This window comes from Psychrobacter sp. I-STPA10 (assembly GCF_021012795.1).
Classification (GTDB): domain Bacteria; phylum Pseudomonadota; class Gammaproteobacteria; order Pseudomonadales; family Moraxellaceae; genus Psychrobacter.
Genome location: NZ_VFYU01000025.1, coordinates 1 through 115,343, shown reverse-complemented (window position 1 = coordinate 115,343; position 115,343 = coordinate 1). Strand labels below are relative to the sequence as shown.

Annotated in this window: 90 protein-coding genes, 1 tRNA gene, 1 other RNA gene and 1 pseudogene (1 of these 93 running past the window's edge); 53 read left to right on the top strand and 40 right to left on the bottom strand. The window is 40.3% G+C overall.

The genetic code is table 11. The annotated features are described in order from the left end of the window. From FHK89_RS12290 to FHK89_RS12250, 9 genes are all read left to right on the top strand, one after another. Positions 1 to 519, top strand: partial view of a type 4a pilus biogenesis protein PilO gene (locus FHK89_RS12290; protein WP_442966594.1) — the 3' portion only. Its footprint begins 204 nt before the window's first position; only the last 519 of its 723 coding nucleotides appear in the window; the start codon falls outside the window, past its left edge; the stop codon is at positions 517 to 519. A gap of 3 nt (positions 520 to 522) precedes the next feature. Continuing rightward, positions 523 to 1,071 carry a pilus assembly protein PilP gene (locus FHK89_RS12285; protein ID WP_230660848.1) on the top strand — a complete coding sequence of 183 codons (549 nt, stop codon included), beginning with the start codon at positions 523 to 525 and terminating at the stop codon, positions 1,069 to 1,071. 28 nt (positions 1,072 to 1,099) lie between these two features. Then, entirely contained in the window at positions 1,100 to 3,454 is a 2,355-nt protein-coding gene (pilQ, locus tag FHK89_RS12280) for a type IV pilus secretin PilQ (protein ID WP_230660846.1), read from the top strand. A 239-nt stretch (positions 3,455 to 3,693) separates the two neighbouring features. Continuing rightward, positions 3,694 to 4,239 (top strand): shikimate kinase AroK, encoded by a 546-nt coding sequence (aroK, locus tag FHK89_RS12275; RefSeq protein ID WP_230660843.1) that lies wholly within the window; start codon positions 3,694 to 3,696, stop codon positions 4,237 to 4,239. A 78-nt stretch (positions 4,240 to 4,317) separates the two neighbouring features. Beyond that, a complete protein-coding gene (gene aroB / locus FHK89_RS12270; protein WP_230660840.1) occupies positions 4,318 to 5,442 on the top strand; it encodes a 3-dehydroquinate synthase in 1,125 nt (374 codons plus the stop codon). Positions 5,443 to 5,485: 43 nt separating this feature from the next. Next, entirely contained in the window at positions 5,486 to 6,535 is a 1,050-nt protein-coding gene (locus tag FHK89_RS12265; RefSeq protein ID WP_230660837.1) for a hypothetical protein, read from the top strand. A 746-nt stretch (positions 6,536 to 7,281) separates the two neighbouring features. Further along, positions 7,282 to 11,745, top strand: a complete 4,464-nt coding sequence (gene gltB / locus FHK89_RS12260) for a glutamate synthase large subunit (protein ID WP_230660834.1) — start codon at positions 7,282 to 7,284, stop codon at positions 11,743 to 11,745. Positions 11,746 to 12,123: 378 nt separating this feature from the next. Then, the gene (locus FHK89_RS12255; protein WP_230660832.1) at positions 12,124 to 13,542 is read left to right on the top strand and encodes a glutamate synthase subunit beta; all 1,419 of its coding nucleotides are present in this window, start codon (positions 12,124 to 12,126) and stop codon (positions 13,540 to 13,542) included. 189 nt (positions 13,543 to 13,731) lie between these two features. Next, complete coding sequence (locus FHK89_RS12250) at positions 13,732 to 15,021, top strand: FUSC family protein (RefSeq protein WP_230660829.1); 1,290 nt, start codon at positions 13,732 to 13,734, stop codon at positions 15,019 to 15,021. 31 nt (positions 15,022 to 15,052) lie between these two features. Here the strand turns inward: FHK89_RS12250 and trmB are convergent, their stop codons facing one another. Then, the gene (gene trmB / locus FHK89_RS12245; protein ID WP_230660826.1) at positions 15,053 to 15,856 is read right to left on the bottom strand and encodes a tRNA (guanosine(46)-N7)-methyltransferase TrmB; all 804 of its coding nucleotides are present in this window, start codon (positions 15,854 to 15,856) and stop codon (positions 15,053 to 15,055) included. 223 nt (positions 15,857 to 16,079) lie between these two features. Here trmB and FHK89_RS12240 point away from each other — a divergent pair, with 223 nt between their 5' ends. Next, positions 16,080 to 17,072 (top strand): pilin, encoded by a 993-nt coding sequence (locus FHK89_RS12240; protein ID WP_230660823.1) that lies wholly within the window; start codon positions 16,080 to 16,082, stop codon positions 17,070 to 17,072. Positions 17,073 to 17,180: 108 nt separating this feature from the next. Here the strand turns inward: FHK89_RS12240 and FHK89_RS12235 are convergent, their stop codons facing one another. The 7 genes from FHK89_RS12235 to purL all read right to left on the bottom strand — a co-directional run bounded on the left by FHK89_RS12235 (position 17,181) and on the right by purL (position 26,092). Next, positions 17,181 to 19,025 (bottom strand): monovalent cation:proton antiporter-2 (CPA2) family protein, encoded by a 1,845-nt coding sequence (locus tag FHK89_RS12235; RefSeq protein ID WP_230660821.1) that lies wholly within the window; start codon positions 19,023 to 19,025, stop codon positions 17,181 to 17,183. Positions 19,026 to 19,386: 361 nt separating this feature from the next. Continuing rightward, positions 19,387 to 20,091 carry a hypothetical protein gene (locus FHK89_RS12230; protein WP_230660818.1) on the bottom strand — a complete coding sequence of 235 codons (705 nt, stop codon included), beginning with the start codon at positions 20,089 to 20,091 and terminating at the stop codon, positions 19,387 to 19,389. A gap of 397 nt (positions 20,092 to 20,488) precedes the next feature. Then, entirely contained in the window at positions 20,489 to 20,896 is a 408-nt protein-coding gene (locus FHK89_RS12225; RefSeq protein ID WP_230660815.1) for a type II toxin-antitoxin system VapC family toxin, read from the bottom strand. Positions 20,897 to 20,935: 39 nt separating this feature from the next. Beyond that, the gene (locus tag FHK89_RS12220) at positions 20,936 to 21,202 is read right to left on the bottom strand and encodes a type II toxin-antitoxin system Phd/YefM family antitoxin (protein ID WP_230660812.1); all 267 of its coding nucleotides are present in this window, start codon (positions 21,200 to 21,202) and stop codon (positions 20,936 to 20,938) included. A gap of 184 nt (positions 21,203 to 21,386) precedes the next feature. Next, positions 21,387 to 21,686, bottom strand: coding sequence for a hypothetical protein (locus tag FHK89_RS12215; RefSeq protein ID WP_230660809.1), 300 nt, complete (start codon positions 21,684 to 21,686; stop codon positions 21,387 to 21,389). A gap of 18 nt (positions 21,687 to 21,704) precedes the next feature. After that, positions 21,705 to 21,959 carry a hypothetical protein gene (locus tag FHK89_RS12210; protein ID WP_230660807.1) on the bottom strand — a complete coding sequence of 85 codons (255 nt, stop codon included), beginning with the start codon at positions 21,957 to 21,959 and terminating at the stop codon, positions 21,705 to 21,707. Between the two features lie 143 nt (positions 21,960 to 22,102). After that, the gene (gene purL, locus FHK89_RS12205) at positions 22,103 to 26,092 is read right to left on the bottom strand and encodes a phosphoribosylformylglycinamidine synthase (protein ID WP_230660804.1); all 3,990 of its coding nucleotides are present in this window, start codon (positions 26,090 to 26,092) and stop codon (positions 22,103 to 22,105) included. A gap of 279 nt (positions 26,093 to 26,371) precedes the next feature. Here purL and FHK89_RS12200 point away from each other — a divergent pair, with 279 nt between their 5' ends. Then, complete coding sequence (locus FHK89_RS12200) at positions 26,372 to 26,875, top strand: pyridoxamine 5'-phosphate oxidase family protein (RefSeq protein ID WP_230660801.1); 504 nt, start codon at positions 26,372 to 26,374, stop codon at positions 26,873 to 26,875. 212 nt (positions 26,876 to 27,087) lie between these two features. On the opposite strand, the gene pgsA is transcribed toward FHK89_RS12200, so the two are convergent. The 4 genes from pgsA to FHK89_RS12180 all read right to left on the bottom strand — a co-directional run bounded on the left by pgsA (position 27,088) and on the right by FHK89_RS12180 (position 30,279). Continuing rightward, positions 27,088 to 27,750, bottom strand: a complete 663-nt coding sequence (pgsA, locus tag FHK89_RS12195; RefSeq protein WP_230660798.1) for a CDP-diacylglycerol--glycerol-3-phosphate 3-phosphatidyltransferase — start codon at positions 27,748 to 27,750, stop codon at positions 27,088 to 27,090. A gap of 421 nt (positions 27,751 to 28,171) precedes the next feature. Continuing rightward, on the bottom strand, positions 28,172 to 28,753 hold the full coding sequence (locus FHK89_RS12190; protein ID WP_230660796.1) for a PepSY domain-containing protein: 582 nt from the start codon (positions 28,751 to 28,753) through the stop codon (positions 28,172 to 28,174). Between the two features lie 164 nt (positions 28,754 to 28,917). Beyond that, entirely contained in the window at positions 28,918 to 29,199 is a 282-nt protein-coding gene (locus FHK89_RS15025; RefSeq protein ID WP_442966593.1) for a CsbD family protein, read from the bottom strand. 615 nt (positions 29,200 to 29,814) lie between these two features. Further along, entirely contained in the window at positions 29,815 to 30,279 is a 465-nt protein-coding gene (locus tag FHK89_RS12180) for a hypothetical protein (protein WP_230660793.1), read from the bottom strand. A 463-nt stretch (positions 30,280 to 30,742) separates the two neighbouring features. Between FHK89_RS12180 and FHK89_RS12175 the strand changes: the two genes are divergently transcribed. Then, positions 30,743 to 31,285, top strand: a complete 543-nt coding sequence (locus FHK89_RS12175) for a MarR family winged helix-turn-helix transcriptional regulator (RefSeq protein ID WP_230660790.1) — start codon at positions 30,743 to 30,745, stop codon at positions 31,283 to 31,285. 11 nt (positions 31,286 to 31,296) lie between these two features. On the opposite strand, the gene FHK89_RS12170 is transcribed toward FHK89_RS12175, so the two are convergent. Together FHK89_RS12170 and FHK89_RS12165 are read right to left on the bottom strand one after the other, a co-directional pair. Further along, entirely contained in the window at positions 31,297 to 32,901 is a 1,605-nt protein-coding gene (locus tag FHK89_RS12170) for a sensor histidine kinase (RefSeq protein WP_230660787.1), read from the bottom strand. Continuing rightward, entirely contained in the window at positions 32,901 to 33,602 is a 702-nt protein-coding gene (locus FHK89_RS12165; protein WP_230660784.1) for a response regulator transcription factor, read from the bottom strand. The genes FHK89_RS12170 and FHK89_RS12165 overlap by 1 nt, the downstream gene beginning before the upstream one ends. Positions 33,603 to 33,898: 296 nt before the next feature. Here FHK89_RS12165 and FHK89_RS12160 point away from each other — a divergent pair, with 296 nt between their 5' ends. Both FHK89_RS12160 and FHK89_RS12155 read left to right on the top strand, forming a co-directional pair. Further along, positions 33,899 to 34,492, top strand: coding sequence for a Spy/CpxP family protein refolding chaperone (locus FHK89_RS12160; RefSeq protein WP_230660781.1), 594 nt, complete (start codon positions 33,899 to 33,901; stop codon positions 34,490 to 34,492). 445 nt (positions 34,493 to 34,937) lie between these two features. After that, positions 34,938 to 36,152, top strand: a complete 1,215-nt coding sequence (locus FHK89_RS12155; protein ID WP_230660778.1) for a low temperature requirement protein A — start codon at positions 34,938 to 34,940, stop codon at positions 36,150 to 36,152. Positions 36,153 to 36,503: 351 nt separating this feature from the next. Here the strand turns inward: FHK89_RS12155 and FHK89_RS12150 are convergent, their stop codons facing one another. Continuing rightward, a complete protein-coding gene (locus FHK89_RS12150) occupies positions 36,504 to 37,865 on the bottom strand; it encodes a D-amino acid dehydrogenase (RefSeq protein ID WP_230660775.1) in 1,362 nt (453 codons plus the stop codon). Positions 37,866 to 37,895: 30 nt separating this feature from the next. Beyond that, positions 37,896 to 38,660, bottom strand: a complete 765-nt coding sequence (ygfZ, locus tag FHK89_RS12145) for a CAF17-like 4Fe-4S cluster assembly/insertion protein YgfZ (protein WP_230660772.1) — start codon at positions 38,658 to 38,660, stop codon at positions 37,896 to 37,898. Positions 38,661 to 38,849: 189 nt separating this feature from the next. Here ygfZ and FHK89_RS12140 point away from each other — a divergent pair, with 189 nt between their 5' ends. Together FHK89_RS12140 and FHK89_RS12135 are read left to right on the top strand one after the other, a co-directional pair. Further along, positions 38,850 to 39,203, top strand: coding sequence for a zinc ribbon domain-containing protein YjdM (locus FHK89_RS12140; RefSeq protein WP_230660769.1), 354 nt, complete (start codon positions 38,850 to 38,852; stop codon positions 39,201 to 39,203). 284 nt (positions 39,204 to 39,487) lie between these two features. Next, positions 39,488 to 39,652, top strand: coding sequence for a CrcB family protein (locus FHK89_RS12135; protein ID WP_230660765.1), 165 nt, complete (start codon positions 39,488 to 39,490; stop codon positions 39,650 to 39,652). Positions 39,653 to 39,873: 221 nt separating this feature from the next. Here the strand turns inward: FHK89_RS12135 and FHK89_RS12130 are convergent, their stop codons facing one another. The 3 genes from FHK89_RS12130 to FHK89_RS12120 all read right to left on the bottom strand — a co-directional run bounded on the left by FHK89_RS12130 (position 39,874) and on the right by FHK89_RS12120 (position 41,413). Next, on the bottom strand, positions 39,874 to 40,245 hold the full coding sequence (locus tag FHK89_RS12130; protein ID WP_230660762.1) for a hypothetical protein: 372 nt from the start codon (positions 40,243 to 40,245) through the stop codon (positions 39,874 to 39,876). Positions 40,246 to 40,332: 87 nt separating this feature from the next. Beyond that, positions 40,333 to 40,818: an REP-associated tyrosine transposase gene (locus FHK89_RS12125; RefSeq protein WP_230660760.1), complete on the bottom strand. Its 486-nt coding sequence runs from the start codon at positions 40,816 to 40,818 to the stop codon at positions 40,333 to 40,335. Positions 40,819 to 40,903: 85 nt separating this feature from the next. Continuing rightward, entirely contained in the window at positions 40,904 to 41,413 is a 510-nt protein-coding gene (locus FHK89_RS12120; protein WP_230660757.1) for a hypothetical protein, read from the bottom strand. 133 nt (positions 41,414 to 41,546) lie between these two features. Between FHK89_RS12120 and FHK89_RS14910 the strand changes: the two genes are divergently transcribed. Then, on the top strand, positions 41,547 to 41,681 hold the full coding sequence (locus FHK89_RS14910; protein ID WP_268992978.1) for a hypothetical protein: 135 nt from the start codon (positions 41,547 to 41,549) through the stop codon (positions 41,679 to 41,681). Between the two features lie 50 nt (positions 41,682 to 41,731). Here the strand turns inward: FHK89_RS14910 and FHK89_RS12115 are convergent, their stop codons facing one another. Then, positions 41,732 to 42,631 carry a LysR family transcriptional regulator gene (locus FHK89_RS12115; RefSeq protein ID WP_230660754.1) on the bottom strand — a complete coding sequence of 300 codons (900 nt, stop codon included), beginning with the start codon at positions 42,629 to 42,631 and terminating at the stop codon, positions 41,732 to 41,734. Between the two features lie 231 nt (positions 42,632 to 42,862). Between FHK89_RS12115 and metE the strand changes: the two genes are divergently transcribed. Together metE and FHK89_RS12105 are read left to right on the top strand one after the other, a co-directional pair. Then, complete coding sequence (gene metE, locus FHK89_RS12110) at positions 42,863 to 45,121, top strand: 5-methyltetrahydropteroyltriglutamate--homocysteine S-methyltransferase (RefSeq protein WP_230660753.1); 2,259 nt, start codon at positions 42,863 to 42,865, stop codon at positions 45,119 to 45,121. Positions 45,122 to 45,529: 408 nt separating this feature from the next. Further along, positions 45,530 to 46,903 carry a dicarboxylate/amino acid:cation symporter gene (locus FHK89_RS12105; RefSeq protein WP_230660750.1) on the top strand — a complete coding sequence of 458 codons (1,374 nt, stop codon included), beginning with the start codon at positions 45,530 to 45,532 and terminating at the stop codon, positions 46,901 to 46,903. A 243-nt stretch (positions 46,904 to 47,146) separates the two neighbouring features. Here the strand turns inward: FHK89_RS12105 and FHK89_RS12100 are convergent, their stop codons facing one another. Next, positions 47,147 to 47,902, bottom strand: a complete 756-nt coding sequence (locus tag FHK89_RS12100) for a TSUP family transporter (RefSeq protein WP_230660747.1) — start codon at positions 47,900 to 47,902, stop codon at positions 47,147 to 47,149. A 456-nt stretch (positions 47,903 to 48,358) separates the two neighbouring features. Between FHK89_RS12100 and nhaA the strand changes: the two genes are divergently transcribed. The 19 genes and pseudogenes from nhaA (at position 48,359) to FHK89_RS12005 (ending at position 68,580) form a co-directional block, all read left to right on the top strand. Next, entirely contained in the window at positions 48,359 to 49,561 is a 1,203-nt protein-coding gene (gene nhaA, locus FHK89_RS12095) for a Na+/H+ antiporter NhaA (protein WP_230660744.1), read from the top strand. Positions 49,562 to 49,716: 155 nt separating this feature from the next. After that, positions 49,717 to 50,301, top strand: a complete 585-nt coding sequence (locus FHK89_RS12090; RefSeq protein ID WP_230660741.1) for a DUF2799 domain-containing protein — start codon at positions 49,717 to 49,719, stop codon at positions 50,299 to 50,301. Further along, the gene (locus FHK89_RS12085; RefSeq protein WP_230660738.1) at positions 50,291 to 51,619 is read left to right on the top strand and encodes an oxygenase MpaB family protein; all 1,329 of its coding nucleotides are present in this window, start codon (positions 50,291 to 50,293) and stop codon (positions 51,617 to 51,619) included. Before FHK89_RS12090 ends, FHK89_RS12085 begins: the two co-directional genes overlap by 11 nt. 113 nt (positions 51,620 to 51,732) lie before the next feature. Beyond that, positions 51,733 to 52,093: RNase P RNA component class A (gene rnpB, locus FHK89_RS12080), an RNA gene on the top strand. Between the two features lie 125 nt (positions 52,094 to 52,218). Then, positions 52,219 to 52,295 (top strand) — tRNA-Met (locus tag FHK89_RS12075). Positions 52,296 to 52,509: 214 nt separating this feature from the next. Beyond that, positions 52,510 to 53,322: an ABC transporter permease gene (locus tag FHK89_RS12070; protein WP_230660735.1), complete on the top strand. Its 813-nt coding sequence runs from the start codon at positions 52,510 to 52,512 to the stop codon at positions 53,320 to 53,322. Between the two features lie 36 nt (positions 53,323 to 53,358). Next, positions 53,359 to 54,030 (top strand): ABC transporter ATP-binding protein, encoded by a 672-nt coding sequence (locus FHK89_RS12065; protein WP_230660732.1) that lies wholly within the window; start codon positions 53,359 to 53,361, stop codon positions 54,028 to 54,030. Next, positions 54,008 to 55,114: a capsule biosynthesis protein gene (locus tag FHK89_RS12060; RefSeq protein WP_230660729.1), complete on the top strand. Its 1,107-nt coding sequence runs from the start codon at positions 54,008 to 54,010 to the stop codon at positions 55,112 to 55,114. Before FHK89_RS12065 ends, FHK89_RS12060 begins: the two co-directional genes overlap by 23 nt. Positions 55,115 to 55,397: 283 nt before the next feature. Then, a complete protein-coding gene (locus tag FHK89_RS12055; RefSeq protein ID WP_230660726.1) occupies positions 55,398 to 57,218 on the top strand; it encodes a polysaccharide biosynthesis/export family protein in 1,821 nt (606 codons plus the stop codon). Positions 57,219 to 57,269: 51 nt separating this feature from the next. After that, positions 57,270 to 59,636 (top strand): capsular polysaccharide biosynthesis protein, encoded by a 2,367-nt coding sequence (locus FHK89_RS12050; RefSeq protein WP_230660722.1) that lies wholly within the window; start codon positions 57,270 to 57,272, stop codon positions 59,634 to 59,636. A 260-nt stretch (positions 59,637 to 59,896) separates the two neighbouring features. Next, a complete protein-coding gene (locus FHK89_RS12045) occupies positions 59,897 to 61,096 on the top strand; it encodes a capsule biosynthesis protein (protein WP_230660719.1) in 1,200 nt (399 codons plus the stop codon). Positions 61,097 to 61,382: 286 nt separating this feature from the next. Next, positions 61,383 to 63,185, top strand: a complete 1,803-nt coding sequence (gene lepA / locus FHK89_RS12040) for a translation elongation factor 4 (protein WP_230660716.1) — start codon at positions 61,383 to 61,385, stop codon at positions 63,183 to 63,185. Positions 63,186 to 63,194: 9 nt separating this feature from the next. Next, positions 63,195 to 63,290 (top strand): annotated as a pseudogene (locus FHK89_RS12035) (signal peptidase I); the annotation flags it as partial. 6 nt (positions 63,291 to 63,296) lie between these two features. Next, positions 63,297 to 64,307, top strand: coding sequence for a signal peptidase I (gene lepB, locus FHK89_RS12030; protein WP_230660940.1), 1,011 nt, complete (start codon positions 63,297 to 63,299; stop codon positions 64,305 to 64,307). A 163-nt stretch (positions 64,308 to 64,470) separates the two neighbouring features. Then, positions 64,471 to 64,902 (top strand): DUF4845 domain-containing protein, encoded by a 432-nt coding sequence (locus tag FHK89_RS12025; RefSeq protein WP_230660712.1) that lies wholly within the window; start codon positions 64,471 to 64,473, stop codon positions 64,900 to 64,902. A gap of 162 nt (positions 64,903 to 65,064) precedes the next feature. Then, positions 65,065 to 65,775 (top strand): ribonuclease III, encoded by a 711-nt coding sequence (rnc, locus tag FHK89_RS12020; RefSeq protein WP_230660938.1) that lies wholly within the window; start codon positions 65,065 to 65,067, stop codon positions 65,773 to 65,775. Positions 65,776 to 65,892: 117 nt separating this feature from the next. After that, positions 65,893 to 66,912 carry a GTPase Era gene (era, locus tag FHK89_RS12015; protein ID WP_230660709.1) on the top strand — a complete coding sequence of 340 codons (1,020 nt, stop codon included), beginning with the start codon at positions 65,893 to 65,895 and terminating at the stop codon, positions 66,910 to 66,912. Positions 66,913 to 66,991: 79 nt separating this feature from the next. Continuing rightward, the gene (gene recO, locus FHK89_RS12010) at positions 66,992 to 67,729 is read left to right on the top strand and encodes a DNA repair protein RecO (RefSeq protein WP_230660706.1); all 738 of its coding nucleotides are present in this window, start codon (positions 66,992 to 66,994) and stop codon (positions 67,727 to 67,729) included. A 14-nt stretch (positions 67,730 to 67,743) separates the two neighbouring features. Then, entirely contained in the window at positions 67,744 to 68,580 is an 837-nt protein-coding gene (locus FHK89_RS12005) for a pyridoxine 5'-phosphate synthase (RefSeq protein ID WP_230660703.1), read from the top strand. A gap of 54 nt (positions 68,581 to 68,634) precedes the next feature. On the opposite strand, the gene FHK89_RS12000 is transcribed toward FHK89_RS12005, so the two are convergent. Beyond that, positions 68,635 to 69,222: a pilus assembly FimT family protein gene (locus FHK89_RS12000; RefSeq protein ID WP_230660700.1), complete on the bottom strand. Its 588-nt coding sequence runs from the start codon at positions 69,220 to 69,222 to the stop codon at positions 68,635 to 68,637. 511 nt (positions 69,223 to 69,733) lie between these two features. On the opposite strand from FHK89_RS12000, the gene FHK89_RS11995 reads away from it, so the two are divergent. The 3 genes from FHK89_RS11995 to mscL all read left to right on the top strand — a co-directional run bounded on the left by FHK89_RS11995 (position 69,734) and on the right by mscL (position 74,493). Continuing rightward, on the top strand, positions 69,734 to 71,116 hold the full coding sequence (locus FHK89_RS11995; RefSeq protein WP_230660697.1) for an OmpA family protein: 1,383 nt from the start codon (positions 69,734 to 69,736) through the stop codon (positions 71,114 to 71,116). A gap of 674 nt (positions 71,117 to 71,790) precedes the next feature. Next, a complete protein-coding gene (gene typA / locus FHK89_RS11990; protein WP_230660694.1) occupies positions 71,791 to 73,638 on the top strand; it encodes a translational GTPase TypA in 1,848 nt (615 codons plus the stop codon). A gap of 423 nt (positions 73,639 to 74,061) precedes the next feature. Then, entirely contained in the window at positions 74,062 to 74,493 is a 432-nt protein-coding gene (mscL, locus tag FHK89_RS11985; protein WP_230660691.1) for a large conductance mechanosensitive channel protein MscL, read from the top strand. Positions 74,494 to 74,598: 105 nt separating this feature from the next. Here the strand turns inward: mscL and FHK89_RS11980 are convergent, their stop codons facing one another. From FHK89_RS11980 to cysM, 8 genes are all read right to left on the bottom strand, one after another. Beyond that, complete coding sequence (locus tag FHK89_RS11980; protein ID WP_230660689.1) at positions 74,599 to 75,021, bottom strand: hypothetical protein; 423 nt, start codon at positions 75,019 to 75,021, stop codon at positions 74,599 to 74,601. A 121-nt stretch (positions 75,022 to 75,142) separates the two neighbouring features. Then, complete coding sequence (mutM, locus tag FHK89_RS11975) at positions 75,143 to 76,069, bottom strand: bifunctional DNA-formamidopyrimidine glycosylase/DNA-(apurinic or apyrimidinic site) lyase (RefSeq protein ID WP_230660687.1); 927 nt, start codon at positions 76,067 to 76,069, stop codon at positions 75,143 to 75,145. Between the two features lie 118 nt (positions 76,070 to 76,187). Beyond that, positions 76,188 to 78,755 carry a RelA/SpoT family protein gene (locus tag FHK89_RS11970; protein ID WP_230660684.1) on the bottom strand — a complete coding sequence of 856 codons (2,568 nt, stop codon included), beginning with the start codon at positions 78,753 to 78,755 and terminating at the stop codon, positions 76,188 to 76,190. Between the two features lie 335 nt (positions 78,756 to 79,090). Further along, a complete protein-coding gene (locus FHK89_RS11965) occupies positions 79,091 to 79,708 on the bottom strand; it encodes a hypothetical protein (RefSeq protein WP_230660681.1) in 618 nt (205 codons plus the stop codon). Continuing rightward, a complete protein-coding gene (locus FHK89_RS11960) occupies positions 79,705 to 79,887 on the bottom strand; it encodes a hypothetical protein (RefSeq protein ID WP_230660678.1) in 183 nt (60 codons plus the stop codon). Before FHK89_RS11960 ends, FHK89_RS11965 begins: the two co-directional genes overlap by 4 nt. 194 nt (positions 79,888 to 80,081) lie before the next feature. Further along, on the bottom strand, positions 80,082 to 81,584 hold the full coding sequence (rlmD, locus tag FHK89_RS11955) for a 23S rRNA (uracil(1939)-C(5))-methyltransferase RlmD (protein ID WP_230660935.1): 1,503 nt from the start codon (positions 81,582 to 81,584) through the stop codon (positions 80,082 to 80,084). Between the two features lie 257 nt (positions 81,585 to 81,841). Beyond that, positions 81,842 to 82,672, bottom strand: a complete 831-nt coding sequence (locus FHK89_RS11950) for a 3'-5' exonuclease (protein ID WP_230657825.1) — start codon at positions 82,670 to 82,672, stop codon at positions 81,842 to 81,844. Next, entirely contained in the window at positions 82,669 to 83,640 is a 972-nt protein-coding gene (gene cysM, locus FHK89_RS11945) for a cysteine synthase CysM (RefSeq protein ID WP_230657826.1), read from the bottom strand. The genes FHK89_RS11950 and cysM overlap by 4 nt, the downstream gene beginning before the upstream one ends. 171 nt (positions 83,641 to 83,811) lie before the next feature. On the opposite strand from cysM, the gene FHK89_RS11940 reads away from it, so the two are divergent. The 4 genes from FHK89_RS11940 to FHK89_RS11925 all read left to right on the top strand — a co-directional run bounded on the left by FHK89_RS11940 (position 83,812) and on the right by FHK89_RS11925 (position 93,806). Beyond that, on the top strand, positions 83,812 to 87,819 hold the full coding sequence (locus FHK89_RS11940; RefSeq protein ID WP_230660675.1) for a right-handed parallel beta-helix repeat-containing protein: 4,008 nt from the start codon (positions 83,812 to 83,814) through the stop codon (positions 87,817 to 87,819). A 21-nt stretch (positions 87,820 to 87,840) separates the two neighbouring features. Further along, entirely contained in the window at positions 87,841 to 91,260 is a 3,420-nt protein-coding gene (locus FHK89_RS11935) for a response regulator (RefSeq protein ID WP_230657829.1), read from the top strand. A gap of 40 nt (positions 91,261 to 91,300) precedes the next feature. After that, positions 91,301 to 92,113 (top strand): crotonase/enoyl-CoA hydratase family protein, encoded by an 813-nt coding sequence (locus tag FHK89_RS11930; protein WP_230657831.1) that lies wholly within the window; start codon positions 91,301 to 91,303, stop codon positions 92,111 to 92,113. Positions 92,114 to 92,600: 487 nt separating this feature from the next. Then, positions 92,601 to 93,806 carry a multidrug effflux MFS transporter gene (locus FHK89_RS11925; RefSeq protein ID WP_230657890.1) on the top strand — a complete coding sequence of 402 codons (1,206 nt, stop codon included), beginning with the start codon at positions 92,601 to 92,603 and terminating at the stop codon, positions 93,804 to 93,806. A gap of 20 nt (positions 93,807 to 93,826) precedes the next feature. On the opposite strand, the gene FHK89_RS11920 is transcribed toward FHK89_RS11925, so the two are convergent. The 5 genes from FHK89_RS11920 to FHK89_RS11900 all read right to left on the bottom strand — a co-directional run bounded on the left by FHK89_RS11920 (position 93,827) and on the right by FHK89_RS11900 (position 99,534). Then, positions 93,827 to 94,636 (bottom strand): SGNH/GDSL hydrolase family protein, encoded by an 810-nt coding sequence (locus tag FHK89_RS11920; RefSeq protein ID WP_230657833.1) that lies wholly within the window; start codon positions 94,634 to 94,636, stop codon positions 93,827 to 93,829. Positions 94,637 to 94,798: 162 nt separating this feature from the next. After that, positions 94,799 to 96,196, bottom strand: coding sequence for a nicotinate phosphoribosyltransferase (locus FHK89_RS11915; RefSeq protein WP_230657835.1), 1,398 nt, complete (start codon positions 96,194 to 96,196; stop codon positions 94,799 to 94,801). Between the two features lie 132 nt (positions 96,197 to 96,328). Beyond that, complete coding sequence (locus FHK89_RS11910; protein WP_230657837.1) at positions 96,329 to 97,273, bottom strand: metallophosphoesterase family protein; 945 nt, start codon at positions 97,271 to 97,273, stop codon at positions 96,329 to 96,331. A 49-nt stretch (positions 97,274 to 97,322) separates the two neighbouring features. Continuing rightward, positions 97,323 to 98,351, bottom strand: a complete 1,029-nt coding sequence (locus FHK89_RS11905) for a bifunctional nicotinamide-nucleotide adenylyltransferase/Nudix hydroxylase (RefSeq protein WP_230657839.1) — start codon at positions 98,349 to 98,351, stop codon at positions 97,323 to 97,325. Positions 98,352 to 98,601: 250 nt separating this feature from the next. Next, positions 98,602 to 99,534 (bottom strand): alpha/beta fold hydrolase, encoded by a 933-nt coding sequence (locus FHK89_RS11900; RefSeq protein ID WP_230657841.1) that lies wholly within the window; start codon positions 99,532 to 99,534, stop codon positions 98,602 to 98,604. A 754-nt stretch (positions 99,535 to 100,288) separates the two neighbouring features. Here FHK89_RS11900 and nfuA point away from each other — a divergent pair. Further along, complete coding sequence (gene nfuA / locus FHK89_RS11895) at positions 100,289 to 100,960, top strand: Fe-S biogenesis protein NfuA (RefSeq protein ID WP_230657844.1); 672 nt, start codon at positions 100,289 to 100,291, stop codon at positions 100,958 to 100,960. A 225-nt stretch (positions 100,961 to 101,185) separates the two neighbouring features. Further along, positions 101,186 to 102,484 (top strand): O-acetylhomoserine aminocarboxypropyltransferase/cysteine synthase family protein, encoded by a 1,299-nt coding sequence (locus tag FHK89_RS11890; RefSeq protein WP_230657846.1) that lies wholly within the window; start codon positions 101,186 to 101,188, stop codon positions 102,482 to 102,484. Between the two features lie 144 nt (positions 102,485 to 102,628). Here the strand turns inward: FHK89_RS11890 and FHK89_RS11885 are convergent, their stop codons facing one another. Genes FHK89_RS11885 through FHK89_RS11870 form a run of 4 tightly spaced genes read right to left on the bottom strand, consistent with a single transcriptional unit; the run spans position 102,629 to position 106,194 of the window. Further along, positions 102,629 to 103,945, bottom strand: a complete 1,317-nt coding sequence (locus tag FHK89_RS11885) for a TrkH family potassium uptake protein (protein WP_230657849.1) — start codon at positions 103,943 to 103,945, stop codon at positions 102,629 to 102,631. A gap of 6 nt (positions 103,946 to 103,951) precedes the next feature. Beyond that, entirely contained in the window at positions 103,952 to 104,626 is a 675-nt protein-coding gene (locus tag FHK89_RS11880) for a potassium channel family protein (protein WP_230657852.1), read from the bottom strand. Positions 104,627 to 104,685: 59 nt separating this feature from the next. Then, the gene (locus FHK89_RS11875; RefSeq protein WP_230657855.1) at positions 104,686 to 105,699 is read right to left on the bottom strand and encodes an adenosine kinase; all 1,014 of its coding nucleotides are present in this window, start codon (positions 105,697 to 105,699) and stop codon (positions 104,686 to 104,688) included. 33 nt (positions 105,700 to 105,732) lie between these two features. Next, complete coding sequence (locus FHK89_RS11870) at positions 105,733 to 106,194, bottom strand: universal stress protein (protein WP_230657858.1); 462 nt, start codon at positions 106,192 to 106,194, stop codon at positions 105,733 to 105,735. A gap of 270 nt (positions 106,195 to 106,464) precedes the next feature. Between FHK89_RS11870 and FHK89_RS11865 the strand changes: the two genes are divergently transcribed. Then, positions 106,465 to 106,806 (top strand): GlpM family protein, encoded by a 342-nt coding sequence (locus tag FHK89_RS11865; RefSeq protein ID WP_230657861.1) that lies wholly within the window; start codon positions 106,465 to 106,467, stop codon positions 106,804 to 106,806. Positions 106,807 to 106,915: 109 nt separating this feature from the next. On the opposite strand, the gene FHK89_RS11860 is transcribed toward FHK89_RS11865, so the two are convergent. Then, a complete protein-coding gene (locus FHK89_RS11860; protein ID WP_230657864.1) occupies positions 106,916 to 108,634 on the bottom strand; it encodes an anthranilate synthase component I family protein in 1,719 nt (572 codons plus the stop codon). Between the two features lie 259 nt (positions 108,635 to 108,893). On the opposite strand from FHK89_RS11860, the gene FHK89_RS11855 reads away from it, so the two are divergent. The 5 genes from FHK89_RS11855 to tuf all read left to right on the top strand — a co-directional run. Next, on the top strand, positions 108,894 to 109,976 hold the full coding sequence (locus tag FHK89_RS11855; RefSeq protein ID WP_230657865.1) for an EcsC family protein: 1,083 nt from the start codon (positions 108,894 to 108,896) through the stop codon (positions 109,974 to 109,976). Between the two features lie 245 nt (positions 109,977 to 110,221). Further along, complete coding sequence (rpsL, locus tag FHK89_RS11850) at positions 110,222 to 110,596, top strand: 30S ribosomal protein S12 (RefSeq protein WP_025646352.1); 375 nt, start codon at positions 110,222 to 110,224, stop codon at positions 110,594 to 110,596. 253 nt (positions 110,597 to 110,849) lie between these two features. Then, positions 110,850 to 111,323, top strand: a complete 474-nt coding sequence (gene rpsG / locus FHK89_RS11845) for a 30S ribosomal protein S7 (RefSeq protein WP_230657868.1) — start codon at positions 110,850 to 110,852, stop codon at positions 111,321 to 111,323. A 456-nt stretch (positions 111,324 to 111,779) separates the two neighbouring features. After that, positions 111,780 to 113,906, top strand: a complete 2,127-nt coding sequence (fusA, locus tag FHK89_RS11840) for an elongation factor G (protein ID WP_230657872.1) — start codon at positions 111,780 to 111,782, stop codon at positions 113,904 to 113,906. 328 nt (positions 113,907 to 114,234) lie between these two features. Beyond that, on the top strand, positions 114,235 to 115,343 hold a 1,109-nt coding region (tuf, locus tag FHK89_RS11835; protein ID WP_230660672.1), incomplete at its 3' end, for an elongation factor Tu.

The window sequence follows — 115,343 nt, the reverse complement described above, 5'->3', positions numbered from 1 at the left end:
AGTAAAATGGATGAAATTACAGCAGCCAGTGCTGAGCAAGAGACCTTATTAACTGAATATCGTGACAAAGAGTCAAAGGCACGTCATTTAGCTGAGTATGAAGCTCAAGTAGCACAAATGGAGAAGGATTTTAATGAGCTCGTCAATCAGCTACCAAAAGATACAAGAATTCCTGAGCTGTTAGAAGGTATTAATATGACTGGTGTTGGTAGTAATATTCGCTTTCAAGATATCTCGGTAGAAAACGAAGTGGAGCAAGAGTTCTTTATTGAACAGCCAATTCGTATTGCTGCACTTGGGGATTATCATGAATTTGGTGCATTTATCAGTGGCTTGGCTGCACTACCTCGTATTATTACCATACATGACTTTGAAGTAAATAATCCACAGCCAACATTGGAAGAGATTCCGCAGTTGAATTTGGTGCTTCAAGTTAAAACATATCGTTCAAAAGATGCGGATCAGATTCCAACTGAGAGTTCTGACACCCCCGCAGCTACCGATAATCAAGGGGAATAATTGATGAATATGAAACAATTACCTTCCTCACTACATATACTGGCTTTTGGTTTTATGGCAATAGGCAGCTTGATGTTGACAGGCTGTACAGATCGGGTAATGGTTGCTGAGGAGAAGATGACAGAAATACGCAATTCTCCAGCTCAGCCCATTGAACCACCTCCAGAGCCAGAATTGGTCGAAGATTATGTCTATGATGCCAGTGATCTACGTAGCCCTTTTTTACCCCAAAGCTTATTGAATTTACAAAACCAAATCGAGAATGATGATGGTGTGACACTGGATGTGACACGAATTAAAGAGCCATTAGAGGATTATGAACTCTCTCAACTTGTTTATCATGGTGTGATTATATCACCAGAAGGTGTCCAGTACGGTTTGGTACAACGACCTGATGGTCTGGTACAGAATGTAAAAGTGGGCGACTATATGGGTATGAATAATGGTCGTATCGTGGAGATCACCTCAACGCAGATCAATTTGATAGAAATTGTCCCTGATAACCGTGGTCGATATGTTGAAAAACCTGCTTCTTTGATTTCTTCTCCATAGATTATTTGCTTTTTTGAGGATTAAAATAATGACAATTCATAGCAATAGTAAGGCTTCAATGATTACTAAATATTCCACGCCTTCGACCTTTGTATTAACTGCCATCTCTGCTAGTTTGATGATGATGAGTAGCTCTGTTTTTGCTGCTAATGCCATCATGGCGATGGATGTCACAAAGCCGACACCAAATTTAACCCAGCTTAGATTAGACTTTGAGGGTCAACCGAGCTTACCTGAAGCGTATCAGTTGGATAATCCATCACGTTTGGTATTAGACTTTAATGATATTAACAATCAATTGTCGAGTCCTCTCACCACTTTCAATCAAGGTGTGATTAAAGAAGTGAGTACATTAGGAGATGAAACCACAACACGTTTGATTGTGGGGTTAGATTCTCCTTCTAGCAGTGCAAACAATTATGCCACACAAGTAGAGGGTAACTCGCTATATATCAATATCACACCACAATCAAATACAAATGCTTATTCTGTAGTGTCTACCTCTGGGCAACAGACGGTTGTGTTGAGTGATGATTTGCCTGCTGCACAACCTATTATTGTTGAGCCAACGTCAGTGACGACTAATGGTACAGGGACTAACAATCAACAAAAGCAAACTGTGGCTAAAGACACCATGATTGTTAAGGTTAATCCATTACTGAATCCACAAGTATCTGCTGCTGTTTCACGGCAATATAGTTATGATGGTTTATCTGCTGTTAATTATGTTGGAAATGCACAAGGTGGTGGTAATATTAACATTACCCTAACCAATGAAGACATTCCAATCGACTTACAGCGTCAAGGCAATAAATTAGTAGTACGTATGACAGGTGCGACAGTGCCACGCAACTTGATACGCCGATTAAATGCTGGTGGATTGGTGGCGTCGATAGATGCGACCAATCAAAACCAATCCGGTGTGATTACTATTAATATGGCGCAAGATTTTGAGTATCAAGCTTACCAAACAGGCAATCAATTGACTATTAGTGTGAGTCAGCCGGAGTTGTTACGACCACCCACTCTTGAAGAAAAAACGTACACTGGTGAGCCTATTTCCTTTGAAATTCAAGACCTGCCTATTCGTTATGTTTTGGATCTGTTGGCAGATGCGACCCAAACAAATATTGTCGCAAGTGACAGTGTCTCTGGTAACATGACTTTACGACTTTATAATGTGCCTTGGGATCAAGCTTTAGATATTATTCTAAAAAGCAAAGATTTAGGCATGCGTAAAAATGGCAATGTCATATTGATTGCGCCAGCAGGTGAACTCGCAGATCAAGAAGCCAAAGAGTTAGAAGCACAGCAAAAAGTAGATAATTTCTTACCTTTGCGTACTGAGTATATTCGTTTAAGTTATGCAAAAGCAGAAGATGTACAAACCTTGATTTCCCAAGGTCATGGATCTAATCGTGGTGCTAATAACTTAAATATAGATAGTGGATCTTTGCTATCAGATCGTGGCACAGTGACAGTCGATTCACGTACCAATACGTTAATCGTACAAGATACGACGGACAGTATTGAAAACATACGTGAATTGGTAGCAAAAATTGACATACCAGTACGTCAGGTAATGATTGAAGCTCGTATTGTCAGTGCAAATGATACCTTTAGTAAAGAGCTTGGTGTTCGTTGGGGGATTTTATCAAATGGTGCAGCTAACAACCGTAATTTATTAGTTGGTGGTAGTAACCAAACTCTATGGGATTTGAAGCATTTTGATGTTCAGACCACAACGGTTAATGGACAGCAAGTGTCTTATCCTAGCTATAATATTAGCCGCCCAGATAACTTAAACGTAGATTTGGGTATTGCTAATCCAGCAGGACGTATTGCTTTTGGTTTGCTTAGTATGTCTGATTTGATGTTAGATTTAGAGTTATCTGCCATGCAAGCAGATAATCGTGGTGAGGTGATCTCAACACCAAAAGTGTTGACTGCTGATAAACAGACCGCACGAGTATCTTCTGGTACTCAAATACCCTATCAAGAAGCTTCTGCAAGTGGCGCAACCACAACCAGCTTTAGAGAAGCAGCGCTAAGTTTGGAGGCAACGCCAAACATTACTCCAGATGGCAAAATTGGTTTGGAGTTGGTAGTAACCAATGGTACACCAACGACTTATAATGGTACGATTGCAATCGCTGAGGACTCTATTAGTACCAATGTGATTGTTGAAGATGGACAGACGGTGGTATTAGGTGGTGTCTTTAGAAATACCAAGTCTAATGGGGTAGAAAAAGTCCCATTCTTAGGAGATCTACCGTATGTGGGTCGTTTATTTAAAAGTGATGTCAGACGTAATGACAAACAAGAGTTATTGATCTTTGTGACACCAAAACTGATTAATGATGGTGTGAGTCGTATTAACTAGTTGATCTAAAGTGTATCAAGTTTCCGTGAGTTAAGCTTGATACACTTGTATCAGTTAGGTGGCATTTTATTAAAAAAGCAATCTTTTATAGATTGCTTTTTTTTACTGTGATTAAAATATCACAGTTATTTTTGTTTTTTGCTGGGATTTGTTCTTATTTATTAGTATTGAGTTTTTAACTGACCTAGCCTTTAATGACATCCCGTTGTATTATAACTTATTTATTTAGAGATAGTGATATGCAAAATGAGGTGTCTTCAATCTTCATTGTAGGACCAATGGGGGCAGGTAAAACGACCATTGGTCGCCTGCTGGCAAAACACATGGATCGTGAGTTTATTGATAGTGATCATTTTATTGAGGCGCAGTCAGGAGCAGATATTGCTTGGATTTTTGCTAAAGAAGGGGAAGACGGGTTTCGAGAGCGGGAGAGTCGTGCCATTGATGTATTAACACAGCGTCAAAATATTGTGTTAGCGACAGGTGGTGGTGTGGTGATGCGAGAGTGTAATCGTGACTGGTTAACACAGAGAGGCATTGTTATTTATTTGCAAGCCAGTGTTGAGACTCAAATGCGTCGAACCCTAAAAGATAAGTCTAGACCTTTATTACAGCAGCCCAATCCTAAGCAAGTGCTTAGTGATTTATTTAAGATTCGTGATCCTTTATATCAACAAATTGCGGATATTATTATCGTCACAGGTCATACATATCCACGCCAGATGTTACATCAGATTGTTGCTGAATTGCAGCGTGCCTATCCACAATTATACTTATCTAGCTAATTTGTTATTTAAGCAGCTAAAATATAGCTTAACTCAGATGAGATGTGTGAAATACTCTCTATTTATATAGGAATCCCTATGTTTAATCCACTGATTGTTGCGACCCCAAGTCATAATTATCCAATAATCTTTGCAGATGATTGCATCATGGCAACACAGATTGCGCCTTTTATTCATGGGCGACAAGTATTGATAGTGACCAATGAGACAGTCGCTCCACTATATCTTGATGCGTTGGTTAACGGACTAACTAAAGGTGGTGAGGCAGCCACAGAAGATAAGCCATCTAATTTTGAGGTGGCTTGTTGTATTTTACCAGATGGTGAAGAGTATAAAACCCAGCAATATATTAATCAGATTTATGATGCATTAATGACCAGACATTTTAATCGAGATGCAACATTGGTGGCTCTTGGTGGTGGTGTGATTGGCGATATGACAGGCTTTGCTGCAGCAACGTTTATGCGTGGGGTGAATTTTATCCAAATTCCGACTACCTTATTGTCACAAGTGGACTCTAGTGTGGGTGGTAAAACAGGCATTAATCATCCACTGGGTAAAAATATGATCGGTGCGTTTTGGCAACCACAGATGGTGCTGGCAGATATGCATACCTTGAGTACTTTGCCGCAGCGAGAGCTATCAGCGGGAATGGCCGAAGTGATTAAATATGCCCTCATTATGGATGAAAGTTTTTTGACATGGCTAGAAGAAAATATGTCAGCACTGATGCGTTTAGATAAGCAAGCAATGGCTGCTGCTGTGGCTCGTTGCTGTCAATATAAAGCAACGATTGTGGCAGCAGATGAGCGTGAAGCGGGTAAACGGGCATTACTTAATTTTGGACATACTTTTGGACATGTGATTGAAACTCATGAGGGTTATGGTACATGGCTACATGGAGAAGCCGTCGCAGTAGGTATGCTACAAGCCGCAGAGTTGTCTTATAAAATGGGTTGGTTATCATCAGCCGATGTTGGCAGAATCGAATCAATTTTGCAACAAGCAGGATTGCCAATACGACCGCCTAAAATTGCGCTAACAACAGCCAAACAGTTGATGAGTCATGATAAAAAAGTGAAGTCGGGACAGTTACGATTGATTTTGCTAAAATCAATCGGTGATGCGATTGTTACTTCTAAGTTTGATGAAAGTATGTTAAACGAGGTATTATCGCTTCACAGTACAAGTACTAAGCAGTGAATGAAGACAAACACTGGAATCTAATATTAGGGCACTGAAGTCTATGGCATCTAAACCAACAAATATACAAACTGATCAAGTTTTAAGAAAACGTCAGCGCATACAGACGTTATTATGGTTTTTTATGGCGCTTATTTTTGCTACATTGACATTATTATTATGGATGTCACAAGCTTCAGTAGCCTCTCCTGCACAAGTGGTTAAAAGCCCTGATACTCAAGAAACCATGGCAACCGCAAAATTTGATAGTCCTTCTCAGATAGCTTCATTACATGAGTTAGATAATGAGGTAACACCTATTAGCTTTGATCCTTTGGTGCGTGATATGCGCCAATATCCTGATGAATTTAAAGATAAACAGTTCTTAAAAAGTCATGCGGGTAAATGGACTGTGCAGGTGATGGATGTCTCTGAATATAGGATCATTACTGAGTATCTAAATAGCCGAGAAGATAGAGACAAATTTGTTTTTTTCCGCTATCGAGATGAGAGTGATCAGCCACGTTATATTTTATTTTATGATACTTATCCTTCAGCACAGATGGCGATGGGCTCTGCAAAGTTAACAGACTTTAATTTACCTGCAAATGTACGTGTGATCCCAGAAGAAATTAACCGTTATTTGAGTGTGATTGAGAATTATGAATTATCTGAACCCATGCAAAATCTAGCAGACTCTCCTGTACGCAAGGTGAAGTTACAACCTACTCGTCGTGAAGTACCTGTACGTGTTCCTAAACAAGAAGTTGTTGTTGATAATGAGCCACAAAGAACCGCTGAAAAAGCGGCTGTAAAAGAGCAAAAGCCTGACAACACAAATAATAATGAGGAAAAACAGCCGGTTAAGTCGATTAAAAACTCGACAAATCGTGAAGATACCTTAGTAGTCAATGAGGCACGTGAAATATCAGCAGTAGAAAAAGAGGGAGCACAGGCAGAGAGTGATAATACAAAATCTACTGCGGCAGCGAAAAAACCACCTACTAAAAAAGAGACGGCAGCGACTAAAAAAACGAATGCATCAGCAAAAGATAAGAGTGGCGCTGATAAAGTAGATTCTATCAAAGAGTTGATAGAGGAAAAAACTGAGTAAATTGAATGTATTATGTTATAAAAAAGATGGGAGAGTTTTTTATTAATTAAGTTTGCAGACCTGAGCCTTATTGATTGATGACTGGATGGTGACTCATAATTTAAAGACATAAAAAAATAAGACTGGATTTTATTAGGTGCTTTGACTAATATGGGGGCAATGCATGTTTTGTAAGTTTATGATAAGTATTTTTTAAAGTGATAAGTATTTTTTAAAGTAAAGTAATGTTAGCTAATATTAGATTGATGATATAAAAGCGACACATTTTACTTTATGTCTGATACATCATAAGTAGTGTCAGTTCTACTAAGTTAAGAATAGTCACAATAATAGTAAAGATGAGTTGAACAAAAAATAAGTCTATATACCACCTATAATGTCTTTGTAAGACACGGTAAGTTAGGGCTGTTTAATTTTTGTTACTAATATTTATTATTATATTGTCACTAAAATTTCTTTAAAACGAATTAAGGTAATATAATGAGCACAAATTTTTGATTGATGTATACAGTGACCACTCAATTTTAAGGTTATTTTTTTTAAAAAGTGATTTACAGATAGCAGATGCTATCACTTATAAAGGATAACGCCTTCTATGTTGGATTAGTGGTAATTTGCGACTAAACAACATACCTATAAAATGTGACACCTCCAACGAGCCAGTCCCTAAAGCAATACATGCACGATTAGCCATCTTAATAGATGCAAGCCAAAAGCCTCTATAGCCCTATTAGTAAGGACAAGCCATGTCGATGATCTCGCAACACAGCCATTTGGCAACCCCAGAAGACTTCTCAGATAATTGTGGTTTTGGATTGATCGCCCATATTGAGGGTAATCAAAGTCATGATTTAGTAAAAACAGCCATTCATAGTCTCAGTTGTATGACCCACCGTGGTGGTGTGGCAGCAGATGGTAAGACGGGTGATGGTTGTGGATTGTTAATGGCAAAGCCGACTGAGTTTTTCCAAGCCATCGCAACCGAGCTGGGTTTTGAATTGGCAAAAAACTATGCGGTGGGTATGGTGTTTGTCAATTTAGATGATGAGCTAGCAGCTCAAAGTCAGTCTGTATTGACTGCACAAATTGAAGCACAAGGTCTGAGTGTGGCTGGTTGGCGTGATGTGCCTGTGGATTTAGATATTGTCGGTGAGATTGCTTATGAGTCACTGCCTGCTTTTAAACAAGTATTTGTCAATGCAGCAGAAGAGATTGCCGCAGAAGACTTGAATCGTAAATTATTTATTGCTCGTAGAAAAGCAGAGATTGCCTTAGCAGACGATGACGCATTTTATGTCGCTTCATTAAATTGTCAGACAGTCATTTATAAAGGACTGGTGATGCCTGCTGATCTACCTGCATTTTTCTTAGATTTGCAAGATACTCGCTTGGCATCGCATATTGTGGTATTCCACCAGCGTTTCTCTACCAATACCCTCCCTCGTTGGCCCTTGGCACAGCCATTTCGCTATTTGGCACACAATGGTGAGCTTAATACCATTACAGGTAACCGTAATTGGTCGATGGCTCGTACGCCTAAGCTACAATCAGAAAAGATACCTGAACTGAGCCAGCTACGCCCACTGGTCAATCGGACTGGCTCAGACTCTTCTAGCTTGGATAACATGCTTGAAGTTTTGCTATCAGGTGGTATGAGCCTGTTTCATGCGATGTCGATTCTTGTGCCACCAGCGTGGCAAAATGTTGACAGTATGGACATGGATTTGCGCGCATTTTATGAGTTTTATTCACAGCACATGGAAGCATGGGACGGCCCTGCTGGTCTGGTTATCCAAGATGGACGTTATGCGGTGTGTATGCTCGATAGAAATGGATTACGTCCATCACGCTGGGTGACTACCAAAAATGGCTATATCACGGTGGCATCAGAGATTGGTGTTTGGGATTATGACCCTGCCGATGTGATTGCCAAAGGACGGGTAGGGCCTGGACAGATGCTTGTCATTGACACCTATAATGGTGAAATGATGGATTCTAGCGTCATTGGTAATCGCTTGAAAAAAAGCCATCCTTATCGTAAGTGGCTACGTGAAGAGGCGATGCGTATTCGTGATGATGAGAGATTAGAAGAGCAATTAGAAGACAATGCATTTCGTGGTGATATGCTAAAAACATTGCAAAAAATGTTTAATATCACCAATGAAGAGCGTATTGAACTGATACGCCCCAATGCAGAAAACGGTCAAGAGCCTGTTGGTTCAATGGGTGATGATACCCCAATGGCAGTGTTATCCAAGCAAGTTAGAAATATGGGTGATTTTTTCCGCCAGCAATTTGCTCAGGTTACTAATCCGCCGATTGATCCGTTGCGTGAATCTATTGTAATGTCACTGCAAACTTGCTTGGGTGCTGAAACCAATGTGTTTAAGCCCACCGCTCGAGATGCACATCGTATTGTTTTATCTTCCCCTGTGCTGTCTGCCAGTAAAATGCAGCAATTAGAGTCGTTAGAAGATGATGCGTTTAAGCTACAGCGTATTGATCTTAACTATGATGAAAACTTAGATTTAGATGTAGCAATTAAGCAGATTTGTGAGCAAGTTGCTGTGGCGATTGAAGCGGGTAATACGCTGATCGTATTATCTGATAAACAGGTTGAGAAAGGTAAAGTACCTGCCAATGCCATTATGGTAACTGGGGCAGTGCATCACTATTTGATTGCAAAAGGACTGCGTACCGATGCCAACTTGATTCTTGAAACTGGACTTGCTCGAGATTCACATCAAGTAGCCGTACTCATCGGTTTTGGGGCAACTTGTGTTTATCCCTATTTAGCTTATGATGTGATCACCGATCTAGTAAACTCAGGTGATCTATTGGGCGATCCATTACAGGCACGAGCAAATTTCCGTAAAGGTTTGGATAAGGGTTTATTAAAAATCCTATCAAAAATGGGCATCTCAACCATTGCTTCCTATCGTGGAGCTCAGCTATTTGAAGCCATTGGCTTATCTGAAGAAGTGGTAGACTTGTGCTTTAAAGGTGTGCAAAGTCGTATTAAGGGTGCTCGCTTTAGTGATATTGCTGCTGATCAAGCCATCTTGGCAAAAAATGCCTTTAGCCGTCGTACTCCACTGGATCAAGGTGGTTTACTCAAATTTGTCTTTAACAAAGAATATCATGCCTTTAACCCTGATGTGATCCGTACCCTACACAGTGCGGTGCGTACTGGAGAATATGATAACTATCGTGAGTATGCCAATTTGGTCAATGCCAGACCAGTGGCAACAATTCGTGATTTGCTCCAAATAAAAACAGATAATGGTATTGATATCGAGGAAGTCGAGGGTATTGATAAAATCTTACCTCGATTTGACTCTGCAGGTATGTCTTTGGGTGCTTTGTCTCCAGAGGCACATGAATCCATTGCCTTAGCAATGAATACCATTGGCGGGCGTTCAAACTCTGGTGAAGGTGGTGAAGATCCTGTGCGTTATGGCACCATGCGTAACTCCAAAATCAAACAGGTGGCTTCTGGTCGCTTTGGGGTAACGCCAGCTTATCTACGCTCAGCACAAGTGATGCAAATTAAAGTCGCTCAGGGTGCAAAACCCGGTGAGGGGGGACAGCTACCCGGTGGTAAGGTGAACTCATTGATCGCACGTTTGCGTTATTCTGTTCCTGGTGTGACGTTAATCTCACCACCACCGCATCATGATATTTATTCGATTGAAGATTTAGCCCAGTTGATCTTTGACTTAAAACAAGTCAATCCCGATGCGCTAGTATCCGTTAAGTTGGTTTCACGTCCTGGTGTGGGTACAATTGCGACGGGTGTGGCAAAAGCGTATGCCGATTTGATTACCATCTCAGGTTATGACGGTGGGACAGCAGCATCGCCATTATCATCAATTCATCATGCGGGCTCACCGTGGGAGCTGGGTTTGGCAGAGGCGCATCAGTCTTTACGAGTCAATGGTCTGCGTGACAAAGTACGCATGCAAACAGATGGTGGTTTAAAAACAGGTCTTGATGTAGTCAAAGCAGCCATTTTGGGTGCAGAAAGTTTTGGTTTTGGTACCACACCAATGATTGCCGTTGGCTGTAAATACTTGCGTATTTGCCATTTAAATAACTGCCCAACAGGGGTAGCGACACAGCAAGCAAGATTGCGTGATGAGCATTTCATTGGCGAAGCTGAAATGCTGATTAATTTCTTTAAGTTCGTTGCTACTGAAACCCGTGAGTGGTTAGCTGTATTGGGTGTTCGTACGATGGAAGAGCTGGTTGGTCGTACGGACTTGCTAGAAATTTTAGAGGGTGAAACTGAGAAGCAAAGACAGCTTGATTTGTCTCCTTTATTATTTAGTCACCCTGCTGCCAAAGACAAGCCACAGACGTGTCAAGTAGAGCGTAATGAACCCTTTGACAAAGGGTTATTAGCTGAAAAAATGATCGAAGATATGATCACTACCATTCGTCAAGGTAGTGGTGGCGAGTTTAGTTATCGTATCGGCAACTGTGATCGTTCGATTGGTGCGCGCATTTCAGGTGAGATTGCTGAGGTGTGGGGCAATCTTGGTATGGTTGAAAAACCCATTAAGCTGCATCTAGAAGGCACAGCAGGGCAAAGCCTTGGGGTATGGAATGCGGGTGGTCTCAATATCGAGCTTGAAGGTGATGCCAACGATTATGTTGGTAAAGGTATGGCAGGTGGTGAGATTGTTATTTATCCACCAGTGGGCTCTTCTTTTGCGACCCAAGAGACAGCGATTATTGGTAATACCTGTCTATATGGGGCAACAGGTGGTCGTTTGTATGCAGCAGGAACAGCAGGTGAGCGTTTTGCGGTGCGTAACTCAGGCGTACATGCTGTAGTCGAAGGTACGGGTGACCATTGCTGTGAGTATATGACAGGTGGTGTGGTCACGGTACTGGGTAGAACAGGGCTTAACTTTGGGGCAGGTATGACAGGTGGTTTTGCCTTTGTTTTAGATACCGAAGGTGATTTCTTTGACCGCTGTAACCATGAACTCATTGATTTGCATCGCATCTCTAGCGAGCAGACAGAAGAGCATCGTATCTATCTACAGCGCATTATTGAGACACATGCCGAAAAAACTGGCAGTGCTTGGGCACGGCAAATTCTAGCTGATTTTGAGCATTATGTACGTAAGGTATATTTGGTGAAGCCAAAAGCTGCCAATATTGCTTCCTTACTTAAGAGTACAACCGCAGATCCACAATAGCAAAACCGTAGCAAAACCAGACATAAGCGACTACCAGTTGGCTTATGCACTTATTCCCTTGCACCTTCCTAGTCGGAAGGAGAATGATTCTCTCCCAATAGGAGGTACAGGGGAATAACATACTTTTTACAACACTACCAACAATATTACGAGGCGTATTATCTTAATCTTATTTATTAAATTGTACTGATTAAATGCTACTTACTTAAGTTAAATAATGCGCCACTCATCAAATACAGACAACCCCTTGCGGCAGGTGGGGCGACTTTGAGTCTAAAGATGTGCAGAATACCGTAGTTTTTGCCAGCTTATTTAGGCAGTTAGCTACTTTTCATGGACTCCAGACGCTTCTTACCCACTTTAGGAGAATTTAGTAGTATGAAACGGTTACACAATAACTTTCAGTTTTTAGAAGTCCCTCGCAGCGAGCCTGAGAAGAAGGACATTGTGACTCGTGCCACTGAGTTTGTGGAGATTTATAAACCGTTCGACAATCAAGACGCTGCTCAGCAAGCACACCGATGTCTAGAGTGTGGTAACCCTTATTGTGAATGGAAATGTCCCGTTCATAACTATATTCCTAACTGGCTCAAATTAGCGACTGAAGGGCAGATATTTCAAGCCGCTGAGCTGTGCCATCGTACCAATACGCTGCCTGAAGTCTGTGGGCGGGTGTGTCCCCAAGACAGGCTATGTGAAGGTGCTTGTACCTTAAATGATGGTTTTGGTGCAGTCACAATTGGTAATGTAGAAAAATATATCAATGATACTGCCTTTGCGCTTGGTTGGCGACCCGATATGAGCGATGTGGTGTGGACAGATAAAAAAGTGGCAATCATTGGTGCAGGTCCTGCTGGGCTCGGTTGTGCTGATATTTTGGTGCGTAATGGTGTCAAGCCAGTGGTGTTTGATAAGCGTCCAGAAATCGGTGGTTTGCTGACATTTGGGATTCCTGAGTTTAAAATGGAAAAAGATGTCATGCGCAATCGTCGTGAAATCTTTGAAGGTATGGGCATCGAATTTCGTCTCAATACTGAGATTGGTACTGATGTGAGTATGGACGATTTATTAGCAGAATATGATGCTATTTTTATGGGCATGGGTACTTACACTTATATGCGTGGTGGCTATCCGGGTGAAGAGTTAGAAGGCGTTTATGATGCCTTAGATTTTTTGATTGCCAATGTCAATCGTTGCAATGATTGGGAAGTCAATGCTGAGGATTATATTGACCTAAAAGGTAAGCGGGTGGTGGTGCTGGGTGGTGGTGATACAGCTATGGACTGTAACCGTACCAGTATCCGTCAAGGTGCGGAGCAAGTGACTTGTGCTTATCGCCGTGATGAGAGTAATATGCCTGGTTCACGCCGTGAGGTAAAAAATGCTCGGGAAGAGGGGGTGGAGTTTTTATTCAACCGCCAACCCACAGAAATCATTGGGCTTAATGGTAAGGTGAATGGGGTGCGGGTCGTTACCACTCAGCTAGGCAAGCCTGATAACCGTGGTCGTCGTCGTCCTGAGCCGATTCCTAATTCAGAAGAGATATTGCCTTGTGATGCGGTGATTATTGCCTTTGGTTTCCGTCCAAGCCCTGCCGATTGGTTTGCAGCGCATGATATTGAAATGGATAACTCAGGGCGTGTATTAGCCCCAGAAGAGCAAGTATATAAATTCCAAACCAATAACCCTAAAGTATTTGCAGGCGGAGATATGGTACGTGGCTCAGATTTGGTGGTCACCGCCATTTGGGAAGGTCGTCAAGCAGCCGAAGGGATTTTAGATTATTTAGAAGTTTAGTTTTAGTGATGTGGAACTTTAGTAGTTTAACAAGTTAGACAGTGAAAATAGCCTAGATAAAGTAAATAGGCAGAATTTTAAAAAGTATGTTGGCGTGGTTATAAGCGGTATAATATAACGTCAACATACTTTTTTTATGCTGTTTTATGTTTGATGCTAATTTATGAACATAATTTATCGAGATGGGCTGTGAAAACATCTTCTGCTACAAAATCAAATCAGCAGCAGCAACTACCACTTTATCGCAGGTTATGGCAGTGGCTTACTGCACCGTTTGTAGAGCCGTATGCCCGCTATCAACACAGCATGCTATTGCATAGTGTGCGTTTGGGCTGTGCGGTGGTTTTTGCCTTAATTTTTAATCGCTGGACACAATTGCCACATGGCGAGTGGACGGCAATTACGGTATTTATTATTTTAGGTTTGCTGCAATATCAAGGTGCAATCTATACCAAGGCTTATGAGCGGGTATTGGGTACCGTGTGTGGTATTGTGATAGGCAGTCTTTTATTGACCTATTATCAGTTTGGGTTTGGTGGTTTGCTGGTATATTATTTATTGGTAGGGATAGTCAGTGCTACCATTGGTTATGTCGCTGTTAAAAACTTGGGCTATATTGGGTTATTAACAGGTATTACCATGTGTATGATTATCAGTGACCCCAACAATCTTGGCCCCGAAGGTTATATTCGTGCCACAAATGTGTTGATTGGTACACTGATTGCAGTGGCGGCAACGATTATTTTGCCATTAAAATCTACCTTAATGTGGCGGTTTTTAATGGCAAAAAACCTACTGGCTTGCAGTGATATTTATGCAGGTATTTTGCAGCATATTAAGCAGCAAAAAGAGCTGCACGAGCAGATTGATAAGCCTTCTAGTTATTTACCAGAGACATTATTGGCACATGAGATACCTGCTGATAGTCGTCAGCGTCCTTTTGATTCGCCACTAACGATTCCTGTTGCTGATAATTTGCGTCAGGCATTACAAAAGATTAATCAGTGCTTATTGTCTGTGCGTAGCCATATTGCCGCCACCGCAAAAGAGACAGGTATGAGTATCGATGAGCTTGAACATATTCAGCATACGCATCGCAATATCATCGGTACTATTGATTTGTTATTGGCCGCAGCACCTCGCTTGGCAAGTATTCAGCTAGATGCAGACAACAAGCAGCTATTAATTCATTATCAAAAAGAGCTGAATCAAGCCATGCGTCATATTGCTATGGTATTGATGAGTCCAAGTGATGAGGTTTTTCGTCCCATCACTCGTATTCAAGTGTCAGAATACCCAAGTGTTCATCGCCTAGCCTTTGAGTGGCAAGGATATTTTTGGTTGACGCAAACGCTGCAAGCACAGTTACAGACTCTCAGTGATGCGCTAAAAGACAGTAAACCGCAGTGGTATAAAGCCTCAGGTTTGCGTTATCAACGCCGAGAGCAAAAACGGGCGTGGCAAGATTTTGAGTTGTAGCTAAGGCATTAGCCAATTGGTATGAGTCAATTTACTCTTTGATATATATTAAATCCCAGACACCATGACCTCGGTCGATACCGCGATTTTCAAACTTGGTCATCGGACGAAAGTCAGGACGTGGGGTAAAGTTGCCTTTCCCTGCTTGATTTTGTAATCCTGCAAAGTTATCTAAGATATCGAGCATCCAAAACGCATAATGTTCCCAATCGGTGGCGGTATGAAACCAACCGCCAGATTTTAGACTACGAGTGACAATCTGCATGCGCTCAGGACTGACAAAGCGGCGTTTATAATGCCGCTTTTTTTGCCAAGGGTCAGGGAAGTAGAGTTGGATACGGTCGATATGATTTTCAGGCAGTTGCGTCAGTAGTTTAATGGCATCGCCATTGATAATCTTGATATTCGTTAAGTTATTTTCATCTGCCATATAAGCACATTTACCAATACCGGGCTCATGTACTTCAATGCCGATAAAGTTGCGCGTCGGGTCAGCGACTGCCATTTCAATGAGTGAGCTACCCATGCCAAAGCCAATCTCTACCGTCAGTGGCGCATCACTGCCATTGGGGGTCTGAGTGGTATCAGCAAACAAGGCACGCAAATCGGTGATGGTCGCAATGTCAGCATCGCTGTCATTGACTAGGTAGCGTTGAAACTTTGGGTCAGTGAGTGCCAATTCTGCCTGCTTGTTCATGTGGGTGCGGCGTTTCATAAAGGTGTTAATAAAGCGAGGATAGTCAGGCTTGCTTTTTGTGTCCTGTTTATCTGCCTTATTATTATGATTATTATGCTGTTCATTGCTTGTGTCTGTTGTATCATGGTGATTTGTCATAGTAGTGGTGGTCGTTATCCTGTGCTGGTCTGGTTGACAGTATTGTCTTACATTTATTATAAAATCCATGACGAAGAGTCAGGTTTTAGGGTAAAAAAAAGATAAAATATGACGTATTATAACGGTTATCCCCATGAAAGACAGGATAAAAAATAAGCCATCTATTTATCTTAATCTGTTTAAGATTTTATGATTGCAAGGCGTATTATAAGAGCTAATTACCATGTTATTTATCGAAACAACGACGCCACCGCCATTTTATCAACAGCATTTGTCTGCTGCTGAGCGTACCCAGTTGGATAAATGGTTTATTGGTAAACGCTCGCAAACTTATTATCTGAAGCGATTTGCGCAGTTTGATAAGCAGGGGTATTTGTCTCCCAAATGGCATTGGGCCGCTTTTTTTATGACCTTTGGTTGGCTGTTATACCGCAAACGCTATATGGATGCCATTGTCTATAGTGTGGCTGGCTGGTCGTTTATTCAGTTAAATGTCACCATTATTTTAGTGATGTTTGAATACTTGGCAATGCCATTTATTGCCGAGACGCTACAGATGCCAATTCGTTTGACGATTGCGGCAGCAATTTGGATTTTTTGGTCATGTATGGTGGCTCGCTGGTCAGATGCGTATTACTATCGTATGGCACGGCGTGAGATTGCTGATGCCATAGAGATGTATCCGCGGCAGCCAGAGGCGCAAAAAGCACATCTTGAGCATGAAGGTGGTGTCAGTCAGTATGGGTTAGGATTGGCATTGGGTATGTTTGCTTTTGCTTTGTTTGTGATTCAAGTGCAGTTTCTGCCTTTATATGAACAGCCTAAAGCTAAGGCATTGCTTTATGAGGTCTATAACATCACTAAAGGCGCAAAAAGTCGGGTAGAGCTTATTTATCAGCAGACGGGTAGTTGCCCTGTGGGATTGCCATTAACCACCGATGACCAAAAAGTACATTTGTCAGTCACAACACAGGCAGATGGCATACCTGCATCGACTTGTATGGTAGTGGCGACCGTACAAAATGTACCTTTTCCCAATCGTTATCTTAATGGGCAAACCATGATTATGTATCGTGTTGATGATACGGTAACGACAAATCCAGTAGTGCAGCAGTCACAAGCACAAAATCAAGCGCAAATCCAAAGTCCAGCCCAGTGGGGGTGTATTAGCTCACTAAATAAAAAGCAAATCCCCAAAGGCTGTACTGATGATTAGTGAGCATCACTATTTAAGGTTTAAGACTTAAGATTTAAGACGGTTATACCAGTAGTGTGACAGACTACGTCTGAATTATATGCATTGTGACCTGTGCATGGCTGAGGGCTACTTATTATGTAAACCCACCGCTGTTTCAATCTCTTCTAGGTCAATCTTTTTGGCGGCATTGTGGTCTTCATCAAATAAACTTTCTAATTCCAGTAAAGAAGACTGTACAGAAGCAATCATACTGGCTTCATCGTCAAAGATGGCTTGTTGTTTTTCAATGAGCTCATCATCGTAATCACGGAACATGGTCACGGTATCACGTGCTTTCTCAGGTGAGATACCCAGTACTTGTAGTGATTCTCGAGACATATCCAGTGAGGACAAATAGGTCTCACGCCAAATATGCCGCACGCCCACTTCACGCAAGCGATAGTAATGCATACGGTCTTTTGCGCGTGCCAAAATGGTTAAGTCAGGGTAATGCTGATGTAAATATTCGGCTGTGGTGATGGAGCGTTCTACGTCATCAACAGCTAAGATAAATAGACGAGCCGTGTCTATACCAGCAGCTCTGAGAATCTCGGGGTTTTTGGGGTCGCCATAATATACCTGATTACCAAATTTACGCACAAAATCAACACGATGCGCTGATTTTTCGATGGCTGTAAATTCGATATTATGCATGCGTAATACACGTCCAATAATTTGTCCAACCCGTCCAAAGCCTGCGATGATAACAGGGTGCTCATGGTCGGGAATGGTATCATAATCACGTTGGGGGACACGTTTGGCAAATATCGGCTCACCAATCTTATCTAATAAGAAAAATGCTAAGGGTGTCAGTGCCATTGAAATAGTCACAATGAGGGTGAGCAAGTTTGCTAACTCAGGGCGCAGCACACCTTGCGCTGTTGCCGTGCTAAATAATACAAAGGCAAACTCACCCCCTTGTGCTAGTGTGACACCAAGGCGAATACTGGTGGGCATACGGTTGCCTGAGAGTTTGCCAATTAGGGATAAGACTGCAAATTTAATCACCATCAATGCAGCGGCACCGCCGATGATGAGCAATGGCTCTTGCAAAATTAGCTTAAGGTCGGTGAGCATACCCACTGACATAAAAAATAGACCCAGTAATAAACCTTTAAATGGCTCAATACTGGCTTCAAGCTCGTGGCGATATTCTGAGTCGGCAAGTAGAACACCTGTTAAAAACGCCCCCAATGCCATTGATAGTCCAATTTGTCCCATCAGCAATGACACACCCATGACGATAAATAATGCCACTGCCGTCAGTAACTCAGATGCCCCACTTGATGCGACAAATTTGAAAAATGGTCGTACAATATAGCGGCTAGCAATAATTAATCCAATAAAGACAGCCGCAACTTTGGCAAAATAGATGATGTCATAAGTCTGGTCACGCACACCAGATAAAAACGGAATAACTGCCAGTAGCGGAATGACCGCAATATCTTGGAATAGCAAGATAGTAAAGGCTTCACGCCCGTGGGTGCTGGCAAGCTGCTGTTTTTCAGTGAGGATTTGCAGTACAAATGCAGTTGATGACAATGCCAAACCAAAGCCAACAATAAAGGCAGTATCTAGTTTAAAATCAAAAAATTGATAGGCAATTCCCATCAATACCAAGCCTGTGACACCCACTTGTGCGCCACCAAGTACAAAAATAGAGCGGCGTAATGCCCATAAGCGTGATGGCTGTAGCTCAAGTCCAATGATAAATAACAGTAAAACCACGCCAAATTCAGAAAAGTGTAATAGCGTCTCGGCATCACCTGCCACATCTAGACCACTTGGGCCTAATATTAAGCCTGTAATCAGATAGCCAAGCACCGTTGCGATACCGAAGCGTTTGCCAAGTGGCACGAGTAAAAGGGCAGCACCTAAAAAAATAGTTGCTTGGAGCATAAAATTGGGAGAGCCTGCAGCGGCAGCAAACATGGTCATTCCTGTATGAATTAATATTGATTAGGGCAGTTTAAATAATATAGTCAGCGAACTTGATAACGGTTACGATGTTAGGCTTGCTTGCTGTACAATCGTACTATCTGCACTCATCTGACTTGTACCAGTTTATAACTTCTTATAACTTCGCTGACTATATGAGTCAAAATGTGAGATATGCGGCAAAAGGATAGAGAAAAATATGTCTTTGGTAAAGAGGCTAAGGACAATAAAATTAGAAAAATTTATCAAAAAATGATGACTATCATTTTCTGATTACTCAATAATATATCAAGTAAAGCTGGAGGTATGCCAGTACAAATAATAGGTATAAGCAATTTATTTTATTAAAGTTAGTTTATTTCTTTGTATATACTCGCCAGATATTATTATCTGCAATGGGATTGCGATAAGCATCATTGCGACGCTTACGTGGTTTTTGTCGACTGTCCACCACTTTAAAGTTGGGTAGGGCATGCACAATCAGCCCTGTGCGATAAAAGCGGATACGCTCAGGCTCAAGCATCTCCCCTTTATTATCACGACAAAACACATAGGCACGTAGGTCGATAAACTCACGATGTGCCACCAGTCTGGCTGTCTCATCACGTTGCAATACAGATTCCATTGCCATGATTTCAGCTTCTGTAAACTCACCGCATTTATCAACTAATGCACCGACTGAGCCAAAACTTTTGGACTCTTTGGCACGGGTTTTGGTGAGATGTAGCTTTTGTACATGAAATACAAACTGAGGTATCTCTAAGCTGGCAGGCAAGGGCAGATAATCAGGTGGTAGATAAGCGGCAGGATAAAAGCCAATGGCTCTATCAATCAATGGTTGCCAACGTTGATGGTAGGCTTGCACCTCATCATGATTGCCTTGATAAATGGGCATATCACGAATCTGAGTCAAAATATCTGGCGGAAACTGCTCATCTCGGAAGCTGGCAATATCTTCTTGTAGGGTGGATAGCAGTGCCTTTGCCTGTTTTTTTCCCTCTTTTGAGGTTGGGCTATCAATATGGTCGGGGGCAACAAAAGGGGCAGAGCGTCTGGTCATAGTGGTGGTCGATAAGTCGAAGTTGATAAATTAAGGAAGTTGGTAAGTATGGTTGTTTAAGTTCTATCCTACCATAATCATCTAGTGACACCATAATGTATAAAATAGCGTATAAAAAAGGCAGATATTGCTACTCTTATATTTATACCATGCTTTTTGCAATGACACTCAAAAATATGGTGGTGTTTCAAAAAGTATGCTGTGGTTATTTTAAATAAATTACCATTATTTCAGCCCTCCCCCTAGCCCCCTCCCAACGGGAGGAGGAACAGTTCCCTCCACCTGAGGAGGGATACAGCGAAACACTGTTTCGCCCCGACGCAAGACAAGAGCTATGCTCGCGTAGTGGAGGGTTAGGGAGGGGGTAGCATACTTTTTAGAACACCATCAAAAATATTTATCTGGTTTCAAATGGATTGAGTAGTGGCACATCAAAACTTTTAAAATCAATCACATTACGAGTCACTACGGTTAAATGATGTGTTTTTGCAGTAGCGGCAATCATTGCATCTTCGTATAAAGTATCAGAGGTTCGGTGCATCAATCTAGCCCAAGTGCGAAAAGTGACTGCATCCATCGGTAAGATATGATAGCTTTGACACAGCAAATCCAACCAATGTTCTAATTCCATAGCCTTTTTGCTGTCTTGCTCTTTGGTTATCTCAATACCTGCTTGAATTTCGGCAATACTGACGGCTGAGAGATATAAATCTTGCTCAGCTACACCCTCAATCCAAGCGATAACTGCCCCATGTGGTTTGTTTTTACGTAATTCAGAAATAACATTGGTATCTAATAAATACACGGTGTTTTCCTAGGCTAATAAGAAAGGAATCATCACTCATTAAAACTCAGGTAATGCTCGGCGTTTGACAGTTTTTTGATGGTTAATTTGGCGAGTATCAGGTAAGTCAAAACGTGCCGTATCACTAAGCAATAGCTCTTTAAGTGTTGGTTTGGCTTGAGATTGTAAACGTTTCCATTCTTCTATAGACACCAAAACTGCCACTTCTTGCCCTCTTTTGGTGACAACTTGTGGCTCTGAATGGATACAGGTATCTAATAGCTCACTAAATCTTGCTTTGGCATTTTGCACCGACCATGTCAACATTTCATCACCTGCTTTGATAACTGTTTAAAACCTATAGTCATTATAAAATATAGTAAAATGACTAGTTATCTGACTAGTTTAATATTTTTTAATGAGTAACGCCAGTTTTCAAACGCAAAAAAGGCAGATTATCAAATCTGCCTTGCCTAACTATGGTTATCTGCATAAGTTACTAACATCAGCCTTATTGGTTTGGTTTTAGTCCCTCTAAAGATTCTAGAACTATTTGTGATTTTCGCAATGCTTCTTTTGCTTCAGTTGCTTCTTTTTCTGCTTGAGCTGTTATTCTTTTTGCTTCAGTTGCTTCAGTTGCTTCAGTTGCTTCTTTTTCTGCTTGAGCTGCTATTCTTTTTGCTTCAGCTAATTCTTTTTCTGACTGTGCTCTAGCTGCGTCTGACTGTGCTGCTCTTCTTTCAGTTTCTTCAGCATCAGCTTTTGCTTGATTCTCAAATTCAGTTACATGTTGTAGTGTTTCTATGAGCACAGCTTCTAGCTCTGCTTGCTATTCTGCCGAAAGGGTTTCATCGAACGTAGAGTCGCTGGTTTCAGAAGTCAGCGCTGTTGTAGATGGTGTGTTGGACTGTGAACAGACTGTACTATGATTGGTGGTTGTGTTTGAGCAGTGATTCGTGTTGTTTTGATAACCCTGAGTTTCGGCATAAGCAGGTGATAACATTGCTAAAGCAAGCGCAAAGCCAGAACCTAAGACAATGGTTTTTAGAGTGTTATGTTGCATGTGAGTGTAGTTAGGTTTCATAGCCATTCCATTTGTAAATAATAATTTATCCATAGTTAAAAATATATCATAGACTGTGTCAAGAATTTTTTACTTAAAAAAAAGTGGACTATTTAGCCCACTTTTTATCTTATCTTCTTATCTCAGCTTTTTACCTTAGCCTATTACCGCAAAAACGCGCGTGCATTTCTAAACATGCGTAACCATGCCCCATCTTGCGTCCATTCATCAGGCTTCCAGCTATGTGTCACCGCACGTAGAGTACGCTCAGGGTGTGGCATCATTAAAGTGACGCGACCATCTGAGCTACAAATACCTGTGACACCGCCCACTGAGCCATTAGGATTGAGAGGGTAAGTTTCAGTTGGATTACCATGACTGTCCACATAGCGTAGGGCAAGCTGTCCATGATGTGCCATACCTGCGATGTCAGTCTCCGTTAGCGTTGCCAAGCCTTCGCCATGTGCCACTGCAATTGGTAATATGCTGTCTTGCATACCCTTAAAGAGCACTGATTTGGTGCGCTCTACTTTGACATTGACAGTACGAGCCTCAAAGCGCGCTGATTTGTTGGCGATAAAGCGTGGGAAGTTATCTGCACCGGGGATTAAGTCTTTAAGTTGAGCCATCATCTGACAGCCATTACACACGCCTAAGCTAAAGGTCTCTGGGCGAGTAAAGAAGCGCACAAACTGCATACGCAATTCATCATGGAACAAGATAGAGTTTGCCCAGCCTGAGCCTGCACCCAACACATCACCATAACTAAAGCCACCACAGGCGACCAGACCATCAAAGTCACGTAAATCCACGCGTTTTGCCAGTAGGTCACTCATGTGCACATCGACCGCCTCAAAGCCCGCCATGGTAAAGCCAGCCGCCATTTCTAGCTGACCATTGACCCCTTGCTCACGCAAAATAGCTACTTTTGGTTTGCTACCACGACTATTGAGATACGGTGCTTCAACAGCTTGATTTAAGTCAAAGTTAGCATGGGCAATGAGACCGTGATGGTTACTGTCGCTAATGAGTGCAAACTCTTGCTCAGCACAGGCAGGGTTGTCACGGCGACGGGCGATTTGGTAGCTCACTTGCGACCATGTTTGTTGTAGCTCAGTGCGTGTCCATACCAGAACCTCATCACCTTGGTGAACTGGCGTGATGATGGTCAGTTTATCTTGTTGTGCTCCACCAGCAGGCGTTTTAAAGGTTTGCCCGATTAGACTTAGCATTTGGCTGACGTGGTGTTGTTCTGCCAGTTGCATGAGTGCATCAACATGCTCAGGTAGCACTTGAATCACTGCCCCTAATTCCTCAGCAAATAGCTGACCGAGTAGGTTTTCTTCATCAAGGTTGAGGTTAATGGCTTGTCGAGAGGTAAACTGCATCTCAGCAACAGTGGCAAACATACCTCCATCACCAATATCATGATAAGCACTGATGATGCCTTGCTCATTGCCCGCTTGGATAAAATTAAAGAAATTGATTAAATCTTCAGGGTTGGCTAAATCAGGACTGTCATCACCTAACTGGCTAAATGTTTGTGCCAATATTGAGCCACCCAAACGATATTGACCATCAGATAAGTCAAGACGATACAAGGCTGCATCGGTATTAACCAGCTCAGGGGTCAGCGTTTTATTGACATCAATAACTGGTGCAAAGGCAGAAATAACCAAGCTCATCGGTGAGACAACCGACTTTTCTGTACCATCGCTGTCTGCCCAGTTTGCACGCATAGAAAGTGAGTCTTTACCCACAGGAATGGCAATACCGAGGGCAGGGCATAGCTCTTCGCCGATGGCATGTACAGCATCATATAATGCCACATCTTCGCTGTCTTCCCCACAAGCTGCCATCCAGTTTGCCGATAGGGTGATATCGCTAATCTGAGCGATACGCGCGCCTGCAATATTGGTAATCGCTTCAGCAACTGCCAAGCGAGCAGAAGCAGCAGGGTTTATCAGTGCCACAGGTGGACGCTCACCCATACTCATGGCTTCCCCAGTCTCTGCTTTGAGTCCTGATAGGGTCACCGCACAGTCTGCAACAGGCACTTGATAACGTCCGACATATTGGTCTTGTACCACCATACCTGTGATTGAACGGTCACCGATGCTAATCAAAAATGACTTACTGGCGACAGTAGGGTGACGCATGACATCTAAGGCAGTTGAATGTAACTGCATATCACCAACATTTAAAGGACGCAGTTTGTTGTCGATGGGACGCTGTACAGATTTATGTAGTTTTGGCGTGCCACCTAGTAGCACTTGCATTGGCATATCGACAGGTTGTTCGTCTAGTAACTCATCATCGACTTTAAGATGACGCACTTCAGTTGCGACGCCTAAAATGGCAAATGGACAACGCTCACGCTCACATATTTTTGTAAATATTGCCTCACTATCAGGACGAATTGCCAATACATAACGCTCTTGCGCTTCGTTTGACCAAATTGCCATTGGCGACATACCAGCTTCTAGTGAAGGTACTTTGCATAGGTTTAGCACCGCTCCCATTTCATGGTCGTTGACCAGCTCAGGCATGGCATTGGATAAACCACCTGCACCAACATCATGGATAGAAACGATGGGGTTTTTATCGTTATTTGTATCGCTATCGTCAGAGCTACCATCACCTGCCAATGCCCAACAACGGTCAATCACCTCTTGGCAACGACGTTCCATTTCTGCATTATCACGTTGCACACTGGCAAAATCTAAGCCTTCATCTAGCTCACCGCTATCGACCGAAGAAGCAGCACCACCGCCTAAGCCAATCTGCATCGCAGGGCCACCTAAGACGATAAGCAAATCGCCTTCATGAATCGCATTTTTTTCCACCAGATTGCGTTTGATATTGCCATAGCCACCTGCAACCATCATGGGCTTATGATAGCCACGCATTTGGCTACCATCTTGCTCTGGGCTGGTATCTAGCTGAAATGAACGGAAATACCCGCATAAATTGGGACGACCAAACTCATTAGAAAAGTTCGCTGAGCCGAGCGGTGCTTGGGTCATAATCTCAAGGCTGGTTGCCATCCGCTCAGGTGTGCCATAATCCTTGCTATTGACTTTGCCTGACTGCTCCCATTTTTCAGGCATATCAGGCAAATGTAGATGTGAGACATTAAAGCCTGTTAACCCTGCTTTGGGCTTACCACCACGTCCCGTTGCCCCTTCATCACGAATCTCACCACCTGCACCTGTAGATGCCCCTGCATACGGTGCAATCGCTGTTGGGTGGTTGTGGGTTTCAACCTTCATCAAAATATCTATCCATTCTTGATGGAAGTCATAGTGGTGAGCATTGTCATCTGCATTTGGCAGTGGATAAAAACGCTGTGCTTCAAAGCCTTCCATCACCGCCGCATTATCTTTATAGGCAGACAAAATCCCTTGAGGATTGGACTGATAAGTGTTTTTAATCATCTGGAACAAAGACTTGGCTTGTGCTTCACCATCAATCGTCCACTCAGCATTAAAAATCTTATGGCGGCAATGCTCAGAGTTTGCTTGTGCAAACATCATTAGCTCAACATCGGTAGGATTACGTTGTAGTGAGGTGCTATAAGCCTGCATCAAATAATCAATATCTGATTCAGATAACGCAAAGCCAAATTTACGGTTGGCATCGACCAATGCCTGACGACCTTGTGTCAGAATATCAATCTCATTAAGATGTGCTGGGCTGTCTGTTTCAAACAATCTGTCTAACTGTGCAAACTCATAGACCAAACTTTGTGTCATCTGGTCATGTAATAACTGCTCAGCTTCTTTGGGTAGTTTGTGTGGCAAATCTGCCCCGACCAACGTATAAATAACCACGCGCTCAATACGCTCAATGGCAATCTCACAGTTATTAAAGATATCTGTTGCCTTACTTGACCACGGTGAAATTGTTCCAAAGCGAGGGCTAACAATGACTTGAAGTTGTCCTTGCTGTGCAGGGGCTAACTCGATTGCTTGCCCTTGATTAAGTAGGTTAAGGGCTTGTTGTTGCTCTTTTTCATTTAGCTGGCGTGATAACACATATACTTGCTGGCTAACAATATCAGTGATGTTTAAAGATGTTTTTTGGTTTAATTGGTTAATCAGTTGCTTGGTTTGAAAATTGGTTAAAAATGAATGTCCAGCAATCAAAATCATGGTCATATTCCAGTTATTTGGTGGGAATTGGAGAAGGGTGTATGATGATTTATTATAACAAGAACCGAAAAAATAAGCAGACAATATCCTGAATTATCAATCATCACCGTACTTTAATACTGCCTTATTTACAAAAACACACAACTGCTTACCCGTAACCGCTAGAGAGGCTGTTGGCATTTTTTTATAATGATAATGCAAACTATTTCTAATAACTTTAACTTCATGGGGTGAATGTTTAACTGCCCCTATATAAACACAATCAAAAAAGGATTTGCTATGAGCAAGCTAAGTAAAAAAGAACATCTACATAAAATCTCTGAACTTATTAAAGATGTCAAATTTGCCATGATGACCACCACCACTCATGAAGGTCATCTACATGCCTGTCCGATGACAACCAATAGCTTTGACCTTGAAAAAAAAGAAATTTGGTTTATTGGTGATAAGCAAACTGAAACGGTGGCAGATATTGAACGTAACCCACAAATAAACCTTGCCTATACCTGCCATCATGATAAAGATTATGTGTCTATCAATGGCACTGCTGAATTGGTTGATGACAAAGCCATATTAGATAAATTGTGGTCACATCATTACAATGCCTTTTATGAGCATGGCAAAGACGACCCCAATATTCAGCTTATTAAAGTCGTGCCAAATGGGGCAGAATATTGGCTAAGTGGCAATGCTGTGGTGAATATGTTTAAAATGACCGCCGCTTCTGTCATTGATGGCAAAACTGCTGAACAATTAGGTGATAATCATTCAGTCACCTTTTAACAAATGAATGACAGTTAATAATAGCGAATAACAAAGTGGCTCAATAGTAAAATATTGAGCCACTTTTTTTATGCAAATTTATCATGGATTGATTGGATAGCATTTATAGTTAGCGAAATTATAAACTGGTACAATGCAGGCGAGAGCAGATAGTACAGTTGTATAGCAAACGAGCCTAACACCATAATAGTTATCAAGTTCGTTGACTATACTTACCCTTGTTTTAAATAAGGCCATGCCACTCTAAGATAAATCATCATCGACCATAGTGTCAGTATCACTGCTGCAACCATTAAGACATAACCGACAATTTCAAGTGCCTGCCAGTTGAGTAATAGCACAATAATGGCAATCATCTGAAAAGTGGTTTTGAGCTTACCCACATAAGAGACAGCCACGCTGGTACGATTGCCAAGCTCCGCCATCCACTCACGCAAAGCCGAGACTGCAATTTCTCGTGAAATAATCACAATTGCTGCAATCGCCATAATGATATTAGGGTGCCATTGCACCAGTACAATAAGAGCGGCTGCGACCATCAACTTATCAGCCACAGGGTCTAAAAAACGTCCAAATGCTGAAGTGATATTCATTCGCCGTGCCAGATAGCCATCGAGCCAGTCGGTAATAGCAGCCAAGACAAACAAAAGTGTCAGTAGAATATGACGCAAAAAGCTATCGCTAAAGGCGTTCATATTCATGCCAATATTGGCAATAGCATTATTGGAAATCATGGGTTCACCAATACCCAAAGCAGGTGGCCAATAAGCGATGGCGACAAACAGCGGTATCATAACAATACGGGCAATGGTGAGGTTATTGGGTAGATTAAAGACACTTTTGCTGGCAGGTGTAGAGTCAGTATTATTGGTCATGGTTATCCATTAGAATCAGACTGTGGGTACAGTCATCAAAGAATTTGTAACTTACTATAGGTATAGCTTAGCATTTTTCAAGGATAAATATGAACTGGATATACAAGCTTGGATTATCTTCATCAAAATTTAACAAAATATGTCACTGTTGTAAAAGCAATTCAAACGTAAATTAATGTAATTCATCTCATTCATTTTTTAGCACTTAGATATATAATAGGTACATCTGTTTACTGAAACTCTGATTGTTTAAAATTATAGGGTTGGCTAAGGATAGCCGTATTGCGGCTATCCTAATGACCAATAAAAGAATAAAACAGCTTTGCTTTTCCTCAACCCACAGAAATATTTCTGTGGGCTTTTTTTTATCAATTTTTTGCTAAGCTGGTATTGTCGTCTGTCTATAAGAAGAGGTAACGAATTAATCTTCCTCAATTTTGATAATTTGTAAGTCAGGATAGCTTAGCTTGATATCATAGTCTTGTGAACCGCGTTTAGCTTCAATCTCCAAAACAGGTTTTTGACGATAATCATCGACATCAATATCTTCAACCGTATAGCCCATATTGCTTAGCTTTTGGATAGCTTTTTGTTTGATAGAGTCAAAATTGCTATCTTCATATACTGATTTTTTGATTTTGTCATCTAAATCAGGCTGGTTGTCATCATTCCATAACTGTGACCATGTTTTTTGTTTTGACTCTAGTACTTTTAGGCTAGGATAACTATAGATAAATTCATAAGCTTGCCCACCTTTTTTCGCATAGACTTCTACAGATGGTTTGTTATCATAGTCATCAGCTTTGATATTGATAACTTGATAACCTTTTTGTTGTAGTGATTGGCGAATATTTTGAGTAATAGCACCAAAATTAGCATCATTATAAACTTGTCGTTCGATGCGGTCATAAGCCATGCTGTTCGTGACCAGTCCCATGCTTAAAGCACCAGTAAGTAGGAGCGTGGTTGTTGCTGAAAAAATAGATTTTTTTAAAGTTTGCATAGTCATACCTTAATGATAAAAAACAAGTTTAAGTGAAAATTTAAGTTTAAGTCACATACTGTCTGTATGAGCAGTCATATAACAAAAAAGGGTGCTGATTTCTCAACACCCTTTTATGGAATGATTATAGTAAACAAACCATGGGTTGTTATTGTATTTATTAATTAGACTTTGCTGTCAGGTGTTGTCGGATCAACGGTGGTATTGGTATTGACAGTCACATCATCATCAACACGTTTATCATCATGATGGGCTTTACTGAGCCACTCATTGACTTGAGTTTCTACTTCATCTTTAAGATGACCATAGCGCTCTTGGATTTTACCAACTAGTTTGTCAAAGCTGCCATCAACATGTGCCAAATCATCATCAGTCAGATCAGCCCATTTCTGTTTAACACTGCCCCGTAATTGTTTCCACTCACCTTTTAAAGTATCTTTATTCATTATATAACTCCTTGGAGATCATCACTTATGATTGTTTATATTAATTTCATATAACTTTTACCAATTAAATAATTAATTGATAACTTTATCCTAACGCTAGTTTTAGAATAAGTCTGTATATGCAATGTATAAATTGTTAAAGATATATAAATATTTTAAGAGTCTTTCTAGTGAAGTTAATAAATCATAAGTAATGAGTCTAGTTTTGTAAGCATATACTTACATGCAATGACGCTTTGGCGACTTACGCTAATCCTGCAAATTTGCGATTATAGATTTACGGCATCAAGGACGATGACTCAAGGATTGAGAGGCTTAATGTAGTTGATACATAAAGTTGACCGTAGTAAGGATAAAATTGTAAGTAGGTAAGACAAGGGTAGGATACCCAATATCATTAATATTTCAGGACGAAGTATTGTTGATAGTTACTAAAGTAACAATTACTAAGGATAGTAAACAATGAAAACCGTATGGCGAAAGCTGTGCGGTTTTGTTGTTTGCGTTAAAGAATAATATTTATAGATATAACAAAAACCGCATGACATCTGCCATACGGTTTTTATAGATAAGATAAGTGATAATTTGCTGATATCAGCTTATCAGCTTATCAGCTTATGCTACTGCGGGTTTTTTTTTACGTAATCTGCCGGCCATTTTTAACCCTGCCTGAAAGTTTTTGCCTAATAAAGTTAATTGCACAATACCGACCATTAATTCTATCACCTGTACCACATAAAAAATGGTATCAAACTGCCCCGAGCTGGCTTTGTAATTTAAAAATATCGCTGATGGTAGCATGACACAAATCCCATTTAGAGCAATGATTTTCATGCGTTTTTGCTTGTCAGTAATCAATCTGCCTTTGCGAGATTTGCTCAAAAAATTCCCTGTCCCGCCTGTCATCGCCATACATACCGCCAAGCAAGCAATGCCATAATAGGCAATATAATGCTTGACCGCAACGATAGCGGAGACGCTTAAAAATAATTCAGAAATGGTGGTAGTTGTCCAAAATGTAGCAATAATCAACATAGCTAGCGTGCCTGCGATGGCGTGTATGATTTTTGGGTTCATCAAAAGTTGTCCTATAAAAACCTATAAAAATAATCTAATTTGGTGTGTAAAAGGGCGGGCAGTCAAGCTGTTGCTATATGATAAGGATAAATAAGCAAATCATTACAGGAAACCACGCCTTACCCGCTGTATGGTGATATAATGTCATATTGACAACATGATGTCAATATGTAATGATAGAGAAATGGCAAGTTAGCTGATAAAAAATGATTGCTTTGGTCGATGTTTTGATAAAATTGGTCATAATATCAATGAGTTGCTTAATGAAAATACAGCGTGATTTTTTTTAATTTTTTTATGGTTCATTGTTGTCTTAACTTAGTGATGTGATTGAAAGCAGTAAAAGCAGTGAAAAACAGTAATTTAGGTTAAGTTAAACTCAATTATGATAAGTTAAGTCCAATTAAGCCAAGTTACGACAATGATTGACAACAAACAGATGATGCAACAATGATGGTGATATGCAATGACACACAACAAACCAAGCAACAAAACTTCCAACAAAGCACACAGCAAAAACAAACCAGACGACAAGTCGGACGGCAAGTCAGACGAGCAAGCAGACGATTCACGAACGACGGAAGGGTCAGCTTTGAGCAATCTTATGCTTGATTTATTTAAGCTAAACAGTCGGGTATTGACCGCAGGCGACAGACTGGTCGCTGACCTTGGCATGACCAGTTCACGTTGGCAAGTACTGGGGACGATTATGGCAAGTGAGCAACCGCAACCTGTGTCTTGGTTGGCTCGGGATATGGGGGTCAGTCGGCAAAATGTGCAACGTATTGTCAATGATTTGGCAAAAGAGGACTTGGTAGCGTTTGAGCCAAATCCTCATCATCAGCGGGCACATTTGGTGGTGCTTACTGCCAAAGGTCAGCAAATTTTCCATGAGGCTGACCAGCGTCAGACTCCGTGGGTCAATGCGTTAGCAGAGGGGATTGCATTAGAGGACATTCAGGCGATGCACCGCGTTATTATGACATTGGCAGAAAAGCTGGAAGAGTAGAGGACTAATTCCTACTCCTCCTTAGCAACGCCCGCAACTGGCAACTCAATCTCAACGGTTAATCCCTGCGTATCCGTGCGATTATATGCCCGAATCTGCCCATGATGAGCCATAACCACTGCATGCACAATGGCAAGCCCTAAGCCATAGCCCCCTGTTTTACGGTGGCGGGCAGTATCCAAACGCACAAATGGCTGAAATATGCGTTGTAAATCTTTTTCTGCCACCCCTTCGCCTGTATCACTGATACTGATAACAATGGCGGATTGTTTTGGCTGTTGTGAGGATAATGTTTGAGCCATTGTCGTTGTTGCCGTTGTTAATGTCATGGTTACTTTGACACTGCCCCCCATTGGCGAGTGCATAAACGCATTACGAATGACATTTTCTAAGGCACTGTGTAACTGCTCTGCTTGCCCCATGATAATAAAATTGTGTGAGTCTTGTGTTTTGTGCGTCTTTTGCGAAGTTGGCGATTGCCATTGCCAGTTTATCTGTTTGTCTTGAAATTCAAAGCACACATCTTGCCCAATCTGATTGATTAACTCGACCAAATCAACCGCCTGTTGCTCCTCTTGGGATATGGCGTAGCGTTGCATTTGTAGCGACTGAATATGAATAATATGTTCGATAAGCTCATTCATACGTGCCGTTTCTTTTTGAATACGGTCAAGATATTTGCCTGCATTGGGCGAGAAATCTCGGGCAAGCTCAGTGGCTATCTCAAGGCGGGCAAGTGGTGAGCGTAACTCATGCGAGATGTCACTTAGCATTTGTTTACGAGCCAGCTCACTGTCTGCCAGCCGTTCAGAGAGATGGGCGATGTCCTGTGCCAACTGTCCAAACTCATCATTACCCAACTGCATCAATTGCGTATCTACCTGATAATCCCCCGCCATCATACGATGAACGCTGTGTTGCACCCGTTGAATACGGCGGGTCAAAATACGGCTTAAGCAAAAACACACTGCCACCACAAAGATAAGAATAATCAAAAAACGCACGCCAAAATTGCTACGGTATAGTGCCATCAACTCTGGAAATGGCAACTGTGGCTGTAGCTCAATGGTATAAACCTGACCATTGGCTGAATTTACCTTGATATCTGCCAACTCAGGACGGTTTTGATAAAAATCATTATTTTGTGGAAAAAACGTTGGAAAATCAGGGGAATTTGCTGGACTTTTGCCGTTTGCTGGATATGGTTGCGAATTATCATCTGCCAGATTGTCATTGTGGTTATTAACCACAACATCTGGCTGGCTAGTTGATTGGTTGGCTGTTTGGCTGATTGGCTGGTGATAAGAGGGAAAAATCACCATACCTTGAGCATCAATCACCTGTATTTGGCGTAACTGCTGATGATTTTCGGCATACATTTGCTGAACCGCTGACAAATCACCTGCTTGTAAATACTCAACAAGCTGTTGTCGTAGGATTAACAAGGTATCAATTTGCTTATCCATACGTTTGGCGATTTCTTGAGCAGTTAGCCCACGTGCAATCGCAAATGACAACGCAGAAGTGGTCAATAATATGATTAACAACCCCAAAAACAATCGCCAAAATAACGATAACGACGGCAAAAAAGCCAATTTTTTAGTTAATTTTATCATCACAATACCAACTGATAGCCTTTGCCACGAATGGCTTTAATCGGCTCATCATGAAAGGGTTGTAGCTTTTTTCTTAAGCGGGACACATGCACATCAAGGCTACGGTCAAATGGCTGTAGTTCACGCTGTAGCACCGTTTCAGACAGCCACTCCTTACTGACCACCGAACCTTTTTGACGCAACAACGCCAATAACAAATCAAACTCAGTGCCAGTTAATTGCAACGCCTGCTCATCAACCAAGCAAGTCCGCTGAATGGGGTCAAGGTGCAAACGGCTGTCAGGCAGAGGCGTATTATCAACACTCACAGCATGGGGCGTTATGGTAGTACGTTTGATAACCGCATTAATACGTGCCAACAGCTCACGAGGATTGCAAGGCTTACTAATATAATCATCAGCTCCCAGCTCAAGCCCAACGATACGGTCAATCTCATCACCTTTGGCAGTAAGCATAATCACAGGTATGGGTGCAGTGTTTGTACTGGCATAAAGGGTCGGTAGCTGTCGTAGCACCTGCAAGCCATCTAACTTAGGCATCATAATATCGAGCACCAACAAATCATAAGTTTGCGTCTGTAACTGGCTAAGAGCCTGCTCCCCATCATGCACACAGTCGCAAGTGACCGCATGATTGGCTAAATATTCTACCAATAACTGCGTTAATTCCTCATCATCATCAGCAAGCAAAATATGGGGCATGGTGTGTCCTCAACTCAATAAATAAGAAATCTGTTAAAAGACAGTTTAGCAAATTTTTTGTCCGCATAAGCAAGGATATGGCAATCGTTACCTTTCTTAAAGTTTCATAAAAGTACGCAACGTCACATTGTCTTATTATAGATTTTGTCAACAGGGCATATGCTTATAAGCAGAACACAAACGACTTACTAAGCCAATGATGCCAATCATGCAAACAATGATTGTTGAAATAAACTAACCAATAAAATGTCCCAATCATTTTATAACCTCAAGTTATACAGCCAAGGAAAACTGTTATGAAAAAACTTATCACCGCCACCGTATTAGCAACATCTGGTTTACTTGCTGTCGTTACCAGTGGTGTTGTCAATGCCGAAACATCAAACCAACAATCCACACAACAGCAAGCCCAATCACAAAGTATCAGAGGTAATTTTATGTTTAATCGAATCATGAAAAAAATGGCTGACGAATTAGAACTAACCGACAGCCAACAAGCCCAAATTGCAGAGGTTATACAACAAAACTTTGACAAATTCCAAGATAACCGCGAGCAGTGGCTATCTGAAAACGAACAAATGCAGACACAAATACAGCAGTTAGTTAATAGCGACCACGTTGATCCTAACTTACTAAATGAGCTGGCAGAAAAACAAGCTGACAAAGCCAAAGAGCGTTTTAAGAAACGTATCGAAGTGCAACGCTCAATCAGCCAAATACTTACCGCTGAGCAACGTGAAAAATTAAGTGAAAAGTTCAAAGCCATGCGTGAGAATCGCCAAGGTTTCCGAGGTGGATTTGGTGGCGGTTTTGGTAAAGGAGGCTTTGGCGGTGGATTTGCAGGGGGATTCGGTGGTGGATTTGGTGGCGGTATGCCAATGTTTAACTAATGTCTAAATTTTTGATTTATAAAGCAAAAAAATAAATAAAAATAACCTGCTCAATGCATGTAAGCATATGCTTACATGCATTGACGCTTTTACGTCTTACGCCTACCCTGTAAATTTGCGATGATGTGTTCACGGGATAAAGGAATATCACTCAAGGATTGAGTAACTTAATGTAGTTGATACATAAAGTTAACCGTAACTAAGGATAAAGACGATGTGTCAAGGGTAAGATACCCTGTATCATAAAATATTCTAGGATTGAATGTTTTGCTTGGTATTTAACATGGACTGGTTAACAACGAAAACCGTATGGCGTAAGCTGTGCGGTTTTGTTGTTTGTAGGGCAAACTATTATCATAAGTTTCTGTAAATAAAATCTATAACTAATTATTATAAATAATGATGCACTTTTATTATTAAAACTAACCATCATCAAGGAATAATCATGTTAAAAAAGATGCAATTACGCAATCCAAATGAGCCACACCGAGTGGCGACCCCACTGGAGTTGTTGTTTGATTTGATTTATGTGGTGGCGATTGCCAGTACGGCGAAAGGGTTGCATCATAGTTTATTAGAGCATCATTTTACTGATGGTATCTTACAGTTTTTATTATCCTTTTTTATTTTATGGAACGCATGGGCAGAGTTTACATGGTTTGCCTCAAGCTATGATAGTGATGATACCTTTTATCGACTGTCTGTTTTTGTGCAGATGTTTGGCTCATTGATGATTGCGGTGGGTATTGGACAGTTATTTGAGTCTGGTTCATTTGTTATAGTGACGGTTGGTTATACGGTTAAACGCTTGGCATTAATCAGTCAATGGTTGCGAATATACAAAGATGAGCCGAGTCGTAGAGAGGTGGCAAAGCGATATTTATTGGCAACGACCCTATTACAAATTTCGTGGATTAGTCTGTTATTTTTTCCAGAAGCATTACAACTTGCAAGTATTGCGGTGATGGTGATTGCGGAATTGTGGAGCAGTCGTTGGGTGCATGGCAATGAGGCGGGCAGTTGGCACCCACATCATATCGCTGAACGCTATGGGTTATTGGTCATTATTGTATTGGGCGAGGGCATACTGGGCACATTTAATACCATAAGTGTGTTATATAACAGTCATCATGGCGATATCACTGCGTTGGGGTCGATATTTTTTGTGGGTTTGGGTGTGATGGGGTTGGTATTTGCGTTATGGTGGCTGTATTTTGCCATGCCTTTTGGGCATATGTTAGAAAAAAAACGTCAGCGTAGTTTGGTGTTTATATTTAACTATGGTCACTTTTTTATCTTTGCGTCATTGGCAGGATTGGGGTCAGCGTTAGAGTTGGTGTCTGATACGTTAAATAGCACTGGGCATGGCGGACATGCACTGGTATCAGCACAGTATGCGATGGTAGTTTTAACCATTATGTTGGTAATTTATTTGCTGGCATTATCTGGATTAAGGTCAATGATGATGGGTAAGTTGACCAAAAATATCTGGGTAGTATTGGGGGCAATGGGGATTTTATTGTTCAGTTATGGGCTGGTTATGATGGGGTTGCCGATTGTGGTGGGAATTTGGGTCAGTATTTTAGCCCCTATGTTGATGATTATGTATGTGAATCGCTGGACAAAATCATTTGCGGTAAATGCTGATGTTAATGGATAAGTCCCTATTTTTGTGTTTAAACAGTAGCTCGTAGTTAGCATTAACTTTGTAAGCATATGCTTACACGCAATGACGCTTTGGCGACTATCACTTATCCTGCAAATTTGCGATTATAGATTCACGGCATCAAGGATGATGACTCAAGGATTGAGAGACTTAATGTAGTTGATACATCAAGTTAACCGTAATTTACTTAAGGATAAGTAAGTAGTATTAGGGTAGGATGCCCGATATCACTGATGTTTCAGGATGAAATATTGGCTGGTACATGCTAAGGACAGTAAACAATGAAAACCGTATGGCGAAAGCTGTGCGGTTTTGTTGTTTGTGGTCATCAAGCTTTTTATTACCTTATATCCCAACAAACGCAAAATCCACTTCTGGTTTTTGTCCTTGCATTAATAGGCTAATGGCTTTTGCTGAACCACAAGAATGTGTCCAGCCTAATGTGCCATGCCCAGTATTAAGCCATAAATTATCAAAGGTGGTTGACTGATTTTGTGAGCCAGAAGCAGTTGAGCCAGAACCATGAGTAACTGCCCCAAGATGAGCCTTACCAATGAGTGGTACATTGGAAGGAGTCATCGGGCGTAACCCTGTCCAATATTTGACACTATCGAGCAAAATACCCTTAGGAAATAACTGGCTAATCCGTCTAGTAATTGCCTGACAACGGGTTGGGTTTAAATCCAAATTATAGCCGTTAAACTCTGCCGTTCCTGCGACTCTCAATTTATCATCAAGCCGAGACATCACCAGTTTAAACTCATCATCAATCATACTGACAAAGGGTGCAAGATTTGGATTATTGGGGTTGACTTGATAAGTAGCAGAGTAGCCTTTGGCAGGAAAAATGGGTAAGTGTATACCAAGCGGTTTGACAAGTTGCACGCTATAACTGCCGAGTGCCATTACATAGCTGTCAGCACTAAAGCTTTCAATTTCTCTATGATTGGGCTTAATGGTGATATGGTCAATTTGGGGGTTATTTGAGCTCAGTTTTTTTGTATTGGTTGATGACTTTAAATTAAGAGAGACAATATCAGTATCATATAAAAACTGAACGCCATTATCGCTACATAACTTCGCCAAGCGTTGGCTAAATAAATGCGCATTGCCTGACTCGTCCTCACTGGTATACGTTGCACCCACCAGTTTATGGGCGATGGGATACAAGGCAGGTTCAAGGCTTACTGCGGTATCAATATCAATGACATAACGCTCACAGCCTAATTCTTGCATTCGCTTAGTGGGAGCGATGGCAGCCTCAAATTCCGCTTGCCCTGTATAAAAGTGCATGATGCCGCGTGTTTGTTGCTCGTATTCAATACCAGTTTCAGCACGTAGCTGTTGCAGGGCACTACGAGAATACAACCCCAAATGTACCATCTGTACCAAATTATCATCGGCGTGTTTGGCGCTGCATTGTTGCAAAAATTGCCAGCCCCATTTAAGCTGCTGTGGGTCAGCTCGTAGGCGGTAGAGTAGCGGTGCGTCCTCTTGCATCAGCCATTTAAAGGCTTTGAGTGGGGTGGCAGGGTTTGCCCAAGGAGTAGCGTGGGAGACGGAGATTTGTCCACCATTAGCGAACGAGGTTTGCATGGCAGCGGCAGATTCACGCTCAATGACGGTGACTTCAAATCCTGCTTGGCGTAGATACCAAGCAGTAGTAACACCGACCACGCCTGCCCCCAATACTGCAATGTGTGTCATGTGATTGCCTGTGATTTTAGATTTTTAAAATTACTTTTCTCGTGCCACATCAGCTTGCAATGCTTCTGGTAGTGGCAGAATTTGTAATTCACTGTCGGCGATTTGCTCAGGGCGAGCGACTACCAATGCTTTAAACTCAGATTCATTGATAGCAATGGCATTGACCACCTGTATTTTGTTGATGTTTTCACCTGTGTTTGGTGTGTCACCAGTGCCAGATACCAGATGTAAAAAGGCTTTGGGCGCCGCTTTAAAATAAATACGCGCGATGACCTCTTGCCCTAAATAACAGCCCTTATCATAATCCACGCCACCACGCTGATGTAAACGCAATTCTTGTGGTTGAAACTGCCCTTGTGTATCAGCGGTTATCCAATAATTACCTATGGCAATGCTTTGCTCAGCCCAATCTTTTGGATTGGCAAGGCTCTCCTCTAAGCTAAAAGTCGGTTCACTTTGAGAGCTATCCTTAAGTACGCAGGGGTAAATGTCTATTGGTTCGGTAGTAGTAAATTTGGAAAAAGCACCATACTTTTTCAGATGTGCTTGTAGGCTTTGCATACAGTCACTACTAATCACAATTTCATAGGTTTTATCCATCGGATTTTTTATCCAAATGCCAAATTCAATGCGACCTTTTAAGTTAGCTATGGCGGTGGGTTGATAGCTTAAGCCCAATTTTTTGACGTTACAAGTGATTTGTCCTTGCAAAAATTTTTCGGCGTCCTCGCCTTGCAGCGTGATTTGCTGAAAAGTGGGTAAGCGAGAAGAGGTGGATAAGTTATTGGCAGTCATGGTTTGTTGTCATCCTTATTTATCCTGACTTATCATGGAGATAGTCATATTTTATATTGGTTAGGGTGATGATAGTGATTTTCAAGGCAATTGACACAGCAAAATGACACAAATTAAGTTACAATAGTCAATGGATTTATGAAATATGAAATGATTATTAATTGACTATTAAACAACTATGAGGAAGCCATGAGCCTACCTAATTGCCCAAAATGTGATTCTGAATACACCTATGAAGATGGCGCATTACTTATCTGTCCAATGTGCGCCCATGAATGGACGTTGGCAGAAGAAAAAGCAGCCGAAAGTGCTGATGAATTGCCAGTAATTCGTGATGCTGTAGGCAATGAGCTACAAGATGGTGATGCGGTCACTGTCATCAAAGACTTAAAAGTGAAAGGCTCATCAACGCCATTAAAAGTGGGTACAAAGGTGAAAAGTATTCGCCTGTTGCATGATGCCCCTGATGACCACGACATTGATTGTAAAATTGATGGTTTTGGACAAATGAAGCTTAAGTCTTCAGTGGTGAAAAAAGCATAGATTGCTATAGATTGTTTTTGTATAGGGCTTCCGCAAAATTATGATATTCGTCTTATAAAGTGGCTGGGAGTTATATGAGACTCTCGAACTACGTACAACCAGTCCCCTTAATAAAGAGCAATGATTATCAGATGCTAATTATCTAGGAAAATGTGTTAGTCCTATTGTAGAAACTAAAACCCCTGATTTCTAATGGAAGTCAGGGGTTTTTAAACCGTTGTTTTTTAGTGACATGAGTTGAGGGCAAGTCATGGACATCTAAAAATATTTGTGATTACGGGATTTTGGGGGGCTTAACCACCTTCAGTAGCTTTAGTGCTGAGGTGTTTACTTTGATAGATGGTGGGCGGATATTAGCAGGATTGGGGTTGATTGCGTTGCATTTGGGACTGACATTATTGGCAACTGCGATTGGGGTTTATTTATTTAAGATGATATTGCATGTTTAATATACTGTTGTTGAGTCATTTTTAGCACGTAGGTTGGGTGGAGCTTGCGACACCTAACAATTATATATCGAAGAGCTATTCAATCACTCCAATTTACGGGTAATAAACCCTCCGCTACGAATTTATGGAATGATAAGTATTGCCAATCCTGAACCCGTTCGACATAGTCATGCTTCACAGGATTCATATGGATATAATCGATATGAGTGCGATAATCCAATTCATCTAAAAGTCTTGGCATTGTCCTTTGATATTAAGCCTGCTGTACATAAATCAGCGATAAACTCCTTTTTATCATCATTATCTTCTATTCTGGATATTAATTTAATAAAATTATTAGAATTTATTATGGATAATAACTTCTCTCTTAATATTTTTGACAAATATTCAGAAGATTTGAAGTCGCCACATAACACATAGATTACAAAAGATATAATTAAATATTCCGTATCTGAATAACCAGACTCAAAATCATATGTAACATAGTCTAGGACTCTATCATAACTCAAGTTCATTTCAGGCTTGGAAATGAGATGTGAATATAAAGCATCAAGGACAATATGCCTCATATCTATATAACTAACTTTATTCATTAAACTATCTCCTTAAATCTTTAGCACGTAGGTTGGGTGGAGCTTGCGACACCCAACAAATATATATCGAAGAACTATTCAATCACTTCAATTTATGGGTAATAAACCTTCCGCTACGAATTTATGGAATGATGAGTATTGCCAATCCTGACCCCGTTCAACATAGCCATGCTTCACAGGATTCATATGGATATAATCGATATGAGTGCGATAATCCAATTCATCACGTATGCAATGCTCCCAAAACCGACGTTGCCAAATACCACGCTCGCCTTTTTTCTGACGGCTCTTTGAGATACGTTCGGTTTTGGCAATACGGTAAGAGAAGTAGTATTTAATAAGCTTGATACGTTTAGAATAGTGAGCATCGTCATTTGGCATTGTACATAACATATGCAAATGATCAGGTAAAATAACGATAGTATCAATGTGAAAGGGCTGTTTTTGTTTGACGGTTTTAAAGGTGTTGCGTAGGGTTTCAATCTCTTTAATAAGCAAGTCACTTGATCTATCAGCAAGGTTGATTGTGAAGAAATAATTTGCGCCCTGATAATAGTGCCTTCGATATTGCATGATATTCTACAAATAGTAGGATAGAATTAATTTTAATCTATCATGTTGGGTGTCGCAATCTCCACCCAACCTACGTGCTGTTAAGTTATGTACTTATAGTCGTATTTAAAAAATCAGAAAGACTAATTCCCTTTTTATATTGATAAGGACTATAGCCATCATAATTAATTACTAGCCCAAAGACAGATTTACTTGAATCAATATTAAGTATAACCTTAATATTTTCAGATAAATCGTATACAACTAACCTATACTTACCTATAGAGTCATCATAAAAATCAGATTCATTAAATATTTTACCAACCCTTTCAAAATAGTTAGTCACTGATTTAGCATATCCAGTCTCATTTATTTTTACTCCATTAAGAAAAATTGGCAAACTTAATTCTTCTTTATTAAAATCAGCATGGATACTATAAATAAAACCTAAACAATCAAACCAAAATGAAACTTTATTTGATTCAATAATGTCGAACCCTTCTACTCTCTGCTCTTCTGGATAAATATTAAACACTAATTTTTTTTCTAGTAAAAAATTCTCCAAAAAACTTCTGTCTTTATTTAAAAATAACAACGGATTATCTTTAAAATCCATAAGGTACTCCTTAGTCTAAAAATTCAGGGAAGTTAGTTTGTAGGGTGCATTCCATGCACCGTTTATCTAACTGCTGTTCGCAAAATACAGGCTACAACCCTGAACAACGATAAATATTAAAAAGATAACCGATGTGACCGCTAGCCCTGATGGTAGCGGTATCCTGACGCAGCTGATGGCGATGCGGACTGTGGTAGGGGGCAGTGTCGAGGTAACAGCAATGCCCTCTGACACGTTAGTCCGCACGCCATCGGCAAGGCAGATATAAGCGGACAGCAGGATTGGCTACAGATTAGCTGTTATTTAATTATTAATCAATTAAGGTTTTACAATCCCTTCTAATAAGTTGGCAAATCCCTGCATATAGGCGGTGTTCATACTGCTGGTGCGAGTGGCGGCATAAAGCTGACAATATACCCCTAGTCCATTTTCAGTTTTTAGTGGACGTGATACCACCCAACCTTTGCGTTCATATTCTGCCACTACCCAATCAGGCAATGCTGCCACACCACGCTCACTGGCAACAAGCTGTACCAGCATGGCAGTCAGCTCGGTGGTGCGTATTTTGGCAAACTCTTTGCCCGCAGGTGCCATAAATTTGGCAATGACATCTAGGCGTTTACTTTCGACGGGGTAGGCAATCAGCGTCTCGGCTGTTAAGTCTGCGGGGGTGATTTGTTCAAGTTTTGCCAGTGGGTGAGTGGGAGAGAGTACCAAGCGACTTTCGTATTCAAAAAGACGCTGATAATGTAGCCCTTCTATCGGTAAATCACTGGTGGTAATCAGTAAATCAATGTCCCCTTCTAATAGTAAATGATGCGGTTCAGGCTCAAAACCTGTGGCAAAGTCGAGTTCAACATCTGACCATTCTCGGCGGTATTTATTCAATATCGGCATTAGCCAATCAAAACAACTGTGACATTCTGAGGCAAGGCGTAATCTGCCTGCTTGTCCGTGGGCAAGGCGTTTTAGGCTCATTTTGGTGCGGGTGACTTGTGGCAAAATGCTGTCTGCCAGTTTAAGCACTTCAAGCCCTGCGGGGGTGAAGCTCAGCGGACGGGTACGGCGATTGACCAAACTGATGTCGTAATAGTTTTCTAACTCTTTGAGCTGATGTGAGACGGCGGAGGCAGTGACGTGTAGCTCTTCGGCGGCAGCAGCAAGTGAGCCATGGGCACGTAAGGCTTTGAGGGTGTTAAGGTGGCGAAGTTCTAGCATAGTGTGAGACCAATTTAGTGTATTGCTAATAATAAGAAGTAATGATTAAGTAAACTGCTAAGGTGTTCATAAGATAGTTGGCTATTATACAGTATTCATTGCAATAATTAAAATAATTCATCTTAAAATGAATAACATGATTTTTATTCATTAAACAAATGACGTAAGATACTCACTATCGAATCTAACTACTTTCATTTAATGGTTTAATTTTCACCAAAGGAGTATTTTATGAGCACACCTACCCATATTTTAGGTTATCCTCGTATTGGCGACAAACGCCAAACCAAATTTGCCCTAGAGCGTTATTGGAAAGGCAAGCAAGACAAACAAGCAACCCTTGAGGCATTGCAAGCGGTATTTACTACTAATATTCAAGACCAAATCGACGCTGGTCTATCTATTGTAACTACTGGTGATTTTGCCCACTATGATTTGGTATTGAGCCAAGCGGTTGCCTTTGGTATTCAGCCACCTCGTTTTGAAGGGGCAGAAACTCTAGATACCTTTGACCGTCAGTTTTATTTTGCCCGTGGTCGTGACCATACTGGCAAATATGAAGACAAAGCGGCGTGGCAGATGACTAAATGGTTTGACACCAATTATCACTATCTTGTGCCAGAGCTAGAAGCTGAGCAAAGCTTTGATAATGTTGATTTCACTCAAATCTTTAAACAAGTTGCCGACGCACAAGCCCTACTAGAAAAAAATGGCAAACAAGACACGCCATTAAAAGTGGTATTGGTAGGTCCAGTAAGCTTTTTATACCTTGCCAGCTCAAAAGCAGAAGACAAACTCAGCCATCTTGATAAGTTGCTACCTGTCTATGCTGACCTATTAAATCAGCTTGGTGAAAAAGGTGTGCAATGGGTACAAATGGACGAGCCTATTTTGTCACTTGACCTAGAAGGCAAATGGCAACAAGCGTTTGAGCGTGCTTATAATGGTTTACAACAAACCCCACCTGAGCTAATCGTTGCCAGCTACTTTGATACGCTAGGTAATAACTGTCATTTGGCGTGTAACTTGCCTGTTAGTGGTGTGCATATTGATGTGACTCGCACCAACAAGCCTAAGCAATATATCACGCAAGTGATTGACCACCTACCAAGCCACAAAACCCTATCTATCGGTGTGGTTGATGGACGTAGCGTCTGGACAACTGACCAAACTAAAGTACAAGAATTGTTGGCAGGTGCTTATGAGCGTTTGCAAGACAGATTGTGGGTCGGTACTGGCTCATCATTGCTACATTTGCCAGTAGATTTAGCGTCAGAAGATGTGCCAAGCGAGCTACAAGGCAAATTGGCATTTGCTAAGCAAAAACTTAAAGAAGTGGTGATTTGTGGTCAATTGGCAACAGGCGATGTCAAAGCTGATGCTAATGCCACTGACATCAAACTAACCCCATACAATGATGATGCACAGGTGCGTCAAGGGGCATTTAGTGAGCGTTATGCCAAACAGCAAGACAAGCTTAACTTGCCATTGTTCCCAACCACTACCATTGGTTCGTTCCCACAAACCAGTGAAATCCGTAAGGCTCGTAGCCAATGGAATAAAGATGAGCTATCAGATGCTGATTACAAAACAGCGATGCAAGCAGAAATCAAACGTGCGGTAGAAGAGCAAGAAAAACTAGGCATTGATGTATTTGTTCATGGTGAAGCTGAGCGTACCGACATGGTCGAATACTTTGCTCAATATATGGACGGGTTTTGGTTATCAAAAAATGGTTGGGTACAAAGCTACGGTACTCGCTGTGTGCGTCCGCCCATCGTGGTTGGTGACATCAGCCGTCCAAATGCGATGACTGTAGAATGGATTAAATACGCTCAAGATTTAACTGATAAACCAATGAAAGGTATGTTAACTGGTCCTGTGACTATTTTGAACTGGTCATTTGCTCCAAGTGATGCCGAAACTCGTGACATCTTACGTCTGCAAATTGCTGAAGCGATTAACCAAGAAGTGGGCGATTTACAAGATGCGGGCATTAGCATTATCCAGATTGATGAGCCTGCTTTCCGCGAAGGTTTGCCACTAAAACAAGCTGACCAACCTCACTACTGGAGTGAAGCGGTTAAATCATTTAAGCACTCTGCAAGCTGTGCCAATGAAGACACGCAAATTCATACACACATGTGTTATTCAAGCTTCCATGACTGCTTAAATCATATCTCTGATATGGACGCAGACGTGATTACTATCGAAACTTCACGTTCAGGCTTGCAGTTATTAGATGCGTTTAAAAATGACGGCTACCACAATGCCATTGGACCGGGTGTGTATGACATTCACAGCCCACGCACCCCAGACAGCAGTAACATGCAGGTGGTGATTGATGAGGCTCAAAAATACATTCCAGTTGAGCGTCTATGGGTGAATCCTGACTGTGGTCTAAAAACTCGTAACTGGGAAGAAACCATTTCAGCGTTGCAAAACATGGTAGAGATGACCAAAAAAGTACGTGAAGTGTACGCTTCTTAAAACTTGAACTTTTGATGCAGTAATTGCGCTCAAAAACTTGTTATGTATGTTATGTATGTGACATGCGTTACAGAAAAACCCCGCTATCTAGATAGCGGGGTTTTTTGCTAATTGAGAAAAATTATTAATAAAAATTGTTAATAAAGTCAATAAAAACAACAGCATAGTTAAATTATACTAATTTTTTTTATAAAAAAAACTTGCTATAACTATAACTTTTACTTATTATTAGGCACGCTGTCTGTTTTTCAATTTTTAACACAGACAATACATTTGGTAACAAAGATTTAGTAGGTTGTAACTAGGACAGTTTTGTCGTGCCATGATATTTACCCAGTTTAGTGAATATAAGATTGGATAAAACAATGCAAACATGTCCAAACGCAGCATGAGATTAAGGACATGACTATGTGGAAAAACATGGGACTCACAGGCAAAATTATCATTGCCATGGTACTCAGTATTGCGCTGGGACTCTTTTTTAACTATTCAGGTTTAAACGTTGAAGGTGGGTTTGTTAACACCTATTTGACCAATGGCTTATTTGCTATTGTTGGTAAGCTATTTGTTAACTCCCTCAAAATGCTGGTTGTGCCTTTGGTACTTATCTCACTGATTTGTGGTGTTTGTGGTATCGGTGATATTCGCTTGCTTGGTCGTATTGGTTCAAAAACCTTTTTTATGTATATGCTGACCACCGCATTAGCCATTGCTACCGCCATTGGATTGGGTAGTATATTTGGTATTGGTAAAGGCATGAATTTGCCAACAACGGCAACATTTGAAGCCAAAGAAGCACCACCACTGATTGATGTTTTCTCCAATATCATTCCCTCAAATCCCATCAGCTCGATGGCAAATGGCGATATGTTATCGATTATCTTCTTTGCTATCTTGGTGGGTGTCAGTATCTTAATGGTAGGCAAGCCTGCCAAAGGATTGGTACAGAGCCTAGAGCTGATTAATGAAGTCATCTTAAAAATGGTGACAATCATTATGAACCTTGCCCCTTATGGTGTCTTTGCCTTACTTGCCAAAGCGATGGCGGATTTAGGTTTAGATTTGATTGTCTCCTTACTTGGCTACGTGGCAGTATTGGTGGGCTCATTGGCATTCCATTTCTTTGTCACCATGATGATTATCCTAAAGTTATTCTCAGGATTATCCATCAAGACATTTTTAACCAAAATGAAAGAAGTACAGATTTTTGCCTTTAGTACCTCAAGCTCAAATGCCACGATTCCAATTACCTTGCGTACTGTGACGAAGCGTATGGGGGTGAATAACTCAGTTGCTTCGTTTACGGTTCCTTTTGGTGCGACCATCAATATGGACGGTACAGCAATCATGCAGGGAACGGCGACCATTTTCATTGCCAATTTATATGGCATTGATTTGGGCATTACGCAGTATTTGACCGTTATTTTAATGTCTGTTTTGGCATCGATTGGTACAGCAGGTGTGCCAGGTGTGGGCTTGATTATGTTGTCAATGGTATTTGCTCAGGTCGGCTTGCCAATTGAAGGTATTGGTCTGATTTTGGGTGTGGACCGTTTGCTTGATATGCTACGGACAGCGGTCAATGTTGGCGGTGATGCCGCAGTAACGACGATTGTGGCGAAGTCTGAAAATAAAATGGACATTGCTGTGTATAACGACCCAGATGCTGGTACAAAAGATGTCTTTGATGCACATATTGACCCTGACAATGAGCGTGAATTATCTAATATTATGAATGATGGTGTGTTGGGTAGTGAGTATGATGAGTTGAAAAAAGCGTAAGCAGCTTCGCTTATTGAAAAACATACTTGCTAACTTATTGATATAAAAAAAGCCCTCAAATTAATTTGAGGGCTTTTTTATGGGTGAAATTTATTGCAATTCTTTGATTATATAGTCAGCGAAGTTATAAACTGGTACAAGGCAGGCGAGTGCAGATAGTACGATTGGACAGCAAACGAGCTTAACACCGTAACAGTTATCAAGTTCGTTGACTATATTTGGAATAACTTGGTGAATAAGGCTTTAACCAAACACATATTTTGTCACCATTGCCAGACACACCAACACAATAACTGGACGTATAATTTTGCTACCCCCTTTAACAACCATGTGCGAGCCAGCATAAGCTCCGATGACTTGTCCAACCATCATCGCTAGTCCAACCTTCCAAAGTACATTACCGCCTAGAATAAAAAATATCAATGAAGCAATATTGGTGGATAAGTTTAATATTTTAGCTGCCCCTGTTGCGGCAATAATCTGGCGTCCTCGTAGTGCCACATTACCTAACGCAAAAAACATGCCGGTACCTGGGCCGACATAACCATCATAAAAGCCAATAATCGGCGCAACGATTTTTTGCCATGACGATTCACTAATGCGAGGTTCAGCTTCTACTTCACCAAGACTGGGGGCAAATAACGTATAGATACCAATGGCAGCAATCAAAAAAGGAATGAGCTTTTCAAGTAGGTCAGGAGGGGATAGCTGTACTGCAATGGTGCCAATGACTGAGCCAATAAAAGCACCAATAATGGCAGTCTTGATATTAGAGGGCTTTACTACGCCTTTTTTTATCATGGTAATAGAGGCTGCAAATGCCCCTGAGCAGGCTTGCAGTTTATTTGTACCAAGGGTTAAAACAGGTGGAATATTCGCCAGTAGCATGGCTGGAATGGTCAGCAGACCACCACCACCCGCAATGGCATCAATAAATCCTGCAATGGCAGCCGTGGCACTAAGCAGCATAATAACTTCAAACGACAGTGAAATATCCATAGTAATCTCAATAAATAGTCATCGCAATAATTGGGTCAATCTCAATGATAGAAAAATGATGTTAGTACACAGTAAATAAACCAAATAGCAGGATTTTTAGGGACTGTGAGGGAGTATGAAAATCAGTGTGAATAAGGTGAATATTGTTATTTAAATGAATAGTGATTGTAGCACAACCTTATATATATCCATGCTGTTTGTGGATTGGTGTGATTGTGTGACAAAAAGGTCGCAAATTAGCAAAATGATACGGTTTTGCGGAGGGTTTTTCATTATAGTAGTGACTTCTATTTTGTCACCACCTGCTAAAATATAGTCGACTCAATACAAAACTGGCACAAAGTCAAACTCGCTGGCAGTACTACTTGTACACCTTTGCTCGTTTCCTTTGTAACAGTATTATCTTGAATTGACTATAATAGCAGTATTTTATTACTAACATTTTGAGGAGAGATGATGTCAATACGACGGATAAAGCAGTTTTTTGAGTTTGATGCCGCAGGGGGAATTGTATTAGCACTGGCTGCCCTTGCTGCCATGATTGTCGCAAACTCTCCGTTGCATCAGTGGTACGCAGGCTTTATCCATGCACCAGTGGTGGTACAAATTGGCAGTTTAAACATTAATAAAGATGCGCATCATTGGATTAATGATGGTTTGATGGCGGTGTTCTTTTTTTTGGTGGGACTAGAGCTTAAACGTGAAGTACTTATTGGGGAGCTATCCAATTTAAAGCAAATTATATTGCCTGCCGCTGCTGCCATTGGGGGCATGATTGTACCTGCAATGATTTATATTGCCTTTAATCATAACAATGCAGATTATATGCAAGGTTGGGCGATTCCTGCTGCCACTGATATTGCCTTTGCCATTGGTATTTTAAGCTTGCTTGGCAGCCGAGTACCCAATTCATTAAAGGTATTTTTGGTATCAATTGCCATTTTTGACGACATTGGCGCAATTTTGATTATTGCCTTATTTTATACTAGCCAGTTATCCTTTACTTCATTAATGATTGCAGGGGGGTGTTTGCCATTTTTATATCTACTGAATCGGCGTAACGTAACCTCTATTACTCCCTATTTATTGTTTGGATTAATTATGTGGGTGGCGGTGTTAAAGTCAGGTGTGCATGCGACACTAGCGGGGGTGGTTTTGGCATTTTTTATTCCCATGCATGATAAAACAGACCCAGAGCATTCCCCTTTAGAAGAGCTTGAGCATGATTTGCATGGTACGGTTGCCTTTGGTATTTTGCCTTTATTTGCCTTTGCCAATGCAGGTATTTCGCTACAAGGGGCGGGGTTTGATAGCTTATTTCACACTGTACCACTTGGTATTGCCGCAGGATTATTCTTAGGTAAACAAATTGGTATTATGTTTATGTGTTGGCTGGTTTTGCAGTTGGGACTTTCAAAAATGCCTACAGGTATGGATTATAAACAAATGTATGGGGCAGCGTTGTTATGTGGTGTTGGCTTTACCATGAGCTTGTTTATCGGCGGACTTGCCTTTGGTGGTATTAGCGTTGATTTTGATGAGCGTTTGGGTATCATCATGGGGTCAATTATTTCAGGATTGGCTGGTTATTTATTATTAAAAGCCATACTAAAAGAAACACCTGATGAGACTGCTGTAGATTTAAGACAATTGCATTGATTTGAACTCATAATTAAGTTGCTGGTGTTGATGAATTCTTAGTTTATGATAGGATATTAGGTGTATTGTATATTATAGAAAAACTACTATAAAAAAGTAAAAATAGTAACAATATCCATCAATAGCAACAATAACAGTGCAAAGGAAGATGTCAAATGAGAATAAGATTATCAGAGCATTACAGCAAGCTCACATTATTAACAATGACCATGATGTTGTGTAGTTGTGCGACCCTATCAAAAGAAGAATGTCTGACAGGCAACTGGGAAGCCATTGGTTTTAGTGATGGTGCAGCAGGATACAGTGCAGCACGTTTAAATAGCCATAATAAAGCATGTGCAAAAACAGGCGTTGCGGCAAATTATCATGCATGGGAGCGAGGGCGGCAGGCAGGTCTTAAACAATATTGTACTAAAGACAATGCCTATCAAAAGGGCAAACGTGGTTATACATTAAATGCTGTTTGTCCTGCTGATATGACGCCCTTATTACAACGCATCAATGCTGATGGTAGAGCCTATCATGAGGCGCAAAGTCAACTACAACAAACAAAGCGTGAGCTGGAGCAGCATCAAGAGCAGTATCGTAAGCTGCGTGATGGGGATAATCTTGAGTTTAAATCCGAAAAAGAAGCTCGAGACTATCTGCTAAGTTTGCCTGAGACCATGCGTATAGAGCAGCAGCGTATCATAGATTTGCAACAGCAGATAAATAGCTTGCAGCGTCAATATGGCTATTGATATTAATAGTTATTCGCATGAAAAAGATGGCTTTTTTAAAGGTGATTTTTTTAAAGAAGGTTTTCGTCGACATGGGCGCACCACCAGCGTAGATGAGCATGCTAATCTACAAGTACTTAAACGTATTCGTAAATATCTGCTGCCCAAAGATTTTCAAATATCGCCGCAGTTATTGTCACAAATGGCAGATGGTTATGACATTGGCGACCCAATTACTGATAACTTATTGGCGCAAAATATCCGCTTTTCCAAACCCTTACAAGCTCATATCCTGCATTCTCATACTGGTGGGACGCAAATAGACAGTAACTATGCAGACAATAACACAGATAATGAGACTGCGAAAATACCTTTAAAATTGAGCCAATCGAGTGAGTTTTTAACCTTAACTGAGCAGTTTAGCCAGCACCCTGATTGGTTTGAGCCAAAACTTGCTGAAATAGGAGCGATTGCTTATCGTCGTTATCCATTGATGCTGATTTGGTTATTGCGTAATGTGGCATTGATGGCAGGATATAGTATTCCTGCGCTGTCTTTACCGTTGATTAAAACAGGTGCATTGGTACATGATGCACTGCCAAGACTTATGCGTACCTATGCCTATATTTTGGCGGTGTCAGAATATCCTGAGTTGAATGGCTTGAATCAGGTATTGGCAGTGGGCAGTGAAGGTTGGCGACAGAGTATCAATGTACGTCAAATTCATACCATGGTACGTCAAAAGCTACTTAAAGATGGCTGGGACACTGCCTATTGGGGCATACCAATTAACCAAACCGATATGGTAGCAACACATTTGCAGTTTTCTTTATTGATTATGCGTGGGCTAAAAATTTTAGGGGCGCGTATCAGTGATGAGGAAGCGGCTGGTATATTGCATTTGTGGCAGTTAGCCAGTTGGTGGCTAGGCATCGACTTACAGCGTATTCCCGATAATGAGCAGGCATGTTGGGAGTGGTTATATACTTATCTTGCCATTCAGCATTTGGATTTTGAATTTGGCAAGCCATTGGCGCAGGCATTGCATGATTTACCCACCCAAATTATGGGAGAAGACAATCGTCGTGGTCGTTTTGTTGAGTTGGTCAATGCCAGTGTCACCCGTACTTTGGTCGGTGATGATATTGGTGATGGCTTGTCACTGCCGAAATCACGCTGGCGATTTGGCGTGTTAGCCAGTGTGCCTTTATTGTTTGGATTAGACAGTGCCAGATTACACAGTCAGATGGCAGCCGATAAATTATCAGTATTTCGCAGTAAACGCCAAGATAATATGAATTGGTGGCTTAAGCAGCATGATAAATATTATCAAAGCTGATGGTGTTTATTTCTTTTGCTACTACTTTTTTATAGTAAATTTGATAGTATTAATTATACTTGGATTCACATAAATAAGATGCCGTAGTCTGTATTTTTTGTTATACTGTGCTGCTGGTAGACTAGGCGATCGCCGTTATATGATGTATATCATATGAGGGAGGAAAGTCCGGGCTACATAGGGCAGTGTGCCAGCTAACCGCTGGGCGGGGTAACCCGACGACAAGTGCAGCAGAGAGAAGACCGCCTTAGCATCTTTGATGATAGGGTAAGGGTGAAAGGGTGCGGTAAGAGCGCACCGCATGACTGGTAACAGTTCATGGCAAGGTAAACTCCACACGTAGCAAGACCAAATAGGCATCGGTATGGCGCGGCCCGCGTTCGGTGCGGGTAGGTTGCTTGAGCGTACTGGTAACGGTACGCCTAGATGAATGATTGTCCACGACAGAACCCGGCTTATCGGTTTACCAGCTCATATTTTACTGCCATTTTATACTACTAATAAGGTTGTCAAGTAAGTTAAAAATAAAATTTTGCGGATTTTATGCAATTTAGGGTTGACGTATCTGTCTAGCTTGGGCATAATACCGACCCTTAAAAGGCGATGTAGCTCAGCTGGTTAGAGCGCACGACTCATAATCGTGAGGTCAAGAGTTCAAGTCTCTTCATCGCCACCATATTTTATAATAAAGTCAGTCACCCAATTATATACATGGGTGGCTGGCTTTTTTATTGATTATTACTATCTTGCATACTATTCCTTGACTATAGATTTTATACTACTAGAAAGTTACCCACTGGTATCTCTTCGTATTTTCCTACATAATAGCTTGTAACTTGATTTACTCCCCCTTATTATAGAATCCATTTTTTGTGAAGTTAGCCATACTTATGTCTGTAGAATTGCCTCCTTACCGTCCTGTCAAGCACCGTAGTGGTCTTAAGGTTATGGGAGCTGCCTTCCATGCCTTATTGATGCGTGAGCTACAAACCCGATTTGGTGGTTATCGCTTGGGCTATCTGTGGGCACCATTAGAGGTGATTTTTCAGGTAGGCATCTATTTAGTGATATTTGGTACAGTAATGACACGGGTTATGCCAGGAATTAATTACTCATTATTTTTAGTCGCTGGATTAGTACCTTATCAGATGCTAAGCCGCATTGCGATTCGTTCATTGGGTGCAGTGGAGGCGAATCAAGGTCTGTTGATGTATAGGGCAGTACGCCATATTGATGTGATTATTGCTCGTTCATTTTTAGAATTAATTATTTATTTTTTTACCTTTGTTTTACTTTTAGGTACACTAAGTTTTTTTGACATTTATCCAAGTGTCTCTCATCTTGATGTTGTATTATTTTGTTGGGTGACTTTATTTTTATTTAGTTTTGGTCTGGCATTGATTATGATGGTCATTGGTCATTATGGTGGTGAGATTAGTAAAGTCGTTAGCTTAATTTTTACTGTATTATATTTTGCTTCAGGAATAATTTACTCTATTCATGTGGTGCCAGAGCCTTATTTAAGCTATTTATTATATAACCCATTTATTCATAATTTAGAGCTGATTCGCCATGCTTTATCTCCGACTTATCCCGCCTATCATATTGATATGGGTTATTTTTTAAAATGGATGATATTTGTCGATTTTTTTGGTTTATTGCTGTATAAGGCAGTCGAAAAAGATTTGATTCGTTCAAAGTAGACACAAGTCATTTATTATTTAGTATTGGATAAGCCAGTGATTGAAGTTAGACACATTACCAAATCGTTTATGACCAAAAGAGGTCGCCATTATTTGTTTAAAGATTTAAATTTGTTGATTGAAGATAAGCAAAGTGTTGGATTACTAGGACGTAATGGGGCAGGTAAATCTACACTATTGCGTATTATTTGTGGCTTAGATGAACCAGATAGTGGTGAGATTATCACAGACGCGACCATCTCTTGGCCAGTGGGTGTTGCTGGTGGTTTCCAGGGTAGTTTAACGGGTCGACAAAATGTGCGTTTTGTGTGCAGGCTTTATTCTAGCGGCGATTATATTGAGGAGAAAATCCGTTTTGTCGAAGAATTTGCGGATATTGGTAACTATTTTGATATGCCAGTGAAAAGCTATTCTTCGGGTATGAAATCGCGGTTAACATTTGGGCTTAGTTTGGCGTTTGATTTTGATTATTATATGCTTGATGAGGCAGGTGCAGTTGGTGATGCAGCATTTCGCAAGCGTAGTGAAGCTATTTTAGAGGCACGGCGTGAGCAAGCAGGATTTTTAATGGTGTCGCATAATTTGGGTGATATTGAACGCAACTGTGATATTGGTATTGTGTTAATGGATCAAACAGCACATGTGTTTGATGATACAAAAGAAGCGATTGAGGTATATAAAGAGCATGTCCACAAAGCGAAAAAATAAGATCATTAACTTCTCGCTATTTATCGGTTTGGTTATTATACCGTGGGTGTTAATTATTTTCTATGTTATGGTATTGGCGCATCCTCGTTATGTCACCACCTCTGATGTGGTGGTTAAACAAGTTAGTGAGGCCAATGTACCAGCAGCAGGCGGGTTAGGTGCTTTATTGGGTGTTAGTAATACCAGTGTGGAAGATGCCAATTATCTCACCGAGTTTATTTTATCCAATGATATGATTAAACAGTTGGATAACAAGTTTGATTTTCGCAGCGCTTATTATATTGATGGTAAAGATCTCTTATATGAGATTGCTCCAGATGCGTCTCAAGAAGAATTGTTGAAGTACTTTAAAAAGCGGGTACATATCAGTTTGGATGAGCAAACACATGTATTAACTGTAACTACTGAAGGATTTACCCCTGAGTATGCTTACCAGCTTAATAAAGAAATACTGGCAGCGTCAGAGCAGTTTGTTAATCGTATTTCGCAGCAAATTGCCAAAGATCAATTGGTTTTTGCAGATCAGCAATTAGATGATGCGCAAACACGATTAAATAGTGCAAAAGAAGCATTGCTTAGTTATCAAAATCAAAATGAAATTTATGATCCACAAGCAAATGCGCAGCTAATCAATCAGCTTATTGGTAGTTTGCAAGCACAGTTATCTAGTTTACGTACCGAAGAGCGGCAGCTATTGAGTTACTTAAACCCTGATGCGCCACAAGTGGTGTCGTTACGTAGTCAGATTACAGCGGTAGAAAGTCAGATTCAAGATGAACAAAAGAAACTAACATCACCAAATACCACCAAGCTTAATCGTCAAGCGGTACAGTTTGAAAGTCTGAAAGCAGATGTGGAGTTTGCGACTGAGTTATACAAATTATCTTTATCTTCATTAGAAAAGGCACGGCTTGAAGCATTGCGTAAGATGAAAAATCTGATTGTGATTGCCGCACCTTATGAAGCAGAACAAGCAACCTATCCGCGCCGGGTCTATATTATTTTTACTTCATTCATACTGCTATTAATTTTTTATGGCTTTGTGCGTTTAGTCATGGCAGTTATACGTGACCATAGTAGTTAAAAAATAGGATAGTGTTTCAAAAAGTATACTGTGGTTATTTTTAATAAATTACCATAGTTTCTGCCCTCCCACTAGCCGCCTCCTAATGGGAGGGGGAACAGTTCCTTCCACTTTTGGGGGAGGATCAGGGAGGGGGTAGCATACTTTTTAGAACACCACCAAAAATAGATATTACTAAGTTAAATAAATGTTTAGGAAATTAGCAGTGATTCCTATTTATTTTAAAGACCTTAAATATGAATATAGTATTCAATAGAACAGCAACATCAAGGGAAGCATAATCATGAAATGTCAACAACGATTATTGGTTGTCACTGTTTGTACCGTTATGGGCATCTCATTGCCCTATGGGGCAGTTATGGCAGCTTCAAGCTATGCTAACCAGATGTCCGGTTCCAGCTTTGGTACCCAAGCAAATTATAGTAGCAATCATAGTAATAGTAATAATAGCAGCAATAATTATAATGGCAGTCTGCAAACTGCCAATGTGGCTACAAATGCTTTTGCATCGTCACCTGCGCAAGCGTCTATGAGTGAAGCTGTTAATACAGTCAATTCATCTGCAAACTCAGTGATTCATGCGACTTCTGCTTATCCCTATTCTTATTCTTATTCCGATGAAGACAGTCGTATGTTTGGTGCGCAATTGTTTCGTGGAGCATTTGCCACTACTTCAGGTTCGACATTTAATAACAGCTATACCATTAAGCCTGGTGATAATATCCAAGTGCGTATGTGGGGTGCTTATCAATATGCGGCGACCATGACTGTTGATCCTGAAGGTAATATTTTCTTACCTAATATTGGTCCTCTACGTGTTTCAGGCATTAAAAATGGACGACTTCAGCAGGTGGTGTCAGATGCCGTAAAGCGTATTTATCGCTCAAATGTGTTTGTTTATGCGTCATTAGAAGAAGCACAACCTGTCAAGGTATTTGTGACAGGCTTTGTTAACCAACCAGGTTATTATGGTGGATTGGCAGCAGACTCAGTATTGTCTTATTTGGATCGGGCCGGGGGCGTAGATCCTGAGCGGGGCAGTTATATTGATATTCAAATCAATCGTAATGGTCGTTTGATGCAGCAAGTCAATTTATATGAGTTTTTATTAGCAGGTAAACTTTACCCCTTTAATTTTGAAGATGGGGATGTAATTACGGTTGCACCTCAAAAGAAAACCTTTAGTGTGTCAGGTCAAGTGCAAAACGAATATATATTTGAATTTGATGTACCTGATTTGACCATTGGTGATGTGTTGGCGGTCGCCAATCCAAGAGCGGATGCAACCAATGTAAGTATTACTCGTAGTGCGGGTAAATCACAAACCAGTGAGTATTATACGCTTGCTGAGGCACAAAGTGTGCCAGTGTATAATGGTGATCAACTTGTGGTCACCTCAGATCGTTATGCTGGTTCGATTGCGGTGCAGGTACAAGGGGCTCATACTGGCAATGGGGCAGTTATTTTGCCTTATGGGGCAAGATTAAAAGATGTGGTGGCACAGTTGCAACCAAGCTCACTGGCCAACCTGTCACATTTAACCATTTATCGAGAGTCTGTTGCTAAGCAGCAAAAACGAATGATTGATAAGTCATTAGATCGCTTAGAAGAGATGACATTAGCCACTCAATCAACCACTCGTGAGGAAGCTGCTTTAAGACAAGATGATGCACAGCTTATTAAGCAATTTATTGCCAAAGCACGTAATGTTGAGCCAACAGGTCAGATTGTTGTGGTTGCCGACTCTTGGCAGGACGTGATCTTACAGCAAGGAGATGTGATTGAAATTCCTGAGCAGACATCTGTCATCACAGTCAATGGACAAGTACGTGCTCAGGGTGCGTTAACGTACAATCCAACCATGACGGTTGGAGACTATATTGCCAAATCAGGTGGATTTGATGACAATGCCGATGTTAAAGAAATATTGGTTATCCATCAAAATGGCGAGAGTGTGGTGGTGAATACGGCTTATCGTATTCAGCAGGGTGATGAAATCATGGTATTACCAGAAGTGAAAACCAAACGTGTTGAAATTGCTCGTGGTATCAGTCAGATTGTATATCAACTTGCTGTAGCAGCAAAAGTTGTTTTAAGCTTATAAGTGCATCAATTAATATTAATATCTGTTAAATAAATAAGCAAATTACCCAATATGAGCCACTTGCACAATAAGCAATCAGCCACAAAAAAACTGCCTTATACTGCGGTATTAGGGCGAGGTATGCTGCGTAATAATGCTTTATTGACAGCCTTACTAAATCAACCTGTCAAACGTTGGTATCCGTGGTATCTGTTGAGTAAACAACAACGGTATCAGGTCAAGCAGTTTGCAGGATGGGGACATAAAAAAAGCTATCAACGCGCTTATCGCACTGCTGACAGATTAAATAAACCTGCCATTAGTGTAGAAGATGGTTTTTTGCGCTCACTTGATGCAGGTATCCATAGCCGTTTTGGTTGTAGTGTGGTGATAGATGCTGTTGGTATCTATTTTGATGCCACTGATGTGTCTACTTTAGAACAGTACATTTTACATGCAAAGAATGATTGGTCTGCCAATATGCAGCAGCGAGCTGTTTCTTGTATCCATACCATTACCAAACACCATCTCTCAAAATATAATAAAACTCCTCAAACATTAGCCAAGCTACCAACGACAGGTGAGCATAAGAATAAGGTGCTTGTTATTGATCAAGTACTTGGAGATGAATCTGTTAAAGGTGCTGGAGCGAGTCAAAAACAGTTTTTATCAATGCTTAAACAAGCTTGTCGCAATCATCTAGATGCTGATATTTATATTAAAGCACATCCAGCAGCAAAAGCAGGCTATTTGACAACAGATAAAGTATTAAGCAAATTGTCTAATAAACAGCGTCAACGTATCCATATTATTGAGTGTGCTGTTAATCCAATTTTACTGTTACAACAAATGGCACACGTATATACAGTGAGCTCACACATGGGTTTTGAAGCCTTGATGTTGGGTATAAAAGTACACTGTTTTGGTGTAGCGTGGTATAGTGGCTGGGGACTAACGGATGATCAATATGCCCCACAGCGTCTATTGCAGCAGGTCAAACAGCGGCGTATGCAGTCAGTATCAAGTTTAGATTTAAGCAGAGTGGATACACAAAAGACAGGCAATAGATTTGTAAAAAATAAAGTACTGACTGCGCTGCAATCTTTACTGCCTGTTGTAAATCTGTGCTCTTATACAAAAAATATTAGCTATATATCAGCCACGCTTGAGCAGTTATTTTATGCAGCCTATATTGATTATAGCCATTATGCTGATCCTGCTGCAAAACAGTCTTGTGCCATTGAGCAAAGTATGCAGTGGTTAGTGACTAATCGAGATGCGTCGCAGCGGCTGCCAGATTTTTTAACTATTTATGAATTTAGTCGTTGGAAGTTGCCTTTTGTGCGAGATTTTTTGACGCCTGCTGTTGGATCTTTGTCAATCAAGCCAAAACCAAGATTAAAAAACTTGCTGCATCCAAAACATTTTATGGTGGACTATCAACAAGACCTATTGGTTTGGGGATTAGCAAAACGGCTGCAATTAGAAAAGAGATGTAAAGATAATAAAGTGGATACTGCCACTGCCAATATATGGTGTATGGAAGATGGCTTTATTCGTTCTAATGGGCTGGGTGCAACATTACTTGAACCATTATCGGTGGTGATAGATAAACAAGGTATTTATTATGATGCCACACGTCCTTCTGATTTAGAGGATATGTTGCGACAGTGTGCCTCATTAACGCAGGCTGAACAGCAGCGAGTGAGCCATTTACATCAGTTATTATTAGAGCGACAGGTGAGTAAATATAATGTCGGTAAGCACAATAGCTTATCAATACCCATAACAACTCAATCTTCTTTACAAGAGGTTTGTCTTATTATTGGACAAGTTGAAGATGATTTGTCAGTACAGTATTGTGGTTCATTAATTTGTAGTAATGCACAACTGATTCAGCGAGTGCGTGCAGATCATCCTAAGGCTTATTTAATATATAAACCACATCCTGATGTTGAAGCAGGGCTGCGTATAGGTAGAGTGAATCAGCGTATTTTGACATTGGTAGATCACATTGCCTATGATACTGCCATTGCAGAGTGCTTGTCTGTGGTAGATACAGTACATACCATCAGCTCTTTAACAGGTTTTGAAGCTTTATTACGCGGTAAAAAAGTGGTGTGTTATGGTTTGCCATTTTATGCAGGTTGGGGGCTCACTGAAGATAAAGACTGTGAGCTATTACCAAAAGCAAATTTTCTGTTACGGCGGCAACGGACAACACAATTAACCTTGCAACAGATGATTTACTGTGCTTTGATACGTTATCCTCTATATCACCTTCCAAAAGGGCATGGATTGGCTCAAGTTGAGCAAATCATAGATTATCTATATAATCAGCCCGAGTCTATTCCTGTGCAAAACGCAAAAAATATTCTAAATCAACGATTTATGCAGATACGTAAACATTGGTTAAGTGTATATAAGTTGTTTGTTTAATTGTTTAGGTGGTGAGTAAAACAGTTAAGTCAAGTGATAAACAATATTCAAGTGATAAACAATATTGAAAAGTATGAAAAAGATAATATAGACACTGATATACTGAAGCGTTGTATTTTAGATAGATATAGATTTATATTTGATCAGTGTGAATTACTAAATTATTCATTTAAATAAATTTTTTTAGATATACACACTTAGATAGCAGATTGCTAACAGGTGTGCTTTTATTATTTGTAATTATGGTGGTATCCTCATTTATGGCAGCTTCTATGCAACGTCTGCTTACACATCGGCATGTGTTGTTACTCCAAGGTAAAATGGGTACTTTTTTTCATCGCTTTGCTGAGTTTCTAATGCAGTGTGGGATACAGGTTAGTAAAGTGAACTTTAATGCAGGTGATGCTTTTTTTTATCGTCATGCCAAAGCTTATAATTATCAGGATACCCTGAGTGCATTTTCACCTTGGTTATCTGAGCTGATTACAAGCAAACAGATAGATGCTGTGGTTTGTTTTGGTGATTGTCGTCCACATCATGCAATAGCAGCTCAAATATGCGAGTCACTAGGCCTTTCTTTTTTTGTTTTTGAAGAGGGGTATTTACGTCCTGATTATATTACCTTACAAGAGCATGGCATTAATGGTTACTCTCGTTTAGATACCTCTGATATTCAGCAGCTAGCCACAGCTAATGATCGACCTTTATATACCCATAATCGTTTTTATCGATTGAGTATAGCCGCGACGGTGTATTATATTATTTGCCGTATATACCGCTATCGCTATCCACATTATCAGCATTATCGAGGGCTTAATGCTTGGGAAGAAGCGGGTGCTTGGCTCAAAGCACCTTGGCGCAAGTTAATAGGTTATATTCCTGACAAACAGTTGCAAAAAAAGTTAGTAGAAATATATGATCAGCAATATTTTTTAGTGAGCTTACAAGTACATAATGACTCACAGATTACGCACCACAGTAATTATGATGATATTACTGATTTTATTACTGAGGTGATCACAAGTTTTGCTCAGTATGCGAAGCCAAATCAGCTATTGGTGTTTAAGCATCATCCTTTAGATCGTGGACATCGAAACTATACTAGACTGATTCAGCAGCTGGCTGTACAACAGGGTGTTGAAAAGCGTGTATTTTATGGTTGTGATATGCATTTGCCAACTTTAATTAAACATAGTATAGGTATGGTGACAGTTAACAGTACCACAGGGTTGCAATCGATTTACCATAAAAAACCAACCAAAGTGATGGGGCGGGCTATTTATAATATTGCAAAACTTGCTGATCCTAAGCCATTGGCTGAGTTTTGGCAACAGCCACAATTACCTGATCATGAGTTTTATGGAAAATTTCGTGAGTTTTTAATTGAACAAACGCAGCTAAATGGTTCATTTTATGGGCGCTCTCCGTGGATGAAAAAATATTTAGTCACAAAAAGATAAGATGGACTTTAGCTTAGAGAAGTTTTAGTTTAGAGACTATAGTATATAAGCTGTTCTGTTAGAAGAAGATATTACCTTTTTTATCGTTGCTTATGATGAAAACTGATAGAATAAGGTAGTATTGCTCTACAGCAATAAAAATCAAGTCTCATTTAATCATTTGACTATCAATCATACAGTCAGTGATACAGTGATTAAAAACCAACAAAATATAAATGAGTTTCAAAATAATATTTACAATATTTTATTACTCCACTTTTAATTAATAATGAAGCAGTAGGTATACGTGACCGCATTAGCAAATATTCGAAATTTTTCTATCATTGCCCATATTGATCATGGCAAATCTACCTTGGCGGATCGTTTTATCCAAACGTGTGGTGCTTTGCAAGATAGGGAGATGCAAGCACAAGTCCTAGATTCAATGGACATTGAGCGTGAGCGTGGTATTACCATCAAAGCGCAATCTGTGACGTTGTACTATGATCATCCGAATGGTGAGCGTTATCAGCTTAACTTTATTGACACACCTGGACATGTTGACTTCTCTTATGAGGTATCTCGTTCACTTGCTGCTTGTGAGGGCGCATTGTTAGTTGTTGATGCCGCTCAAGGTGTGGAGGCGCAGTCAGTAGCAAACTGCTATACCGCCGTGGATCAAGGACTGGAGGTTTTGCCTGTCCTCAATAAAATTGATTTACCTCAGGTAGAGCCTGAGCGAGTTATTCAAGAAATTGAGGATATCATTGGTATCGAAGCAATAGATGCGCCCCGAGTATCCGCTAAGTCAGGTTTAGGTGTTGATGAGCTTTTGCAGGTATTGGTAGAGCGTATTCCTGCACCAATTGGTGATCGTGATGCCCCACTACAGGCATTAATTATTGATTCGTGGTTTGATAACTATTTGGGTGTGGTGTCTTTGGTACGGGTACGTCAAGGTACGTTGCGTAAAAATGACAAAATCTTTATTAAATCGACCAAAGAGTCGCATCTTGTTTCCTCAACGGGCGTATTTACTCCTAAACCATTAGAAACGGAAGTGCTTGAAGCGGGTGAAGTTGGCTTTGTCATTGCGGGGATTAAAGACATTCAAGGCGCGCCGGTAGGTGATACCATCACTCATGCCAAAACACCAGATGTTGATCGTATTCCAGGTTTTAAACAAATAACTCCACAGGTGTATGCAGGGTTATTTCCAGTTGACTCCAGTGATTTTGAAAAATTTCGTGAAGCACTACAAAAGCTACAAATCAATGATGCGGCATTATTTTTTGAGCCAGATACCTCAGATGCATTGGGGTTTGGTTTCCGCTGTGGCTTTTTGGGTATGCTACACATGGAAATCATTCAAGAGCGTTTAGAGCGAGAGTATGATCTTGATTTAATCACCACTGCACCCTCGGTGATTTACCAAATTAAGAAAAAAGATGGTGAAGTGATTCAAGTGGATAACCCATCACGGCTGCCTGATGCAGGTAATATTGATGAATTTCGTGAGCCAATTGCACGCTGTCATATACTTGTACCACAAGATTATTTGGGTAATGTGATGACGCTTTGTATTGAACGTCGTGGGGTACAAGTTGATATGCGCTTTATGGGTAAGCAAGTACAGCTAGTTTTTGATATTCCCATGGGTGAGGTGGTGATGGACTTTTTTGATCGCCTAAAATCTGTGTCTCGAGGCTTTGCTTCACTTGATTATAATTTTGATTGTTATAAAGTGGATAGATTGGTAAAAGTAGATGTACTTATCAATGGTGATAAAGTAGACGCATTAGCCATGATTTGTCATCAAGATCAAGCCCGCTATCGAGGCAATCAGTTGGTTGAAAAAATGAAAGAATTGATACCTCGGCAAATGTTTGATGTGGCAATTCAAGCTGCGATTGGCAGTCAAATTATTGCCCGTAGTACAGTAAAGGCGATGCGTAAAGATGTATTGGCGAAGTGTTATGGGGGTGATGTGTCGCGCAAGAAAAAACTACTGTCTAAGCAAAAAGAAGGCAAAAAACGTATGAAGCAAGTAGGCAGTGTTGAGATTCCACAAGAAGCATTTTTAGCAGTATTGCAAGTTGATAACCAGTAAGGCTGGCATATGGATTTTGATTTTAATTTAATTTTAGTACCAGTAACGCTGATATTAGGGGTTATCTGGTTATTAGATAAGTTGTGGCTAAAGCAGCATGCCAGTGGGCGAGTGGTGGACTCTCAAGCAATTAAAGATGCACAGGCAGCCTTAGAGCGTCATCAATCTACTTTTGAGCAAAGTTTAACCGAGCATCATATTAGTTATGATGATATTGATAAAGTAGTCATAGAAGATGCCCCTGTTGCAGTAAAGCAAGCTCAGCGTGAATACCGTGATGCTAAGCGCCATGTTTATGTGGTTAGTCATCCACAACAAACAAAACAAGAACATTTTTTGATCAGTTGGGCGTATGATTTTTTTCCCATACTTGCTGTGGTATTGATTGTACGTTCATTTATTATAGAGCCATTTAATATCCCATCATCATCAATGGTACCAAGTTTATATACAGGTGATTTTGTTGCGGTTAATAAATTTGATTATGGTATTCGATTGCCACTTACTTACACTAAAATACTAGATACTGGTAGTCCAAAGCATGGAGATGTGGCAGTTTTTCGTTATCCACAAAATCCTAAGATTTATTATATTAAACGTATTATTGGGCTACCTGGTGATACAGTTAGCAATCACAATGGTCAGTTATCTGTAAATGGGAATATAGTAGAGACAGAAAAGATTGACTATCATCCAGATAATTCTTTAACTGAGCAATTATATACACCAGAAAAAGATAGGTCTAATGCCAATAGAGAGTGGCGATTATCTCCTGTAGATGCACAACAAAAAGGAGAAATAGAAGAGCAGTATGCCAGTTATTATCAACAACAGTTAGGTAAGCATACCTATCTTAGACGTTATTTATCTCCACCAGCCCTATCTAATGACTACTCCCCTTTTTTAGGCAAGAGTATTAATCATAATAGTGATTGGGAAGTCACTGTGCCGCAAGGAGAATATTTTGTTTTAGGTGATAACTCTGATCGTAGTGCAGATGGACGGTTTTGGGGCTTTGTACCTGATGAAAATTTGGCAGGAAAAGCGGTCTATATTTGGATGCATAAAAAACCTGGGTTATTAAATATGCCAACTTTTTCACGCAATGGTACTATTGATTAACTGCTATCTTATCGTGTGTCTCGTTGAATGCTTATAGGATCAAGCCTAGGGTTTGTTAAAATTTCACCCCATCAGGCTAAAACCTACAAATGTTCAACAGACCCTAATAAAGATTAAAAAATTATTATATTTATTAGATGAAAGAATATTAAGAGGAAATGTTATGCTAACTCACAACCATGACTCAAAACCAGTAATTGGCTCATTAGCATCGAGCTTAGTAAACTCTCAACGTGGAGCAAGTGTCAGTGGGGTTGTCTTTATCATACTCACCATTGGTATTTTTTTAAAGCTTGCTGTTGCCATTCTTCCGGCACAAGTGGGTAACTATCAGTTTGAAAAAACAGTGGCGCAAGAGTTAAAAAAAGCCAATAATGACAATGAGTCCCCCAAAGAGTTTATGAGTAATTTATCGCAGCAGCTTAGTCTAAATGCGGATTACAGTAGTAAACCTGAAGATATGTTGAGGTTTACTAATGAGCAAAAAGGAAATTTGGCAGTACATACAAAGTATGAAGTCGTCAATAATTTTTTTGGCAATGTTGATATTGTCAATCGTTTTGAGAAAGACATTACCATGGCAGATGCTGAGTGATAGTATATAGTCTACCTACTATAAATTTACCACAAGGTATAGTAAGTCGGATTTTTTAAGAGACTATTTTTAAGAGGCTATTAATATTTTTTTCTTGTGTTAATTGTCTCTATTAATAAAAAGTTGTTTTATATGTCAATACACAAAATATCACCAAAAGCCATGCCAAGTCAGTCTTTTTATGACTTTGATCACAGCCTAACGGTGTTATCACAAAGTTTGGGTTATGTTTTTAAGGATAAGGCGTTACCTAAGCTAGCTTTAACGCATCGCTCATTTGATAGTAAGAAGAACTATGAGCGACTAGAGTTTTTAGGTGATGCATTATTGGGGATGATTATTGCAGAAGCATTGTATTTCCAATACCCTAATCAAAATGAAGGTCGCTTGACGCGTATGCGGGCAACTTTGGTGCGTCAAGAGTCTTTGGCAATCGTTGCCAAGCAACTATCTTTGAGTAATCATCTCATATTGGGTGTGGGTGAGCGTAAAGGCGGTGGACGGCAGCGGGCATCCATATTGGCTGATACAGTAGAATCTCTAATTGGCGCAATTTATCTCGATAGCCAGTGCATCGAAACCGTGAAATTTTGTGTATTATGCTGGTTTGCACCATTGATTGATAATGTCAATGATACGCAAGTATTAAAAGATGCCAAAAGTCGACTGCAAGAGTGGTTGCAAGGTAAGCAAATTCCACTACCTGTTTATGAGCTTTTAGAAACTCAGGGCAATGCACCCAATCAAATATTTGTTGTTTCGTGTCAGGTAGCATTGGATAATTGCCCTGATGTGATTGCATCGGGCGAGAGTCGGCGTATTGCTGAGCAAAAAACAGCAGAGATAATGATTAATCAATTAAATAAGCTATAGTTTGTCATATACTCCGCTTGTTCATTATCCTAAACTGAATTTATATGCTAAAAGATAATTTGCAAGTACACAATAATACAAATACCAATAATGATACTTAATATTGAGACAATATCAATGAATAATACTAATGACAGTGGACCAGAGTCAACTCCAGTCGATCATTCAGAGCAGGCTATTAGTGATTTTTTTGCTAATGAGGCACAGTCAGATTTAGCTAAAGATTTTAAGTCAGGCTATGTAGCAATAGTAGGTCGTCCTAATGTGGGTAAATCAACATTAATGAATCATCTGCTTGGACAAAAGCTGTCTATTACTTCACGTAAGCCCCAAACCACGCGTCATCGTATTCATGGCATATTAACTACAGCAAATATGCAAGCAGTATTTGTTGATACCCCTGGTATTCATGCGAATGAAGTGCGTATGATTAATGAGCGTATGAATAAAGCAGCAGCTTCTGCTTTGGTGGATGTGGATCTGGTATTGTTTGTGGTGGATTCTGACCAATGGCGTGAAGATGATTTATTAACTTTAGAGAAGATTGGACAGACAGATTTACCCGTGGTCTTGGTGATTAATAAAGCAGATACTATAAAAGATAAAGGCAGTTTATTACCATTAATTGAAGAGTTTCATGAGAGTTTTGATTTTGCTGATATTGTTCCTGTATCTGCATTAAAAAACCAAAATTTGGATCGATTAAAAGAGGTGATAGAATCACATCTGCCAGTTGGTGAACCTATTTATGATGTTGAGCAAATTACTGATCGTAGCGAACGCTTTTTAGCAAGTGAGATAATTCGTGAAAAAATCATGCGTCAAGCAGGCGATGAAGTCCCTTATGATTTAACAGTACAAATTGATGAGTTTAAAGATGAGCCTGCACACATTGATCCAAAAACTGGGCGTAAGCGAAAGGCTTGTACCTTTATTGATGCGACGATTTTTGTTGAGCGTAGTGGTCAAAAAGCAATTATTATTGGTGATAAGGGTCAGCGTATTAAACAAGTGGGTATGGATGCTCGTCAAGATATGGAGCAATTGTTTGATAAAAAAGTAATGCTAACTTTGTGGGTGAAAGTGAAACGTGGCTGGTCAGATGATGAGCGAGCACTCAGTAGTTTGGGTTATTAATTAAATAGATAACAATCTATACTATTGATAATTTGTTTATATAAAATGGATTTTGTCTAAATCAAACAGGTGATGCATAATGCGTAATGAAGCTTTAACAGGCTATATACTGCATCATCGTCCTTATCAAGAAAAGCGTGCCATTTATTATATTTTTACCCAGCAATATGGTGTGATACATGGTATTGGTAAAAAAGGTGCACCACTTTTTGTACCACTACAAATGTTTGCATCTGGGAAAAATGCATTAAAGACGCTGCAACAGATCAATATATCTAACTTGGTTACCTCTTTAGTAGGACAAAACCAATATGCAGGTTTATATATTAATGAGCTGACTTTGCAATTATTAGCCATTGAAGATCAGCAATCATTATTGTATCAAACCTATGAGACAACACTTGATCTATTAAGAGAGCCACTTGATGACATTGCACTGCGTTTGGCATTACGCCATTATGAGCAATGTCTGTTTACAGAACTTGGTTTTGCAATTGATTTTTTTCAAGATACCGAGGGAGAACTAATTTCTACAAATTTGAGTTATGTCTTTGACCCACAAGCAGGTTTCGTTAATATAGCTAACACAAAAATAAACAACGCTTATAACTTCTATAATCAATCAAAAAACAATGATGCATCGCAATATAAACACATACTTATTGGTAGCGATATTATTGCCATGCAGCAAGGGATTAAAGCAGAGTTAGTCTGGCAGTGGGGTGTTTTGCATCGACAGCTTATCGATTATTTATTCGATTATCAACCACTACAAAGCCGTATATTATGGCAACAGTTTGCTAAATATCAAAATTAATCAGGGGGCATAATATGAGCTATTCTAATTCATCTACATCAATACTACCTCTTTTAGGGGTGAATATTGATCATGTGGCTACCTTGCGCCAAGCTCGTGGTGAGAATTACCCTGATCCTGTACAGGCAGCGTTAATCTGTGAACAGGCAGGCGCAGATGGTATCACCTTGCATTTACGAGAAGACCGTCGCCATATTCAAGATGTGGACGTGTATCGTATGGCAAATTGCTTAACGACACGGATGAATCTTGAAATGGCTGCCACTAATGAGATGCTGGCGATTGCTTGTGATGTGAAGCCTGAGTGGGTATGTATTGTTCCAGAAAAAAGACAAGAGTTGACTACTGAAGGTGGATTAAATGTAGTAGCACAAATCACTGAGCTAACTGACATGATTAATGAGTTGCACACTGCTGGGTGTCAAGTTTCATTATTTATTGATCCTGAGATATCACAAATTGAAGCTGCGATTGCCTGTGGAGCTGATGCCATAGAGCTACATACAGGTCAATATGCACAAATGGTTAGCAAAAGCAGAGAGACAATAGCCAGCCATAATGTGAATACTGACAAGCAGATGATAGGTATTTATGATTTAATTGAAAAATCAGTAGAGTTAAGACAGGAGTATCAACGCATTGTGGCTGCTGTTAACCAAGCTCAACTGCGACAGCCGAAGCTATTAATCAATGCAGGTCATGGGCTGACAAGAGATAATGTTGCACCGATTGCCAATATAGTAGGCATTCATGAATTAAATATTGGTCATGCCTTGATAGCTGATGCTGTCTTTATGGGGTTAGAGCAAGCTGTACAAGCAATGAGACAAGCAATGCGCAGTCAACCGTAGTTTTTTTGTTTTTAATTAACTTTTAGTATGGTTAATAAAACTGATAGGTAGTATTTAAGTTGGGCAATCTGTTGCCTGAATCACTGGTGGTTTAAACTTGATACCGCCGTTTTGATTTAAAGAGATAAGGTATTTATTTGGATTGGTTGTTAAATCAGGGCAGTATTTGATGTGTCCATAATGACCTCGAGGTCGCCCAGTATCACCAAAAAATTTTATATAATGACGACCTAAACTTGCACGCAAAAAGGTATGTCCATAATCTAGATCTAGTGCTTGAATTGATAATAGAATATCTTGGTTATTATCATAGCGCTGATTATTATTAGTATCAGTAAAAACAATTAGGCGATCTGTGGCATTTTTATGACATAAGTTATTAGCATTAGCAAGGCACATAATCACATATTGATGACGAGTAAAACTTTCTACTTTAGCCACTCGCATTGCCGTTGTAATTTTATTGCGTATGTCCTTTGCCTCTAAGCGATACAATAAGCTAATAAAGCTAGGGGTAGCAATAGCAATGATAATACCCACTAAAATAATAGTAACCAACAACTCTACTAAGGTAAAACCAACAGAAGCGTAAGTTTTAGAATAATAAATCGTTGATAAATAAGGTTTTTTACGTTTAGTCATTTTAAATCAACAGTGTTAATATACTAATTAATAGTAAATGAAGAATATCTGTTGTGTCAACTAATGTTTTTTTTTAGTGAATTTTTTCTAATACGGTAGATGCAATAGATAAATTGTAATAAAATAAAAGTAAGCTGGTTGATAAGATCCAATTTCAATATGAATGGCTAATCTATCTATAACTAAAAAGATGTCATGTCTAATTTTAAGGTTACTTTTAACTTTGAATAGTTTGAAACTCACTAAATCAGACTCATTTTTTGATTTTGCAAAAACCCATATTTGTTATTAGATAAAATATATGTAAAAATAAATATCTTATTGATAATTTTGGTAACTGTACCTATTAAGTCGCAAAAAAGATGTTGTAAACTATGCCAATAGTCGCTAAGCTATGGCTTGATAAAGTAAATTGATTGATCAAATCATTTTGTAGCTATGTTTTGATAAGCTAGGAAGTGAAAAACGACTAATTTATCGAAGCAATTAAACTATCCTTTGGAGGATTTCCATGAAATTAAATAAAATCGCTTTAGCAGTGATTGCAGCCGCCGCCGTGCCTATGGCAGCAAATGCTGGTGTGACTGTCACTCCTATATTACTAGGTTATCATTACAATGGCCAAGCTCACGATGAGCAGCGTGATGTGTTACGTACCGGTAAAAATCTTTATGAAAATGCCAATGGGCAGAAAATTGATAACAGAAAGGGTAACTCTAATGGTGGCGTTACTCAAGAAAGTGGTTTGTACACTGGTGCTGCCCTTGGTATTGAATTAACACCATCTACTCAGTTCCAAGTTGAATATGGCGTGTCTAATACAAATGCTGAAGCATCTGAAGCATCCGCTAAAGCTGGTATTAACCGTTTTGATGCAGAACAAGAAACCATTTCTGGTAACTTCTTGATTGGTACAGATCAGTTTACTGGCTATAATACTAACTCATTCCGTCCTTATGTATTAGTTGGTGCGGGTCAGTCAAAAATCAGTGTAGAAAACCAACAAACATACACTACCTCTAATGGTGGCACAACCAAAACCCAAACTGGTAAGTCAGGACAGATTAAAGCAGGAACAGAAGTTGCTGAATCTAAAGACACTATCGGTAACCTAGGTCTTGGTGCTATGTATCGTGTAAATGATGCACTAAGCCTACGTGGTGAAGCGCGTGCAATCCACAACTTTGATAACAACTGGTGGGAAGGTATGGCACTGGCTGGTATGGAAGTTGTACTTGGTGGGCATCTAGCTCCTACCGTTGTGGTAGCACCAATTGATCCAGTAGAAGTTGAAGAAGTTGTAGTAGAAGAGCCAGTAGTAGAAGTTGAGCAACCTGTTGTTGTGGTTGAACAACCTCCTGTTATTCAAATTGAACAGCCACAGCCTGAAGTGGATAGTGATGGTGATGGCGTGCCTGATTCACGTGATGCTTGTCCAAACACCCCAACTAATTTAGTGGTTGATGCTAGAGGCTGTCCAAAACAAGTAGACGTGACTGAAGCGCTACAAATGGAACTACGTGTCTTCTTTGATAATGACAAAACAACTATTAAGCCTCAGTTCCAGTCAGAAATTGCTAAAGTAGCTGAAAAAATGCGTGAATATCCAAACGCAACAGCTAACATTGAAGGTCATGCTTCAAAAACTGGTCCTTCAGCGCGTTATAACCAACGTCTATCAGAAGCACGTGCAATGGCAGTTAAATCTATGCTAGCTAATCAGTATGGTATTGCACCAAATCGTATGACTACAGTAGGTTATGGCTATACTCGTCCTCTAGTGACCCCACAAGGTACACCAGAAGCACAAGTTCAAAACCGTCGTGTTTATGCTACCATCACTGGTGACAAAACTGTGACTGTTGATCAAACTAAAGATATGGATGTACAATAAATCGTTCATATAGATAGTGTAATAAATAATTAAAAAAAGCTGTCCTAGAGGGCAGCTTTTTTTTTGCAGGAATTTTATATAAATATTATTTTTTAGTGGTAATTCATCTATATAGAATTTACAGAAGAGGTAATAATTTATCAAAATTTATTAGTTTAAGAATTTATAGTCATTATTTTGTTGTATAAAGGTGCTATACTTATGCGCTTATAAATCTATAGATGGGCTTTTTTGATTGAGTGACACTAAAAAAACTCTCAATGATTGCCTGATAGAGATGCTATAACGGCCTGATTGTAGGTAAGGCACGATATATTTTTGGTAGTGTTTCAAAAAGTGTGGTTGTTTTTGATGAATCACCTTAGTTTCAGCCCTAGCCCCCTCCTTTTAGGAATTTCTATTTAAAGAAACTCCATTGAGAGGTTAAAATTGCACTGCAATTTTTTAACGCCTTTTAGGAGGGAGACAGCAAAACACTGTTTCGCCCTTGAAGAGCGTTAATAAATAGTCCAGTGGACTATTTTAGCGATGCAAGATGAAAAGCTGTGCTTGTCGTACAAGACAGGAGCTATGCTCACGTAGCAGAGGGTTAGGGAGGGGGGGCATACTTGCATAACTTTTTAGAACACTATCATATTTTTAATTTAAACCATTTTTAGAGTACTGGGTCATTTATGTCAAACAAAATCGAACATCTGCGTAATATTGCTATTATTGCTCACGTAGACCATGGAAAAACTACCTTAGTAGACAAGCTGTTACAACAGTCAGGTACATTGGGTGAGCGTGCAGGTGAGATTGAGCGCGTGATGGATTCAAATGCACTTGAGCAAGAGCGTGGCATTACTATTTTATCAAAAAATACTGCTATCAAGTGGTATAACCCAAAAGATGAAGTGGAATATCGCATTAATATCGTAGACACCCCAGGACATGCTGACTTTGGTGGTGAAGTTGAGCGTGTGATGTCTATGGTTGATTGTGTGCTATTGTTGGTAGATGCGGTTGATGGTCCAATGCCACAAACCCGTTTTGTCACTCAAAAAGCATTTGAAAAAGGCTTAAAGCCAATTGTCGTCATTAATAAAGTCGATCGTCCGGGTGCACGTACTGATTGGGTAATGGATCAAGTTTTTGATTTATTTGATAATTTGGGTGCAACAGATGCACAGTTAGATTTCCCAATTGTATACGCTTCTGCACTTAATGGTGTGGCTGGATTAGAGCCAGATCAATTGGCAGATGATATGACACCACTATTTGAAACCATTGTCGATATTGTTGAGCCACCTAAGGTTGATGTTGATGGCCCATTTCAGATGCAGGTTTCAAGTTTAGACTATAATAGCTTTGTTGGCGTTATTGGTATTGGTCGTATTCAGCGTGGTTCAATTAAAACAAATACTCCTGTTACTGTGATTGATAAAGAAGGTAATAAGCGTAATGGTCGTATTTTAAAAATCATGGGCTATCATGGTTTAGATCGCATTGATGTTGATACTGCTCAGGCTGGTGAAATTGTGTGTATTACGGGTATCGATGCGCTTAATATTTCAGATACTATTTGTGATCCGAGTGCCGTTGAAGCTTTGCCACCCTTGACGGTGGATGAGCCAACGGTATCGATGACTTTCCAAGTGAATAATTCACCATTTGCTGGTCGTGAAGGTAAATTTGTGACGTCACGCAATATCCGTGAGCGTCTAGAGCGTGAATTGATTCATAACGTTGCATTACGTGTGGAAGATACAGATTCTCCTGAGAAGTTTAAAGTTTCGGGTCGTGGTGAGCTGCATTTATCTGTATTGATTGAAAACATGCGCCGTGAAGGTTATGAGCTTGGTGTGTCTCGTCCTGAGGTTATCGTCAAAGAAGTTGATGGTAAGCTACAAGAGCCTTATGAAAATGTTATTTTTGATATTCAAGAAGAGCATCAAGGCGCGATTATGGAACAAGTTGGTCTGCGTAAGGGTGAGATGACCGATATGCAGCTTGATGATAAAGGTCGTATGCGTATTGAAGCGACCATGCCGGCGCGTGGTTTGATTGGTTTTCGTTCAGACTTTTTAACCATGACTTCTGGTACAGGTATCTTGACCTCTAGTTTCTCTCATTATGGTCCACAAAAAGTGGGTGATGTGGGTGGACGTACTAATGGTGTCTTGGTATCAATGACCAATGGTACCTGTTTGGGTTATGCGCTATTTAACTTACAAGAGCGTGGTAAATTGTTTGCAGAGCCTCAGCTTGAAGTTTATGAGGGTATGATTATTGGTATCAACTCCCGTGGAGATGATATGGTGGTCAATCCTACCAAAGCTAAGCAGTTGACCAACGTACGTGCTAGTGGTACAGATGAGGCGTTGACGCTTGTACCAGCAATTAAACTGACTTTAGAACAGGCTCTTGAGTTTATTGAAGACGATGAGTTGGTCGAAGTAACGCCTAAATCAATCCGTTTGCGTAAGCGTTATTTGAGCGAAAGTGAACGTAAACGTCATGGTCGTAAGAAAGAAGCATAAGTAGTAAAATATAAACCGTAGTGAAACATAGTAATTGTAAATTGTAAAAGGAGTCTAGCAGTGCAGGCTTGATTTACAATAAATTACTATTTAGTAGATAATATTTTATAAAATACATCATCAACATTTGTTTTTAATTTGTGTTGATATGCTAAGGATTAATGAAGCAGCCGTTGCTAGGTTGGTTTGTTAATCCTTTTTTTATGTTTTAAGATATTATAGGCAGTAAAATCATTCAAAGAGAGGTAGCTCTTCTAACAGAACAGATAGGTCTAGTAGATTGGCAGTACAAGTGAGATACAATGAAGCTGCTTATATATAGTTGGCTTAGATTGAGTTTGGAGACTTACTTTTCGAGTTGATTTGTATATTTTAATAATTACTTACTATAATATTAATAATTAAAAAATTTGAGGAAAGAATATGAGTATGATGTCTGAGTTTAAAGAATTTGCCCTTAAAGGCAATGTCATGGATTTGGCAGTTGGTGTGATTATTGGTGGCGCATTTAGCACCATCACTAACTCTTTAGTAGAAGATATCATTATGCCAATAGTAGCTTTTATAGCGGGTGGCGAGATAAACTTCCAAAATATGTTTATTGTCATGGGAGATATTCCAGAAGGTGTTGCCAGAAGTTATGATGCACTTAAAGAAGCAGGTGTCCCAGTATTGGCTTATGGTAATTTTATTACTGTCGTCATTAACTTTATTATTTTAGCTTTTATCATCTTTATGATGGTGCGTTTTGTCAATCGTTTACGCCGTCAAGAAGAAGCTGTGCCAGAAGCTCCAGCACAGCCTTCAGAAGAAGTGTTATTATTGCGTGAGATTAGCAGTAAGCTTAGCAAATAGTTTGAGTGAAGAATACAAATATCGTAATTCAAAATCAAAAAATGCTAACTTTATAGTTAGCATTTTTTTTACTATTATTATGAGCTGGTTAATTAAGCTGAAGTATTATTGTGGTAAAACCACCACATTGTCATTAGTATTAATCAAGACCTCAGATGGTTGATCGACGACGATACGAACAATATTACTATCATCTGCTGCTTGAGTTTTATAATAGTTATCTTCAGCAACGGAGCATCCCAAGCAGCGTTCCATTGCTTGCCACGGCTCTACTACCAGTTTTTGTTGTGCTTGCTCAGGATTACCACCTGCGATAGAAAAAGGCAAGCTAACCACATAAGCGGCAGTGCCTGCAACCGCAGCAATAAACTGTAATGGTTTACCCACAACTGTATCAACGACCATGGTGTCATAGGTAGGTCCAAAGTCAGTTTCATCTATTTCAATAGCGGCTGTGGCAGGTAGGATGGTAGCCATTATAAGACTCAATCCTGCAATTATCATACTAAGAGGACGTTGTTGGCGCATGGGTAATCCTTAAATTTGTCTTTATAAGTTATGGGATATTTGACTGTGCTATATCAATATTTAATATATATTTAGGGTTATTAAAACAAGTTCGGCACAGATAATCAAGTGGATTTGAGGTTTATTGCTTAGCCTTTTTATCATAAGGCTGACAATTTGGACAAAAAGTACTACTACGTCCGGTAATATTAACTTTTTCAATGGTTTCACCGCAGATGGGGCAGGGTTGGTTATACTTGCCATAGACATGTAGTGTTTGTTGAAAATAACCTGTTTGACCATTTGCGACGCTAAAGTCTTTCAGGCTAGAGCCACCTTGCTGAATGGAGGTATTTAATACGTTTTTGATGTGTTCAATTAACAGTTTGAGCTGAATTTTTGTCAGTTGATTTGCAGGTGTGAGTGGGTGAATATGAGATAAAAATAGGCTTTCGGTTGCATAAATATTGCCGACACCGACCACATATTTTTGATCCATAATTACTGCTTTAATAGGACGAATCACTGCTCGTTTTTTTGGTGGGTTTGGATGAATGTTATGATATAGATATTCGGCATTAAAGCCATCTGTGAGTGGTTCTACACCAAGATGGGATAGTAACTTATCTGCATAATCTTCATACCACACGATCGCTCCAAAGCGTCTAGGGTCATGATAATGCAGTTGTATGGGTTGATTTTGTGAGTTACTAAATTCAATAATGACATGGTCATGTTTGCGTTTTTTGCTTTGCCATGTATATTGTTGTAAGCTGCCCGACATACCTAAATGGATAATTAGTTTTTTTTCATTCACTGTTAATGGTGATGTTTTGGCATTGTTTGTTGCTTGTGTATCTATACTACAAGATGGTTCTTTAATAAATGTTAGGATTAAATATTTTGCTCGGCGTTCTACTTTTTTGAGGTGATAGCCAATGAGGCTGTCAAGATCATTGGCAACCGCCCAGCGTAGTTTTTTGCAATGCACATGAATACCAGTAACCGTGTTGCCTAGCAAGGGAGTAAGACTGGTTTTTGTTGTTTCAACTTCTGGCAGCTCTGGCATAAATTATCAGATACTCACTATTTTAATTTTGGTTGTTTTGGCAACTGCCTATTCACTATTCATTATTCATTATTTACTATGTTAATTATCAACTAACTATCAGTAATTACTATGATCATCATACTGCACGTCTAGCATGTAGAACACCGGGTTGCTGTTCAAGTTTTGCCAATAGCTTAGAGAGTTGTGACAAGCCAGTGATTTCAATTTTAAATTTAAGAAAAGCTATGTTGTCGTCATCACTACGAGTGTCTACGCCACGTATATTCACATTTTCATTATCAATCACTTGGGTTAAGTCTCGTAGTAATCCTCGTCGATCATAGGCTTCGATACAAATTTCGACAGGTTGATAATTGGTATTTTGAGAAATCCAAGCTGCCCGTACTTCTCTTTGTGGTTCACGCTCAATAAGCCGCGCATATTCAGGACAACCCCTATTATGGATACTGACACCGTTACTTAAGGTGACAAAGCCTGCAATGGGTTCTCCATGTATGGGTTGGCAGCAATTGGCAAGGCGCAATTCTATGTTATCAAGCCCATCGACTTGTATTTTATAGGCATCTAGCTTTCCTGTCGCTTTTGGGTGCACACTGGGCGTATATTCTTGTATATCATGATCTGGGGCTAAATCAAGCTCACGTGAAATATGTGCAGTCAGTTGATGGATACCAATATCACCTGTGACCAGCCCAACCAATATGTCATCGGCATTATTAGCATTAAAATATTGTGTGTAGTTGTTGAGATTGACACTATTGGGATGCACTGATAAACGCCCCAACTCTTGTGCCAACATTTGCTTACCAATCTCTAGATTTTTATCACGGTCTTGTTTGTTAAACCATTGTCTGAGCTTAGATCGTGCTCGACTGGTATGAATATAGCCTAAAGAGGCAACTAGCCAATCACGATTGGGCTCACGAGAGGATTTGGTAATAATTTCTACTTGCTCCCCCGTTTTGAGTTGATAAGTTAGCGGTACATAGCGTTGATTGACACGGGCAGCTTGGGCACGGTTACCGACTTGCGTGTGCACATAGTAGGCAAAATCAAGCACGGTTGCCCCTTTGGGCAGCTCTGTAATATCACCATCTCGACTAAATACATAGATACGTTCAAACTCACTAAAATCAACCAGTTGTTCTTCTTCATCTATCTCATGTAGGGTTTCTTTAGTAATATCTGTTTGAGTATCAATATCGGTGCTAAGGGTTTTATTTTCACTACCAGCCAGTAGTAATTGCCGCAATGAGCTTATTTTTTTATTGATATATTGGTCTTTTTTATTTTTTAATCCTTCTTTGTAGTTGACATGGGCGCACATACCCAGCTCAGCTTCAAAGTGCATATCATGAGTGCGGATTTGAATTTCAAGTGATTTATTTTCTGCAATGACTGCGGTATGTAAGGAGCGATAGCCATTAGACTTCGGGTTAGTAATATAGTCATCAAACTGATCGGGAATATGCCGCCATAATCCGTGCACCAACCCCAATACATGGTAGCATTCGGCGGTGGTGTCAACCAATACTCTAAGCGCACGAATATCATAAAGCTGCCCAAAAGACAGTCCTTTTAGTTTCATCTTGCGATAAATAGAGTAGATGTGTTTGACTCGTCCATTGACTTCCGCTTTGACACCTTCTTGAGCTAGTACTTGTACCAACTGTTGTTCAACACGCTCAATATATGCTTCGCGCTCACTACGTTTTTCTGATAATAATTTGGCAATTTCTTTGTAGCGATCTGGTGCAAGATAACGAAATGCTAAGTCTTCTAGTTCCCATTTTATCTGTGCAATACCCAAGCGGTGTGCTAGTGGGGCATAGATGGTCATGACCTCACGAGCAACTCGTTGTTGCCGCTCAGCACTGGCAAAAGACAACTCTCGCATGGCAAAGGTGCGTTCAGAAAGCTTGATAAGTACCACACGCACATCATTAGTCATTGAGATGAGCATGCTATAGATATTTGAAAGCTGCTCTCGTTGATTATTAGCAAAATGATCTTCAAGACGTTTGTTATTTTCTATGCTGTCAGATAAGCGTCCCATTGCTAAGGTATCATCTATTAATTTGACGATATCCTCACCAAAATACTGTTTTATCTGTGGTATTGTTAATAGATCAGTACGGGCAGCTCGATAGAGCATGGCAGCAACCAACGCATCTTCATCTTGATATAAATAGGTGAGGATATCCGTCACCCCAATACCCGTTAAATAGGCACTGGATCGTTGTGAGTCGGTCATGTCGGAGTGGGTTTGGATCAGCTCACAAGCTTTGGCAAGTTTTGGTAGATTTGGTAGGTTAATACGTTGTGCAACTGCATCTAGCCAAGCGGGTAGATCTATATTAATTTCTTGATCTGCTCCTTGATTGCTACTATTTGAATCAATTGTGGTTTTTTCTACAGATTCGGATAAAGCAGCGTAAGATGAGTTGCCTTCAGGCAAAAGAATGGACTGTTCAAGTAGGTTGAGTGCTCTTGAGCGGTCTGCCTCAGTATTGAGTTTGATGGTACTGAGTTGTTTTTTGACGTCTTCATTTATGTAGTGGACATTATCAGGTTGTTGCTTACGCTCTCGCTGCGAAGCAATGACTTGTGCGGCAAGGCTGGCACTATCCTCCGAGGTGGTTTGCCCATCAATAAGAGGAAGTCCTTCCCGTATTTTGACCACACTATTCTCCCTTTAGTTTACTTTGTATAAATACTTGTTAACAGTCGCTCCATGAGTCATTTTACTGATATTAATGAGCTAAAACAAACCTAATTCAATGTCACTATATATATTTTAATATGGCATATAGTTTAAAAGTTTGTTAAGGTATTTTATGTAGTATATAGACTCATCATGAATTTTAAAGTATTAAAGATATATAATCATTAATTGCTATTTTATTATCGCATTTATGTACTAAAATTCAAGATAGAGTATGTGAATACTGGTAAATGATGGTTTATAAGTTACCAAGAATTGATTAGGGAAGGGTAGGTGGTATCAAAGCTAAAAAATTATTCTTCTAAATTTTGTTCTTTTTTATAATTGTTATATGCTTGTACCAAGTAGTACCAGTGTGCGTCATGACTTGAAATCATTAATCCCACACGATAAAAATCAGTTAAATGTTGCTTACAGAGAGTTAAAATATCATAAACTAGTTTACCAAGCTGTTGCCGTGTAACTGCTCCACAATAAATGCCATAAATAATATTACGTACAATTGATTTTGCTAATAGCATAGAAAGGTGTGGTAGTTTATTTTTGTGGTCATTGTTGTTATAAAGCTCAATAAAATTTTTTCTTTCATCATCAAATACTTTCTCTAAGGCATTAATTTGATAAAGGCTTAATTTATCCATTCTATATAAAACTTGATGGGTTTGTGTAAAGTCTAATGATATATTGGCTAAAACATTTAAGGTAAAGTGATAACTGTTTAGGGTGGGGTGATGCTTTGCTATATCATCAGTTGAGAAAGATGGGTCATAAATAGTCGATAAAGCATCATTATCAAAATTATCAAAAAAAATAGGGAAAGTCGTGTTATTAATGATACTTTCTACAAAATATTGAGGATAGACTTGTTGGTAAAAGGGGTCGTCTACTTTTTTTATATTCAAAGAAATCATGAGTTTTTTGCCAATGGAGGTACTGTTTCAGTATTCAAGTGATGTTCTGCCAGTTCGATGGCTTTTTCAATATGTTTAGTGCCATCTTGTGGGTTTTCTTGATTTTTTGCTGCTGTTTCTAATAAGTGAGTAATGGCAGAGACATCATAGCGTGTTATCTTTGCGGTATGTTGACTCATTGTTAATGTCCCTATTTTTTAAGCCCATGTTGTAGAGTCTGTTATATCTTGATTTGTGGTTGTGGGTTCAATATTAGGTTGATGATGAATTTAGTGCTTCAATCAACCTAATATATTGTAGTTTATCAATAAAGATTGTTATGTTTGATTTTATTATAATTTAAACAAAATTATCTTTAATATAATGGTTTAGTCTACTCCACCTTTTCAAAGCGTGCAATGGATTCCACATGCCCTGTATGGCAAAACATATCCATCACCCCTGCGTGAGTAAGTTTGTAACCTTGCTCCAGTAAGGCTTTGCTATCCCGAGCAAGGGTGGCAGGGTTACAAGAGACATAAACAATGCGTTTGGCGTTAAAGTTGGGTAGATATTGCATCACCTCCCACGCACCAGAGCGAGGTGGGTCAATTAACAAGGCGTCAAAGCCTTGGTTTGCCCATGGCTGTTCAGAGCAGTCTTGGGTCAAATCTTGACTATAAAATTCGGTGTTGGTGAGTCCATTACGTTTGGCATTATCGCTGGCACGAATGGTCATCGCATCTGAGCCTTCCACGCCAATCACTTTACCTGTTTCTCCGACCAAACGAGCGAGAGGCAGGCTAAAATTCCCCAAGCCGCTAAATAAGTCTAGTACCCGTTCACCTGCTTTTAAGTCTAATAAGTCGCAAGCCAGTTTGGTCATTTTTCGGTTGACCGATAGATTGACTTGGGTAAAGTCGGTGGGAATAAATTCATAAGTGAGGTCAAATTCTGGCAGTTGATAGTAAAGACGTCCAAACTGTCGACTCATGTCATCATCAGTATGCAATTGAACTCGGTGGATACTGTCTGCGCCTTTGGGTTGTAGATATAACTGCCAGTTGCGCTTGGCAAAAAAGACTTTAAGTTTTTCAATATCGCTTTCGCTAAGTGGCTCAAGGTGACGAACAATGAGTGCGACAGGTTGATTACCATCACGTAACTCGGGCAGGTTTTCACCCATTGCCAATTCTAATTGGGCAATATGATTGCGAGCCTCAAGGGTGGTAATGAGCTGTTTTAGATTGTCGATTTCAAAGCCAATGCGTGGGTCAAGGATATGACATTCGTTTAATTCAGCAAGAAAGTTACTTGAGCGTTCGCGAAAACCCACCAAAGCGGTGTCTTTTTTGACCACATAACGCACACCCATACGGGCTTTGGTACGGTAGCCTAAACGGTCACCCACGATGGGTTCAAGCCAGTTTTCAGGGGCAATGTCGGCTTGATGCTGTAGTAGCTCGGCTAAAACAGATTGTTTAAATTTGATTTGCCCGTCGGCTTGCCAATGTTGTAATGAGCAACCACCACACACACCAAAATGCGGACAAGGGGGCGTTTGCCGCTCAGGATTGGGGTTGGCGATAACTTCGGTTGCGTCACCTTCTTCAAAGCTTTTGCGGCTATTGGTGAGCTGTACTTTGACCGTCTCATTAGGTAGGGCAAAGCTAACAAAGACTTTTTTGCCATGTTTGTCGCTTTGGTGCTCAGGTTGTGAGCCATATACTGCCACGCCACGCCCATCATGTGATAATCCATCAATATCAAAGGTGACGGGGTCAGCGTCTTTTAGGCGTTTGCGTACCCGAGCAGAAGGCTTGGACTTTTTTTTGCTGGGGGGTAGGGTGATATTTTTTGCATGGTGAGCAGGGGGAGTGGGGGCTGTTTTGGTCATAGGGGCTGGGCTGTCAATCATGATGGCTTGGCTTTTGTTAGGGTGAGTAAATGTTTTGATTAGAAATATTGCTATATATTTTAAAAAGTATGTCCCCTCCCTAACCCTTACCCTAAGAGGGAGGGAAATTTCTCCCTCCTGCTGGGAGGGAGCTAGGGGGAGGGAAAAACTATAAAATATTTAATTTTGAAGCATTATTAAAACTGTGTGTATGATAACCGAAAATAAGTAACTTTAAAGGAGAAATTTTGGCTAGGTTACATTTGCCAACTGTCCAAAAATCCTTGGTGAGTCAGTGAACCATCGCTATTGGTAATACTTTGCAAATAGTGCTGAGTTAACATTTGCCATTGGCTGTGACTGTCTAACGTTAGATTGCCTTGCAGCAATTGCCAGCGTAAATACAGTAGCCATGTGTTGATGACGTCACTTTCACAATAGGTGGTCAGCGTGTGCCAGTCTTGGTTTTGTACCAAGTCCACCACCATTGAGCCATCAATGTCTTGTTTGCCAGCCAGACCACAAAGACTTGCAATCACATCAAGCTGCTGACGAGTCGATGCGCCAAACATAGATAGCCTATCCATTAGGTCTATATGGCGGGTGTGATAGCGGTTAACATAGTTGTTATATTTATAGTCGTTATGAAATTTATCATTAAAAAAGGCAGGGGCAGTCAATTTGTGGTGCATGGCGCGGTATTGTATGACGGGAATGTCAAAGCCATTGCCATTCCAACTGACGATATTAGGCAGTTTTTCTACTTTTTTATCAGAGGCAAAAATATTAAAAAAGGTGTTGATAATCTCTGCTTCTTGATAGTCATTTAAGGCAAAAGATTTTAGGCGAAATCGTTGTTGTTTGCTATCAACCCATAGCATGGATAAGCAGGCAATTTTGTGTAATGGCAACCGCATAAAAGTAGTGTTTGCTTCTTGCTGGCGCATGGCAGTTAAGGCAGTGAGTGCATCTGTATCTGATAAGGCAGCAAGCTGAGGATATAAGCGTTTGCCTGTATCCAAATCAGGAATGGTTTCAATATCAAAGATTAAAATCTGTTCAGGCAGTGTCAAAAATGAATGGTTCATGCTTTGTCTTCCACGTTGTATAGCCCAGTGGATAGGTAGCGGTCACCACGGTCACAGACGATAAAGGCAATGACAGCATCGGCGTTTTGTTGTTGGATTTCTTGGGCAATTTGTAGCGCTGCCCATGCTGCTGCTCCTGAGGAGACGCCTGCAAGAATACCTTCGGTTTTGGCAAGTTTGCGCATATAGACTTCAGCGGTATGCTGGCTGATATCCATAATGCGGTCGACGACTTTGCTGTCAAAAATCTCGGGGCGATATTCTGGCGACCAGCGGCGAATCCCTGCAATTGAGGCATTTTCATCAGGTTGGAGACCGATAACTTGAATATCAGGGTTTTGCTCTTTGAGGTATTTTCCTGTGCCAGAGATAGTACCTGTCGTACCCATTGAACTAATAAAATGGGTGATTTTACCATCAGTTTGCTGCCACAGTTCAGGCCCTGTGGTGTGATAGTGCGCGTCGCTGTTATCAGGGTTAGAGAATTGGTTTAAGATGATGCCTCTTCCCGCATCTGCCAGTTGTTGTGCTTGGTCTCGAGCGGCTTCAATACCATCATCAACTTCAATAAGGGTTGCACCATAAGCTGCCATGGCGTCTTTACGTTCTTGGGTAGAGTTGGTGGGCATCAGCAGTATCATCTTATAACCACGCATCGCAGCAACCATAGCAAGGGCAATGCCTGTATTGCCACTGGTGGCTTCGATAAGAGTGTCACCAGGTTTGATGTCACCACGACTTTCAGCTTGAAATATCATGTTAAAAGCAGGGCGGTCTTTGACAGAGCTGGCAGGATTATTGCCTTCGAGCTTAGCAAGTAGCTGTATGTTATCACCAATGCCTTCGCTTTGTGGTAGCTGGTGTAGGGCAACGAGTGGGGTATTGCCCACGCAATCAGATAGAGTAGTGATACGGTTAATGTGCTCTGCTTGGTTAGATGTTTGCGCACTTGACTGAGCGTTTGACATGGTAATTCTCAACTTAATCAATAAAGATAAAATAATAAAAATTGAGCAGATTATAGCATTTTGTGGCTTCAATCGGGATAAGAGTTGGGTTTAGTTTTTATTCGTTATAAAATGATTTGCTGATGATGGGTATCTGGATATTGGTGTTAAATTATATGATTGAGAGCAAATATGGCAACATTAAAAGTAGGTAAAGGACTGTTTAAGTATAATATCGAAAAGGCGTTACAAGTTGCAAAATCAGGTGATACCATCGTCTTATCAGGTGGACAGTATCATATTGAAGAGGTTATATCTCAAGATATTACCATTATCGCAGAAGATCCGAATAATCCTGCAATGATTAGCGGAGTTTTGACGTTTGAAGAGGTGCGATGTGCTGTTAAGCACCTTCAGTTTGTGCAGGGCATAGTCATAGTAAAACAAAGTAGTCTGGACATTATCCAGTGTCAATTTATCGATATTGACAAAGGTAATCCAGTATATGCTGAGCCATGCAGCGATATTAGTATTAGTGACTGTGAGTTTAAAAATATTACTAAATATGCAGCAATAGCGATAATTGATTCCACACTAGAGATAAAAAATAGTCGGTTTATAGAAAGTATAAAAAGCAATGCAATTAGTATCAGTAAGAATAGTCATATACAAGTAAAAAACTGCCAGTTTTGTATTCAAGACTATTATGTAGCTATTTATTTACATCCAGAAACTCAAGCAGATATTATTGGTAGTGTGTTTCAAGGCGGCAAGTCGTTTGTTTATAGTAGCCAAGCAACTGCAACATTGACAAAATGCCAGTTTATCGATATTGATAAGGACTCTCCAGTACGTGCTGAGAAATCAAGTCATATCAGTATTGATGACTGTGAGTTTAAAAATATTCCCAACCATTCAGCAATATTGCTAAGCAATTCAAAATTAGAGATAAAAAACAGTCAATTTGTAGAAAGTATACAAAGAAATGCGATTTTGGTATCCAGAAATAGCCAACTACAAGTAGAAAACTGTCAGTTTCAGACCCCAACTACTCCAGCTATTGGTTTAAATTCAGGTAGTCAAGCTAATATTGTCAATAGTCGTTTTCAAGGGGGCTATTCGTCGATTAAGAGTTTACAAGCAAAACTGTCACTGGTTGGGTGTCAGTTTGATGGGATTGAATTATCTAATTCAGTGTATGCTGAGAACATGAGCGATATAATGATCAAAGACTGTATCTTTGAAAATATTGTTAAATTCCCAGCAATATGGTTAAAAGAGACAAAGTTAGATATAAAAAATAGTCAGTTTTTACAGCTTAGTACCAATGCCATTAATATATATGAGCAAAGTGATATCCAAGTAAGCGATTGTGAATTTCAAATACTCAATCATCCTGCGATTTATTTGCACCCAACGACACAGGCAAATATTGTTGATAGTGTGTTTAAAGGGGGCAATTCAAATGTGTGTAGTATACAAGCGACCGTGACTTTATCAGGCTGTCAGTTTGTAGATGTTGATAAATATAATCCAGTGTATGCTGAGCAAAAAAGTGTGGTTAATATTGATCATTGTCTCTTTCAAAATGTTATTAATTTCCCAGCAGTGTGGTTAAAACATTCAACGTTAAACATAAAAAACAGTCAGTTTTTACAGCTTAGTACCAATGCCATTAATATATATGAGCAAAGTGATATCCAAGTAAGCGATTGTGAATTTCAAATACTCAATCATCCTGCGATTTATTTGCACCCAACGACACAGGCAAATATTGTTGATAGTGTGTTTAAAGGGGGCAATTCAAATGTATGTAGTACACAAGCGACCGTGACTTTATCAGGTTGTCAGTTTGTAGATATTGATAAATATAACCCAGTGTATGCAGAGCAAAAAAGTGTGGTCAATATTGATGAATGTTTATTTAAAGCCATCAAAAATTTTCCAGTGCTATGGTTAAGTGACTCAAAATTGATAATAGGTGATAGCCAGTTTTTAGGAATAAAAAACGGCAATGGTATTAATGCATTTGAAAAAAGCCATATAGATATGGTGCGTTGTGAGTTTCAGACTGAAGATTATCCTGCTGTTGCCTTACAAACCGATAGTTATGCTGATATTACTGACAGTACATTTAAAGGTGACTTTAGTACGATTTATCTTGATAAAGGAAAGGCTTTAATAGAATACTGTCGCTTTATAGATATTACCAATCATCATCCTGTGTATACGAAACAAGACAGTCACATTAAATTGACTGAGTGTGTATTTAAAAATAATATCAACTATTGGTTAATACATGCCAATGAGAACAGTCATATTCAGGCAACAAGTTGTAGTTTTAACAATCATGATTATGTGGCAAAGTCAGAAGATTTAGCAAGAATAGAGATTATTGGTAGTCCACTAAAGTCCTATCAATATGATGGCAATGTGTCATTATCGCTTCAAAGTGACAGTGAAAAAGAGCAGCAATTACAAGATATAAGCTCTTCTCAGTTAGGTGATGAAATTGTTGCTGAGGTAAGCAATAAAACAGGTGTTGAAACTATCAATGAACATGCTGCTTTGCAACAAAGCTTACAAGCACTTAATGATCTGATTGGTTTGCAATGTGTGAAAGAGGAAATAAAAAAGATTATTGCCTTTGTCAATTTTCAAGAAATGAGAAAAAAGCAAGGGTTTGAGGTAGCAACCACCAGCTTACATTTGGTATTTACTGGCAATCCTGGGACGGGGAAAACCACGGTTGCTCGTATTATAGGGCGCATATTTTATGCGCTGGGCGTGTTGCAGTCAGATACTGTGGTAGAGGTAGATAGAGCCGACTTGGTAGGAGAATATATTGGACATACTGCTCCCAAAACATTAGCAAAAATCAACGAAGCGATGGGCGGAGTGCTATTTATTGATGAAGCATATACCTTGGCAAAAGGTGGCAATGACTTTGGGCAAGAAGCGATTGATACCCTACTCAAACAAATGGAAGATAATCGCGATAAATTTGTGGTGATTGTCGCAGGCTATACCAAGCCGATGCAAAAATTTATCGACTCAAACCCCGGCTTGGCTTCTCGTTTTACACGCATGATTGAATTTGAGGATTATAATGCTGAGGAGTTGCTACAAATATTTGAGCAAATCCGTGAGCAAGAATGTCTGGATATTTCAGAACAAGGGCGTCTAAAAGTCAAAGAGGTGGTTGATGCCATGTATCAAAGCCGTGATGAAAATTTTGGTAATGCACGGCAAATCCGTACCTTGTTTAGCAAGATTTATGAAGCATTAAGCTTACGTGTGTTTCAGCAAAATATTATGAGTGGCTATCAGATAGAAGCAAAAGATGTCATGGCTGGTATAGAAGATATGGATATTATACTAGATGACAAAGAGGCACAAAGGCAGACCATGCTTGATGAGGGCATGCAAGAGTTGTCAGCATTGATTGGATTGGAAAATGTGAAATATGAAATCCATAAATTGACCAATTTTATTCAGACGCAAAAACGTCGCAAACAAGCCAATCTACCCGCACTACCCATCAGTTTGCATTTGGTATTTACAGGTAATCCAGGTACGGGGAAGACCACGGTCGCTCGTATTATGGGTAAGATTTATTATGGGTTGGGACTGTTAAACTCTGTTCAGGTAGTAGAAACGGATAGAGCTGATTTGGTGGCAGAGTATGTGGGGCAGACAGCCCCCAAAACTTTGGCAAAAATCAAAGAAGCGATGGGCGGTGTGCTGTTTATTGATGAAGCGTATTCATTGGTTAAAGAGGGTAATGACTTTGGGCAAGAGGCGATTGATACACTATTAAAACAGATGGAAGACCATCGTGAGAGCTTGGCAGTGATTGTGGCTGGTTATACACAGCCGATGCAACGTTTTCTCCAGTCAAACCCAGGACTTAGCTCACGCTTTACACGGACAGTAGATTTTGAGGATTACCAGCCAAAAGATTTATTGCAAATTTTTGCGCTTTTTAGTGAAAAAGGGTTGTATCGATTAAGTGAAGCTGCCCGCCAAAAAGTATTGAATCATTTTACCCAAGCATATCAAAATCGTGATGCACACTTTGGTAATGGTCGATTTGTACGCACCGTCTTTGAGCAAATCATTGAAAATCACTCCATGCGTATGATGAGTGACCCTACCGCTGATTTACAACTGATTGAAGCAGCAGATATTCCTAATTAGTGTCAACCAACTGGATAAATAATGGCATATAAAAAACGCTTTGATTTTAGTAGTGCTTATGGGCAATTGATATTGCTGGTATTCTTTCCCATCTGTGTGTTAGCAGGCGTTGGTGCTGTGCTGGTGTTTTCTGAAACCAATACTGCCGTGCGCTCAGAGCAGCGAGCATTGGCGGAGGCAGCATTGGTGCGTTATGAGCCAGTGGTACAACAAATGATGCCGTTATTATTGAATGAGCTAAGTCAAGATGAAGAAAGCGAGGCAGAACAAGATAGCCTACAAGAGTCTGCTATAGATTTGGCTAATCATGTTGAGAAGATGACAACGGCAGATTCTTCAATAAATGCGTCAGCGATACTTGATGAATCGTCTGTTTTAGATGATAAGCAAGAAAATTATAGTCGCTTTCAAAGAATTTTGACCAGTATAAACAATGAAAATCATCTGCAACGTATAGCGGTTATTGATGAGACAGGACGAGTGTTGATTACTGCTGGTCATAAAGAGGACAAACCTTGGGGTAAATTCTCACCACAACAAGATTTGATTGAAAATCTACAAACTACGACAGGTACGGCATACGGCAGCCTTTTGGGTGAATATGGTCAGGGTAGTGGTCGACACAAATATTGGTTATTTGTTGATATGGATGATGAGCCACTGCACATTGCACGCTATCGAATTTTATTGGCATTGGTGGTCACGGGGCTATTTACCATCTTGATATTGCTACTGAGCTTAAATATTTATGCCAAACGCTGGATTACCCCCATTTATGAGATGCGCTTGTATTTGCAGCGGACGAATACTGATAATTTATATCAACCTTTAGATGCAGAATCGAGTGGTGAGCTGAATCAATTACAACAAGATTTGGTAAAAGCGCTACGGCGTATTCATTCTAGTTTTCAAGAGCTAAAAAATCATGCTGAGCAAACCGAAGATGATTTGCGGGTTGCCTTTGATGAGATGGAGATGCAAAACATCTCTATTCGTAATGCCCGTGATGCAGCGGTTTCTACCAGTCAAGCAAAATCTGCCTTTTTGGCAAATATTAGCCATGAGCTGCGTACCCCACTCAATAGTATTGATGGCTTTATTAATCTATTGGCACGTCATGGTAAGCTGACCGCTGAGCAGGATTTATATGTGCAAACCATTCGTAAATCATCGGCTCATTTATTGGCATTGGTCAACGATGTGTTGGATTTTTCCAAAATTGAAGCAGGCAAGCTGGTGCTCGATAGGCATGAGTTTAGTTTGTACGATGCCATATATGAAGTCATGGACATGCTGTCACCTTTGGCTGCGGAGAAGGGACTGCGTATGGCAGTGATGTTTTATGATGATGTCCCCAAACAAATCGTTGGTGATGCGTTGCGAGTCAAGCAGATATTAACAAACTTGGTGAGTAATGCGATTAAATTTACCGATATGGGTGAGGTTGTGGTTCGAGTCAGTCTTGATGAAGGTGTCCATGAGACAGCAGCCAGCAGACTTATTATGAATCAATCTGATGTGAATCAGTCAAAGCCAGCCACAGAGTCAAAAGACCAACAGGTGGATAATAGCAGCAGTGCAAATGATGCTAACAATACAAATCATGCTAATGGTGCTAACAATGCTAACAAGGTTAATAGTACAGATAATGCCAATACTGTAGCGAATATTCATCATGCCGCTAGCAGTATTGATAATCGAATTTTAATTGCCATACAAGATTCAGGGCGTGGTATCTCAGAGACCGCACAAAAACAGTTATTTCGTAGCTTTAGTCAAGGTGACCCCTCGATTACTCGCCAGTACGGTGGTACAGGCTTGGGACTGGTGATTTCCAAGCAGTTGACCCGATTGATGGGTGGCAATATTGGTTTTTATGATAATGAGCGTGCCCAGTTAAGCCAAGATATTACAGGTAGTGTGGCTGGTAATGTGCAAGGGTTAAAGCGTCCCCAAAAAGGCTCTACTTTTTGGTTTACCATGCCAGCCAATGTCGATGTGATTGAGATGATGGAGCAAGAATCACAAGCGACCATCTTGCCACAACTGCGTCCATTGAGTGATAGTCTTGATGCACCATTGCAACTATTGGTCTGGATAGACCATGTTGCAAGTCAGCAAGTACTCAAAGCCAGTTTGCGTCCTTTGCCCATTGAGATGACCCAAGCCAGCTCGCTTGCCAGCGCTCTTGAGTGGCTCAAAGAGAAAAATAACGCATGGGATTGGGTGATTGTCGATGGGGGAGATACCGAGGCACAAGAGGACATGGCGGCTTTATTAAAACAAATCAGATTGCATTATCAAGGTAAGCTTGCCATATTTGGCTATCAGGTGGCATTAGACAATACGTTACTAGGACGCTATAAAGCAAAATCTTTATATCAACCATTAAACAAACGTCAATTATATGCGCTACTAGATACTAGAAAGCGTTCGCAAGTGGCACCAATAGATACACCCCGCTGGCAGGGTGTGAAGGTGTTGGCTGTCGATGACCATTTGCCTAATTTATTGGTACTTGATGCATTGTTATCTGAGCTGGGGATTGAGGTGATTACTGCCAATAGTGGTTATGATGCCATTGAAATTATGAGTAAGCAGCAAGCGCGACAGCAAAAGCAGTCTGGTGAAAAATCTGCTGCCGATAGTAGTAAGGATAATATAGACTTAATATTTATGGATATCCAGATGCCAAGGCTATCAGGGCATGAAGCAGCCCAGCAAATTCGTAAAATTGAAAGCTCAGGTAAGAAAACTCCCATCATTGCTTTAACTGCACATGGTCTATCAGATGAGCGTGATAATTTGATGGCAGCGGGGATTAATGACTATGTTGGTAAGCCGATTAGCCAACCGCAACTATTACAGATTTTACAAAAATGGTTGGGTGGTCATGCTGCCAATCAAGGGCAAGTAATAAATGGTCATTGCCTGTCTGTCATCGATTCAAATCAGACAGATAACAACCAAACTTATAATATAACAGAACAAAGCAATATCAATGCTGCTGAGCAAACACAAGACAAAAATAGCTTAGCGATATTTGATTGGCAAGATGCCATGACCCGCTCTGCCAATAAACCAGAATTGGCAGCAAAACTGGCATTAATGATGATAGATTCAGTAGAAGAAGAGCTAGAAGCATTACAAGCTGCATGGGAGATGCGTGACCGAGCAGAGTTGGCGCAAATTGCTCATCGCATCTTGGGGGCGTGTCGTTATACAGGAGTGCCGCAGCTACGCCAAGCCAGCCAAGACTTTGAAGATAAATGCCTGTTAAATATACAGCATACCACTCCAGCGCAATTTGCCATGTTGCAGCCGAAATATGATGTGCTACTAGAAGCATTACATAACTTGCAAGTCTTGGATAAGTCTCAATACCCTGAACTGAATTATGATAAGCTGAGCGAAAATGACATGACTTGGAAAATGATATAGCCATCATGATATATATAAAATCGTGTATATAAGGAACATTATGGAATCCCTGACTTCGCAATCGTATCAAACATTAGCAGTAGAGATGAGTGGTCATATTTTACATCTCACTTTGCAGCGTCCTGAGAAAAAAAATGCCATGAGCTTTGTTATGGTTGATGAGCTAATAAGCATTGCAAAACAAGTGGGCAAGCAGCGTGATATACGTGCGGTGATTATAAAAGGGGCAGAGCAGACGTTTTGTACAGGATTGGACTTAGGAGACTTGAATAACCCCAAAAATCAGTTATACGCCGCTTGGGAGCTTGCCAAGCCTTGGCAGAGTCATTTTCAAAAAGTGTGTTTGATTTGGCGTGATGTGCCAGTACCTGTTATCTGTGTGTTGCAAGGGCATTGTTTAGGAGCAGGGCTACAGTTAGCATTGGGTACAGATATTCGTATTAGCACTGCCGATTGCAAATTTGCAGTGATGGAAGCCAAGTGGGGCTTAGTAGCTGATATGGGACTGACGCAAGCAGCATTGGGTGTAGTAAATGCTGATGTGCTCAAAGAGCTTGCGATGAGTGCACGTATGATAGAGGGGCAGGAAGCGCATCAGCTAGGATTGGTGACCCATGTAAGTGATGAGCCATTGGCGTATGCAACGCAGTTAGCAGAGGAGCTCTCTAGCCGCTCACCCGATGCGGTATTGGCAAGTAAGCGTATGATTAATCAGATGTATGCTCAGTCAGCATTAACCTTATATCAAGAAAAATTTTGGCAGCTTAAGCTGATGTTGGGGTATAATCGTAAGTTGGCGCTTAAAAAAGCGCGTGATGCGGCGACCAAATTTCGCAAGCGTCAGTTTAATTAAGTCGAACTAGACTTAACTAGAATGGGCGTCATCGCCCAAATTCATTTCCTCTTTTGTATAAGATAATTGGTAAATGATATTTTTCTGACTTGTTAGTGTCATCATTTTTTTATATTTTTAATTTTTTATATCTTTTGCAAGCACTGCCAATAGGTAGTGCTTGTTTCGTTCATTCAACTATAGTCAAAGAACTACTAAACGGCTACGGTGTTGCCCTTGTTTGCTGTACGACGCTACTATCTGCACTTGGTCGCCTTGTATCTGTTTTAATCTTCTTCGACTATTATAATACCTAGTCTAAAAATTTTAAGCTTTGTCAGTGATATTTAGTGGTTTAGAGAATCTGTTTTATGACACCTTGCTAAGTTATTATTTTTAGAGTTGGTATAAGAGTTGATAAGTGTCTGTTTTGGTGCTTTTTATGTCTGTAGATAATTTAGATAAAACAACACAAACGCCTCAAGATTCGATAGTGGATTCTGACACCATGCCACCAAAATTTCCAGTGGTATGGGTGATGATGCTTGGGTTAATTATCGCCATTGGTCCTTTGTCGATAGATATGTATTTACCTGCCTTGCCTGCGATGGCAAAAGATTTTGGCGTAACCACTGCTGTTATTTCCAATTCAGTACCTGCCTATTTTGTTGGTCTGGTTGTAGGTCAGTTATTTTATGGACCATTAAGTGACCGAGTAGGACGGGTCAAGCCGTTGTATTTTGGCATGGCTGTCTATGTTATAGCCTCTATCTTGTGTGCCACAACCAATAGTGAATATGTTTTATTTGCAGGGCGTACTTTGCAGGCATTGGGTGCCTGTGTGGGGGCAGTGGTCACACGAGCAGCGATACGTGATACCTTGCCGCCGAAACAAACAGCCAAGGCATTTTCCATTATGATATTAGTGATGGGGATAGCTCCCATTCTTGCTCCTTCATTGGGGGCTGTGCTATTACAATTTTTTGATTGGCATGCCATTTTTTGGTTTTTGGCAGGATTTGGGGTGCTTAACTTGCTTTTGACCAAATTCTTTTTTTCTGAGACCCTCAAACCCGAAGATCGTAACTATCGTCCCATGTCAACCGTGCTGAGCCAATATTATGACTTGCTAAAAGATCCTACCTTTGGCTATCCTGCCATTGGTGCAGGTTTGCTGATGGGGGCAATGTTTGTTTATATCAGTGCCGCCTCAGAGCTATTGATGGACGGCTATGGGCTAAGTGAGGGGCAATTTAGCATTATTTTTGGTATGAATGCGGCAGGGTTTATTGGTTTAACTCAGGTGAATCAATGGCTGACCAATCGCTTTCGCTTAGTCAGCTTATTGCGCTTTGGTGCGGTGGTACAAATGTTTGCATCAGCCATGTTGTTTTTATTAGGCGTAATATATGGGGCTTCTGCTTGGCTACCCTTAGTACTGGTATGTATTTTCTTTTGTATTGCAGGGCTTGGTTTAACTCAGCCAAATGCTGCCGCCATTGCCTTAGCTTTTCAAAAGCACCGTGCAGGTATGGCAAGTGCGCTACAAGGCTCGATGATGTTTGCGGTGGGTATCTTTGGAGGGCTATTACTGAATTTATTCCCTGCCAATCCTGTCTTTAAATTAGGACTCACCATGTTTATCTTGATGAGCTTGGGTACGTTTTTAGTATTTCGTATCAATCGTAATTTAAACCTAGATAGTGCTGCATAATTGTTGTTGATGATATGTGGTTAGTGTTGATATAGCATATTATTAATATGCTGTGCCAATTGCTGTCCCCATTGCGTGTAGGTGACGCCGCTAGGGTGAAAGCCATCTTTGGCAAACCATTTTGTTGTGTCCTTATCATTAATAAACTCATCAAGGTTAAAGTTAAAATAATTCACCGCAGACGATTGTTGACATACTCTTTGTAATAACATATCAAGTCGAGCCGCTTTTGCAGCAATAAATTGATTTAGCGGTGCAGGTAGGGCAGGCATTTGTGCCATGGGTGGTAGGCTACAAAATATGATTTGTTTGGCTTTAAATTTACGCTGGGCAATGGTAATGATTTGCTGTAGCTGAGTTTGCCAAAGCGTTGTCGAGACATTTTTGGTGGCATCATTAACACCCACCACAATCACCATAATGTCTATCGCTGTGGTTGGTAATGGCAGAACATAAAGCCTATGCAAAATATCAAAACTGGTGTGTCCTGTGGTGGCATACAGTGACCAGTGAATGTGGCTAAACTGTGCCGATAGAGGTTGTTTTTGTAAGGCGGTCAGTAGCTGTCCCATCAGTGCCTCTTTTTGTGAATCTACGCCCACACCCGCAGCCGATGAGTCACCGATAATCATCAAATTTAATTTGTCTTTTTGCTTTGATTCGGTTTGCTTTGATTCAGTTTGTTTTGAGTCGGTCTCTGTCAATGATGAAGACAATGCAGTGCTGCCATGACGCTCACCCTCAGCTTCGGGTAGGCGAACCACGCTGCGTTGTAGTTTTTTACCTTGATAAAGGTAGATGGGAACTAAAGCGATATCTTTTAGTTGCATAGAAACATTCTCTTAAATCTAAAATCTCTTAAATCTAAAAAATGGCTTTCATCATAACCAATGAAAGCCATTTCTAAAACACATAATTTATAAGCAGTAGTCACTGGATAATGGTGATATTTAGTAGATCACTACCTTAAATAAAACTACAATCAAAACTACCTACCAACCTGTCCGCTGACGAATGGTGGTTAATGACTCATCAACCAATAATTTACCATCAACAAACACATCTTGTAGCAGGTTGTTATCCTCACTACCAAGTGTATTTTCTTTGATGGTCTTTGTATTGCCATTCTCATCTTTGATAAGTGCCAAACGTCCTTTTTTCGAGCGTTTTGAGCGACTGGTAATAGGGTCTTTAAAGATATCTTTCCATTCACCATTGATTTGCACCGCACTGGCTTTCATTGCCCAGCTCATGGTATCACGAGTCACTTGCTGTAGTAGTCCACCACCCATTCCAAAGGTGACATTATCGGCACTAAAGCCTGCTTGCATAATGGTATCTAAAATTTTACCAAGGCTTTGAGGATTGATGCCGTCCCCTTGAATCAGACGCACATAATCGGGCAATACTTTATAGCCTTTGCTGTTAGTGGCCGTACCAAATTTGACTGCCAAACGCTCTAAAGCCTCACGCACCACTTTGGCAGGGTCGCCACTGTCAGGACGTATCACCAAGGTGCCGCCCATATTTTTGACTTCTTCTTTGAGCGTCTCACCCCAAATGTGGTCGATGGCATTCCATAAATCATAACTGTCTGATACCACAGCGACAATTTTGCCTTCACCACCAAACTGCTCCAGCATATTGGCGAAAGCTTGCTCTTCATGCTCTCGTCCCCATGCGGTCATGGTGCTGTGTTCAGCAGCAGGGATTGAAAAGGCAGGCATCTCATCATTCATGCCATACCAACGACTAGCAGCGACCAATGCGGTCATGCTGTCTGTACCAGAAAAATTAACCAAATGCGCCAAACTGCCTAAAGCTACCGTTTCCATGCTAGACGCACCACGCGCCCCAAAGTCATGCAGCTTAAAGGGCAAACCTGCTGTATTATCCGCTGATTTTTCTAGCGCATTTTTGATGATATTTTTGCAGTAATAAGACAAACTTGCCACCGTTGAGGGATACCAAATCGCTCGTAATAATGAGGTCTCTAGATAGCTTGGCAGCCAATAAAACTCAGGGTCAGTATTAACCACCTGACACACCACATTGGATACAGGCACAATGCTGCCTTCGGGGACAGCTTGAATACGCAGAGGTAGATAACCGCCATGTTTACTGACTAACAGCTCCCAACCTGAGCGATTAAAGGGTAAACCATGCGCAGTGATGATTTGTTCTGCTTCATCAATATGGGCAGTGGTGATGGGGGCTTGTAAGTATTCTTTAATATAGGCTTGCAGACCAAAAAACAGCACATCGTAGTCACCTTTGCGGGCTTCAACATAGCTGGACATATATTCGCTATCAGGCGGATATTGCAGCCAGTGTGATGCTTTGTAGCTGTCAGCATTTAAAATTAGGTTGTTAAAATTACTGGTGAACATAACAGAACTCCTCTGTTTGATAATGTTACCTCTATCTTGCCATGCAAGCTTACAAGCGTAGGGTAACGAAAGACCCTTGCCGTCTATCGGCTTGGGGAAAACTAATAATAAAAACTAAAAATAGTAAAGCGATTATAAATAATGCCATGTATTTTTCATAAAGCCAATCATATCATTTAATGGCACAGGGGTGAGCATTAATTTATCGGCTGATTTTTCTAAAATCAGCATACAGCCAGCTTCCAATTTGCCATGACTATTAAACTCAAGCTCTCTGACTTTGACTGATTGGGTAATGCCATTGTCATCGAGCGTTTGTGAAAATGGCTCACCTGTATGCCCATAAAAATGATAAGCAAAAGCCACGTGATTGAGTAGCTCTTTGATTTCTGCTGAGCCATAACCACGATGACTGTCTGAGCTTTTATCATGAGTAACAAGTACATCAAATTCTTGGGCATTTTTTGCTAATTTTTTTAATGCTTGGCGTTCATAATCTTGAATATACTGTGGGTGGGTGCGTCCTTTTCTATCACCAATGCGCCCCACACCAACCATTGTTAGGCTATCATTGTCTGTATGTTGCTTTGTATTATGCGTGTCTTTTTTGTGTTGAGGTTTTAATCCAGCAAAGTTTTTCGACTCTTTTGGTGTATTGGCTTTGCTTTGAATGACAATGGGTATGGCAGTGCGACACACCCATACTCGATTGTAAGCATCAATCGGATAGGCAGGCTGCTTTAAAAAGCTTGCATCTTCCTCTAATTTATCCAAAAATTCATGGTCTTCATGATTGCCACGCACACACAGCATATCGACATTTAGTTCATCTAAAAACTGCGCAATCTCAGTATGAACATAAGCAAAGCCATCAATAAATCCTAGTTCATCTCGGTCATTTTGAGCATGGCGAAGGGTGGCTTTATCCATACGAGATTTATCAGGAAAAGCCCCCATATCGCCACATTGCAAAATCAAATCAATGGATTTGCCTGTGGTTTTTTGATAATGCGCAACCAACTTAAATGGCAATAAAAACTTACCATGAATGTCAGCAAAAATAGCAACTCTTAACAAACTTGCCCTCTCCAAACTATCAAGAATTTTCTAAAAAGCTTTTAAAAAACTACAAACCCACCATTTTGCAAATAATAGCGTAGTGGTCTTCAAATATTTGCTTAGGGTCAAGCTCCGCAAGCGGTAGCCAAAATGCTTGCGCTGCATCATCGCCGCCTTTGACTTTAGGCAGACCACTGGCATCACTTTTTAGCTGAAAATAAAACGCTTGGGTGATGGTGCGCCCACGAGCAGAGCGGTACGGGTCATCAAAAGTATGCTGACTGTGACGTGAGCCACGTAGCACAGGCTCGGGTACTTTTAAGCGGGTCTCCTCACGTAGCTCACGAATACACGCATCTAGCAAAGTTTCTTTTTGATTGACAAAGCCACCCGGTAATGCCCACAGTCCACGCCCTGGCATACTACGCCGCTCTACCAATAAGATATGTCCTGATTGTACCACCACCGCATCGGCAGTCATAAAGGTAGGTGGATAGGGGGTGTCTTCCCATTGTTTTTTGTATTTATCAACAAACCATGCTTCTTCTTGCAGTTGATTGTATTCCTCGGTTTTTTTAAATGTATCTAGCACCTTGCGAGTAGAATCAGGAGTACGCTCAGGTGTTGGTGTTGCACCCATCAGATAGCCTTCACGAATCGGAGTGGCAGATAGGTTTTTATAATTGGGTACAGAGATTGCCGCCCAGTTAGGGAACAATGATAGGTAATAAGAAGAGCTGTCTTTAGAATGTCCGATAAGACCAATATCGGAAGTCAAATCCCCAGTGACAGATTTTACTGCTGCCTGCACATATTGTAGCCAGCGAGTATCATTATATAAGGCATCATCGAGTCCCACACAGTGAATACGTGCGGCTTCATCATCTGAATATGCCCCTTTAATCATTTGTGAGCGTTCTACTACGCTAAACGGATTACGCAGGCTACGGGGCAGATTTGCTGAACCAATCAGCATGATGACATTATCAGCACGTTGTAACGCCTCATCAACCACGGCTTTATGCCCAAGATGAAATGGCTGAAAGCGACCAATAAAGACGAGATATTTAAAATGACGTTCAGATGAAGCACTCATAAACGCAAACTCCTTGCAGTAAAACTTTTGTTGTAATCGGCAATATTAATTAGCATTGGCAATAATCAAGCCATCTATCATAGCACCATACTGACATAAGTGAGGATATTTTCACAAGTTAAGCAAGCTTATTGACGGCTTTATCAATTGATGATGCGTAAAAATGAGGCTGGTAAATTATATTGGCAAGTTATATTGATTTGATTATTTTGTTTTGATTGCCTATATCCATATCTTATTGTTCCCTGAGTTACTGGTTGTGTTTTTCAATCCATGCCAGCACCGTTGGCCAAACCTCCTTGGCAGCGTTACGACTCATTAATATTCGGCTGTGGGAGTAATTATCCAAATCTCCATTATCTATCCCAAATTCACGAAACTGATTATTAAGATTTTGATAGTCGTTTAGATACAGTAAGCAACCACTGGGTGGTGCGACAAAGTCATCGCCTGTGGCGGCAATAGCATAAATAGGCATCGTCATCTGCTGCATGTGCTGACGATAATTAAATTTGCCATCGGTACTATGAAAGTTTCTGCCTAAGTTCCAATTAAACCATTGTTTCATGGTGTAGTAGCTTTCATTAATTGGCCCTAATTTCATTTTAATGGCAGGTAGATAACCAAGCGTTAAGGTCATGGTTTTGCTTAGTAATACTTTGGTAAATGCTTTTGGGGTAGTGGCTGCGCCATACGCCTGACAAGCAAATAAGCTGATGCTTTTGACTTTATTAATGTAGACTTTGTTTTGTAGCAAAAACATCGTGAGGCACATACCACCACCGCTATGAGTCACACAGTGAATGGCTGGCAGGTTAAGCTCATTAAATAAATAGTCAAAAGTTGCTGCGACATCATTTAATGCAATGGTTTCAAGGTTAAACTCTTTTTTAGGTTTTGGGCTATTGCCATGTCCACGCCATTCCATAATATAGCAGTGATAACCATGCTCGGCTAAATAGTGGGCAATACCTAAATGGATACGTTTATCTGAAAATGCACCATGTAGCAACAGTATGTTTTTGCTTGCGTTTTGAGTGGTGCTGATATTATGAATGTTAGCCGCAGAAGCATTGTTTATATCCTCACTGACTTTATCTTTATTGTTGGTATCAGCGACTTTCCACACAGCCACTTGCTCAATATCTGGCGTGGTTACTAAAGTTAAACTCTCAGTAATCATAAAAACGCTCCCTTTTTATAACCTTTTTTATAACCTTGCATAAGGTTATGGTTTTATCTTCCTTGATATATAGTCGACTTAATACAAAACTGGCACAAAGTCAAACTCGCTCGCAGTACCTGCTTTTATAAAAACAGTTACACCTTCGCTCGTTTTCCTTGTAAAAGTATTATCTTGACTTGACTATATCTACCTATGTATTGATTTTTAACATACTTAGATACACAAAAAATAGCTGATAGTTAGAACCTGTATTCACAACCCATAATGGTGGCTTTTTGCCTAAAATAGACGTACTACGGCGTTAAATTTTGGGTTAAATAGAGTGACTATTCGCCCCAAAATTTGCCTTGTATTACACAATTTTAGTTTAAAATTCCCCTGATTTTGGATTATGAATACAGGTTCTTAAAATACGCCATAGCAATCGCTGCTACTATAAAAATCTAATGCCTAGTGGGTCACTTTTTAGGTTTATAGTGATAAAAACGTAAGTTTGAGCATTAACAATAATCATTAGCTGGCACTATGGCTTGAAAACATGGCGCGTTTCTTGGGTTTATCAGACTTATCTGAAGATAAGTGCTATTGTTTGCGCTCATTTTTTCTCGGTGTTATTAATCTTCATAAGTAGTATTCCCTTGATTATTTTGCAATCAACGCCATAATGAAACTGTATATTTGTCATATTTGCCATTCTCGGCAATTTTGTTGACAATTCTTATTTTTAATTTTCAATACATGAGGTCAACTTATGACTGATAGCCATACAGACACAGCCAATGCAGAGCAAACGTCAGCATTAGACATCGAGCAAACTGAGATTAAAAGTAACATCACCATTACTGAGTCAGCACAAGAGTATTTGACTGAGCTTTTGGCAAAACAAGAAACAGATGGTATTGGGGTACGTATTTTTGTCGAGCACCCAGGTACGCCACGAGCAGAGTGCTGTATGGCTTATAATCAGCCAGGTGAAGAAGATGAGGCTGATTTGCAGCTACATTATGAAAACTTTACTGCTTTTATTGATGCGGTCTCCGTGCCTTATCTTGAAGATGCCGTGATTGACTATAACAAAGACCGTTTTGGGGGGCAGTTAACTTTCCGTGCGCCTAACTCAAAAATCCCTAAAGTGGGAGAAGATGCCAGTGTTGAAGAGCGCATCAATTATGTGTTGCAGTCAGATATTAATCCCAACTTAGCCTCACATGGCGGTAATGTGCAACTGGTCGAATTGCTAGATGAAGAGGGCGTAGGATTGACGGCTGTATTAAAATTTGGTGGTGGTTGTCAAGGTTGTTCGGCAGTGGATATGACCCTACGCCAAGGGGTAGAAGTACAGCTTAAACAGCAAGTTCCCGAGCTGATGCAAGTGGTCGATGAGACTGACCACACCCGTACTGAAAATGCCTATTACCAATAAGGCTGACAATAAGGCTAAGTCTTATCACCCTCTGCTTATATTAAAATATAATAACTAACGTAAATAAAATTTATTTTATTCATAAACAAGCTAAGTTATGATAACCAGATTACTATAAATCAGTGTGTTAGCAATATACCCTGAAAATAGTAATCTGGTTTTTTTATGTATATCAAGCAAAAATAGAATGAAAATAGTTTTTTCACAGATGAATAAGGACAATCTATGAGCAATACAGACGGACAAAATAAACAACGCTTAGAAACACTATCTATTCATGCTGGTTATAGTGTTGAGCCAACCACCAAAGCGGTGGCAGTGCCCATTTATCACACCAGTTCTTATGCCTTTGATGATACGCAACATGGGGCAGATTTGTTTGACCTTAAAGTACAAGGCAATATTTATACTCGCATCATGAACCCAACCAATGCGGTATTAGAAGAGCGAGTTGCTGCACTTGAAGGTGGTGTGGGTGCATTGGCAGTGGCATCGGGCATGGCTGCTATTACTTATGCGGTGCAGACCATCTGCGAAGCAGGTGATAATATCGTTGCGGTATCCACTTTATATGGCGGTACATATAACTTCTTTGCACACACCCTGCCTCGTCAAGGCATCGAGGTACGTTTTTTTGACCATAAAAACCCCGAAGCAATTCGTGATTTAATCGATGATAAGACCAAAATAGTTTATGCCGAGAGTATCGGTAATCCACTGGGTAATATTGTCGATATTGCGGCATTGGCAGATATTGCGCATCAATATGGTGTGCCTGTGGTGATTGATAATACCGTGGCGACACCTGCTTTGTGCCGACCATTTGAACATGGTGCGGATATTGTGGTGCATTCACTGACTAAATATATGAGCGGAACGGGAACATCTATTGGCGGTGCGATTGTGGACAGTGGCAAGTTTGCGTGGGGAGATTATCCTGAGCGTTTCCCGCTACTCAATGAGCCTGATGCCAGCTATCATGGGGTTAATTTTGTCAAAGACGTGGGTGAGGCTGCTTATATTGCGCGCGCGCGTGTGGCACCACTACGTAATACAGGTGCAGCATTAAGCCCACTCAATGCCTTTAGTATTTTACAAGGTATGCAGACCCTAAGTTTGCGTATGCAGCGTCACGTTGAAAACGCACAGGCGGTAGCAGAATATCTGCAAGGGCATGATAAAGTAGCATGGGTAAAATATGCAGGGCTGCCCAATCACCCTGAGCATGAATTGGCACAAAAGTATATGCAAGGTACACCATCTGCCATTTTGACTTTTGGAGTGAAAGGGGGGCGTGAAGCAGGCGCACGCTTTATTGATGCGCTACAACTCATTACCCGTCTGGTGAATATTGGTGATGCCAAATCATTGGCATGTCACCCTGCCACCACTACCCATCGCCAGTTAAATGGTCAAGAGCTTGAGCAAGCAGGAGTGAGTGAAGACATGGTACGCTTATCAATTGGTATCGAGCATATTGATGACATCAAAGCAGATTTGGCGCAGGCATTGGCACAAGCATAGCGCTTTAATTTGTTGAAAATCTTGCTTACCATATTGTTAACAACAATTGATAACAACTATTGACAACAAAAAGCCGCATAGCAATTTACTATGCGGCTTTTTATTGGCAAATCATAGACCATGTGATATTTAAACTGTCATTAATTAGCCAATCAAGACATTGGTTTCAGGATAGCGAATACGAGTCGATTTTGGCATCGCAATCAAATAAGCCAAAGTCAACGGGCCCACACGTCCTGCAAACATCATAAACATAATAATGGCTTCACCTGCATCGCTTAGATTTCCTGTCAGACCTCGTGACAATCCAACCGTACTTAAAGCAGAAACCACTTCAAATAATACATCTTCTAAGGGGTGTCTTGCTTCAATCACAGATAAAATAAACACACTTAAAAAAATCAGCATCAGAGTAATACTCACCAGAGCCAGTGATTTGCGTACTTGCCGCTCAGGGATACTCCGCTCAAATACAGTTACATGGTCACGCTGACGTAAAAATGAAAAAGTAGTGAGAATTAATACTGCAAAAGTGCCCAGTTTAATACCACTGGCTGTTGATAGTGAGCCACCACCGACAAACATCAAAAACATGGTAAGTAGGGTACTGGCATCGGTCAACTGGTCAATGGCAATGGTATTAAATCCTGCAGTACGTGGAGTGATGGCTTGAAACCAAGCGGCAGTGGCTTGATCTATTAAGTTTAAATTGCCTAACGTTGCAGGATTATGACGCTCTAATAGCCAAAATAACGCAAAAGCAATGAGGTTGATTATCACAGTAGCAGATAAGACCAACTTAGTATTAACGCTAATTTTGTGCCAACTGCGATGCTCCAGCATGTCCTTAATGACCAAAAACCCAAGTCCACCAATAATAATCAGGGCGGTAATAATCAAGTTAATCTGTTGATTGCCCACATAGGGGGTTAGGCTATCGCTACTTAGGGCAAATCCTGCGTTATTAAAGGCTGAGATGGTATAAAAAAATCCATGATACAGGGCTTCACCCCATGGCATGTGTGGTGAAAAAGACAGTGTCAGTAATATCATACCGACTATCTCAACACTTAAAGCAATACCAATGACTGATTTGGCAGTGCTAATAATATCGCCAAAACTGGTTTCTGCCAACGCTTCACGAGCAATGATTTGACTGGTCATATTCAAACGACGTTGCAGGCTAAAAAATGCCAATACAGCAAAGGTCATAAAACCCAAGCCGCCAAGCTGAATTAATATGGCAATGACCACCTGCCCAAGCCGAGTAAATGAGGCAGTATCTACCACTGCAAGCCCTGTTACCGTTACTGCCGAAGTGGCTGTAAATGCCGCTTCTAACCAAGAGATATTGGTGGGATTACAGATGGGCAGCATTAATAAAATACTGCCAACAATAATTAGCCCCAAAAAGCCAAAAGCTAGAATAAATGGGGGTGATAATAAGATGCGTGAGTTCACTGCTGGCTACCGCAAGTCTGATGAATGAGGAGGGATAAAGGTGCGCGCCAAGCGTTTTAGCTCTGGTAAACTGCCACTAAATACCAAGCTATCTGGATGTTGTACTGTCCAGTTATCATCAAATGTATGAATCACTTTACCTTGACGAACGATAAGTAATAAGGAAGTTGAGGGATAGGTATTACGGATTTTGGCAATGCTTTGTGGTGTCCAGCCAGCAGGAATATCAATACGTACCAGATACTCATCATTATTACCTAATGACAGGTATTGTTTCATCATCGGGTAGTTCATTGCTTGGGCAATACGGATACCCATATCTTGCTCAGGGTGAATGATGTTTTGTACCCCAAGACTTGCCAAAATATCATGATGAGCATCAGTTTTGGCTTTTACCCAGAGGTTATGTACAGGTAGATGAATCAGATTTAAAGTACACAGCAAGCTGGCTTCTAAATTATCACCAATACATACCATGACGCCATCTAGTTGCGCAAAGTTCAGCTCTTTGAGCGTTTCTTTGTCAGTGGCATCAGCGATGACGGCATGGCTTAATGTATCACTGACTTTATTGACTTCCTTTTCATCAAGGTCAATGCCTAATACTTCATTGCCTTGACGCTGCAATTCAAAGGCGCAAGCACGTCCAAAGACGCCTAATCCTATAACAGCAAACTGCATATTGACTCCTTGTGAATATATTCAATACCCGATGAGATAGAGAATAAAATGATTGTGAATTATGCTACCAATACTCGCCGAGCGATGTCTTGGTATTCATTTGCCGCTAAACGTGGGCCTATCTGACAAACCACTTGACTGGCAACTTCACCCGCCAATTTTGCACACTCAGGCAAAGAATATTGCTGAGTGATCGCATACATAAATGCACCTGCATAGTTATCACCTGCGCCATTGGTGTCGACGACATCATTGACATGAGGAGTAGGCTCTTCAATAATTTCAACTTTATCACCCTCACGTTTACAAATCACCACGCCATGAGCACCATTGGTTACCACAGCAATACGACACCATTCTGTCAAAGCCCGAGCCGCTGCTTTGTGTTGTTTTTTATCAGTAAACAGTTGCGCTTCTTCAAGGTTACAAAAAATCATGGCGACCCCATTACCCAGCATATTTTGTAGCCCTGTTTTGGCAAACTTTATTACCGCAGGGTCAGCAAAGCTTACCGCAATTTGCACATCATGAATACCTGCCTGTTGACGTAGCTTGGTCATGGCAGATTGAATGCTATCAGACATTGCTAGATAGCCTTCTAAATATAACCAGTCACTTTGTGTTAACGCCTCAAAATTGACATTTTGTTCGTCAATTTCACTTGATGTACCCAAGTACGTTTGCATGGTACGCTCGCCATCAGGAGTGACACAGACCACACATGAGCCAGTGACACCACCAGTTGCTATAGATTGTTCTGAGGTAACAACGCCTGCTTGATGTAAATTTTGTAGATAAAACTTACCCTGTTCATCATCACCCACACGGCAAGCATAAAATGGCTTACCACTCAAACTAGCTAAAGCATACATCGTATTAGCAGCTGAACCACCACCTGCTTGCTTACAAGAGGAAATATCTGCATTGGATAACTGGCGCAAAAGTTGTTGTTGTTGTTCTAATGAGGCTAAGGTCATGTTGCTTTTTTCGAGCCCAGTTTTAATTAATATCTCCTCAGAAATAAGATATTCGTGATCTACTAAAGCATTACCAACCGCCATGACATCATACATATACATCTCCAGTTTATTTATTATTGTTTATTGCTATTTTTTTGCTCTTGGTGAGCCAAGTTTTACCACCAAACAATCACAATGAATGTTTGGCAAAATGCCATCAACCGTCGCACCATTGATCCAAGCAGAAATGCCATGACGTTCATGGCGCCCAATAACCAGCAAATCTACTTCATGTTTAGCACAGTAGTGTACGATACCCTCGCTGCTTGAGATGGCAGTACTAACATCAGCATGGGTTGCATTGATGCCACTACGCTCTAGCATATCTGCAAGCTGTTGTTGCGCATTATTACAGCGATCTTGATTGACATTTTCATACAATGCAGAGGCAGGCACCATTTCATAGCCAAAACCCACCATTGTGTCTTTGACAATATGTAGCACAGATAATTTAGCGTTATGGTTTTGGGCAATTTGTTTGGCTTTTTGTGCCACTCTATCAGCATCTGGGCGCAAATCTGTGACTAATAGTATGTGTTGATATTTCATGATAGCTCCTACATTAAAAGCAATACAAATGAAAAATAAAATCTGCTGTCGCTGCCTTATGATGATATACCCTTTATAAGTAGTCGTCTATGCTAAGGCATGATTTAATGGCTCATTTTTAAGACTTTATTTATTAGGATTTATCATAACTAATCGGTTGTGACGATCATAGTATAGCAATCAGCAATTTATATTTTATATTGATTGACAAGTTTTTTTAATTGAGAGTAAACTTAATATTTAACTACTTTTATTGAGACTGTCGCTGTCATGATTTGGCTAAAAATGCTTATTGGTGCATTGGTCGTTTTGGTGATTCAACTATTTGCCCAAAGTCGCTTTTTTTATCTGGCTGCCTTAGCACCACTTTTTCCTACTTTTACCTTAATCAGTCATTTTATAGTTGGCACACAGCGTAGTGCGGCAGACTTAAGAGTAGCATTATTATTTAGTATCTTAGGGGTCATACCCCATCTTATATATACATTCATTGTATTTTTTAGTATCAATTATATTGGACTATATAAAGCATTGGCAGTGGGCTGCGTGGGTTGGTTAATGGCAGCAGCCATACTGGTACTGGCATGGCAGCATTGGCAGGCAGTCGCTTAATATTCTATTTAATTACTTCACTCTCAACTTTATTTTCTAAAATCATATATGCTCCATTCTAAATCCCTCCCTTGAAGTAAGGAACTGGCATTTAATACTGACTATTGCCCTAATTCTGTAAGATAGCTAATAGATTACCCACTTTATCCCAACATTCTTGATATTCACTATTGGCATTTGATGCCACAGTAATGCCACCACCGGCCCAAAGTGTGACTTGTCTATGCGTTGTAGTAGATTCGTCCCTATTATTTTTTAATGAAGACTGTAACGTACGTATCAATACATTAAATTGTCCTGTACCATCAAAATTCATAAATCCTAAGCTACCACAGTATGCGCCTCTGCTATGTTGATGTGAGCAGGCTTCTAGCTCATCAATAATTTCAACAGCCCGTTTTTTGGGCGTGCCAGTGATTGAGCCTGCTGGCAAGCTAGCAAATAAAGCAGTTAATGGGTGTACTGTGGGTTTTAGCTCAGCTTTAATGGTGCTCACCAAATGATGCACATTACTAAAGCTTTCTAATGCAAACAGATGTGGAACACGTACACTGCCCGTTGTGGCATATTTTCCTAAGTCATTACGTAGTAAATCAACAATCATCACATTTTCGGCACAATCTTTTTCAGAGGCAGCCAGGGTTTGTTTGTTGGCTTCATCTTGTTGTTGGCTTTCTCCTCTGGGAATGGTGCCTTTAATGGGTTTTGCGGTCATTGTTATTGCTGAGTGAGTAGCATAAGTAGATTCAAAACGTAAAAAAAGCTCAGGGGAGCAGCTTAATAGTTCAAAGCTTGGTAGTGTTGTGTCACTGAGTTTATTATTGGTATTATTTGATTGCTTTAACGCAGTGGAGTTAACAGCAAAATAGCCAGCATAAGGTGCATGGGTTTGGGTATATAGATTGGGGAGATATTCAATTAGTGTCTGACTATATAACAAATTACCTATCCACGGCTGGGTTAAATTGATTTGATAGCAGTCACCAGCATACAAGTAGTTTTGGGTGCGCTCAAAAGCGTGTTGATAATCAGCTTGTGACCATAAAGGTTGCATGATTAATGAGGGTGGGATAGAAAATAACTCGGTTATGTTTGTTCTTGATTCTTTGAGATGATGATTGAGTTTTGTATCTAATTGAGTAAGGCACTCATATAGTTTTATAAAATGTGCATTTTCTACTTTTGTATGTGCCGCGTCACTATCAGCCGTTTTATGATAGATTAATTGCCAACCAACAATATCATTATGACTGTCATTGTTATTTTTTATACCTGTGGTGGAGGCTTGTAGTGGTTGCAGAAACATATCGTAATGTCCAAAAAATGCACAAGGTTGTTGCTCAAGATGAATATTTGCATTAGGACTTAAATTTTGTGCACTGATATCATAGCCAATAAACCCCATCAACCCATGATGATAGCGTAAAGGCTTATCAACATCGCTTATATCCTCTTGATACTGATTCATATATGCAATCAACTCATCACACCATGCAGATAAACTCAGAGCATAGGACTCAACGTTTGGTTTTTTCTGAGTATTTGTGTGTGCTGATGTTTGTCGCTCAGTTTTAATAATTTGATAGTGAGGTTGTACTTCATTAATGTTGAGTCGATTATTAGTTAGATGACTATTTGGATAGACACACCATGAGACCTTAGGCAAAATCCCAATAATGGGTCGCGTCTTATTTTGTAACCAGCACACACCCCACTCAGCGGTATTATCGTGCTCAGATAGATGGGTGATGAGTAAGGGGAGTAAGTAATGTGCAGGCAAATTTTGTAGTTGAAAAAACGCCGTTTGTTGATTAGGTTTTGTGCTCATGGTTTGTCTTAGCATGATATAAATTAAAAGTGTGATTTGAAGTGAGACGATGGTGAATTATATATTTATGCTTGTGTTAATCAATTGTTAGTCAATACAATTTATGATTGATAACTATGATTGATAAAATTTATTTACCAAACTAAAAAGGCAGATAACAATGTTTGAACTGACATAAAGCGGGCAGTTTAGCTAAAATAGAAACCATAAAAAATAGCAATGCAGTAAAAATTTTCTATATAAATGGACGGAATGGTATATGAAAAGTAATAGTACGATAAAAAAAGGACTCAATAGTGCAGGACAATTAACTCGTGATGCTTTAGAACACGTGGGTTCTCTATTAGACAGTATGAACGCCAAAACCATGAAGACCAGCAAATACCAAGCGGTGGATTTGGCTGATATTAACAAAAACCCAAGTAAAGAGGATTTATTTCGCCAAAGTACGGTCAAAGCATCACAAGAGTTAATCGGTCAGCGTTTCTCTCGTTATGGTAAATATGCCAAAAAAGTCGTACCTAACAGCATGGTACAAAAAGCGATGGACAGTGCTTTTATGCAAATTGCTAAATTAGCATCAGCATGGAGCCAGATGGACTTACCCGACTCACATCGTTTTGCTGGTATTAGTCAGCTTGATGAACAGCAGCGTAAAGCCTTGGCTACGGATATTGCAAATCAAAACCGTGCCTTAGCTGCTTTAGGCGGAGTTTCAGGTTTGGCAGGTTTGGCAGGTATGCTTGCTGATAGTTTATGGTTGTTATTGGTATCGCTACGCACCATTTATCAGATTGCTGCGGTTTACGACCAGCCGTTAACGGGTAATCAAGGCATCAAAATGGCGTACGATATATTATCACATGCTGATTTAAGCAAAATGCAAGAAAAACAAACTCTATTAGCAGGATTGGGTGTTGCCAAAGGATTGCTTGATAATGCTGATCATGAAGGTTTGCGTAGAGAGTTTACTAATATGGGTACTGCAAATAGTAATATTAGCTACTATATGCAACAAGTAGATAATGTGGTTGAGCATTTTGATCTTGATAATATCAATTTGAGTTGGTTAACCAAAATTTTACCTGTAAGTTCAATGATAATTGGCATTTATTACAATAATGATTTAATTGATGAAGTGATTGGCGTAGCACAAGCGACTTTTGGTCCTGAGCCTAAGTTTGCAAAAAAATTACTTACCAACCATAGCCCACAAAAAAATAGTACCCAAACTAGTGAGCATACTAAGGGCAGTGAAGTAGTAAATAATACCAATACAGCTAACACTCATTCTCATACAGACATAGAAGAATCTGATGATTCTGATAAAAAAGAAGCCTAAATATTTTTATAAGCCATAGCAGTATGGCAGTGGTTAGTTTATCTAAAACTAAAAATAGCCACCTCAAAAAGTCAGTAAAAATCTATGCTAACAGCTGATTACATATAGGTTGAACTTAATTGTAATTAGCTGTATAATATAGTGTCTTAAAAATGGGTAAGTTTATTGTTATATTCGCATTTTGAGTGTAACAGAGCTTAATTCCCCATTTTTTTGTTTTTTAATAAACGGGAGAAGGATGCCTTATGGCAACAACTAACCAATTGATTCGTAAGGGTCGCAAAACAATCAAGGAAAAATCAAAAGTTCCTGCATTGCAAGCGTGCCCACAACGCCGTGGTGTGTGTACTCGTGTATATACTACTACACCAAAAAAACCTAACTCAGCCATGCGTAAAGTATGCCGTGTTCGCTTAACTTCAGGTTATGAAGTATCAAGCTATATCGGTGGTGAAGGTCATAACTTACAAGAGCACAGCGTGGTACTTATCCGCGGTGGTCGTGTAAAAGACTTGCCAGGTGTGCGTTATCATACTGTACGTGGTGCACTTGACTGTGCAGGCGTAAAAGATCGTAAACAAGGTCGTTCTAAATATGGTGCGAAAAAACCAAAAGCATAAGCTCATGCTTTTGATGTGTAGTACGCCATATAATACATAGTGTGCTACAGCATAAAATTAGTACGAACGAAAATTAAAAATTAATGATGCATGGGTTTGGTGTCGATACATACCACCATGCAGTAAGGCTGGCTGATAGTAAACACTTATCTATAATGATCGCTATGGCACTGATTCAGTCGTGTTTAATAGTATAGAAAGTAATAATAGAAGCTATGAATGCCAGACAACCCTGAAGACAAGGAAATTTATTATGCCAAGACGTCGTGTCGTCGCTGCCCGTGAGATCCTACCTGATCCTAAGTTTGGCAGTAAAACCATCGCAAAATTCATCAACCATGTTATGCTTGATGGTAAAAAATCAACTGCAGAACGTATTGTATATGGTGCGCTAGAGCAAGTTAGCGAAAAACGCAACATCGAAGATCCTGTTGAGTTTTTTGAAGAAGTACTAGAAAAAGTTCGCCCAATGGTAGAAGTAAAAGCTCGCCGTGTTGGTGGTGCAACTTATCAAGTACCTATGGAAGTACGCCCCTCCCGTCGTACCGCCCTAGCCATGCGTTGGCTTGCTGAAGCGGCTGCTAAGCGTTCAGAAAAATCAATGGCACTTCGCCTAGCTGGTGAATTGTCTGATGCTTTTGAAGGTAAAGGCGCAGCCATGAAAAAACGTGATGAAGTTCACCGTATGGCAGATGCAAACAAAGCATTCTCTCATTATCGTTTCTAATTGATAGAAATTGATAAAAACGTGTATCAAGAGAAAAAATAGGTGTTATTAGCGGTGTTTTGCTTATAACACCTAAGTAAGAATAATTTAAATAATTGTCTTAATGGCAGTCTTAAAGACTGCCAGATAAGTTTGGACTCTGTAACAAACTTAGGGTTACCAATAAAGAAAGACAGAGCAATTTATATTTTATATAAAGTGATAAATACTAAATTATAGTGAATAAAGCAGTTGATAAATTGTAAGATAATCGGTATTAATATTGATTTTTTGATAGTATGATACTAGATAATACTAGAAATTATTAAACAACTCTAAAAGTGAGTGGTTAATAAAACTGTCATAAGAAGAGATTAAAATAACTATTTTCACTCATTTGTTTTAGTTTTATCCATCAATACCCCAAAGTTTTACAGTAAAAGATACTCAATAAAAAAATTCCATTAGGAAATTATTATGGCTCGTACAACTCCCTTAAATCGGTACCGTAACATTGGTATCTCAGCGCATATTGATGCTGGTAAGACCACCACCACCGAGCGTATTTTGTTCTATACAGGTATCAGTCACAAGATTGGTGAAGTTCATGATGGCGCAGCTACTATGGACTGGATGGAGCAAGAGCAAGAGCGTGGTATTACCATTACATCAGCAGCGACAACTTGCTTCTGGTCAGGTATGGCACAGCAGTTTGATGAACATCGTATCAACATCATTGACACCCCAGGTCACGTTGACTTTACCATTGAAGTAGAGCGTTCAATGCGTGTACTTGATGGTGCGTGCATGGTTTATTGTGCTGTTGGTGGTGTTCAGCCTCAGTCTGAAACAGTATGGCGCCAGGCAAATAAATATAAAGTACCTCGTCTGGCATTTGTTAACAAAATGGACCGTGTTGGTGCAGACTTTTATCGTGTTATTGACCAAATCAAAAGTCGTCTAGGTGGTCAACCTGTGCCATTGGTTATTCCAATTGGTAAAGAAGAAGACTTTGAAGGTGTGGTTGACTTAATCACCATGAAAGCCATCTATTGGGATACTGAATCTCAAGGCATGAAATTTGAAGAGCGTGAAATTCCTGCTGAATTACAAGATAAAGCAGAAGAATACCGTGAGCAACTACTTGAGACTGCTGCTGAAGCGTCTGAAGAACTAATGAATGAATACCTAGAAAATGGTGAATTGTCAGAAGCACAAATTCATCAGGCTATTCGTCAGCGTACTATTGACAACGAAATCATTCCAATGCTTTGTGGTACTGCCTTTAAAAACAAAGGTGTACAAAAAATGTTGGATGCAGTGATTCAGTATCTACCAGCACCACAAGATGTTCCTGCAATTAAAGGTGTGCTAGACGACAAAGCAGAAACTGAAGCCACTCGTGAAGCCTCAGACGAACAGCCATTTGCTGCATTGGCGTTCAAAATCATGAACGATAAATATGTCGGTAACTTAACCTTCGTACGTGTTTACTCTGGTGTGATTAAACAGGGTGAAAGTATTTATAACCCTGTGAAAATGAAGCGTGAGCGTGTGGGTCGTATCGTACAGATGCATGCAAACTCACAAGAAGAGTTAGATGAAATTCGTGCTGGTGATATTGCTGCTCTAGTGGGTATGAAAGATGTAACCACTGGTGATACATTATGTGATGAAAGCAACATCATCACCCTTGAGCGTATGGAATTCCCTGATCCTGTGATCAGCCTTGCAGTTGAACCAAAAACCAAAGCTGACCAAGAAAAAATGTCAGTTGCTTTGGGTCGCCTAGCAAAAGAAGATCCTTCATTCCGTGTGCATACAGATGAAGAATCTGGTCAGACCATCATCAGTGGTATGGGTGAGCTTCACTTAGAGATTCTTGTTGACCGTATGAAACGTGAATTTAAAGTAGAAGCTAATATCGGTCAGCCACAAGTTGCTTACCGTGAAACGATCCGCCAAGAAGTTGAGCAAGAAGGTAAATTTGTTCGTCAGACTGGTGGTCGTGGTAAATTCGGTCATGTTTGGTTACGTCTTGAGCCACTTGATCCAGCAGGCGATGTTGAATACGAATTTGAAGAAAAAATCGTCGGTGGTGTGGTACCAAAAGAATACCACTCAGCGGTTGATAAAGGTATTCAAGAGCGTATGCAAAATGGTGTCTTGGCAGGTTATCCTGTGGTTGGTGTTAAAGCGACATTATATGATGGTTCATACCATGACGTTGACTCTGATGAGCTATCATTTAAAATGGCAGGTTCGATTGCCTTCAAAAAAGGCTTTATGAATGCTAACCCAGCATTACTTGAACCAGTGATGAAGGTTGAAGTTGAAACACCTGAAGATTATATGGGTGATATCATGGGTGACTTAAACCGTCGCCGTGGTATGGTACAAGGTATGGACGATTTACCTGGTGGTACCAAACAAATCCGTGCTGAAGTACCTTTAGCAGAGATGTTTGGTTATGCCACTCAGCTTCGCTCTATGTCACAAGGTCGTGCAACTTATTCTATGGAATTTGCCAAATACGCAGAGACACCTAAATCAGTTGCAGATGCCATTATTTCTAAATTTAATGGTAAAGATGACGACGAATAGAACAAAGTGAAAAGCAAGATGATGTGATATTAAATAGAATATCACATCATCAATAACTGATAAAAAATGGGTTTTATTATTAGTGAGTAACATTTAAGTAAACAGATAATACGCTGTTTACTTAAAACAGAACATCTGCTATATAAAAGCACTTGTTAATGAGACCCATTTTCTTATATTATCTGTCAGATTGCTTTTGCAACAGCACTATATCTAGATAAGGTTTATTTTTTAGACTTTTGTTTTAATAAATTTTAATGTGGTTAAATATTTGTTAGCTAATCAATAGCGACAGTAGGTAACCCTGATACATAAAAGAGGAAATATCATGGCAAAGGCCAAGTTTGAACGTAACAAGCCGCACGTTAACGTAGGTACTATTGGACACGTTGACCACGGAAAAACAACCCTAACAGCAGCAATTGCAACCGTAGCAGCAAAAACTTCAGGCGGTGAAGCTAAAGACTACGCGTCAATTGACTCAGCACCAGAAGAAAAAGCACGTGGTATTACCATTAACACCAGTCACATCGAATATGACACTGAAGCACGTCACTACGCTCACGTAGACTGTCCCGGTCACGCTGACTATGTTAAAAACATGATTACTGGTGCAGCACAGATGGATGGCGCTATTTTAGTTGTATCAGCAACAGACGGACCAATGCCACAAACCCGTGAACACATCCTACTATCACGTCAGGTAGGTGTACCATACATCATGGTATTCATGAACAAATGTGACATGGTAGATGACGAAGAACTACTAGAACTAGTAGAAATGGAAGTACGTGAATTGTTATCAGACTACGACTTTCCAGGTGATGACACCCCAATCATCAAAGGTTCAGCCCTAGAAGCCTTAAACGGTGGCGAAGGTCCTTATGGTGAGCCAGCAGTATTAGAACTACTAAACACTTTAGACACCTACATTCCAGAGCCAGAGCGTGACATCGACAAGCCATTCTTGATGCCTATCGAAGACGTATTCTCAATCTCAGGACGTGGTACCGTAGTAACAGGACGTGTTGAATCAGGTATCGTAAAAGTTGGTGACGAAATTGAAATCGTTGGTATTAAACCAACCAGCAAAACAACCTGTACTGGTGTAGAGATGTTCCGCAAACTGCTAGACGAAGGTCGTGCAGGTGAGAACTGTGGCGTATTGTTACGTGGTACAAAGCGTGAAGACGTACAACGTGGACAAGTATTGGCTAAGCCTGGCTCAATCACTCCACATACCAAATTTGACGCAGAAGTATACGTACTAAGCAAAGAAGAAGGTGGACGTCACACCCCATTCTTAAATGGATATCGTCCACAGTTTTACTTCCGTACTACTGACGTAACTGGTGCCATCAGCCTACAAGAAGGTACAGAGATGGTTATGCCTGGTGATAACGTAGAGATGAGCGTAGAGCTAATCCACCCAATCGC

Coding starts and splice junctions, on each gene's coding strand:
- FHK89_RS12285 (WP_230660848.1), top strand. CDS start 523: ATGAATATGAAACAATTACCTTCCTCACTACATATACTGGCTTTTGGT.
- pilQ (WP_230660846.1), top strand. CDS start 1,100: ATGACAATTCATAGCAATAGTAAGGCTTCAATGATTACTAAATATTCC.
- aroK (WP_230660843.1), top strand. CDS start 3,694: ATGCAAAATGAGGTGTCTTCAATCTTCATTGTAGGACCAATGGGGGCA.
- aroB (WP_230660840.1), top strand. CDS start 4,318: ATGTTTAATCCACTGATTGTTGCGACCCCAAGTCATAATTATCCAATA.
- FHK89_RS12265 (WP_230660837.1), top strand. CDS start 5,486: ATGGCATCTAAACCAACAAATATACAAACTGATCAAGTTTTAAGAAAA.
- gltB (WP_230660834.1), top strand. CDS start 7,282: ATGTCGATGATCTCGCAACACAGCCATTTGGCAACCCCAGAAGACTTC.
- FHK89_RS12255 (WP_230660832.1), top strand. CDS start 12,124: ATGAAACGGTTACACAATAACTTTCAGTTTTTAGAAGTCCCTCGCAGC.
- trmB (WP_230660826.1), bottom strand. CDS start 15,856: ATGACAAATCACCATGATACAACAGACACAAGCAATGAACAGCATAAT.
- FHK89_RS12240 (WP_230660823.1), top strand. CDS start 16,080: ATGTTATTTATCGAAACAACGACGCCACCGCCATTTTATCAACAGCAT.
- FHK89_RS12235 (WP_230660821.1), bottom strand. CDS start 19,025: ATGTTTGCTGCCGCTGCAGGCTCTCCCAATTTTATGCTCCAAGCAACT.
- FHK89_RS12230 (WP_230660818.1), bottom strand. CDS start 20,091: ATGACCAGACGCTCTGCCCCTTTTGTTGCCCCCGACCATATTGATAGC.
- FHK89_RS12220 (WP_230660812.1), bottom strand. CDS start 21,202: ATGTTGACATGGTCGGTGCAAAATGCCAAAGCAAGATTTAGTGAGCTA.
- FHK89_RS12210 (WP_230660807.1), bottom strand. CDS start 21,959: ATGAAACCTAACTACACTCACATGCAACATAACACTCTAAAAACCATT.
- purL (WP_230660804.1), bottom strand. CDS start 26,092: ATGATTTTGATTGCTGGACATTCATTTTTAACCAATTTTCAAACCAAG.
- FHK89_RS12200 (WP_230660801.1), top strand. CDS start 26,372: ATGAGCAAGCTAAGTAAAAAAGAACATCTACATAAAATCTCTGAACTT.
- pgsA (WP_230660798.1), bottom strand. CDS start 27,750: ATGACCAATAATACTGACTCTACACCTGCCAGCAAAAGTGTCTTTAAT.
- FHK89_RS12190 (WP_230660796.1), bottom strand. CDS start 28,753: ATGCAAACTTTAAAAAAATCTATTTTTTCAGCAACAACCACGCTCCTA.
- FHK89_RS15025 (WP_442966593.1), bottom strand. CDS start 29,199: ATGAATAAAGATACTTTAAAAGGTGAGTGGAAACAATTACGGGGCAGT.
- FHK89_RS12175 (WP_230660790.1), top strand. CDS start 30,743: ATGACACACAACAAACCAAGCAACAAAACTTCCAACAAAGCACACAGC.
- FHK89_RS12170 (WP_230660787.1), bottom strand. CDS start 32,901: ATGATAAAATTAACTAAAAAATTGGCTTTTTTGCCGTCGTTATCGTTA.
- FHK89_RS12165 (WP_230660784.1), bottom strand. CDS start 33,602: ATGCCCCATATTTTGCTTGCTGATGATGATGAGGAATTAACGCAGTTA.
- FHK89_RS12160 (WP_230660781.1), top strand. CDS start 33,899: ATGAAAAAACTTATCACCGCCACCGTATTAGCAACATCTGGTTTACTT.
- FHK89_RS12155 (WP_230660778.1), top strand. CDS start 34,938: ATGTTAAAAAAGATGCAATTACGCAATCCAAATGAGCCACACCGAGTG.
- FHK89_RS12150 (WP_230660775.1), bottom strand. CDS start 37,865: ATGACACACATTGCAGTATTGGGGGCAGGCGTGGTCGGTGTTACTACT.
- ygfZ (WP_230660772.1), bottom strand. CDS start 38,660: ATGACTGCCAATAACTTATCCACCTCTTCTCGCTTACCCACTTTTCAG.
- FHK89_RS12140 (WP_230660769.1), top strand. CDS start 38,850: ATGAGCCTACCTAATTGCCCAAAATGTGATTCTGAATACACCTATGAA.
- FHK89_RS12130 (WP_230660762.1), bottom strand. CDS start 40,245: ATGAATAAAGTTAGTTATATAGATATGAGGCATATTGTCCTTGATGCT.
- FHK89_RS12125 (WP_230660760.1), bottom strand. CDS start 40,818: ATGCAATATCGAAGGCACTATTATCAGGGCGCAAATTATTTCTTCACA.
- FHK89_RS12120 (WP_230660757.1), bottom strand. CDS start 41,413: ATGGATTTTAAAGATAATCCGTTGTTATTTTTAAATAAAGACAGAAGT.
- FHK89_RS12115 (WP_230660754.1), bottom strand. CDS start 42,631: ATGCTAGAACTTCGCCACCTTAACACCCTCAAAGCCTTACGTGCCCAT.
- metE (WP_230660753.1), top strand. CDS start 42,863: ATGAGCACACCTACCCATATTTTAGGTTATCCTCGTATTGGCGACAAA.
- FHK89_RS12105 (WP_230660750.1), top strand. CDS start 45,530: ATGTGGAAAAACATGGGACTCACAGGCAAAATTATCATTGCCATGGTA.
- FHK89_RS12100 (WP_230660747.1), bottom strand. CDS start 47,902: ATGGATATTTCACTGTCGTTTGAAGTTATTATGCTGCTTAGTGCCACG.
- nhaA (WP_230660744.1), top strand. CDS start 48,359: ATGTCAATACGACGGATAAAGCAGTTTTTTGAGTTTGATGCCGCAGGG.
- FHK89_RS12090 (WP_230660741.1), top strand. CDS start 49,717: ATGAGAATAAGATTATCAGAGCATTACAGCAAGCTCACATTATTAACA.
- FHK89_RS12085 (WP_230660738.1), top strand. CDS start 50,291: ATGGCTATTGATATTAATAGTTATTCGCATGAAAAAGATGGCTTTTTT.
- FHK89_RS12070 (WP_230660735.1), top strand. CDS start 52,510: ATGTCTGTAGAATTGCCTCCTTACCGTCCTGTCAAGCACCGTAGTGGT.
- FHK89_RS12060 (WP_230660729.1), top strand. CDS start 54,008: ATGTCCACAAAGCGAAAAAATAAGATCATTAACTTCTCGCTATTTATC.
- FHK89_RS12055 (WP_230660726.1), top strand. CDS start 55,398: ATGAAATGTCAACAACGATTATTGGTTGTCACTGTTTGTACCGTTATG.
- FHK89_RS12050 (WP_230660722.1), top strand. CDS start 57,270: ATGAGCCACTTGCACAATAAGCAATCAGCCACAAAAAAACTGCCTTAT.
- FHK89_RS12045 (WP_230660719.1), top strand. CDS start 59,897: ATGGCAGCTTCTATGCAACGTCTGCTTACACATCGGCATGTGTTGTTA.
- FHK89_RS12025 (WP_230660712.1), top strand. CDS start 64,471: ATGCTAACTCACAACCATGACTCAAAACCAGTAATTGGCTCATTAGCA.
- rnc (WP_230660938.1), top strand. CDS start 65,065: ATGCCAAGTCAGTCTTTTTATGACTTTGATCACAGCCTAACGGTGTTA.
- era (WP_230660709.1), top strand. CDS start 65,893: ATGAATAATACTAATGACAGTGGACCAGAGTCAACTCCAGTCGATCAT.
- recO (WP_230660706.1), top strand. CDS start 66,992: ATGCGTAATGAAGCTTTAACAGGCTATATACTGCATCATCGTCCTTAT.
- FHK89_RS12005 (WP_230660703.1), top strand. CDS start 67,744: ATGAGCTATTCTAATTCATCTACATCAATACTACCTCTTTTAGGGGTG.
- FHK89_RS12000 (WP_230660700.1), bottom strand. CDS start 69,222: ATGACTAAACGTAAAAAACCTTATTTATCAACGATTTATTATTCTAAA.
- FHK89_RS11995 (WP_230660697.1), top strand. CDS start 69,734: ATGAAATTAAATAAAATCGCTTTAGCAGTGATTGCAGCCGCCGCCGTG.
- typA (WP_230660694.1), top strand. CDS start 71,791: ATGTCAAACAAAATCGAACATCTGCGTAATATTGCTATTATTGCTCAC.
- mscL (WP_230660691.1), top strand. CDS start 74,062: ATGAGTATGATGTCTGAGTTTAAAGAATTTGCCCTTAAAGGCAATGTC.
- FHK89_RS11980 (WP_230660689.1), bottom strand. CDS start 75,021: ATGCGCCAACAACGTCCTCTTAGTATGATAATTGCAGGATTGAGTCTT.
- mutM (WP_230660687.1), bottom strand. CDS start 76,069: ATGCCAGAGCTGCCAGAAGTTGAAACAACAAAAACCAGTCTTACTCCC.
- FHK89_RS11965 (WP_230660681.1), bottom strand. CDS start 79,708: ATGATTTCTTTGAATATAAAAAAAGTAGACGACCCCTTTTACCAACAA.
- FHK89_RS11960 (WP_230660678.1), bottom strand. CDS start 79,887: ATGAGTCAACATACCGCAAAGATAACACGCTATGATGTCTCTGCCATT.
- rlmD (WP_230660935.1), bottom strand. CDS start 81,584: ATGACCAAAACAGCCCCCACTCCCCCTGCTCACCATGCAAAAAATATC.
- FHK89_RS11950 (WP_230657825.1), bottom strand. CDS start 82,672: ATGAACCATTCATTTTTGACACTGCCTGAACAGATTTTAATCTTTGAT.
- cysM (WP_230657826.1), bottom strand. CDS start 83,640: ATGTCAAACGCTCAGTCAAGTGCGCAAACATCTAACCAAGCAGAGCAC.
- FHK89_RS11940 (WP_230660675.1), top strand. CDS start 83,812: ATGGCAACATTAAAAGTAGGTAAAGGACTGTTTAAGTATAATATCGAA.
- FHK89_RS11935 (WP_230657829.1), top strand. CDS start 87,841: ATGGCATATAAAAAACGCTTTGATTTTAGTAGTGCTTATGGGCAATTG.
- FHK89_RS11930 (WP_230657831.1), top strand. CDS start 91,301: ATGGAATCCCTGACTTCGCAATCGTATCAAACATTAGCAGTAGAGATG.
- FHK89_RS11925 (WP_230657890.1), top strand. CDS start 92,601: ATGCCACCAAAATTTCCAGTGGTATGGGTGATGATGCTTGGGTTAATT.
- FHK89_RS11920 (WP_230657833.1), bottom strand. CDS start 94,636: ATGCAACTAAAAGATATCGCTTTAGTTCCCATCTACCTTTATCAAGGT.
- FHK89_RS11915 (WP_230657835.1), bottom strand. CDS start 96,196: ATGTTCACCAGTAATTTTAACAACCTAATTTTAAATGCTGACAGCTAC.
- FHK89_RS11905 (WP_230657839.1), bottom strand. CDS start 98,351: ATGAGTGCTTCATCTGAACGTCATTTTAAATATCTCGTCTTTATTGGT.
- FHK89_RS11900 (WP_230657841.1), bottom strand. CDS start 99,534: ATGATTACTGAGAGTTTAACTTTAGTAACCACGCCAGATATTGAGCAA.
- nfuA (WP_230657844.1), top strand. CDS start 100,289: ATGACTGATAGCCATACAGACACAGCCAATGCAGAGCAAACGTCAGCA.
- FHK89_RS11890 (WP_230657846.1), top strand. CDS start 101,186: ATGAGCAATACAGACGGACAAAATAAACAACGCTTAGAAACACTATCT.
- FHK89_RS11880 (WP_230657852.1), bottom strand. CDS start 104,626: ATGCAGTTTGCTGTTATAGGATTAGGCGTCTTTGGACGTGCTTGCGCC.
- FHK89_RS11875 (WP_230657855.1), bottom strand. CDS start 105,699: ATGTATGATGTCATGGCGGTTGGTAATGCTTTAGTAGATCACGAATAT.
- FHK89_RS11870 (WP_230657858.1), bottom strand. CDS start 106,194: ATGAAATATCAACACATACTATTAGTCACAGATTTGCGCCCAGATGCT.
- FHK89_RS11865 (WP_230657861.1), top strand. CDS start 106,465: ATGATTTGGCTAAAAATGCTTATTGGTGCATTGGTCGTTTTGGTGATT.
- FHK89_RS11860 (WP_230657864.1), bottom strand. CDS start 108,634: ATGAGCACAAAACCTAATCAACAAACGGCGTTTTTTCAACTACAAAAT.
- FHK89_RS11855 (WP_230657865.1), top strand. CDS start 108,894: ATGAAAAGTAATAGTACGATAAAAAAAGGACTCAATAGTGCAGGACAA.
- rpsL (WP_025646352.1), top strand. CDS start 110,222: ATGGCAACAACTAACCAATTGATTCGTAAGGGTCGCAAAACAATCAAG.
- rpsG (WP_230657868.1), top strand. CDS start 110,850: ATGCCAAGACGTCGTGTCGTCGCTGCCCGTGAGATCCTACCTGATCCT.
- fusA (WP_230657872.1), top strand. CDS start 111,780: ATGGCTCGTACAACTCCCTTAAATCGGTACCGTAACATTGGTATCTCA.